The organism is Natrinema altunense (genome assembly GCF_000731985.1).
In the GTDB taxonomy this organism is placed as follows: Archaea; Halobacteriota; Halobacteria; order Halobacteriales; family Natrialbaceae; genus Natrinema; species Natrinema altunense.
In genome coordinates, this window is sequence record NZ_JNCS01000001.1 from 271973 (window position 1) to 384229 (window position 112257).

The 112257-nt window shown below is 65.7% G+C and carries 106 protein-coding genes, 1 tRNA gene and 2 pseudogenes (2 of these 109 only partly in view); 42 read left to right on the forward strand and 67 right to left on the reverse strand.

Annotation, left to right across the window (positions count from 1 at the left end; all coding sequences use genetic code 11):
• A protein-coding gene (locus ALTAJ2_RS01460) for an NADH-quinone oxidoreductase subunit D (RefSeq protein WP_007110617.1) crosses the window boundary here: on the forward strand, nt 1-1358 show its 3' portion. It extends 313 nt beyond the left edge of the window; 1358 of the gene's 1671 nt are visible here — the last part of the coding sequence; the start codon falls outside the window, past its left edge; the stop codon is at nt 1356-1358.
• A 76-nt stretch (nt 1359-1434) separates the two neighbouring features.
• Here the strand turns inward: ALTAJ2_RS01460 and ALTAJ2_RS01465 are convergent, their stop codons facing one another.
• From ALTAJ2_RS01465 to ALTAJ2_RS01505, 9 genes are all read right to left on the reverse strand, one after another.
• Nucleotides 1435-1719 (reverse strand): DUF5808 domain-containing protein, encoded by a 285-nt coding sequence (locus tag ALTAJ2_RS01465; RefSeq protein WP_007110616.1) that lies wholly within the window; start codon nt 1717-1719, stop codon nt 1435-1437.
• Between the two features lie 87 nt (nt 1720-1806).
• Nucleotides 1807-3441 (reverse strand): bifunctional N(6)-L-threonylcarbamoyladenine synthase/serine/threonine protein kinase, encoded by a 1635-nt coding sequence (locus ALTAJ2_RS01470; RefSeq protein ID WP_007110615.1) that lies wholly within the window; start codon nt 3439-3441, stop codon nt 1807-1809.
• Between the two features lie 68 nt (nt 3442-3509).
• The gene (locus ALTAJ2_RS01475) at nt 3510-3644 is read right to left on the reverse strand and encodes a 30S ribosomal protein S27ae (RefSeq protein ID WP_007110614.1); all 135 of its coding nucleotides are present in this window, start codon (nt 3642-3644) and stop codon (nt 3510-3512) included.
• Nucleotide 3645: 1 nt separating this feature from the next.
• Nucleotides 3646-3954: a 30S ribosomal protein S24e gene (locus ALTAJ2_RS01480; RefSeq protein ID WP_007110613.1), complete on the reverse strand. Its 309-nt coding sequence runs from the start codon at nt 3952-3954 to the stop codon at nt 3646-3648.
• A gap of 126 nt (nt 3955-4080) precedes the next feature.
• Complete coding sequence (locus ALTAJ2_RS01485) at nt 4081-5124, reverse strand: WD40/YVTN/BNR-like repeat-containing protein (protein WP_049900920.1); 1044 nt, start codon at nt 5122-5124, stop codon at nt 4081-4083.
• Between the two features lie 112 nt (nt 5125-5236).
• Complete coding sequence (locus ALTAJ2_RS01490) at nt 5237-5956, reverse strand: helix-turn-helix domain-containing protein (RefSeq protein ID WP_049900904.1); 720 nt, start codon at nt 5954-5956, stop codon at nt 5237-5239.
• A gap of 204 nt (nt 5957-6160) precedes the next feature.
• Entirely contained in the window at nt 6161-7273 is a 1113-nt protein-coding gene (locus tag ALTAJ2_RS01495) for a lipid II:glycine glycyltransferase FemX (protein ID WP_007110610.1), read from the reverse strand.
• Nucleotides 7274-7467: 194 nt separating this feature from the next.
• Nucleotides 7468-7782 (reverse strand): HalOD1 output domain-containing protein, encoded by a 315-nt coding sequence (locus ALTAJ2_RS01500; RefSeq protein ID WP_007110609.1) that lies wholly within the window; start codon nt 7780-7782, stop codon nt 7468-7470.
• 176 nt (nt 7783-7958) lie between these two features.
• The gene (locus tag ALTAJ2_RS01505) at nt 7959-8156 is read right to left on the reverse strand and encodes a hypothetical protein (RefSeq protein ID WP_007110608.1); all 198 of its coding nucleotides are present in this window, start codon (nt 8154-8156) and stop codon (nt 7959-7961) included.
• A gap of 1106 nt (nt 8157-9262) precedes the next feature.
• On the opposite strand from ALTAJ2_RS01505, the gene ALTAJ2_RS01510 reads away from it, so the two are divergent.
• Nucleotides 9263-9604: a hypothetical protein gene (locus ALTAJ2_RS01510; protein WP_007110607.1), complete on the forward strand. Its 342-nt coding sequence runs from the start codon at nt 9263-9265 to the stop codon at nt 9602-9604.
• Nucleotides 9605-9784: 180 nt separating this feature from the next.
• Here ALTAJ2_RS01510 and ALTAJ2_RS20010 read toward each other — a convergent pair whose 3' ends face one another.
• The 3 genes from ALTAJ2_RS20010 to ALTAJ2_RS01525 all read right to left on the reverse strand — a co-directional run bounded on the left by ALTAJ2_RS20010 (nt 9785) and on the right by ALTAJ2_RS01525 (nt 11040).
• Nucleotides 9785-9955: a hypothetical protein gene (locus tag ALTAJ2_RS20010; RefSeq protein ID WP_007110606.1), complete on the reverse strand. Its 171-nt coding sequence runs from the start codon at nt 9953-9955 to the stop codon at nt 9785-9787.
• Between the two features lie 145 nt (nt 9956-10100).
• Nucleotides 10101-10394 carry a hypothetical protein gene (locus tag ALTAJ2_RS01520; RefSeq protein WP_007110605.1) on the reverse strand — a complete coding sequence of 98 codons (294 nt, stop codon included), beginning with the start codon at nt 10392-10394 and terminating at the stop codon, nt 10101-10103.
• A gap of 253 nt (nt 10395-10647) precedes the next feature.
• On the reverse strand, nt 10648-11040 hold the full coding sequence (locus ALTAJ2_RS01525; protein ID WP_007110604.1) for a hypothetical protein: 393 nt from the start codon (nt 11038-11040) through the stop codon (nt 10648-10650).
• A 410-nt stretch (nt 11041-11450) separates the two neighbouring features.
• On the opposite strand from ALTAJ2_RS01525, the gene ALTAJ2_RS19000 reads away from it, so the two are divergent.
• The gene (locus tag ALTAJ2_RS19000; RefSeq protein ID WP_144240176.1) at nt 11451-11651 is read left to right on the forward strand and encodes a hypothetical protein; all 201 of its coding nucleotides are present in this window, start codon (nt 11451-11453) and stop codon (nt 11649-11651) included.
• Between the two features lie 487 nt (nt 11652-12138).
• Here the strand turns inward: ALTAJ2_RS19000 and ALTAJ2_RS01530 are convergent.
• The 9 genes from ALTAJ2_RS01530 to ALTAJ2_RS01570 form a co-directional block, all read right to left on the reverse strand.
• Nucleotides 12139-12210, reverse strand: a tRNA-Ala gene (locus ALTAJ2_RS01530).
• 193 nt (nt 12211-12403) lie between these two features.
• On the reverse strand, nt 12404-13096 hold the full coding sequence (locus ALTAJ2_RS01535; protein WP_007110603.1) for a rhomboid family intramembrane serine protease: 693 nt from the start codon (nt 13094-13096) through the stop codon (nt 12404-12406).
• 234 nt (nt 13097-13330) lie between these two features.
• Nucleotides 13331-13639: a 30S ribosomal protein S10 gene (rpsJ, locus tag ALTAJ2_RS01540; RefSeq protein WP_004215311.1), complete on the reverse strand. Its 309-nt coding sequence runs from the start codon at nt 13637-13639 to the stop codon at nt 13331-13333.
• The gene (tuf, locus tag ALTAJ2_RS01545; RefSeq protein WP_007110602.1) at nt 13640-14902 is read right to left on the reverse strand and encodes a translation elongation factor EF-1 subunit alpha; all 1263 of its coding nucleotides are present in this window, start codon (nt 14900-14902) and stop codon (nt 13640-13642) included. It abuts the gene before it with no gap.
• Nucleotides 14903-15275: 373 nt separating this feature from the next.
• Entirely contained in the window at nt 15276-16223 is a 948-nt protein-coding gene (locus ALTAJ2_RS01550; protein ID WP_007110601.1) for a homoserine dehydrogenase, read from the reverse strand.
• Nucleotides 16223-16792, reverse strand: a complete 570-nt coding sequence (locus ALTAJ2_RS01555; RefSeq protein WP_007110600.1) for a hypothetical protein — start codon at nt 16790-16792, stop codon at nt 16223-16225. Before ALTAJ2_RS01555 ends, ALTAJ2_RS01550 begins: the two co-directional genes overlap by 1 nt.
• Nucleotides 16793-16945: 153 nt before the next feature.
• Complete coding sequence (locus ALTAJ2_RS01560; protein WP_006185839.1) at nt 16946-17311, reverse strand: NifU family protein; 366 nt, start codon at nt 17309-17311, stop codon at nt 16946-16948.
• Between the two features lie 60 nt (nt 17312-17371).
• The gene (locus ALTAJ2_RS01565) at nt 17372-18847 is read right to left on the reverse strand and encodes an LVIVD repeat-containing protein (RefSeq protein WP_007110599.1); all 1476 of its coding nucleotides are present in this window, start codon (nt 18845-18847) and stop codon (nt 17372-17374) included.
• 77 nt (nt 18848-18924) lie between these two features.
• Entirely contained in the window at nt 18925-19902 is a 978-nt protein-coding gene (locus tag ALTAJ2_RS01570; protein WP_007110598.1) for an ROK family protein, read from the reverse strand.
• Between the two features lie 147 nt (nt 19903-20049).
• Between ALTAJ2_RS01570 and ALTAJ2_RS01575 the strand changes: the two genes are divergently transcribed.
• On the forward strand, nt 20050-20484 hold the full coding sequence (locus ALTAJ2_RS01575; protein ID WP_007110597.1) for a hypothetical protein: 435 nt from the start codon (nt 20050-20052) through the stop codon (nt 20482-20484).
• 56 nt (nt 20485-20540) lie between these two features.
• On the opposite strand, the gene ALTAJ2_RS01580 is transcribed toward ALTAJ2_RS01575, so the two are convergent.
• Both ALTAJ2_RS01580 and ALTAJ2_RS01585 read right to left on the reverse strand, forming a co-directional pair.
• On the reverse strand, nt 20541-21005 hold the full coding sequence (locus tag ALTAJ2_RS01580) for a universal stress protein (protein ID WP_007110596.1): 465 nt from the start codon (nt 21003-21005) through the stop codon (nt 20541-20543).
• A 122-nt stretch (nt 21006-21127) separates the two neighbouring features.
• Nucleotides 21128-21586: a universal stress protein gene (locus ALTAJ2_RS01585; protein WP_049900900.1), complete on the reverse strand. Its 459-nt coding sequence runs from the start codon at nt 21584-21586 to the stop codon at nt 21128-21130.
• Nucleotides 21587-21700: 114 nt separating this feature from the next.
• Here ALTAJ2_RS01585 and ALTAJ2_RS01590 point away from each other — a divergent pair, with 114 nt between their 5' ends.
• The 6 genes from ALTAJ2_RS01590 (at nt 21701) to ALTAJ2_RS01615 (ending at nt 26174) form a co-directional block, all read left to right on the forward strand.
• Nucleotides 21701-22441, forward strand: a complete 741-nt coding sequence (locus ALTAJ2_RS01590; RefSeq protein WP_007110594.1) for an SDR family NAD(P)-dependent oxidoreductase — start codon at nt 21701-21703, stop codon at nt 22439-22441.
• Between the two features lie 475 nt (nt 22442-22916).
• Nucleotides 22917-23609 carry a YqjF family protein gene (locus tag ALTAJ2_RS01595; RefSeq protein WP_007110593.1) on the forward strand — a complete coding sequence of 231 codons (693 nt, stop codon included), beginning with the start codon at nt 22917-22919 and terminating at the stop codon, nt 23607-23609.
• A 126-nt stretch (nt 23610-23735) separates the two neighbouring features.
• On the forward strand, nt 23736-24533 hold the full coding sequence (locus ALTAJ2_RS01600; RefSeq protein ID WP_007110592.1) for a YqcI/YcgG family protein: 798 nt from the start codon (nt 23736-23738) through the stop codon (nt 24531-24533).
• Nucleotides 24530-25129, forward strand: coding sequence for a cysteine hydrolase family protein (locus tag ALTAJ2_RS01605; RefSeq protein WP_007110591.1), 600 nt, complete (start codon nt 24530-24532; stop codon nt 25127-25129). The genes ALTAJ2_RS01600 and ALTAJ2_RS01605 overlap by 4 nt, the downstream gene beginning before the upstream one ends.
• A 96-nt stretch (nt 25130-25225) precedes the next feature.
• Nucleotides 25226-25693, forward strand: a complete 468-nt coding sequence (locus ALTAJ2_RS01610; RefSeq protein WP_007110590.1) for a phosphopantetheine adenylyltransferase — start codon at nt 25226-25228, stop codon at nt 25691-25693.
• Between the two features lie 70 nt (nt 25694-25763).
• Nucleotides 25764-26174, forward strand: a complete 411-nt coding sequence (locus ALTAJ2_RS01615) for a hypothetical protein (protein ID WP_007110589.1) — start codon at nt 25764-25766, stop codon at nt 26172-26174.
• Between the two features lie 33 nt (nt 26175-26207).
• Here ALTAJ2_RS01615 and ALTAJ2_RS01620 read toward each other — a convergent pair whose 3' ends face one another.
• Complete coding sequence (locus tag ALTAJ2_RS01620; protein ID WP_007110588.1) at nt 26208-26651, reverse strand: universal stress protein; 444 nt, start codon at nt 26649-26651, stop codon at nt 26208-26210.
• Between the two features lie 76 nt (nt 26652-26727).
• Nucleotides 26728-27525, reverse strand: a complete 798-nt coding sequence (locus tag ALTAJ2_RS01625; protein WP_007110587.1) for a ZIP family metal transporter — start codon at nt 27523-27525, stop codon at nt 26728-26730.
• A gap of 161 nt (nt 27526-27686) precedes the next feature.
• Between ALTAJ2_RS01625 and ALTAJ2_RS01630 the strand changes: the two genes are divergently transcribed.
• Nucleotides 27687-29327 carry a potassium channel family protein gene (locus ALTAJ2_RS01630; RefSeq protein ID WP_049900897.1) on the forward strand — a complete coding sequence of 547 codons (1641 nt, stop codon included), beginning with the start codon at nt 27687-27689 and terminating at the stop codon, nt 29325-29327.
• A 29-nt stretch (nt 29328-29356) separates the two neighbouring features.
• On the opposite strand, the gene ALTAJ2_RS01635 is transcribed toward ALTAJ2_RS01630, so the two are convergent.
• The 4 genes from ALTAJ2_RS01635 to ALTAJ2_RS19530 all read right to left on the reverse strand — a co-directional run bounded on the left by ALTAJ2_RS01635 (nt 29357) and on the right by ALTAJ2_RS19530 (nt 32745).
• Nucleotides 29357-30607 carry a digeranylgeranylglycerophospholipid reductase gene (locus ALTAJ2_RS01635; RefSeq protein ID WP_007110585.1) on the reverse strand — a complete coding sequence of 417 codons (1251 nt, stop codon included), beginning with the start codon at nt 30605-30607 and terminating at the stop codon, nt 29357-29359.
• Nucleotides 30608-30814: 207 nt separating this feature from the next.
• On the reverse strand, nt 30815-31741 hold the full coding sequence (locus ALTAJ2_RS01640; RefSeq protein ID WP_239647682.1) for a hypothetical protein: 927 nt from the start codon (nt 31739-31741) through the stop codon (nt 30815-30817).
• Nucleotides 31742-31862: 121 nt separating this feature from the next.
• Nucleotides 31863-32279 carry a universal stress protein gene (locus tag ALTAJ2_RS01645; RefSeq protein ID WP_049900894.1) on the reverse strand — a complete coding sequence of 139 codons (417 nt, stop codon included), beginning with the start codon at nt 32277-32279 and terminating at the stop codon, nt 31863-31865.
• 316 nt (nt 32280-32595) lie between these two features.
• On the reverse strand, nt 32596-32745 hold the full coding sequence (locus tag ALTAJ2_RS19530) for a DUF7557 family protein (protein ID WP_007110582.1): 150 nt from the start codon (nt 32743-32745) through the stop codon (nt 32596-32598).
• 192 nt (nt 32746-32937) lie between these two features.
• On the opposite strand from ALTAJ2_RS19530, the gene ALTAJ2_RS01650 reads away from it, so the two are divergent.
• A complete protein-coding gene (locus tag ALTAJ2_RS01650) occupies nt 32938-33177 on the forward strand; it encodes a hypothetical protein (RefSeq protein WP_007110581.1) in 240 nt (79 codons plus the stop codon).
• Nucleotides 33178-33196: 19 nt separating this feature from the next.
• Here ALTAJ2_RS01650 and ALTAJ2_RS01655 read toward each other — a convergent pair whose 3' ends face one another.
• The 4 genes from ALTAJ2_RS01655 to ALTAJ2_RS01670 form a co-directional block, all read right to left on the reverse strand.
• The gene (locus tag ALTAJ2_RS01655; RefSeq protein ID WP_007110580.1) at nt 33197-33988 is read right to left on the reverse strand and encodes a hypothetical protein; all 792 of its coding nucleotides are present in this window, start codon (nt 33986-33988) and stop codon (nt 33197-33199) included.
• Between the two features lie 114 nt (nt 33989-34102).
• The gene (gene nirK, locus ALTAJ2_RS01660; protein ID WP_050031412.1) at nt 34103-35191 is read right to left on the reverse strand and encodes a copper-containing nitrite reductase; all 1089 of its coding nucleotides are present in this window, start codon (nt 35189-35191) and stop codon (nt 34103-34105) included.
• A gap of 361 nt (nt 35192-35552) precedes the next feature.
• The gene (locus ALTAJ2_RS01665) at nt 35553-36482 is read right to left on the reverse strand and encodes a ferritin family protein (protein ID WP_049900914.1); all 930 of its coding nucleotides are present in this window, start codon (nt 36480-36482) and stop codon (nt 35553-35555) included.
• Between the two features lie 119 nt (nt 36483-36601).
• Entirely contained in the window at nt 36602-37105 is a 504-nt protein-coding gene (locus tag ALTAJ2_RS01670) for a hypothetical protein (RefSeq protein ID WP_007110578.1), read from the reverse strand.
• Nucleotides 37106-37309: 204 nt separating this feature from the next.
• Between ALTAJ2_RS01670 and ALTAJ2_RS01675 the strand changes: the two genes are divergently transcribed.
• Together ALTAJ2_RS01675 and uvrA are read left to right on the forward strand one after the other, a co-directional pair.
• On the forward strand, nt 37310-37957 hold the full coding sequence (locus ALTAJ2_RS01675) for a hypothetical protein (RefSeq protein WP_007110577.1): 648 nt from the start codon (nt 37310-37312) through the stop codon (nt 37955-37957).
• Nucleotides 37958-38086: 129 nt separating this feature from the next.
• Nucleotides 38087-41050 carry an excinuclease ABC subunit UvrA gene (gene uvrA, locus ALTAJ2_RS01680; RefSeq protein ID WP_007110576.1) on the forward strand — a complete coding sequence of 988 codons (2964 nt, stop codon included), beginning with the start codon at nt 38087-38089 and terminating at the stop codon, nt 41048-41050.
• 13 nt (nt 41051-41063) lie between these two features.
• On the opposite strand, the gene ALTAJ2_RS01685 is transcribed toward uvrA, so the two are convergent.
• Together ALTAJ2_RS01685 and ALTAJ2_RS01690 are read right to left on the reverse strand one after the other, a co-directional pair.
• Nucleotides 41064-41630 carry a DUF3368 domain-containing protein gene (locus ALTAJ2_RS01685; protein WP_007110575.1) on the reverse strand — a complete coding sequence of 189 codons (567 nt, stop codon included), beginning with the start codon at nt 41628-41630 and terminating at the stop codon, nt 41064-41066.
• Nucleotides 41627-41923, reverse strand: a complete 297-nt coding sequence (locus ALTAJ2_RS01690; protein WP_007110574.1) for a UPF0175 family protein — start codon at nt 41921-41923, stop codon at nt 41627-41629. Before ALTAJ2_RS01690 ends, ALTAJ2_RS01685 begins: the two co-directional genes overlap by 4 nt.
• Before the next feature lie 137 nt (nt 41924-42060).
• On the opposite strand from ALTAJ2_RS01690, the gene ALTAJ2_RS01695 reads away from it, so the two are divergent.
• Nucleotides 42061-42477: a hypothetical protein gene (locus ALTAJ2_RS01695; RefSeq protein WP_007110573.1), complete on the forward strand. Its 417-nt coding sequence runs from the start codon at nt 42061-42063 to the stop codon at nt 42475-42477.
• 56 nt (nt 42478-42533) lie between these two features.
• On the forward strand, nt 42534-42923 hold the full coding sequence (locus tag ALTAJ2_RS01700) for a hypothetical protein (protein WP_007110572.1): 390 nt from the start codon (nt 42534-42536) through the stop codon (nt 42921-42923).
• A gap of 150 nt (nt 42924-43073) precedes the next feature.
• On the opposite strand, the gene ALTAJ2_RS01705 is transcribed toward ALTAJ2_RS01700, so the two are convergent.
• Complete coding sequence (locus ALTAJ2_RS01705; protein WP_007110571.1) at nt 43074-43478, reverse strand: CBS domain-containing protein; 405 nt, start codon at nt 43476-43478, stop codon at nt 43074-43076.
• Between the two features lie 191 nt (nt 43479-43669).
• Here ALTAJ2_RS01705 and ALTAJ2_RS01710 point away from each other — a divergent pair, with 191 nt between their 5' ends.
• The 3 genes from ALTAJ2_RS01710 to ALTAJ2_RS01720 are packed head-to-tail and all read left to right on the forward strand — an operon-like array spanning nt 43670 to nt 50607.
• A complete protein-coding gene (locus ALTAJ2_RS01710) occupies nt 43670-45913 on the forward strand; it encodes a PD-(D/E)XK nuclease family protein (RefSeq protein ID WP_007110570.1) in 2244 nt (747 codons plus the stop codon).
• Nucleotides 45906-46937: a PD-(D/E)XK nuclease family protein gene (locus ALTAJ2_RS01715; RefSeq protein WP_007110569.1), complete on the forward strand. Its 1032-nt coding sequence runs from the start codon at nt 45906-45908 to the stop codon at nt 46935-46937. The genes ALTAJ2_RS01710 and ALTAJ2_RS01715 overlap by 8 nt, the downstream gene beginning before the upstream one ends.
• Nucleotides 46930-50607 carry a UvrD-helicase domain-containing protein gene (locus tag ALTAJ2_RS01720; RefSeq protein WP_007110568.1) on the forward strand — a complete coding sequence of 1226 codons (3678 nt, stop codon included), beginning with the start codon at nt 46930-46932 and terminating at the stop codon, nt 50605-50607. Before ALTAJ2_RS01715 ends, ALTAJ2_RS01720 begins: the two co-directional genes overlap by 8 nt.
• 176 nt (nt 50608-50783) lie before the next feature.
• On the opposite strand, the gene folP is transcribed toward ALTAJ2_RS01720, so the two are convergent.
• On the reverse strand, nt 50784-53360 hold the full coding sequence (gene folP / locus ALTAJ2_RS01725; protein ID WP_007110567.1) for a dihydropteroate synthase: 2577 nt from the start codon (nt 53358-53360) through the stop codon (nt 50784-50786).
• A 203-nt stretch (nt 53361-53563) separates the two neighbouring features.
• Between folP and ALTAJ2_RS01730 the strand changes: the two genes are divergently transcribed.
• Nucleotides 53564-53932 (forward strand): cupin domain-containing protein, encoded by a 369-nt coding sequence (locus ALTAJ2_RS01730; RefSeq protein ID WP_007110566.1) that lies wholly within the window; start codon nt 53564-53566, stop codon nt 53930-53932.
• Nucleotides 53933-54077: 145 nt separating this feature from the next.
• Nucleotides 54078-55034 (forward strand): hypothetical protein, encoded by a 957-nt coding sequence (locus ALTAJ2_RS01735; RefSeq protein WP_007110565.1) that lies wholly within the window; start codon nt 54078-54080, stop codon nt 55032-55034.
• Between the two features lie 106 nt (nt 55035-55140).
• Here the strand turns inward: ALTAJ2_RS01735 and ALTAJ2_RS01740 are convergent, their stop codons facing one another.
• Together ALTAJ2_RS01740 and ALTAJ2_RS01745 are read right to left on the reverse strand one after the other, a co-directional pair.
• Nucleotides 55141-55383, reverse strand: coding sequence for a hypothetical protein (locus tag ALTAJ2_RS01740; RefSeq protein ID WP_007110564.1), 243 nt, complete (start codon nt 55381-55383; stop codon nt 55141-55143).
• Between the two features lie 126 nt (nt 55384-55509).
• Entirely contained in the window at nt 55510-56292 is a 783-nt protein-coding gene (locus ALTAJ2_RS01745; protein ID WP_007110563.1) for an ABC transporter ATP-binding protein, read from the reverse strand.
• A gap of 236 nt (nt 56293-56528) precedes the next feature.
• Here ALTAJ2_RS01745 and ALTAJ2_RS01750 point away from each other — a divergent pair, with 236 nt between their 5' ends.
• A complete protein-coding gene (locus tag ALTAJ2_RS01750; protein ID WP_007110562.1) occupies nt 56529-58196 on the forward strand; it encodes a hypothetical protein in 1668 nt (555 codons plus the stop codon).
• A gap of 557 nt (nt 58197-58753) precedes the next feature.
• Here ALTAJ2_RS01750 and carB read toward each other — a convergent pair.
• A complete protein-coding gene (gene carB, locus ALTAJ2_RS01755) occupies nt 58754-61930 on the reverse strand; it encodes a carbamoyl-phosphate synthase large subunit (protein WP_007110561.1) in 3177 nt (1058 codons plus the stop codon).
• Nucleotides 61931-62195: 265 nt separating this feature from the next.
• On the opposite strand from carB, the gene ALTAJ2_RS01760 reads away from it, so the two are divergent.
• Nucleotides 62196-64574 carry a PAS domain S-box protein gene (locus ALTAJ2_RS01760; protein WP_007110560.1) on the forward strand — a complete coding sequence of 793 codons (2379 nt, stop codon included), beginning with the start codon at nt 62196-62198 and terminating at the stop codon, nt 64572-64574.
• A gap of 42 nt (nt 64575-64616) precedes the next feature.
• On the opposite strand, the gene ALTAJ2_RS01765 is transcribed toward ALTAJ2_RS01760, so the two are convergent.
• From ALTAJ2_RS01765 to ALTAJ2_RS01780, 4 genes are all read right to left on the reverse strand, one after another.
• On the reverse strand, nt 64617-65153 hold the full coding sequence (locus ALTAJ2_RS01765; protein WP_007110559.1) for a DUF5815 family protein: 537 nt from the start codon (nt 65151-65153) through the stop codon (nt 64617-64619).
• Between the two features lie 210 nt (nt 65154-65363).
• Nucleotides 65364-65774 (reverse strand): DUF7124 domain-containing protein, encoded by a 411-nt coding sequence (locus tag ALTAJ2_RS01770; RefSeq protein ID WP_007110558.1) that lies wholly within the window; start codon nt 65772-65774, stop codon nt 65364-65366.
• An 85-nt stretch (nt 65775-65859) separates the two neighbouring features.
• Entirely contained in the window at nt 65860-66108 is a 249-nt protein-coding gene (locus ALTAJ2_RS01775; protein WP_007110557.1) for a hypothetical protein, read from the reverse strand.
• Between the two features lie 176 nt (nt 66109-66284).
• Nucleotides 66285-67523, reverse strand: a complete 1239-nt coding sequence (locus ALTAJ2_RS01780) for an NAD(P)/FAD-dependent oxidoreductase (protein ID WP_007110556.1) — start codon at nt 67521-67523, stop codon at nt 66285-66287.
• Between the two features lie 305 nt (nt 67524-67828).
• Between ALTAJ2_RS01780 and ALTAJ2_RS01785 the strand changes: the two genes are divergently transcribed.
• The 3 genes from ALTAJ2_RS01785 to ALTAJ2_RS01795 all read left to right on the forward strand — a co-directional run bounded on the left by ALTAJ2_RS01785 (nt 67829) and on the right by ALTAJ2_RS01795 (nt 71234).
• Nucleotides 67829-68443, forward strand: a complete 615-nt coding sequence (locus tag ALTAJ2_RS01785) for a DUF6149 family protein (RefSeq protein WP_007110555.1) — start codon at nt 67829-67831, stop codon at nt 68441-68443.
• A 169-nt stretch (nt 68444-68612) separates the two neighbouring features.
• A complete protein-coding gene (locus tag ALTAJ2_RS01790) occupies nt 68613-69890 on the forward strand; it encodes a polysaccharide deacetylase family protein (RefSeq protein ID WP_007110554.1) in 1278 nt (425 codons plus the stop codon).
• 72 nt (nt 69891-69962) lie between these two features.
• Nucleotides 69963-71234, forward strand: a complete 1272-nt coding sequence (locus tag ALTAJ2_RS01795; RefSeq protein ID WP_007110553.1) for an MFS transporter — start codon at nt 69963-69965, stop codon at nt 71232-71234.
• Nucleotides 71235-71388: 154 nt separating this feature from the next.
• Here the strand turns inward: ALTAJ2_RS01795 and ALTAJ2_RS01800 are convergent, their stop codons facing one another.
• Complete coding sequence (locus ALTAJ2_RS01800) at nt 71389-72738, reverse strand: ABC transporter substrate-binding protein (RefSeq protein WP_049900889.1); 1350 nt, start codon at nt 72736-72738, stop codon at nt 71389-71391.
• A gap of 405 nt (nt 72739-73143) precedes the next feature.
• Nucleotides 73144-74481: an ABC transporter substrate-binding protein gene (locus tag ALTAJ2_RS01805; RefSeq protein ID WP_007110551.1), complete on the reverse strand. Its 1338-nt coding sequence runs from the start codon at nt 74479-74481 to the stop codon at nt 73144-73146.
• A gap of 277 nt (nt 74482-74758) precedes the next feature.
• On the opposite strand from ALTAJ2_RS01805, the gene ALTAJ2_RS01810 reads away from it, so the two are divergent.
• From ALTAJ2_RS01810 to ALTAJ2_RS01820, 3 genes are all read left to right on the forward strand, one after another.
• On the forward strand, nt 74759-77869 hold the full coding sequence (locus tag ALTAJ2_RS01810) for a methyl-accepting chemotaxis protein (protein ID WP_050031413.1): 3111 nt from the start codon (nt 74759-74761) through the stop codon (nt 77867-77869).
• 118 nt (nt 77870-77987) lie between these two features.
• Complete coding sequence (locus ALTAJ2_RS01815) at nt 77988-78875, forward strand: homoserine kinase (protein WP_007110549.1); 888 nt, start codon at nt 77988-77990, stop codon at nt 78873-78875.
• A gap of 5 nt (nt 78876-78880) precedes the next feature.
• Entirely contained in the window at nt 78881-79231 is a 351-nt protein-coding gene (locus ALTAJ2_RS01820) for a hypothetical protein (RefSeq protein WP_007110548.1), read from the forward strand.
• Here the strand turns inward: ALTAJ2_RS01820 and ALTAJ2_RS01825 are convergent.
• The 4 genes from ALTAJ2_RS01825 to ALTAJ2_RS01840 form a co-directional block, all read right to left on the reverse strand.
• A complete protein-coding gene (locus ALTAJ2_RS01825; RefSeq protein ID WP_239647683.1) occupies nt 79133-80053 on the reverse strand; it encodes a hypothetical protein in 921 nt (306 codons plus the stop codon). The genes ALTAJ2_RS01820 and ALTAJ2_RS01825 overlap by 99 nt on opposite strands.
• A gap of 30 nt (nt 80054-80083) precedes the next feature.
• The gene (locus tag ALTAJ2_RS01830; protein ID WP_049900884.1) at nt 80084-81319 is read right to left on the reverse strand and encodes an RNA-guided endonuclease TnpB family protein; all 1236 of its coding nucleotides are present in this window, start codon (nt 81317-81319) and stop codon (nt 80084-80086) included.
• A 346-nt stretch (nt 81320-81665) separates the two neighbouring features.
• On the reverse strand, nt 81666-82574 hold the full coding sequence (pdxS, locus tag ALTAJ2_RS01835; RefSeq protein ID WP_007110545.1) for a pyridoxal 5'-phosphate synthase lyase subunit PdxS: 909 nt from the start codon (nt 82572-82574) through the stop codon (nt 81666-81668).
• A 106-nt stretch (nt 82575-82680) separates the two neighbouring features.
• Complete coding sequence (locus ALTAJ2_RS01840) at nt 82681-83430, reverse strand: acetoacetate decarboxylase family protein (protein WP_007110544.1); 750 nt, start codon at nt 83428-83430, stop codon at nt 82681-82683.
• A gap of 95 nt (nt 83431-83525) precedes the next feature.
• Between ALTAJ2_RS01840 and ALTAJ2_RS01845 the strand changes: the two genes are divergently transcribed.
• Nucleotides 83526-84230 (forward strand): DUF1405 domain-containing protein, encoded by a 705-nt coding sequence (locus ALTAJ2_RS01845; RefSeq protein WP_007110543.1) that lies wholly within the window; start codon nt 83526-83528, stop codon nt 84228-84230.
• A 26-nt stretch (nt 84231-84256) separates the two neighbouring features.
• Here ALTAJ2_RS01845 and ALTAJ2_RS01850 read toward each other — a convergent pair whose 3' ends face one another.
• The 7 genes from ALTAJ2_RS01850 to ALTAJ2_RS01880 all read right to left on the reverse strand — a co-directional run bounded on the left by ALTAJ2_RS01850 (nt 84257) and on the right by ALTAJ2_RS01880 (nt 91617).
• A complete protein-coding gene (locus ALTAJ2_RS01850) occupies nt 84257-84607 on the reverse strand; it encodes a DUF7344 domain-containing protein (RefSeq protein WP_007110542.1) in 351 nt (116 codons plus the stop codon).
• Between the two features lie 195 nt (nt 84608-84802).
• Nucleotides 84803-87463, reverse strand: a complete 2661-nt coding sequence (locus tag ALTAJ2_RS01855; RefSeq protein ID WP_007110541.1) for a valine--tRNA ligase — start codon at nt 87461-87463, stop codon at nt 84803-84805.
• A gap of 352 nt (nt 87464-87815) precedes the next feature.
• Nucleotides 87816-88727, reverse strand: a complete 912-nt coding sequence (locus tag ALTAJ2_RS01860; protein ID WP_007110540.1) for an HFX_2341 family transcriptional regulator — start codon at nt 88725-88727, stop codon at nt 87816-87818.
• A 164-nt stretch (nt 88728-88891) separates the two neighbouring features.
• A complete protein-coding gene (locus tag ALTAJ2_RS01865; RefSeq protein WP_006185901.1) occupies nt 88892-89119 on the reverse strand; it encodes a DUF7860 family protein in 228 nt (75 codons plus the stop codon).
• 48 nt (nt 89120-89167) lie between these two features.
• Nucleotides 89168-89803 carry a hypothetical protein gene (locus ALTAJ2_RS01870; protein ID WP_007110539.1) on the reverse strand — a complete coding sequence of 212 codons (636 nt, stop codon included), beginning with the start codon at nt 89801-89803 and terminating at the stop codon, nt 89168-89170.
• A 51-nt stretch (nt 89804-89854) separates the two neighbouring features.
• Complete coding sequence (locus ALTAJ2_RS01875; protein WP_007110538.1) at nt 89855-91342, reverse strand: sodium:solute symporter family protein; 1488 nt, start codon at nt 91340-91342, stop codon at nt 89855-89857.
• Nucleotides 91339-91617, reverse strand: coding sequence for a DUF3311 domain-containing protein (locus tag ALTAJ2_RS01880; protein WP_007110537.1), 279 nt, complete (start codon nt 91615-91617; stop codon nt 91339-91341). The genes ALTAJ2_RS01875 and ALTAJ2_RS01880 overlap by 4 nt, the downstream gene beginning before the upstream one ends.
• A 176-nt stretch (nt 91618-91793) precedes the next feature.
• Here ALTAJ2_RS01880 and ALTAJ2_RS01885 point away from each other — a divergent pair, with 176 nt between their 5' ends.
• From ALTAJ2_RS01885 to ALTAJ2_RS01895, 3 genes are all read left to right on the forward strand, one after another.
• Entirely contained in the window at nt 91794-92738 is a 945-nt protein-coding gene (locus ALTAJ2_RS01885; RefSeq protein WP_007110536.1) for an ArsR/SmtB family transcription factor, read from the forward strand.
• A gap of 239 nt (nt 92739-92977) precedes the next feature.
• Nucleotides 92978-94432, forward strand: a complete 1455-nt coding sequence (gene dnaG / locus ALTAJ2_RS01890; protein WP_050031414.1) for a DNA primase DnaG — start codon at nt 92978-92980, stop codon at nt 94430-94432.
• Between the two features lie 68 nt (nt 94433-94500).
• The gene (locus ALTAJ2_RS01895; protein WP_007110535.1) at nt 94501-94704 is read left to right on the forward strand and encodes a hypothetical protein; all 204 of its coding nucleotides are present in this window, start codon (nt 94501-94503) and stop codon (nt 94702-94704) included.
• A 154-nt stretch (nt 94705-94858) separates the two neighbouring features.
• Here ALTAJ2_RS01895 and ALTAJ2_RS01900 read toward each other — a convergent pair whose 3' ends face one another.
• A complete protein-coding gene (locus ALTAJ2_RS01900; RefSeq protein WP_049900878.1) occupies nt 94859-96184 on the reverse strand; it encodes a DUF92 domain-containing protein in 1326 nt (441 codons plus the stop codon).
• A gap of 161 nt (nt 96185-96345) precedes the next feature.
• Between ALTAJ2_RS01900 and ALTAJ2_RS01905 the strand changes: the two genes are divergently transcribed.
• On the forward strand, nt 96346-96951 hold the full coding sequence (locus tag ALTAJ2_RS01905; protein ID WP_007110533.1) for an undecaprenyl diphosphate synthase family protein: 606 nt from the start codon (nt 96346-96348) through the stop codon (nt 96949-96951).
• Here ALTAJ2_RS01905 and ALTAJ2_RS01910 read toward each other — a convergent pair.
• Nucleotides 96948-97343, reverse strand: coding sequence for a DUF7344 domain-containing protein (locus ALTAJ2_RS01910; protein ID WP_007110532.1), 396 nt, complete (start codon nt 97341-97343; stop codon nt 96948-96950). The two genes, ALTAJ2_RS01905 and ALTAJ2_RS01910, sit on opposite strands and share 4 nt — an antisense overlap.
• Nucleotides 97344-97363: 20 nt before the next feature.
• Nucleotides 97364-98017: pseudogene (locus ALTAJ2_RS18435) on the reverse strand (IS6 family transposase).
• Nucleotides 98018-98463: 446 nt separating this feature from the next.
• Here ALTAJ2_RS18435 and ALTAJ2_RS18440 point away from each other — a divergent pair.
• Nucleotides 98464-98993, forward strand: a pseudogene (locus ALTAJ2_RS18440) (IS6 family transposase); the annotation flags it as partial.
• A 174-nt stretch (nt 98994-99167) separates the two neighbouring features.
• On the opposite strand, the gene uppS reads toward ALTAJ2_RS18440, so the two are convergent.
• Nucleotides 99168-100100 (reverse strand): polyprenyl diphosphate synthase, encoded by a 933-nt coding sequence (gene uppS, locus ALTAJ2_RS01915; protein WP_007110528.1) that lies wholly within the window; start codon nt 100098-100100, stop codon nt 99168-99170.
• Between the two features lie 176 nt (nt 100101-100276).
• On the opposite strand from uppS, the gene ALTAJ2_RS01920 reads away from it, so the two are divergent.
• From ALTAJ2_RS01920 to hemA, 4 genes are all read left to right on the forward strand, one after another.
• Nucleotides 100277-100693 carry a DUF5778 family protein gene (locus ALTAJ2_RS01920; RefSeq protein ID WP_007110527.1) on the forward strand — a complete coding sequence of 139 codons (417 nt, stop codon included), beginning with the start codon at nt 100277-100279 and terminating at the stop codon, nt 100691-100693.
• A 179-nt stretch (nt 100694-100872) separates the two neighbouring features.
• Nucleotides 100873-101955 (forward strand): siroheme decarboxylase subunit beta, encoded by a 1083-nt coding sequence (gene ahbB / locus ALTAJ2_RS01925; RefSeq protein WP_007110526.1) that lies wholly within the window; start codon nt 100873-100875, stop codon nt 101953-101955.
• 29 nt (nt 101956-101984) lie between these two features.
• The gene (locus ALTAJ2_RS01930; RefSeq protein ID WP_007110525.1) at nt 101985-102641 is read left to right on the forward strand and encodes a precorrin-2 dehydrogenase/sirohydrochlorin ferrochelatase family protein; all 657 of its coding nucleotides are present in this window, start codon (nt 101985-101987) and stop codon (nt 102639-102641) included.
• Nucleotides 102641-103987 carry a glutamyl-tRNA reductase gene (gene hemA / locus ALTAJ2_RS01935; protein ID WP_007110524.1) on the forward strand — a complete coding sequence of 449 codons (1347 nt, stop codon included), beginning with the start codon at nt 102641-102643 and terminating at the stop codon, nt 103985-103987. The genes ALTAJ2_RS01930 and hemA overlap by 1 nt, the downstream gene beginning before the upstream one ends.
• 144 nt (nt 103988-104131) lie before the next feature.
• Here the strand turns inward: hemA and ALTAJ2_RS01940 are convergent, their stop codons facing one another.
• Entirely contained in the window at nt 104132-104464 is a 333-nt protein-coding gene (locus ALTAJ2_RS01940) for a hypothetical protein (protein ID WP_049900875.1), read from the reverse strand.
• Between the two features lie 283 nt (nt 104465-104747).
• On the opposite strand from ALTAJ2_RS01940, the gene ALTAJ2_RS01945 reads away from it, so the two are divergent.
• Complete coding sequence (locus ALTAJ2_RS01945) at nt 104748-107720, forward strand: glycoside hydrolase family 31 protein (RefSeq protein WP_049900872.1); 2973 nt, start codon at nt 104748-104750, stop codon at nt 107718-107720.
• A 227-nt stretch (nt 107721-107947) separates the two neighbouring features.
• Here the strand turns inward: ALTAJ2_RS01945 and ALTAJ2_RS01950 are convergent, their stop codons facing one another.
• From ALTAJ2_RS01950 to ALTAJ2_RS01970, 5 genes are all read right to left on the reverse strand, one after another.
• Nucleotides 107948-108145 carry a hypothetical protein gene (locus tag ALTAJ2_RS01950; RefSeq protein ID WP_007110521.1) on the reverse strand — a complete coding sequence of 66 codons (198 nt, stop codon included), beginning with the start codon at nt 108143-108145 and terminating at the stop codon, nt 107948-107950.
• 84 nt (nt 108146-108229) lie between these two features.
• The gene (locus ALTAJ2_RS01955; protein WP_007110520.1) at nt 108230-108865 is read right to left on the reverse strand and encodes an HAD family hydrolase; all 636 of its coding nucleotides are present in this window, start codon (nt 108863-108865) and stop codon (nt 108230-108232) included.
• 135 nt (nt 108866-109000) lie between these two features.
• Nucleotides 109001-109405, reverse strand: a complete 405-nt coding sequence (lwrS, locus tag ALTAJ2_RS01960; protein WP_007110519.1) for an LWR-salt protein — start codon at nt 109403-109405, stop codon at nt 109001-109003.
• A gap of 32 nt (nt 109406-109437) precedes the next feature.
• The gene (locus tag ALTAJ2_RS01965) at nt 109438-109719 is read right to left on the reverse strand and encodes a 4a-hydroxytetrahydrobiopterin dehydratase (RefSeq protein ID WP_007110518.1); all 282 of its coding nucleotides are present in this window, start codon (nt 109717-109719) and stop codon (nt 109438-109440) included.
• Nucleotides 109720-109805: 86 nt separating this feature from the next.
• Nucleotides 109806-110474, reverse strand: a complete 669-nt coding sequence (locus ALTAJ2_RS01970; RefSeq protein WP_007110517.1) for a helix-turn-helix domain-containing protein — start codon at nt 110472-110474, stop codon at nt 109806-109808.
• Between the two features lie 204 nt (nt 110475-110678).
• On the opposite strand from ALTAJ2_RS01970, the gene ALTAJ2_RS01975 reads away from it, so the two are divergent.
• Complete coding sequence (locus ALTAJ2_RS01975; protein ID WP_007110516.1) at nt 110679-111086, forward strand: hypothetical protein; 408 nt, start codon at nt 110679-110681, stop codon at nt 111084-111086.
• Between the two features lie 57 nt (nt 111087-111143).
• Nucleotides 111144-112257 carry the 5' portion of a TIGR00341 family protein gene (locus tag ALTAJ2_RS01980; protein WP_007110515.1) on the forward strand. The gene runs 227 nt beyond the window's last position, so the window shows 1114 of its 1341 coding nt (coding positions 1-1114); its start codon is at nt 111144-111146; the stop codon falls past the right edge of the window.

The following is a 112257-nucleotide window of genomic DNA, read 5'->3' on the forward strand; positions in this document are numbered from 1 at the left end:
CGAGGAGCGAGTCGGCGACGCCGGTCTTCGAGACGGCCAACTGGCACGAGCGCGAGGCCTACGACCTCGTCGGCATCGAGTACGAGGGCCACCCGGACCTGCGACGGATTCTCCTCCCCGAGACGTGGCAGGGCCATCCGCTCTCGCGGGACTACGACCAGGAGCAGCCACAGGTCGTCACCCTCTCTGAGCACGCGAATCCGATCGCGGGCGACGAGCACGACACCGCGTCCGACACGATGTTCCTCAACATCGGACCGCACCACCCGTCGACCCACGGCGTCCTCCACGTGAAGGCGGTGCTCGACGGCGAGACGGTCGTCGACGTCGACCCCGACATCGGCTACATCCACCGGTGCGAGGAACAGATGTGTCAGCAGAGCACGTACCGGCACCAGATCATGCCCTATCCGGACCGCTGGGACTGGGTCTCCTCGGGGCTTCTGAACGAGTGGGCCTACGCCCGGGCCGCGGAGGACCTGGCCGACATCGCGGTGCCCGACTACGCGCAGGTGATCCGGACGATGGGGGCCGAACTCTCGCGGCTGGCCTCGCACTTCATCGCCGTCGGTACCTACGCGCTCGACATCGTCGGCGAGTTCTGTGCCGCCTTCCAGTACGGTATCCGCGACCGCGAACTCGTCCTCGACGCGCTCGAGGAGTTGACCGGCCAGCGGATGATGTTCAACTACTTCCGGCTTGGCGGGGTCGCCTGGGACCTGCCCGAACCCCGTGAGGAGTTCATCGCGGGTGTCCGAGACATCCTCGATAGCTTCCCGGCCAAGATCGACGAGTATCACGACCTACTGGTCACCAACGAGATCTTCCAGCGCCGCTGTGTCGACACCGGCGTTCTGGAACCCGAGGCCGCGAAGGACTACGGCTGTACGGGCCCGGTCGCCCGCGGCTCCGGCATCGACTACGACCTCCGCCGGGACGACCCCTACGGGTACTATCCGCACCTCGAGTGGGACGTCGTCACCGAACCCGACGGCGACAACTTCGCGCGGCTGCTCGTTCGACTGCGGGAGATCGAGGAGTCCGCGAAGATCGTCGAGCAGTGTCTGGATCTACTCGCCGAGTGGCCCGAGGACGAACGGACCCTTCAGAGCAACGTCCCCCGGACGCTCAAGCCCGCCGCCGACGCCGAACTCTACCGCGCCGTCGAGGGGGCGAAAGGCGAACTCGGGATCTACATCCGCGCGGACGGGACCGACACGCCGGCGCGGTTCAAGATCCGCAGCCCCTGTTTCTCGAACCTCTCCGCGCTGCCCGAGATCGCCCGCGGCGAGTACGTCGCCGATCTGATCGCGGCGATCGGGAGCCTCGACTGTATCATGGGCGAAGTCGACCGCTGAGCGCCGATCGGCACCGACAGGTCGGGGAGCGGCGGCTCGCAGAGCCGCGATAGCGCTCGAAAACGCAGCCGGGCGTTCAGTCGTCGCTCTCGTCGACGATGACTTCGACGGGTTCGTCGGCGCTCTCGTCGCTCGCTTCGGTGGCCCCCTGCTCCTGTTGCCAGAGGAGCGCCCCGGCGACGGCGACGACGATCCACGAGCGCCAGTTGGCGAGGTTCAGGGTGTAGCCGACGCCGAAGGGCTTCTCGACGAGCATCCCCTCTCCGGGCTGCCAGTACGACGAGAGCATGCGACTGATGCTCGGTCGTTCGAAGTTGTACGGGACCCCAAGAATCTCACCGGAAGTCGGCTTGTCTGCCATGGCCGGTGATACGTCCTCCCCTGATAAGAGTATTGTGTGCTGTGACGATCGTTGCAATCGGGCGACCGCGGTCCGGTCGAACCGTCCTTACGACTGGTAGCGCCCGCGCCCTTCGATGTCCCGCAGGCGCTCGAGCACGCGCTCCGCGCCGACCGCGCGGTACCCCTCCCGGACCGCCTCGCGGAGCGGCGCGGGATCGTCGGCGGTACCGACGAGGCTCTGATCGAACACGTGCAGATCCATCGCGTAGTCCTCGACGTGGTCGGTGTGATAGCCGAGTCCGAAGTCGATGAGATACGTCCGCTCGCCGTCGACTCTCACGTTCCGGGTCGTCGGATCACCGTGGACGACTCCCGCGCGGTGGAGCCGCGCGAGGTGCCGGCCGACGGCACGAACCCGGGCGGGCGACAGCCCCGACTGGAGGTCACGGTCGCCGACGTACTCGAGTTCCAGCCGCGCCTCGTGGGGATCGACATCGGAGAGGACCGGCGTCGGAACGCCCTCGCGGCGAGCCAGACTTGTGAGTCGGGCCTCGAGCGTCGTCCGCTCCGTGCGGAGTCGCTCGTCGAGGGCGGGATGGCGGTAGGTCTTGGCTCGGCGGCGCTTCGTGACGCGGCCGGCGGCGGGCTCGAGGTCGACGAGCGCTTCGGCACCGCGGACCTGCCGGTCGCCCTCCGTCGCTTTGCCGCGGCCGGCCGCGAGTTCGGGCTCGTCGGCTCGCCAGGTCACCGGCACTTGGTCGGGTCGGAAATCGGGGTCGACGCGCGAGTCCGCGAGCGCGAGCGTGTCGCCAGCGGCGTACATCTTCGCGCCGAGGACCGCGATCATCCCCGCGTTGTCCCGCAGGAACCGAGGTTCGGGTGCGTGGAACTCCGCTCCGCGCTGGGCGCACATCTCGCCTAACATCTCGCGCAGGCGGTCGTTCTGGCCGACGCCGCCGCCGAGGACGAGTTCGTCGCTCCCGGTCAACGAGAGCGCACGCTCGGACACTTCGGTCAGCATGCCGAAAATATTCTCCTGCAGGGAATAGCAGATGTCCGCGACCGGCACGTCGTCGTCGTAGGCATCCTTCGCGGCACTCATAATGCCCGAAAACGAGAAGTCCATCCCCTTGACGACGTAGGGGAGGTCGACGTACTCGCCGTCTTTCGCCGCCGCCTCGACCTTCGGCCCGCCCGGGTGGGACCAGCCGACGTGCCGGGTGAACTTGTCGATGGCGTTGCCGACGCCGGTGTCCATCGTCTCGCCGAGCACGCGATAGCGCCCGTTGCGGTAGGCCAGCAGGTGCGCGTTCGCGCCGCTGGCGTTGAGACAGACCGGCGCGTCGAAGTCGGCGGTGTGGCGACCGATCTCGAGGTGGGCCACCATGTGATTGACGCCGACCAGCGGGACGTCTATGGCCTGGCTCAGCGCTCGGGCGGCCGTGCCGACGATCCGAAGACAGGGGCCGAGTCCGGGTCCACGAGAGAACGCGACCGCATCGACCGGCGGTTCGTCCGCCGGCCCGTCGTGGGTCTCGCGGGCGTGCTCGAGCGCCCGTTCGACGACGCGCGGAACGGCCTCGTGCATGTGCTCGGCGGCTTCGCGGGGGTGGATGCCGCCGCTCTCGGGCTGGTAGGCGTCGCTCTCGATGACGATCTCGTCGCGTTCGGCGTCGAAGACCGCTGCGCTGGCGGCCCAGGCGGTGCCTTCGATCCCGAGGATACGGAGGGTGTCAGTCACGGATGAAAACGGCGGGTATCGGCGGTCGACGTACCACGGTCGTCGGCACGTCGGCCATCAGTCGGGGGTTACTCCCACTCGGTGTAACTGCACTTCCCGCAGTGCTTGCGGTCGCCGTGGTCGGCGAGGAAGACGTCACCACAGCGGGGACACAGTTCGCCCTCGGTGCTACCGTCGTCGCCGTAGAGTTCGTATCGAGCCATGTTATGCTTCCTCCGCTTCGGCTTCTTCGTCCGCGCCGATCTTGTTGCGCTCGAGCATGTGGTCCTGCTCGACCTCGCGGGCGTAGTCGTCGGTCTCGTAGACCTTCGCCTGCCCGACGGTCTTGCGCATCCCGAACTTGGTGTCGAGTTTGCGGATGACGACCTCGTCGGCGTCCTTGTTCAGCTTCGCCGCGAGGCTGTCGCGGACCTGCAGACGGGAGGGCGTGGCGTCCTCGTGGACGAGTTCGAAGGTCACGTCCGTTCGATGCAACATGGGGTTCTCCGTTTCGGAGATGATGTCGACGTCCATGATATCACTCAGTTACCTTACTATCCCCGTGTAGCGCCTAAAAGGATTTCGAAGCGGCCCACCCGCTTCGGGGCTGCGGGTATCGACGGGACCGGTCGGACGGTGGCGGTCGGCGGTCGATCCGGCTTACGAGAGGGCGACCAGTCCCCGTGGCGTTTGCGACTCGAGGCCGGCCGCCCAGTCGATGTCGATCGCGGTCCACGAGTCGCCGAAGTCGCGCGTGACGAAGAGGCCGCGGTTGGTCACGGCGTAGACGGTCTCCGGTCGGTCCGTCGTCGCGAACACCGCTCGGACGACGCCCTCGCCGGTCGGCAGCCCGCGGCCGTCGAGTCGCTCCCAGGCCCGTTCGCCCTCGCGCCGATAGACGTACGATTCCGCACGACTCGCCGTATGGGCCGTCGACGCGCCGCGCGCACTCGAGACGAGCACGCGGTCCGGATCGTCGGGAGCGGGGGCGACGCTCCAGCAATAGGTGTGCTCGAGCCCGTCCCATGGCTGTCGCCACGTCTCGCCGCCGTCGTCGCTCTCGGCGTAGCCGTCGCCGGCCGCGGCGTAGAGTCGCCCCTCACGGTCGGGGTGGGCGGCCAGACTGTGGTTGTCACGGCGCGCTCCCGGCGGCCGCTCGTGCCAGGTCTCGCCGCCGTCGGGCGTGTACGCGAACGCGCCCGCTTCGATTCCGACGTACAGCCGGTCGGGGTCGAACGGGTCGACCGCGAGCCAGCGGACGTGGTGGGTGTCGGGCCGCGGCGGGAACGACCACTCACTCGCCGAGGGGAGGTCGGTCAGGCCCTCCAGACGGGTCCACGAGTCGCCGCCATCGCGCGACCGGTAGATTCGGCTGGGTTCGGTTCCGGCGTAGACGACCTGCGGATCGTGCGGACTGATCGTCACCGCCGTCACGCGATCGGGCTCGGTGTCGGCCGCCGGCGTCCGCGCGCCGGCCACAAACCGGGTCTCGAGGCGGTCGAACGTCTCGCCGCCGTCGGCGCTTCGAAACAGGCCGTCCGCGACAGTCCCGACGTAGTAGCGGGCCGGCCCGTTGCGGACCGCCGCGATGCACTCGAGATCGCGCCCCTCGAGTCTGGTCTCCGTCGTCCAGTCGTCGGGGTCGGTCACATCGCCTGTACAGACGAGCAGTCGGTCTCGGAACGCGACGGCTACCGTCGCCATATGGAACCCAACGAGGGCCACCCGGATACAACTCACCCCGGTATCTCGAGCCGATTCGGCGCGCTCACTCGCCGTGTGTTCGATCGCCCGGCCGCTGACCCGTGGGCGGCGCTCATCGGGACGGTCCGGTTGGCGGCCGGTCGCGTTCACGATCGATCTCGGATCGCGGGCGGTCACCGTCGACGAGCGTCGGCATGAGTCGGGCCTCGATCCGACGGAGGTGTTGGCCGACGGTCCCGGCGGAACACTCGAGTCGGGCGGCGACGTCCCCGTACGTCACCCGGCGGGGCTCCTCGTAGTACCCCTCCTCGACCGCGACGCGCAGGACCTCGCGCTGACGGTCCGTCAGGTCGGCGACGAGGCGTTGGGCGGACGGCTCGTAGTCGACCAGGCGCTCGATTTCGACGTCGACGATCGCCCGCGTCTCTTCGATGACCCGCCGTAACGCGTCCCCGCGGCCGATCTCCGAGACGCGAAGGCTCCGGTTCCTCGCGCCGGTATACTCGAGGGGGTACTCCAACACCACCGCGTGTCGCTGATGGATCGTGAGGAGTTCCCGCGTGAGGTCGCTGGGCCGATAGTGCAACTGGAGCACCGTCGCCCCGGCGGCATCGGTGACGTGATAGTCGACGACGGTCGGTCCCGTCTCCTCGAGCGCGCTTCGGACGGCCGCTCGCTCCCCGCGGACCACCTGTTGGGCGACGATCGTTCCGTCGTCAAGCGGATCGACGTTCCGAACGGATTCGAACGTGATGCCCCGCTCACGAAGGCGTTCCGCGCCCCGATCGAAGTACTCCCGTGGTGGTGTGATGACATACGTCACGCATCGCATGCGACTGGCGTACCGGGCACTGACTAAAAACTATTGTGACCGTTCACTGATTAATTGAACAACGATATCTTGCGGTTCGAAGACGGGTCGCGCCGCGACCGGGGCGCTTCTCACTGGTCCCGCGAGGCGGTCGGTCGATAGCTGTCGGGTTCGGGCGGGTCCCCGTCGAGACGGCGCGACAGCAGGGGCGTCCGGCGTGTCGGCTCACGTGTAATACGGCCAGTACAGCGCCCGTCCGGCCTTCACCAGCGGCCAGAGGGGGCTACAGCCGCGCTCCCAGACGAAAACCGGGACGGCCCGCCCGCCGAACCCCTCCTTGAATCTGAAGACGCCGTCCCCGAAGTCCGTGTTCGTGCTCCCGAAGTCGTAGGTCCCGTAGCCGTGATCGATCCCCCATCGGAAGACGTGATCGTAGAGCAGTTCCGAGGCGTGATCGTCGAAATACTCCCGCGGAACGGCGGCGAAGAAGCCGTGAATCGCGTCGCGTTCGTCGTCGAGCACCTCGAGCATTCCGCCCGCGTACTCGCCGTCGATCCGGAGCGTCAGCAGGAGGAGGCGGTCGTCCATCGCCTGCAACGCCTCGAAAAACGAGAGGGGGTACACGTCCCCGTCGACGCGATCCATGACGCGTTCGTAGGTCCGGTAGAACCGCCGGAGCGTCTCGCCCGTGATCTCCTCCTCGACGACCTCGTGGTCGACGGTCCGGCCGTGTTCGATCCCCCGCCGTCGGGACCGACTCATGTCCGCGAGGAGAGCGTCGTGCCCCTTCGTGAGATCGAGCAGGAACCGACACTCCCGCCGGTAGGGGCGATAGCCCCGCGACTGGAGCGCGTCGTTGTACCGGAGATAGCTCGAATCCAGCCCTCGAATCTGGTGGACGATCGTCCGGCCGCGACAGAGGCTCGGGGCGGTGCCAATCACGCGCTCGAGGGCGTCGGCTGTATCCGTCGGGAGCAACGGCCCGCCGAAGCCCGGATACAGCGACGACAGGCGGGTAAACGGCGTCTTCTCGATTTCGACCACGAAGTTCGGCAGCCCGCCGATCGTGTTGCCGTCCTTGGTGACCTCGAGATGGCGGGGCGTATAGCCGAGTCCCGTCTCGATCGCCTCGAGCCACTCGTAGCGGTGGAACACGCTGCCCCGACTCGAGCGCTCGACGATCCCGTTCCACTGCGCGCGCCCGATGTCGCGGATCGAGTCGACGACGGTCACCTCGAGATTCGACCCCTCGGTTCGCGCGGTGCGTCCGTGCTTCGCGAACAGCGACCCGATGCGATGGAGTCTCGAGCGAGGGTTGCCGCCGGTCTTCTGTGCCATCGTCCGACGGAAACAGGGGCGGCCTATTTGGTACTCCGTCCATTCCCGCCCGAACCGATGCCGGTAACGACCCGCAACCGATCGGGCGGCGGGAGCGACGAGCGGTAGCAGCCGGCTACTCGCGTGCCCGCGGCGGCGGACCCGATCGTCCCCGTCCCCGACCCCGGGCGAGCGGCAACGGTCGCCGACGGCGCTCAGTCGGAGCCCGCCGGCGGGTTCCGTGGCGGATCGTCGACGATCCGGATGGAGCCGTCGCCGTCGACGACGACGGTGTGACCCTCGTAGCTGAACGTCACGCGAATCGGGCGGTCGCCGTGATCGACGAGCGCCGTCAACGCCTCGACCGCCACGGCGTCGTAGAGCGGGTCGAGCTCGGTTTCGTCGACGCCGGTCATCGTCGCGATACCCCGGAGGATCGCCTCGACGGTCGTCTCGCTGGACTTCCGTTCCGTCACGAACGGGGTTCCACCATCGGCTCCGTCGTCGTCGTGATTCTGGAAGTCAGTCATACTGCCGTGTGAACGATACGTAGCGGCGACAATCAACGTTCTCCCAATGTGTTTTGTGGGTGACTTTCCGGACGAACGACCCGACAGGTCCCGGACCGCTCGGCCCCGAACCCGTCGGGCCGCCTCGAGCCAGCAAGCCGACCCAGCCGCGCCTCCGAGCGCCGCGACGGCGGTCGTCACTCATCGGCCGTCCTCGAGAGCGCGTCGGGCCACACGCGGCAGCCACAGGGCGTCGCGTAGGCCTCCATCGGCCCGTCGACCCTCGTCGCCACCATCGGCTCGCCACACCGCGGACAGGGCGGCAACACACCCTCGTCGTCCGCCGCCCGCTCGCTTGCCGGTCCACCACCGCCGCTCGCAGCATCGTTCGTCATCGCACCCCCCGCTCGAGGCCGACGGCAGTCTCGACGCCAGCCACTGCAGGCGGTTCTAGTGAGCGATTCCGTTGTCGTGCGGGACGTTTATATCCCGGTAGAATGTACGCAATCATTGCTTGCAAATCCCTGGGCGGGATTTGGAAGCTACGTCTCGGGTGTCCTACCACCCGGGGCTTTAATATACACCCCCTGCGGTTCGCGGAGCGTAGCTTCCGTTCTGATTTCCAACTGTTAGTTACTTATATCTATTGTTCGTCGGCGGAAGGGATGGGGGCGGCTTCGTCATCCGGTCGTACAGATATCACTGCGGTTTTATTACCCGTCGGCAACTATGACCTATGGACCGCGAGCGGTTATTTCGATCCCTTACAGCCGCACTGAGTCTGACCGGACTCTCTCTGGCAGTCCTGGGACTCCTCCTCGAGACCCCCGTTGGAGTTTCGCTTGGCGCACTCGCTGCGGTCGCTGGCGGCGTCTTCTACGGCCTAGAACAACACCCGACTACGCTCGAGTTCAACCGAGGAGAACTGCGCTTCAGTACCATACTCATCCAACTCGGTACTATGGGTGCGTTATTTCTCTTCATCTCGTATCTAGTAACGTCGATTACGACTGTAAAACCGTCCGGGCTCGTCGTCTTTCCCTCTTCGACGCTGCTCGCAACGAGCGGCGCCTTGCTTGGCGGTGTTCTTGGTGGAATTCACGTCCCACTGCTTCGATTCGGGTACCATTCACGGCCCATTGAACGGATCGCTCACGCACTCCCCTTTGGCATCTTTGCCGGACTCGTTATCACTTTCCCTACTACTCGTCTCCCGTATGCGCTCTCATATTTGATTTGTATTACCGTTTCCATTGCATATCGGGATTCGAACCAGAATTGTCAACCCGACACGGATCGGGGTTGACGAGACCGCCGTCACGATCACATCGATACCGCTCGAGGTTCCGACTCGAGACACGCTGCTTGAATTTTGTGCTGTGTTTAGATCACGACTACTGGGAAGATCGGCTTCACGGACACACGGTGTTCGACTCTCATCGACTTTTCAGACTATTACCAAAGCCAGAATTTTTACCTGGAGCAAGTGAATGCTCCCGGTATGGCGGTCGGATTACTGTTTGGGGGGTTCTGGCTTGGGCTTGGTATACTGATGTGGTGGTGGCCTGCCGCCATTTTCGTAGCCTTCGATAACGACGACGTTACCCCTGGTGCACGGGCATTTGCGATAGGCGCCATGTTCTTCGGCATCCTATTACTTGCGATGGACATTCCATCCCTCACCATAGACTACAGCATGCCAGCAACAGTCTCTCTCGTCGGCATGCTCTTGCTAGTAAAGCCAGTCAACATCCTCGGGGTCAACGCGGACGGCAGGATAGCGCCACAACGTGCTGGTGTTGCGCTTCTTGTGGGTGGTGTCGTGATTGCTGTTCTCACCTAAACGAGCTACTGCCGCGTGCTGCAGACACCCTCTATAGTCAGCCCGTCCTCCTCACGCTATCAGTAGTTGCGGGTTTCAATAGAGGCGAATAGTCGTGCTGATGAGCGTACGGTGCCACCGATTTGCTAGCCATCCATCACAGCGACCGCGTTCGATCTCCGCTCTGAGGACGCCACTCGATCACGTGCCATCGCGGTCGAGTCGCTCATCGCGAGTATACGCCCCGTGATAGACAAGCATATCGACGCCCATCAGCCTCAGCGAACGCCCGCTAATGGCGACGACCACGACGAACAGAAGCCACGTCCCGCTTTCGACGAACGCCAGCGGAAGCGAGAGCCCGAACAACACGTTTTCGAGACGACCCCCGAGAACGGCGATCCCAGGCAGTGGGACTGAAAAAAACAACAATACGGGCGCACCGTTCCGACGATTGAGACGTTCGGATATGGCGCCGTCGCACTCACGAACGGACCGTGCAAAACGCACGCCTCCCCTACACGAGTCCGCGTTCTCGCAACGGTTCGCGAAGAAACCGATGATAAAACGCAACGTACGGCAGCAGAATCACAGTCGTGAGCAGTATCAACAGGAGCAGCCTGCCGTATCCCGATTCGATCGCCCCCGCCCCGTACGCCGGCACAAGCGGAACAAGTCCAATGGAATTCAAGAACTCGTTCAGAAACAGCCGAAACACGGCCCACAACGCCGCGAACAGGGTAATTCCCGGCACGAAGAGCGTAATGAAAAACTCGTTGATTATCGTCCCCGGATCGTCTGCATCGTACATAGCACTCCGACTTGAGACAATCTTCTTGAATTTTTTGCTGTGTTTAGCTCGCGACTACCGGGAAGATCAATTTCACGGACACACGGCGTCCGCCTCCGTCTCCGTTCTCGGATGCGCCGTCAGTCCGTGCCCGCTCGAGATTGCGGTTCGACGAGGCGAGTCAGCACTCTATTTCAAATGACGAACGTTCACTAACAGGTGGCGCACGATCACAGTGACCGCGTTCCCCCTCCGGTCGGGGCATGCCACTCGATCACGTGCCGTCGCGGTCGAGTCGCTCATTGCGGGTGTACTTCCCGTGATAGACGAGCATATCGACGCCCATCAGCCCCAGCGAAAGCCCGCCAATGGCGACTCCCACGACAAACAAACGCCCAGTCCCACTTTCGGCGAACCCCAGCGGGAGCGATAGCCCGAGGAAGATGTTTCCGAGACCACCCCACCGGTACCACGCCCAGCGGGCAGTCAGTCGGGTGTCGGCTGCCGCGATAATGTCGCAGACGCCGGCCACTCCCATCAGCGTCACCTGCACGAGCAACACCGGCGTCTCGAGGAGACCGTCCCCGAGGACGACGATCGCACCGGCGACGAGGACCAGAAAGACACCAACAACGGCACTGATCCGACGGTTGAGACGTTCGTTCATCGATCTTCCGCCAGTGAACGACCGATTCGATCTAGCGTCTTCGATTCCATATACCTCCCCGTTTTTCCTCCTACTAAGTACCTATCAATCATGTGTGTCACAGCGACACGCTCGCGTCGCGAACCCGCTCGCCGCTCCCGACCCACGACTCGCATCCCCGTCGATCACGGCCTCCAGTTCGTTGTCACTCAACTACACGCACTTCCCCCTTGCTTAGAGTCCTATCGCTGTCCTCGACCCGCAGATGTAGCCCAATGAACTACGAAAATGAGGTATCAGTGCGGGAATCGGCCCCGGTCACGGGGAGAAGTGGCCACGAAGAGTGAGTTCGCGGATACAATTCTCACGATAACTGCATGCGAGTGTGTTGGAGAACAAAGGTTTATCTCCGAAATTCTTCCAGTGATAGTATGGAGGAAACACTTAGATCCCTCTACCAGCGCAACGAAGTGTTCTGGTTGGGATTGTCTGCAGTCGTTCTTGGGATAGTGATTCCCGGTACCCTCGCATTCGGAGGAATCAACCTCTCAGAACTGTTCGTTGTTACTGGAGGGGGACTTCTGATTACGAGTGTTTTTGTTGGTATCTACAGACTCCTCACACCGACGTAACTGTCGGAGCAGTCAACAACAGTGAGAGCGATACGGAGAGACGCTGTATTTACCACTGATTCACGATTTTCCGTCCGACTCTCACGTAATCTCCCCACCATCGGTGGGTACCGGAGCGACCCGCTCCGCACCGGTCCATTGTAGTCGACGCGAACAACCTCGTTCGTGTCCGACTCCCGAATGCCCGTCGGTGAGGCGAGTACAGCGACATCCGCACTCGGGGCACTTGAATTCCCGATCTTTCATCGATGTCGGTGGAGTGTTCAAATACTGTCAGAGATCTGTTTGATGACCACTTCATGGAATCGACACCCACACTGATCGACCGATTTCTTCAAGAAATCCTCGGACTGTGCGACCGGGTAGTACATTCCGCTACTATTCGACTTTCCAACCCCTGGTTATTCCATCTACAGGATTTCGAAACGCCGGAAAGACATAGCGAAACTGCCGTTTTAGCGTCCTACGAGAGAAAGATCGGCCGGGATGGACTCGTCGGGATTTGAACCCGAGGCCTCTTCCTTGCGAAGGAAGCGATCTACCACTGATCTACGAGCCCTCGCCCGTTCCTAACCCCGGTTTCTATTTGTAGCTTGTGTTTCGAGGGCGGCGCGGGACACGACACCACGGGACCGGGGCTCGAGGCGGACACTCACCGGCCGTCGATCGAACGACTACGAGTGCGTCGCGTCCGAGTCCGGTGACGTGGCGGTCACCGAGTGGCCGAGTATCCCGGTCGTCAGCACCGGGTCTCAACCGCCCACGGAGTCCGACCGAGCGCTCGAGCCGACGGCGAGGACGCGAGCGCGTCCGCCGACGGCCCCAACCAGGAAGCCGGCGAAGTGGGCGATCAGCGCGACGCCGGGCGAGGCAGTCGCGAGGGTGACCGCGGTCGCGAGCCCGAGAAAGACGAGGACCGCGAGCCACTGTGGCACCTCGATGAACGAGGCCAGCCCCGTCGAGAGCCGGTTCGACGCGACGAGATAGCCGAGTAGGGCGAAGACGGCACCGCTGGCCCCGAGGACGGCCGTCGGTGCGACGGGGACGAACGGCATCGAGGCGAAGACGCCGGTCAGAGCGACCTGGGCAACCCCGGCAATCGCGCCCGTAATCGCGAAAAAGGCGTGAAAGCGCCACCGCGTCGTGGCCCGCGCGACCGGCCAGCCGAAGACGAGCAACGCGAGGGCGTTCGAGACGAGATGGCCCAACCCACTGTGGGCGTAGACGCTCGTCACGATCGTCCACGGGTTCGTCGTCAACGGCGGCGCGAGGACGAAGAACGTGCCCATCACACCCGCGAACGCGGTGATCCCCTGGGCAGCGAAGACGACCGCGAAGACGACGAGTACCTCGAGTAGGGGGCTGCTCGAGCCCGCGTCCGACCGGTCTCGTCCGGGATCGGACCGGGCGTCGGACCCCGACGGTGATCGCGAGTGTCTCGCCATACGGGTGGCTGCGACGGCGAGCGACAAAAGTCCCGGCACTTACTGGACGGGGGCGCGCAGTCGACGGCACTCGAGGAGTGTGGGGGTGCTCGGTGATGCCGGGGTAGCCGGTGGCCACCCACGACTCTCGCACGTTCGACGCGTTTCGCTACGCTACTGGAACGCGTTCGACGGCCGCAAAAACGGGGAAATAGCTCGAATTCGGCTCGTGATCGAACCGGCCTCGATGAACGCTTAGTCTTCGAGGACGATTTCGATCGAAACGTCGTTTGGCACCTGAATGCGCATGAGCTGTCGGAGTGCGCGTTCGTCGGCGTCCAGATCGATCAGGCGCTTGTGGACGCGCATCTCCCAGTGCTCCCACGTCGCAGTGCCCTCGCCGTCAGGCGACTTCCGGGTCGGCACCTCGAGAGTCTTCGTCGGCAGCGGGATCGGCCCGCTCAGGTTGACGCCGGTGTTGTTCGCAATCTCGCGGACGTCGTCGCAGATGTCGTCGAGGTCGTCTGGACTCGTGCCCGCGAGTCGAACGCGTGCCTGCTGCATTTATTTCTCGTTGACGTCGAGGACCTTGCCAGCTGCGATGGTCTGACCCATGTCGCGGATGGCGAAGCTCCCGAGTTCGGGAATCTCGCTGGACGGCTCGATGCTGAGGGGCTTTTGCGGTCGGATGGTGACCACAGCAGCGTCGCCCGACTGGATGAAGTCGGGGTTCTCCTCGGCGACCTCGCCGCTCGAGGGGTCCATCTTCTTGTCGATGGATTCGATCGTACAGGCGACCTGTGCGGTGTGGGCGTGGAAGACCGGGGTGTAGCCGGCCGTGATCACGCTGGGGTGTTGCATGACGACGATCTGTGCCTGGAACGTCTCGGCGACGCTTGGCGGATCGTCGGCGGGGCCACAGACGTCACCGCGGCGGATGTCGTCCTTACCGATGCCGCGGACGTTGAATCCGACGTTGTCGCCGGGTTCTGCCTTGGGCACCTCTTCGTGGTGCATCTCGATCGTCTTGACCTCGCCGCCCACGTCGCTGGGCTGGAAGGAGACGTTGTCGCCGGTGTTCAGGAGACCGGTCTCGATACGTCCGACGGGGACGGTACCGATACCGGAGATGGTGTAGACGTCCTGAATCGGGAGTCGGAGCGGCGCGTCCGTCGGCGGCTCCGGCTCGGGCAGGTCGTTCAGGGCCTCGAGCAGGATTTCGCCGTCGTACCACGGCGTGTTGTCGGACTCCTCGGCGATGTTGTCGCCTTCGAACGCCGAGATCGGGATGAACGAGGCGTCCTCGGTGTTGAACTGGACCTGCTTGAGCAGCTGGTTGACCTCTTCGACGACCTCGTCGTACGTCGACTCCTCGTAGTCGACGATGTCCATCTTGTTGATGCCGATGATGAGCTCGTCGATACCGAGGGTTCGAGCCAGGAAGACGTGCTCCTGGGTCTGGGGCGCGACACCGTCGTCAGCGGCGACGACGAGGACGGCGTTGTCCGCCTGGGATGCGCCCGTGATCATGTTCTTCACGAAGTCGCGGTGACCCGGACAGTCGACGATTGTGAAGTCGTAGGCGTCCGTAGAGAACTCCTGGTGGGCGATGTCGATGGTGACACCACGCTCTCGCTCCTCGGCGAGGTTGTCCATGACGTAGGCGAACTCGAAGCCACCCTTGCCCTTCTCTTCTGCTTCTTCGCGGTGCTGTTCGATGACGTGCTCGGGTACGCTCCCCGTCTCGTAGAGGAGTCGTCCCACGAGCGTACTCTTCCCGTGGTCAACGTGACCGATGATGGCCAGGTTCTGGTGTTGGTCGCTCATTGTTGTAGCTCACGCGCAGAGGCGCTTATATCGGTCCCTTTGGCTCGTTGCGGTTAAAACCATTTCGAAAGCGTATTCTCCCCATCCCGACGCCGTCTTGCGGTTTGGCTAGCATTCACACGACACGGAACGTCCGAAAGACGGCAACTGCCGGTGAGAAGCCGGTCCGAGAAGCGGTGAGACCCCGCCGAAGAGCACCGAAATGCCGACGCGCACACGTCGATTGTCTCAACCACTGGAGCAGACCGGCGGCGGAGGTTCACCGTTCGACGACATCGGTCCGGACCCTTCGGCCACACGGCGATGAGACGGAGAAGAGTGGGAGTCAACCGAGACGAAAACGGGAGCCGATCACGGACGCAGCTGACCGATCTCACAGCGGCGGCAGCCGACCGACATCCGAGAGCACTGCCGTCGCGGTCTCCGGGCCCCCGGCACCGCGGCCGCTCGAGTGGAGCGAGCCGGCGTGTCGCGTCTCGATCTGGACGATGTTCCGCGTGCCGGTCACGGCCAGCGCGCCGTTTTCGGGGACGAGCCGCGGGCCGACGCGGACGCCGTCGCGGGTCGCCTCGCCGATGAGGCGGATCGTCCGGCCGTCTTCGGCGGCGAGATCGAGCGCACTGCCGGGGATCGACTGGATGCCCTCGACCGTCGCGTCCGCCAGCGAAAAGCCGCCGTCGGCCAGCACGTTCGCGAGGATGACGAACTTGAGTGCGGCGTCGGTGCCGTCGACGTCGAACGTCGGATCGGCCTCGGCGACGCCGAGGTCCTGTGCCTCCCCGAGGACGTGTTCGTAGTCCAGCCCCTCGGCGGCCATCCGAGTGAGGATGAAGTTCGCGGTGCCGTTGAGCACGCCCCGGACCGCGGTGACGGCCTGTGGCGTGCAGTCCTCGATCGTCGAGAGTACCGGAATCGCACCGCCGACGGTCGCCTCGAAGCGGATCGAACCCGCACTGTCGGCCTCGAGCGCGCGGAGTTCCTCGTAGCGCTCGGCGACCGGACCCTTGTTCGCCAGCACGACGTGGCGGTCGGCCTCGAGCGCGCGTTTCACGTGCGTGAAGCCGGGTTCGGCGTCGCCGAGCGTCGTCGGCGTCGCCTCGACGAGCACGTCGTAGTCGGTGTCGAAGACATCGTCGGGGCTGGCGGTCCCGAGGGTCTCGCCGCCGGCTTTGCGCTCGAGGATGTCGTCGACGGCAATCCCGTCGGGATCGACCACGGCAGACGTGGAATCGGCGAGGGCGACGACCTCGTGGTCGTACTCGCCGGCGAGGTCGGCGACCGAGCGGCCGACGTCGCCGGCACCGAGGATCGCGAGTCGCATCAGGCCTCACCTCCGAGCAGGGGTTCGACGACGGTCAGGTCCTTGTCGGTCCCGATCGATCGGATGGCCGCGAGCACGTCCCCGGAGCGACCGGAGTCGATCGCGAGCCGCGCACGCGCACTCGAGATTCCATTGGTTCCCTCGGGTGCAGCCAAGGAGAGGTCCTGGACGACGGCGTCGGCCTCGTCCTCGATCCGCGAGAGGGTATTCGAGAGGTCGGTTTCGACGAGGTTGCCGACCAGCACGACGCTGACCGCTTCGCCGTAGTGCTCCGCGCCGGCCTGGATGATATTCACGCCGGCGTCGCGGAGCCCCTCGACCACGTCGTCGAACCGATCCGGCGGACACTCGAGGTCGACCTCGACGGGGATGTGTCCGCGGGGCGTGATATTGCCGCGCTCGTGGTGAATGCTCAACAGGTTCCCGCCGTTGTCGGCGATCGGGGCGAGCGCACGGAGCAACTCGCCGGGTTCGTCGACGAGTTCGAGCCGGACGGTATAGGCACGGAGGCCGCCGTCGGTCTCGGCGTCGGGGTCGGCCTCGTCGCCGGACTCCGGCGCGTTACCCATCGCCGACACCTCCCGCCTGTAGGCGTCTACTCGTCATGATATCTAATGTCCGTAGTGGGCGCGTAAAAGAATATAGGACTTCCCAAAACTAACCGCCCCTGTCAACAAGGACCACGCGGCTCGGGATGTCCGGACCGATGCAACGCGAGGGACTCAGAGGTGATCCTTCCCCGGATTTGACGAGCCCCAGTCGCCGCGGCCGCCTTCGGTCCGGTCGACGCCCATGATCGATTCGGGCTGGTCGGGCCCGCCGAGGCTGTCTCGCGCGTCGGGGACTCGGACGGTGACCTCGTCGATCTCGGGCCACGTGATGAGTTCGGCCTCGATGTTGCCGGTCGTCACGTCGCTGACCGAACAGCCCGAACAGCCGCCGCCGAGTTCGATGATGACCTCGCCGGTGTCGGGGTCGGCCGCCCGCACCGCGCTGGTCCCCCCGTGCATCTGGATAATCGGCATCTCCCGGGCCATCCACTGCTCGACGCGTTCCTTCAGGGACGGGTCGTCCGCGGAATCAGTCATAGGTCGTGCTAGACGCTCGAGCGGGGAATAAGTTGGGTCACACGTCCGAATACCGTCGAATTAATCCTGAACGTTTTCGCGGCGGCGCAGCCACTCGAGGGCGACCCCGCCACCGACGAGGCCGGCGATGCCGGTGAAGCCGGGGATCGAGTCGCCGGCGTCCCCGGTCCCGTCGGAGTCGCGGTCGGCGTCGACATCGGTCCCGTTCCCGGTCGCCTCGGTGTCGTTGTCCCCCCAGTCCTCGGGGGCCTGAATCGAAGGCGGGTCGGCCTGTTCGCCGGCTTCGATCGGGAACGTGTAGAGTGCCCCGTCGAGCGACGCGTTCGAGATCGCCTCCGTACTGCTCGCGAGGAACGTTTCCCCGGGGTCGACGACGCGTGCGGTCCAGAACCCCGTCCGTTCGGGGTCGCGCCACCAGGCGACCCGTTCGGGAGCGGTCGGGTCGGAAACGTCGTGTATCTTGACGCCCGCTCGGTACCACGAGGAGTAGAGGTGTCCGTCGCGGAGTTCGAAGTTGTGCGACGTGGTCCACATGCCGCCCCTGCGGGACTCGTCGGTCGTCCGCGTCGGATCGATCGACCCCCGGTGTGTCGGGCGAGCGGGATCGCTCACGTCGTAGAGGTCGATCCCGCCCGGGCGGTCGGGGTCCGCCCCGCCGGTGGCCCAGGCCTCCCGGCCGACCGCCAGCAGGTCCCCCGCGTCGTCGACCATCGCGTAATGGTCGTTGCCGGGCAGTCCGTAGACGGCCTCGGGCGGGTCGTCGATCCGGCGTTGGTCCGCGAGGGAGGTCGTTCGAACGTGTGAAACGTAGCTGGGATCGGTCGGGTCGCTGACGTCGACCAGATAGGTCCCGGCGTTCCAGAAGGGGAGATAGGCGATGTCGTCGTGGACGGAGATATCGTGCAAGTAGCGAGCGAGCCAGAAGATGTCCCCCCACCCGGGTTCGTGGTCCAGCAGGGACCAGTAGCCGAGTTGCGTGATTTCGTCGCCGCCGACGTCGAGGATCACGAGCGAGTTCCGGTCCACCGTGTTGGCGGGGACGAACAGCAACTCATCCTCGAGATAGCAGTTGTGGACATGGTAGCCGGTTTCGTACGCGCCGGTCGGGACGGGGGCGGCGGGATCGCTCACGTCGTAGCAGCGAACCCCCAGATACTGGTCGCCCGAGTTGATCGGGCTCACGGACTCGGCGGGGCCGGCGACGACGAGGCGGTCGCCGTCGACGGCCAGATCGAGGAGGTTCGTCAGCGGGCTCCCGTCGATTTCGACATCGCGTTCCTCGGCGAGCACCGTCGGCTCGGTGGGATCGCTGACGTCGACGGTGACGAAACCGGTCGTCGCGGCGACGTACGCGATCTCGCCGTGATCGCCGACGACGGCCTCCGCGGCGTTGTCGATCGGAACGCGGCCGAGCGGTTCGTAGCCGGCCGACTGTCGGGCCACGGCGGCGCTCGGACGGGACGCCGCGAGGCCGCCCGGCAAGGACAGGGCGAGACCGGCGGCCCCACTCCGCTCGAGGAACGCTCTCCGTTCCATACGCAACACAGCCGGACGCAGCCACATAGAAGTAGTTACTCGCGGCGCGTCCGCCTCTCGTGCCGCGTGCCGGACGGTCAGCCCCGTAGCCGTCGTCGATCCCCGGTTCCTTCGGTCAGGGCGCTCGCCAGCGCGCCTTCGAGGACGACGTCGTCGCCGTGGTCCGTGACGCGGATTTCGGGGACGTTCGTCATCACCATCTCCGAGACGCGCTCGCGGATGGGGTCGACGACGAGGTCCTCGTTGTGCAGTGCGACCGCGCCGCCGAAGGAGACCACGATCGGGGCGAAGGCGTGGACGACGTTGGTCACGCCGATGGCGTTCCAGTGGGCGAGTTGCTCGATGACGTAATCGGCCAGTTCGTCCTCGCCCGCGAGCTCGAAGACGTCCTTCGCAGTGAAGTCGAGGTCCTCGAGCGGCAGGGCCGTCGATATCGTCGGATCGTCCTCGGCGAGCAGTCGAGCGTAGTCGGGGATGGCGTTGCCGGAGCAGTAGGCCTCCCAGTGGCCGTCGCGGCCGCAGCCACAGGTCAGGCGGCCCTGCGGGTCGACGACGTAGTGGCCGACCTCGCCGGCGTTGCCGTCCCAGCCGCTCATCACGGCCCCATCACAGCAGACGCCGGCACCGATCCCCGAGGAGATGGTTATGTAGGCCATGTCGTCCGGGTTGCTGGCGGCGTGAAAGCGTTCGCCGATGACGCCCGCGGTGGTGTCGTTGTGGAGATGGACGTCCTCGCTGTCGATCAGTTTCGCGATCGGTCCCGTCAGCGGGATCCGGTCGATAGAGTCGGGGAGGTTGGCGGGATCGATCACCGCTCCCTCCGCGAGGTCGAACGGACCGATCGAGCCGATGCCGGTCGCGGCGATGCGCTCGGGATCGATCCCGGCGTCGACGCACGCCTCGCGAAGCGTTCGAAGGACACCTTCCGTCACGTCGATACCCGTCGGCCCGCGTGGCGTGGATCGGCGACTCACGCCGATCGTCGTCCCGTCGGCCTCGGCAACGATGGCCCGGACGTTGGTCGCGCCGAGATCGACGCCCGCATAGTAAACCATGCTGTCTAGGGGACGACTGCGGCCGTACTTAACTACCCAGATTGTACTCGACAACGAGTTGCGATTTCGATACGTTACGGATCGGGAACCGATCGGCAGCGAGCCGTCGGCGACACATGTATGATAGCATGCACCATAGTTCGACGTATGGGTACCGACGACACCTGGCCGACCGCGGAGTCGTCCGCCGAACCGGAACCGACGCTGTCCGACGCGGAACGTGAAGCGCTCCACGAGGTCGAACTCGGCCTCGAGTGGGTCCAGCGTGCACAGGGTTGTCTGCTCGAGTTCCACCACGCGACGGGCCACGGAATGGATCACCTCTATCGGGCCGAGGAGTTGCTCAGGGCGGCCGGTCACGACGAGTTCGCGGACGCGATTCGGACCGACCTGCTCCCCCACGGCGTCGTCGACGAGGACCGCTGGTCCTACGACGTCGTCGAGAACTTTCAGGAGACGTTGCTGGCGGAGACCCGATCGCTCGAGCGGCGGATCCGTCGGGACCTGGCCGACGGCGAACGACACGTTCGCGAGCGCCGACAGGAGCGGGCGTGGAAGCGACGCGCCGACGAACGGGAGTGAGAGAACCACGGCGACGGGAACCGGAGAACGCAGGGCCCGACCGCGTCGGGTCGGCGCTAGTCCATCACGTCGAGGTCGCGGAAGTAGGTGACCGGGCAGGGCGCTTGCAGAATGATCTCCTGTGAGACGGAGCCGAGGACGGCCTTTTCCGCGGGCGAGCGTCGGCGACCGCCGACGATCATGCGGTCCGCGTCGATGTCGATCGCCATGTCGACGACCTTCGTGCTGACTTCGCCGAGCGCGCCCTTGATTTCGTACTCGACGCCGGCCTCCTCGAAGCGGTCGGCCAGTTCGGGAACCGGTGCGCGCTGGGCGGCGACCGCGTTCGGATCGACGTCGTCGACGCGGGCGTCGAACCCGAGGTCGTCGTGGACGTCCTCGTACTCCTCTTCGGTGAAGGCGTGCCCGATCACGACGGTCGCCTCGAGCGGTGCGGCGATCTCGAGGGTCGTTTCGGCGAGTTCCGGCGCACGCACTGCGTCCATCGGTCCGACGGCGAGAAGTACCGTATCGATTGCCATACCGTCACAGTGGTTGTGCCATCCGCTTAAGTATTCTCGTCGTTGCAGTATTGCGGAAACAACGCTTCCGGGGCAGTGAAGCCGCTCTCCCGACGGCTCGGCGGACGAAGGCACTGCACGGCTCAGGCCGCGTCGTCGTGGCGAACGAACGTGACCGGACAGGGAGCCGACAACAACACCTCCTGTGCCGTCGAGCCGAAGACCGCCTTGCCGGTCGGTGATCGCCGCCGCCCGCCGACGACGACGCGGTCCGCGCCGACGCTGGCTGCCAGATCGACGATCGTCGGGCCGTGTTCGCCGACCGCGCCCCGGATCGCGTAGTCGACGTCGTGCTCGTCGAGAACGCCCTCCAGATCGTGGATCGTCGCGTGGCGCGCCGCCACCGCATCGGGGTCGATCTCGTCGACATCGGGGTCGAACTCGAGGCGGTCGAGCACGTCGTCGTACTCGCTGCTGGTGAACACGTGGGCGAGGACGACGGTCGCGTCGGCCGGTTTCGCGACTTCGATCACCGTTTCGGCGAGTCGATCGCTGCGGTCGCCGTCGCCGGGGCCGACGGCGAGCAACACCGTGTCTAGCATCGATGACGAATTGACCGCGCACCGCCGTAAATCCGCGGGGTGCAGACACCCACCGCCGGTCGGCGAGACCCGGGTTCCGGACGATTTTTGCCCGTCGTCGCCGACCGACGGTGCATGGAGGGTCCCGATCTCGCAGGACAGACGGTACTCGTCACGGGCAGCGCAACGGGCGTCGGTCGCGAACTCCTGCTTTCGACGGCCGACTGCGGCGCGCGGACGGCGGTTCACTACCACACGAGCGCCGACGCCGCCCGCGAGGTGGCCGCCGCTGCCCGCGACCGCGGCGCGGAGGCGGCGATGACGATCCAGGGCGACGTGACCGACCCCGACAGCGTCGACGGACTCTTCGCCGCTGTCGAGGCCGAGCTCGGAACCGTCGACGTGCTAGTGAACAACGTCGGCGACTTCGCGCCCGCCCACTGGGCCGACCTCGAGTTCGAGACCTGGACCCGCGTCCTCGAGACCAATCTCAACGGCACCTACCTCTGCTCGAAGCGCGCCCTGCCCGGGATGCGCGAGCACGAGTCCGGCCGGATCGTCAATATCGGGTACGCCTCGAGCGAGCAGGGACTCGTCAGTCCGAAGAACTTCCCCTACTTCGTCGCGAAGAAGGGAGTACTGATGTTCACGCGCATGCTCGCGGCGGACACCCAGGACGACGGGATCACGGTCAACGCCATCTCGCCGTACGTCGTCGAGAACTCCGACGAGTTCCCCGCGGAGTTGCCCCGTGACCGGCCCGCTTCCTTCGAGGACCTGATCGCGCCGCTGTACTTCTTCCTCGACCCGGATAGCGAGTATATCAGCGGCGAGAACGTGGAGGTCGACGGTGGCTGGTTGCCCGAGCGAGTCTGATCGACGATAGAAGTCGTGGGGCAGTATGCTCCAAGTCTTGATCGATATGATCTTCCCCTAACTGATCGGCAGACGGCCACCTTTGTACAGATTATAACGAGTCCCAAAATGTTAATCGCATGTCTGCCGAAGCTATCTGCAGTGATGGACTACCTGCCGCACCTGACACCGGTCCTGGATACTGTTGAAGTGATCTTTCTATAATTCGAACGTATGAGTGAAAAACTATTGCTATTTATCATCGTCGGCGCTGTATCCGCTCTCGTATCGAATTACGCTGTGTCCGGTGGCACATCCGGTGCGGTCTCTTTTGGTATCGGAACCGTGATTGCCGTAGTGTTTCTTTATAAAACATCGACTGTGAGAAATCAGGGATAATCCATCGTGCTCGACGGTGGCTGGTTGCTCGAGACGGTGTGAACTGATCGACGCTGTTTGGCTACGGCTTTTCGTGCGGTCGGCCCCTGCTTCCGGTATGAGCCTCCCGATCGCGATGGGCTGGCGGCACCTGCTCTTTGCCAACTGGCCCGTCGATCCCGCAGTCGTCGCGGAACGGCTCCCCGATAGCCTCTCTGTCGAGACCTCCAACGGCCGGGCGTGGCTCTCGGTCGTGCCGTATCTCAACGTCGACGTTCGCCCGCGGGGTGTCCCCGCGGCCGCCGGCGTCGACCTGCCCGAACTCAACCTCCGGACGTACGTCAGCCGGGACGGCGAGCCCGGCGTCTACTTCTTCAGCCTCGATGCGGCGGGTGCCCTCGGGGTCGTGGGCGCGCGTCTCTTCCATCGGCTTCCCTACTACTACGCCGACATCGAAATCGCCGCGACCGACGGCGGAATCGCGTTTACCAGCGAGCGCCGTCATCCGGGCGCGGCCCCCGCCCGGTTCGTCGGCACCTACGAGCCGGTCGGGGACTCGTTCACGCCCGACCCCGGCTCGCTCGCGGCGTTTCTCACCGAGCACTACCGCTACTACACGACGGCTCGAGACGGCACGCTTCGCTACGCCGACATCGATCACGAGCCCTGGACGCTCCGGGCGGCGACGGCCACCGTCGAGACGAACACGCTGTTCGAGGCCAACGGGTTCGAACCGCCCGCGGGATCGCCGGTCTGTTACTACAGCCGCGGCGTCGACATCGCGTCCTCGCGCAATCGGCAGTGGGAGTAATGCTGTCAGCTGACACGATCCCGTCTCGACCGAGCGTCGATGCGCGAACGGCATTGCAGATGTTCGTACCCTCCGGTATCGCCGAAAGCGGAAGCTACATTTTCGCGACGCCGAAACGTGAGAACGATGAACGAACCGGGAGTGCAGTCGCTGATGGACCAGGAAACGCTCGATCAGCGCGTTCGGACCGGCGATGCGCCCGACTGGGTCGCCGACCACTGGCACTCGTTTCGCGAGGGGTTGCTCGGCGAGCGAAACGGAACGTCGTTCCCGTGTTTCTTCGGGGCCGAATCGGTCCGGGACGGCGACCCGCTCTACACCGCCGTCCCGTCGACGAGCGACGCGGACGCCCTGCTGACGCTCCGCGATCGGCTCCTCGAGTACCTCGACGTCTACGAGGACCACTCCGGGCGGGCCTCCCTCGTCACCTTCTTCAAACCGCCGGCCCAACCGCTGTCCGAGCGGGAGTACCACGAGACGTTGTGGCATATTCTGCAAACGCTGCACCTCCACGACCCCGCGCCGTGGCCCGACTCCATCCCGACGGACCCCGACGACCCCCACTGGGAGTTCTGCCTCGGCGGGGAACCCATGTTCCCGACCTGTCGAGCCCCGTTCTACGAGCAACGCAAGAGCCGCTACTGTCCCGTCGGCCTCGAGATCACGTTCCAGCCGCGGGCGCTGTTCGAGTCCCTCTCGGTGACGGCCGACACCGAGGCCGGCCAGCGCGCTCGCGACGTCATTCAGGGGCGACTCGAGGAGTACGACGGCGTCTGCCCCCACGCCGACCTCGGCGACTGGGGCGTCGAGGGCGACCGGGAGTGGCCACAGTACATGCTCTCGGAGGACGACGCACACGCCCCGTCGACGTGCCCGATTACGATCACCCGGACGCATCCGAAACCCGCCGCGAGGCTCCCATGACGAACGGCGGGAGCGCCCCGGACGGACCCGCGGTGGACGACGAGCGACTCGCGGACGCCGCGCTCGTCCTGATCGACTTCCAGCGGGGGTTCGACGACCCCTCGTGGGGGAACCGAACCAACCCCGACGCCGAAGCGAACGCGGCGCGGCTGCTCGAGCGCTGGCGCGAAACCGACCGGCCGATCGTCCACGTTCGACACGCCTCCACGGAGCCCGATTCGCCACTCCGACGCGGCGAGCCCGGGTTCGCGTTCAAACCGGAGACGGCACCGCTCGGGGGCGAGACGACGATGGAAAAGGCCGTCAACAGCGCGTTCGTCGGGACGGAACTCGAGGCGTGGCTCCGCGAACGGGGACTCGACACGCTCGTGATCGCCGGCCTCACGACGGACCACTGCGTCTCGACGAGTACGCGGATGGCGGAGAACCTCGGCTTCGATCCGCTTCTCGTCAGGGATGCGACGGCGACCTTCGACCGGACGTTCGATGGCGAGTCCGTCGACGCGGCAACGGTCCATCGCACCGCACTGGCCCACCTCGAGGGCGAGTTCGCCGAGGTGGTGACGACCGCTTCGATCCTCGCGACGCGGTCCTGAGCCGCCCCGCTCGCCCGCGACGCTCGACTCGCGTCTCTCGGTTGCGACCCGTGACTTCCACCCCACACTTAACCGGGTTCCCGTCCTCGAGTCGGTATGCGAGTCGCAGTCGCCGGCACGTTCGGCCCCCTCCACGACGGCCACCGAACCCTGTTCGAGCACGCGCTCCGGTTCGGCACGGACGGCGTCGTCGTCGCGCTCACCAGCGACGAACTGGCGGTCGAGACGCGCCACGAACCCCGCCCCGTTCCGCCGCTCGAGGAGCGAACGCGGGCGGTCACGGAGACGCTCCGCGAACTCGACGAGTGGGACCGCGACGTCGAATGCCGCACGCTCGAGACCGAGTACGGGATCGCGACCGACGAGCCGTCGATCGACGCGCTGGTGGTGTCACCCGAGACGGCCCCCGAACTCGAGGCGATCAACGACCGTCGCCGGGAGCGCGGGTTCGACCCGGTGTCGGGAATCGTCGCCCCCTACGTCTACGCCGACGACGGCGAGCGGATCTCCTCGACGCGGATCGTAAAGGGAGAGATCGACGAACACGGACGGACGGTCGCGTAGCGTCGGCCCCGTGCCGGCAAACGCATCGATGACGCAATAATAATAGCTCGGGAGACTGTCAACGTAGCTAATGACTGGAGACCGGCGACCGCTGTTGGTCCTGTTGCTGGCGAGCGCACTGCTCGCGACCCTGATGGTACACCTGCGGTTCGTTCCGCGATACGTTCCCGACGACGTGCTGTTGACCGTGCTGACCGTGGGTGCCGGGTGGGTGACGTATACGCTCGTGTTCTACGCGCTCGGCCGGCTGACGGCCGCGCCACAACATCAGGAGTTTCCCGACATGCGGTTCGCGGACATCGGGATCGCGTTCCTCCTCGTTTCGATGTTGCTCCTGCTCGCCTTCGACGCGTTCGGACTCCCATTCGACGGGTTGCTCGGCGTCTACGCCGTCCCCGCGCTCGGGATCTACGCCGGCCTCGCGTGCATCGGCTGGTCGATCGGCCGCCGCACGGAAGCGATCAACGAGATCGTCACGTGAGGCGAGTCCGCGCTCGTCGTCACACCCGGGGACTCAGTCGTCCTCAGAGCCCGAGTTCGCCACGAAAACCGGCACGTCACCGAACCGGATGACGTGGTCCGTGACGCTGCCCATCGCCAGTCGGTGAACGCCGCCGCGACCGCGGGACCCGATGACGATGAGGTCGGCGTCGATATCGCGCGCGTACTCGAGGAGCGCCTCCGCCGCCGCCCCTTCGAGGACCGTTCCGGTGACCGCGAGACCCGCCGCCTCGGCCCGGTCGACGATCTCGTCGACGTACTCCCGTGCCTGGCCGCGGATCGCGTCCTCGGCGCTCGCGGCATCGCCGGGCAGTCGGAGGTCGCCCAGCGGCCCGGTGTCGGCGACGCAGACGACGTGCACCGTCGCGTCGTGGGCGGTCGCGAGTTCGATGCCGGTCTCGGCGGCGGCCGCGGCGTGGTCGCTGCCGTCCGTCGGCAGCAAAATCGTGTCGAACATCGTCCCGGTCGTACGACCAGGACCGTGAAATTCCTGCCGGAACGCCGAGTTCGCCCCGGCCCGGACGGGCGAGGGGTCAGATAACGGCCAGCGGAAGCATCACCAGCACGCCGATACCGATGCCGGCGGCAAGGTCCGGCTTGCCGCCGTGGGGTAATCGCTCGCCGATCGCCAACGCCTCGGGAACGAACTCCGTGAGGACGAGGTAGATCATCGCGCCGGCGGCGAAGCCGAAGCCGTACGGGAGGAACTCGCGCGCGTAGCGGACGAAGCCAAAGGCGAGGATGGCCCCGATCGGTTGCGGCAGACTCGAGAAGACGGCCCACCAGACGAGTTTCCAGTTCGCGACGTCCATCGAGCGCAGGGGGATCGAGATCGCGGTCCCTTCCGGGATATTGTGGATCGAGATCGCGATCGTCATGAAGATCGCCAGGACCGGGATGGTAAAGCCGAGCAGTTCGGTCCCACCCTCGAGTCCGAGATCGGCGAAGGAGACGCCGATGGCCACGCCCTCGGGGAAACTGTGGACGGTCAGAATCCCCAGGATGAGCACGAGTTTCTTGAAGTCGGCTTCCTCGTACTGCCGGGGCTCGATCTCGGCGTCCATCAACACGTCGTGGGCGATCACGACGAGTCCGACGCCGGCCGCCATCCCGATCGCGATCTGGAGGGGCGTCCCCTCGGCCAGCCCCTCGTCGACGAGCCCGAACAGCGAGGCGGAGATCATGATTCCGGAGGAGAGACCCCAGAGAATTACGTTTCGACGATCGCTGATGCCTTCGAAGAAGAAAAACGGGAGCGCGCCGAGGCCGGTCGCCAGCGCGGTAACGAGCCCAGCAACGAACACCAGCGCGAGGTTCTCGAGGAGTGCCATCCGTCGGAACGTAGAACCGAAGGCATAAATCTGCGGCGGAGCCAGCGTCGCTGGCCGTTTCGACGGCAATTGACCGTCGTATGAAGGGGGTCGCTGACGTGGGAGACCCGCGACCCCCGTCGACCGGTACGGTCAACAGTCGGCCGACCAATGACGCGTGTATGTCACTGTGGCGGTCCCGTCGGACCGGCTACTACCTCACTCTGGTGGCCGTGACGACCGTGGTTTCTACGCTGGTGTACAACTACGGCATGGCGACGTTGGAGAACGATCCACAGCCGCTCTACCGGTCGCTCGAGATCGTCTCCCAGACGTATACCACGACCGGGTACGGCGAGGACGCGGGGTGGTCGACGCCCCACATGAACCTGTTGATGATCGTCCTCCAGCTCACGGGGATCGGCCTGATTCTCACGGGGGTCGACGTCTTCGCCGTCCCGTGGCTTCGAAACACGCTCGCGACGACGGCCCCCACGGTCGCACCCGACGTCGAGGACCACGTCGTCATCTGCGAGTATACGCCTCGCGGCGAGGCGTTCATCGAGGAACTCGAATCCCGCGGTCAGGCGTACGTCGTCGTCGAGGGGGACGAGGAAGCAGCCACGGAACTGCACGAGGCGGACTATCGGGTCGTACACGGGGACCCGGAGTCGACCGACGTGCTCGAGAACGCCGGTATCGAACGGGCGAGGGCTGTCGTGGCCGACGCGACCGACGACGTGAACGCGAGCATCGTTCTCTCGGCGCGCGAGGCGAATCCGGCCATCCGGATCGTGACGCTGGTCGAGGACCAGCGCCTCGCGGAGTACCACGATATCGCGGGCGCCGACGAGGTGCTGTCGCCGCGCCAGTTGCTCGGCGAGAGCCTCTCCCATCGGGTACCGACGGCCGTGACGACCGCGGTCGACGATGGGATCGAAATCGGCGACGATCTGGAACTGGTCGAGCTGTCGATCGCCGAGGGAAGCGACCTCTGCGGACGGACCGTCGACGAAATCCAACCCCGCGAACGGTTCGGCGTCGACGGGATCGGCGCCTGGATCGACGGCGTATTCGAGAGTCCGATCCCGCCGGACCGCGAGTTCGATACGGGGATGCGGCTACTCGTCGCGGGCGAACCGGAGCGGATCGACACCATGCGGGCGGAGGCGATGTCGACGGTCCACTCCTTTTCGGCCCGGCACGTGCTCATCGCGGGCTACGGCGAGGCGGGTGCGGCGGCGAGCGACGCGCTGGCCGATGCGCACACGCGGGTGACCGTCCTCGACAGCGACGACAGGGACGACGTCGACATCGTCGGCGACGCTCGCGATCCGGATGCGATCCGCGAGGCCGGTGTCGAAGACGTGTCCGCCGTGATCGTGACCCTCGACGACGATACGACGGCCGTCTTCGCGACGCTCGTCGTCCGCGAGTTGAACCCGTCCGTCGATATCATCGTCCGTGCGAACGACGCCGACAACGTCCAGAAGCTGTACCGGGCGGGTGCCGACTACGTCCAGTCGCTGGCCACGGTCAGCGGACGGATGCTCGCCTCGACCGTCTTCGATGACGAAGAAGTACTGGCCGTCGACAGGGAGATCGACGTCGTCAAACTGCCCGCCGGGCGGTTGGCCGGTCGGACGGTCGTCGACGCCGACGTTCGCTCGCGAACGGGATGTACCGTCCTCGCCGCCGTCAGGGACGGCGAGACGATCTCCGAGTTCGATCCAGCGTCGTTCGTCTTTGAGGACGACGACGACGTCGTGCTCGCCGGCACCGACGAGAGCGTTCAGTCCTTCGAAGCGCGATTTCTCGCCTGAGTACCGCCGTCGCGTTCACCGGCGGCGGATTAGAAGAAGGAGCCGAGATCGAGATCCAGTCGCTGTTTCGCGAGGTCGACGAGCAACGGTGCGTCCCCGGGCTCGAGCAGTTTCGCGATGGCGCGGGTGTTGCCCTTGTTCGCCTTTGCCAGCGTGTCGTCGTCGAGCCGCTGGAGATCCCGCATGAGATCGTCGTAGCGGTCGTTCGGGGCGAGATAGAGGAGCTGGGTCATCAGCAGCCGGCTCTTGGCGTTTGGTGCGACGTCACGGTGCCAGAGCGTCTCGTAGACCGCGAGGTTCTCGGCGGTCGGCTCGACGCCGTCGTGTTTGAGACAGCTGTCGGCCGTGGCGGCGGCCGCGCGACCGGACTGCATGCACTTGTTGATCCCTTCGCCCCAGAGCGGATCGAGGCTCGGAACGGTGTCGCCGATCGCCATGAACCGATCGGTGTGGAGCTGCCCGGGTTCCTGAATGTGGGCCGAACCGCGGTGTTGTTTACCCTCGATCGGCTCGGCGTTCCGGAACCGCGGGTCCGTCTCGAGCCAGTGAGAGAGGTAGTCGTCGATCGTGAAATCGTCGCGACTGTACTGGTCGTGGCTGCCGTTCTGGATGTAACAGAGGCCGACCTTGGCGGTGTCGTCGCCGGTGTGGAAGATCCAGGAGTAGCCGCCGGGGGCGATCTCGTGGTCCAGTCGCAACATCATGGCGTCGCGCAGATCCGCGAAGCCGGGGCGATCGATGTCGATGCCCTCGAACTCGTACTCGATGCCGATGGCGTGGTTCTCGCGTTTGAGATCGACGATACCGAGTTTCTTCGCGAGGGGGGCGCTCGGGCCCGTCGCGTCGATCACGATGTCGCCGTAGACCGCCTCGTCGCCGTTGTAGGTGACGCCGACGATCTCGCCGTTCTCCATGATCGGCGCGGTGACGCGAGCGTCGAACCGGTACTCCGCCCCGTCGTCGCGGCTGTCGCGTACCAGATAGCGTTTGAAGTCCGCGAACTCCAACACGGCACCGGTCTGGTCGCGGACGTAGTGTTCGGTCGGCGACTCGAGGACGACGCTGTCGGTGTACTGCATCACGACGTCGTCGGGGATGCCGAAGGCGGCCATCATGGAGTGGAAGGTCCCCGCGGTGGACTTGTTGCTCTGACGCGGGAACTCGTCCTCGGCCTCGGTCTCGAGGACGACGACGTCGTACCCTCTGGCGGCGAGATCGCGGGCACACTGTGCGCCGGCGGGACCGGCACCGGCGATGACTACGTCGTAGCGGTCGTTCATGTAATCCAGACTGTTGTGGACCTTAATTAGTTTGTCCTGTTACGGTCGCCGGTACGTGGCGGAATCCCTTGAGCATCGGCCCTGGGACCGGAAACGCGTCGGACCCCGACCACAGCGTCGGTCGCGGGCGAGAGGCGTCACGCGACCGACGCGAGCGGAACGGTCCGTTCGAGCCAGTGGACACACTACGACCGGACGCGAGCCCGGTCACTCGTACGCTTGTGGTGGCCTGAGTGCCGCGATGTACTCGGTGCCGTCGTACCGGACGAACCAGTCCCCGGTCTCCTCGTCTCGCTCGAGCGCGGGGTGCGAGAGAAAGCGGTCGGATAGCGACCGAAACGCGTCGTCCCCCTTATCACCGGTGTACCTGCTCTCCTCGATCGCCTCGGTGACGATTTTCCCCTCGGCGTCCGAAAGCCCGGTCAGTTCGAACCGATAGTTCGAGCGAAGCCAGGCCAGGAAGTCGTCGTCCGTCGACGCGACGCGCTCGGCTTCGTAATGGTAGGTGTATCCCTGTCTCTCTTCGGTGCTCGCCAGTTCGACCGGATAGCGCTGTCCGTCCCGGATGACCGCATCGTATTCCATCTCCGGAACGAGGACTGACGCGTTCACCTCCTGTGTGTCGTAGTATTCGTGAACGGATTCGTACTCCCGGTCCCCGGTTTCCGGCGGGAGAGCGCCACGAAGCGCTGTGCTGTCTTTCTCCGACAGCGTCTCGTATTCGACCGCGTTCGTCGCGTCGTCGGACGGCGTCGTCGCCGCGGTGACCCGGACTTCCGCTTCGGTCAACATCCGTTCGACCGTGTTGGTCAGCGAGAGCGTGTAGTACGCCCCATCGTACTCGAGCGGCCGGTCGACCGACGATCCGGCGTCCGGTATCGCGGGCCGCGGCTGTGGCTCCGGGGAGGGGCTGTTTCGTTTGTGGGTTCCGCGTTCGATCGTTTCGACGATCGGACGGAGTCTATCGGACGTGGTATCGACTGGGATCGTCCTGACCGCGTTCGAGAGGAGGGCATCGTCGGCCGTCTCCCGCATCTCCATGTGTGGGCCGTGACCCGAGCAGCCGGCGACCACCGCTGGAACAGTCGCGGCGACTGCACCGAGTACCTGTCTGCGCCGCAGTGACGGGGACATATAGTGTGTCGAACACTATTCGGTCACCGGTAAATGCTTTCCGTCCGAACGGTTCGAGCGGGACGAAAACGGATACTGAGCAGCACACCCGAGGCCGTCGTTCGACGGGGCGAGCCGCTCTCTAACGGACGATCGTCACCGGAACGGGGGCCCGTCGCGCGACCCGCTCCGCGACGCTGCCGAGTAACACCCTCGAGACTCCGGTTCGGCCGTGACTGCCGACGATGATTCGGTCCACGTCGTTGGTCGTCGCGTAGTCGACGATCGCGACGGACGGCTGGCCGACGATCGTCTCCGTCTCGAGCGCACAGCCGTAGTCGGCCGCGCGGTCCTCGGCGTCCGCGAGCAGTTCCCGAGCGGCCTCCCGCTGGCGCTCGAGTAACACGTCCGGGCCGAGGTGTGCCACCTCGCCGTAGCCGCTGTTGGTCGGATCGACGGCGTGGACGGCCGTGAGCGCGTCGTCGGGGTGTTCGGAACACGCGAACTCGAGTGCCGCCCACCCCGGCTCCGAGTCGTCGAGCGCGACCAGCAGGTGCATATCGACCGCTACGGGGAGCACCCACTTGAGTGTCGTCCTCAACCACATTCGATCGTCCGGGGCTCGGCGGCCCGGTGACTGGCGGCGGAAACGACGAGCGGACATCGGGAAGCGACGCGAGGCGGCCGTCAGTCACCGGCGGCGGTCACGATCGACCGCAGCCTGGCTGCGGTCCGACGCCCCGACGGCCGCGGAGGCCGCTCCGGTCACGTCGACGCCGCAGTCGAACGCGTGGGCGACGTCCCGTCGGTCCGCTCGGCGACGAGTCGACGGTCGGGAAGTTGGCGGCGAAGAACGGGTACTCGATCCCTATTCCTTACTCGGAGTAGCCTTCCTGCAGGAACGCCCCTTCGGTCTCGTACATCGAGACCAGTTCAGCGATGAGTTCCTCGGCTGATTGCCCGTCCTCGCAGTGACTGTCGAGTCGATCCTTGAGGTCGTCGCTGATCTCGAGTGTCTGTGTCATGGTGGGTGAAAACGCGACGCGATCGGAGTCCGATCGAACGCGTCGGCTGTATCGTCGGCCGCTAGCGACAAATAGTCCCGGGTCGCGCGTGCAGTCGAACCGGACCGTCGTGGATCGGACGGGACGGTCCCGATGGGACGCCGGCACGGGACGGCCGTTCGTTTACCCGGCTGGTCGCGGTAGAGAGCGGATATGGCAGTATCACTGACCGACGACGCGGTCGGCAAGACCGTGGTCGACGCCGACGGAAAGAAACTGGGCCTCGTCGCGAAAGTCGAGGACGGGACAGCCGCGGTCGATCCCGACCCCAGTCTGGCGGAGCACGTGCTCGCCGCCGTCGGCTGGGAGGGGGAAGACGACGAGGACTACGTCGTCACCGAGGACATGCTCCAGCGGGTCGACGACGAGGTCGTCCTGCGGGGCGAACTCTAACCCCGAATCGGACGCGGGACTACTCGAGGGACCCGTCGTCGAACGACTGTTCGCGCCAGGTCGTCCAGTCGTAGAGGCGCTCGAGTTCGCCGCCCTGCTGGCGTATCGCGACGGCCGTATTGAACAGGAAGGCGGCGACGAGCGACGTTCCGACGAGCCACGTGGCGTCGGCGAGCGCACCGTACCCGGTCGCGTAACTCGTCACCAAGTCGACGAACACGATCGCCGCGACGCAGACGATCGCCGGCAGCAGGTGCCGGGTCAGCGCGGCGAACGTCGTTCCCTCGTGGACGCGGACGGCCCGAACCCCGTAGAGGACCGCCCACGCGGAGGTGACGACCCAGCCGACCGCGACAACCAGCCGGGTCGAGGACGTCTCGACGAGGAACGTCCCCCACCAGGCAGCGACGAAGCCGACGATCACGACGTAGTCCGCCCACACGGGCAGCAACCGGGAGCGATCGCCCCCGGTCGGCTGGTCGTGGTACATCGCGCGGATCGCCAGCGCGAGAAAGAGGATGAAAAACAGGATCGCGCCGTCGACGAACCGGCGGATCCAGTCGGGCTCGAGCAACAGCGAGGCGATGCCGGCGACGGCGTAAACGATCGCCGCACCGATCCCGATCAGGAGGTACCACTGTTCGGTGTGCGCCTCGACCGCGAGGACGTCCCGGACGTAGATCGTCGCGTAATAGAGCAACACCACTGCTGCGACGCCCATCGCGAGATACGCGAACAGCCGTCCGATCGCGACCGTCGCGGCCGGATCACTGGCATCGAACGTAATCGACGGAATCGGGGCGAACACCATCGGGTGCAACTGGCGTCCGAACCGGTATAAGTATACAGCACCGTTTCCGGGGAACGGGAAGGCACCGACGGATCCGGTCCGCACGCGACTACTCGAGCGGGCGGGCGGGTGCCGTTACGGATCTGCGTCGTAGATGTCTCGGGTGGGGTCGCCGGTGACGTCGACGACGCCGAGGGCGCCGCGGCGAGCGGCGCGGGTGAGGGCGTGGTCGACGATCTTGACGGGGCCGGGGACGGGGAACTCCATTTCGGCCGCGGCGGTGGTGCCGGGGGCGACGGGTGCGGTTTCGACGTTGCGGTCGGGGTCGGTCAGGAGGTCGCCGTCGCGGTAGAAACGGCTCCAGACGTTGCCGATGGCGTGCCAGGAACTCAGGAGGTTCGGGCCGCCGTTGGCGAAGTACACCCGGGCTGTTTCGCCGGTGTTGGCCGCCATGGGGACGCCGCCGTCGGGGGTGAAGCCGTAGGCTTGGCCGTTGAAGACGACGTAGGTCGGCTCCTCTTTGAGCATCGCATCGAAGTCGAAGCCGTGGTGGCCCTCCTCGCCGAGGTCGCCGTCCGTGTAGATCTCGTGCTGGCCGAGGTAGAACTCGTTGTCGACCTCGGGGAGACCGTCCTCGGGTTCGACGAGGATCGAGCCGAACATGCCCGCGCTGATGTGCTGGTCCATGTTCGGGATCGCGCAGTGGTAGATGAACACCCCCGCGTAGTCAGCCGTGAAGCTGATCTGGGTAGGGTCGTCGCCGGGCGCGATCGTGGTCGCGTCGGCCCCGCCGCCGGGGCCGTAGACCGCGTGGAAGTCCATGTTGTGGGCGGCCACGTTCAGGTCATCCGGCACGTCGAAGGTCAGGTTCACCCGATCACCACGGCGAACCCGGAGCATCGGTCCCGGCACCTGCCCCTCGAAGGTCATGTACTCGAAGGTGACCCCCGGCTCGATCTCCGCGGTCACTCGCTCGGTCCGAATCGTGACGTCGTGTTCGCGGGGCTCGTCCCAGTCGACTGGATCCGGGATGTCCGTAGGGTCCCGCGCGATACGATCGACGTCGACGGACTTGGCCGCCGGTAGCCCGCTCTCAGCCGCCGGCTCGTTGCCTTCCGTACTGCTCCCCTGTGTGTCGCCACCGAGACAGCCGGCGACTGCTAACGCGCCGGTTGCCCCGATCCCCTGCAATACGCGCCGTCGGTTGAGTTGTGGTTGGGTCATCGTTCTTCCCCTCGAGTAAGCGTATGGTAGACGTACGTTCAATAGTATCGACGGTTCCCGTGGAACGGTAACCGATTCGGCGATTCCCCGTATATCGTGGGTGATTATATACTCCCGCGAGGGACGGCCCCTCTTGGCGATGAAGTGGCACTCGCGGGCGGTCACGCAATGACTACTGATGACGATCGTCACCGATCCCGAGGGGACACTCGAGCGACTCGACGATCGGGAACCGTCAGTCGGCCGCTACCGACGCCGGATGCGGTCCGCGTGTCGGTCTCCGGGTTCGACAGTGCGGGGAGGCGTAGACGCGCTGTTCGAGGCGGGAGATGGGCGGTCGAAGCCGGTCATCGAGGTGGCGTCAGTCGGCGGCCTGGCGCTCCTGGAGGGCGGCTTGAACGTCGTCGTACCGTTCGAACCGATCGGCACCGATGTAATCGACGGTATCCTGGAGGTACTGGACGAGTTGTGACCCGATCTTCTGTTGGTCGTAGCCGTCGAAGGGCTGCTCGTCGTAGAGGGGATCGGCAAGCAGCCGGTTTTCGACGTACCGCTCGATTCGCGGTTCGTAGACGTCCGCGACGATGTCGGGTTCGGCCACGGCCAGTTGTTGTAAGATCCAGCGTCCGTTTTCGATGTGTCGCGTCTCGTCCTGCCGGACCTTGCCGATCGCCGCCTGGAACGACTCGAGGACGACCTCGCGGCCCATCTCCGCGGCTTTCAGTTCGATCATCTGGTCGAAACTCAGGTAACCGCCGCGGGCGAGTTGTGCCTCGACGATGCCCATGTAGTTCAGGTAGGCCTCGCCGAGCGTGTAGACGAGTTCGGTTCGGTCGCCGCCGTCGATCGCCGCCAACAGGTCGTCCGCGGTGTCGTAGAGGTCGTCCGTGCTGTATCCCTGTTCCTGATACCCGCCCTCGCGGTAGGGGGTCGTCTCCTGCGTCCCGAACACCTCCTCGAAGTAGCGGCTGAAGAAGTCGGTGTGTTTGGCCTCCTCGTAGACCTGCTGGGCAAGGTACATCTCCTCTTGGACGGTATCGAAGGGCATCTCGTCGTTGGGGAGCGCGTCAAGCGCCATCATGTACGGCGCGAGCGTCCGCGTGACGTCCTCTTCGCCGTCGTAAAACCCGGAGCACGTCGCGAGGAACCGCTGTCGCTCCGCCTCGGAGAACCGGTTCCAGTCGTCTCGATCCCCGTCGAGATCGTACTCGTCGGGGTCCCACGTTCCCTCACGCTTGCCCTTGCGATAGAGTTCGTACGACTTCTCGCGCTCGCCGTAGTCGACCGTCATGTGTTGACGGTACGACATTACCATAGATGAACGTTCGGAAATGTGTCCTGTATAACACGTTCCGGGCGCAAAACGCACCGGCGCGGCGAGTCCGTCTACTGGACGTGGCGTTCGCTCGGCTACTCGGACCCCGAATCGGCCGCCGCGGCCGCGGTCTCGACCATCGTTTCCCGCTCGTCGAAGTACACCGGTGCGTCGGCGTCGGCCTCGAACTCGATGATTCGGGTCAGTGCCTCCTGTCCGTCGTCGACGGTCGAAGCCAACTCCTCGGCCAGTTCGGTGTAGCCGGCCGCCAGTTCCTGAAACGCCTGCATGCGGGCCTGTTTCGCCTCGACGAGGAGTTGCTTTTCCTCGAGTTCCGCCTGTAGGTCCTCGATCGCCGCGACGTCGACCTCGCTGGCGTCGGGCACGTCCGCGGTCGAGGGCGTTTCGGTCGCCGCCACCTCGTCGGGCAACGCCTCGAGTCGCGACCGAATCTCGGCCATCTCCTGGTCGATCTCGTCGAGGAGGGCGTCGGCCTCGTCGTTCATCGTCTCGACACTGCCCGAAAGCAGGCCCGCCTGGGTGCGACAGTACTCGACGCAGTCCTCGACCGCGAGTGCGTCCGCGGTGTCGTCGCTCATAGTCGGCTTTGGGGCTGCCGGCCGAAGACACTTTGGTGCGGCCGTCGCCGCTCGGAGGTGACGGAGACGCGAACGGCGTCGGAACACGGTCCTCGAGGGGACGGGCGACACAGCGCGACGGAAGCGACCGGTGCCACAGCGTGGGACCGCGAGAACCCGCCGATTGAAGGCATCGGTCCCGCCACACGTAACCTGTAACACGGGATGCTCCATCCAGACACGCTCACAACCCTGACCACCCTTCGATCGCATGGTCCTGCAGCCGTCACCCCGAGCGACCTCGAGAACGTCGTCACGAATCCCGCGACGCCCGAGGAACTGGCGCTCGCGTTCGGACTCTACGTTCTCGGAACGATCGCTATCGGGGCGGTCGTTCTCGCCGTGTCCCAGTCGTCGGTCCGGCGGCTCGAGACCCGGATCGTCGAGCGTCCGGTACCCACGGGCGTGATCGGCATCGGCGTCCTGGTCGGCGGCGGTGTCGCGTTCGCGGTCGTCACCGCCACTGCGTCGTACCTCGTCGCGGCCGGTGTGCCGGCATCGGTCGGTACCGGACTCGAGGCGCTGGCGCTCGCGTTCCCGATCGGGCTGACAGTCGCCAACACCGTCGGCGTCATCGTCCTCGGCTCGAGGCTGCTCCGGCGGGTCGGCCGAGGACCGAAACCGAACCTGTGGCTCGCGCTCGCCGTCGGAGCGATCACGGTCAACGTCCTCTATCTGCTTCCGGTGGTAAACGTCGTCACCGTCATCGGGCTGGTGGCCGTCGCGACCGGGGCGATCGCCGGCCAGTGGTGGCACGATCGCCGGGAGAGTCAGTCCGATTCGACGCCGCGGGAGCGTTCGGCGGACGGGTAAATGTTTAGTGGTAACGTGTGTCTTGCTATTGCCCTTTCAGACTCGTTAAGTCCCTGCGGCCACTGACTCGGATACAATGAATCCGGAACCGCGTCGACAGCAGAGACAGTCCCGAGTTGCGATCGAACGATGAGCAAGGACTCCATCGAAGTACGCGGCGCGGAGGAGCACAACCTCAAAGACATCGACGTCACGATCCCACGGGAGGCGTTTACGGTCGTCACCGGCCTCTCGGGGTCGGGTAAGTCCTCGCTGGCGTTCGAGACGGTCTACGCCGAGGGCCAGCGCCGGTACATCGAGAGCCTCTCGGCCTACGCCCGGAACTTCCTGGGCCAGATGGACAAACCGCAGGTCGAGACCGTCGAAGGGCTCTCGCCGGCGATCTCGATCGACCAGAAGAACGCCGCGAACAACCCGCGTTCGACCGTCGGGACGGTCACGGAACTGCACGACTACCTGCGCCTGCTCTACGCCCGCGTCGGCACGCCCCACTGTCCGGACTGCGGCCGTGAAGTCGGCGAGCAGAGTGCGCAAAACATGGTCGAGCGCATCCTCGAGCTCCCGGCGGGGACCAAGGCCAAGCTCGCCGCACCCGTGGTCCGCGACCAGAAGGGTGCCTTCGAGGACCTCTTCGAGGAACTCGTCTCGGAGGGGTACGCCCGGGTCGAGATCGACGGCGAGGAACACGACCTCACGCTCGACGACCCCGACCTCGACGAGAACTTCGACCACACCGTCGACGTGATCGTCGATCGGGTGAAGGTCTCCGCCGAGGACCGCCCGCGGATCATCGACAGCGTCGAGACGGCGCTGGACGAGGCCGAGGGCGTCCTGAAGGTCATCCTCCCGGACGCCTCCGAGGAGGTCGCCGCGGACCTCGGCGAGGAAGCCCGCCGAACCGGCGCGCTCGGCGAGGAGACCGCGGAGAACGACCGGTTCGTCGTCGAGTTCTCGAAGGACCTCGCCTGTACGCACTGCGGGATCGACATCCCCGAGATCGAGACCCGGTCCTTCTCGTTCAACTCGCCCCACGGTGCCTGTCCCGAGTGTGAGGGCCTGGGCGAGACCAAGGAAGTCGACGAGGCGCTCGTCCTGCAGGACGAGTCCAAGCCGCTCAAACACGTCTTCGAGCCCTGGAGCTACAACCGCTCGTACTACCAGACCCGGTTGGACGCCGTCGCGGAACACTTCGGCGTCTCGCTGTCGACGCCGTTCGAGGATCTCGAGGAAGACGTCCAGCAGGCGTTCCTCTACGGCACTGACGGCGAAGTGGTATTCAAACGGAGCACCAAGAACGGCACGCGCCGGAAGCAAAAGCGATTCGAGGGCGTCATTCCGAACCTCGAGCGCCGCTACATCGAGACCGACTCCGATTCGACCCGCGAGCACATCGAGGACTACATGTCCGTCACGGAGTGTCCGGCCTGTGACGGCACGCGGCTGAAGCCCGCCAGCCGCGCAGTGCTGGTCGACGACGCCTCGATCACCGAGATCAACGCGATGAGCATCGGCGACGCTCGCGACCACTTCGAGTCGATGGAAGCGGACCTCACCGAGCGCGAGCGGGTGATCGCCGAGGAGATCCTCAAGGAGATCCGGGCGCGGCTCGGGTTCATGTGCGAGGTCGGCCTCGACTACATCACGCTCGATCGGGAGGCGTCGACGCTCTCGGGCGGCGAGAGCCAGCGCATTCGGCTCGCCACGCAGATCGGGTCCGGTCTCGTCGGCGTCCTCTACGTGCTCGACGAACCCTCGATCGGCCTCCATCAGCGGGACAACGACCGGCTGCTGGACACGCTCGAGGAACTGCGCGATCTGGGTAACACCCTGCTCGTCGTCGAACACGACGAGGAGACGATGCGGCGGGCGGACAACGTCATCGACATGGGGCCCGGTCCCGGCAAGCGCGGCGGCGAGGTCGTCGCCAACGGCCCCGTCGAGGAGGTCAAAGCCACCGAGGACTCCGTGACCGGCGACTACCTCTCCGGCCGGCGGCAGATCCCGGTGCCCGACGAACGCCGCGATCCGGATGGCGCGTTGACGATCCGTGGTGCGCGCCAGCACAACCTGAAGGATCTGGACGTCGACATCCCGATCGGCTGTTTCACGGCCATTACGGGCGTCTCCGGCTCCGGGAAATCAACCCTCATGCACGAGGTGTTCTACAAGGGGCTCGCTCGCCAGATGAACGACAACACGTCGGTCATTCCGGGCGAGCACGACGCGCTCGAGGGGCTCGACGAAATCGAGACCGTTCGCCTGATCGACCAGTCGCCGATCGGGCGTACGCCGCGGTCGAACCCCGCGACTTACACCAGCGTCTTCGACTATATCCGGGAGCTGTTCGCGTCGACGAAGCTCGCGAAGCAGCGGGGCTACGAGAAGGGGCGGTTCTCGTTCAACGTCAAAGGCGGCCGCTGCGAGGAGTGTGGCGGCCAGGGAACGGTGAAAATCGAGATGAACTTCCTGAGCGACGTCTACGTCCCCTGTGAAGAGTGCGACGGCGCGCGCTACAACGACGCCACGCTCGACGTCACCTACAAGGGCAAGACCATCGCCGACGTCCTCGAGATGAGCGTCGAAGAGGCCTACGACTTCTTCGAGTCCTCGAGCCAGATCCGCCGCCGGCTCGAACTGCTGAAAGACGTCGGGCTGGACTACATGAAGCTCGGCCAGCCCTCGACGACGCTCTCGGGCGGGGAGGCCCAGCGAATCAAGCTCGCCGAGGAGTTGGGGAAGAAAGACTCCGGCGAGACGCTCTACCTGCTCGACGAGCCCACCACCGGCCTCCACAGCGAGGACGAACGCAAACTCATCGACGTGCTCCACCGACTGACCGACAACGGGAACACCGTCGTCGTCATCGAACACGAACTCGACCTCGTGAAGAACGCCGATCACATCATCGACCTCGGCCCGGAAGGCGGCGAGCACGGCGGCGAAATCGTCGCCACCGGGACGCCCGAAGCCGTCGCCCGACTCGAGGACTCCCACACCGGTCGCTATCTGCGCGATCTACTGCCGGCGATCGATCTCGAGGGGCCCCGCGGGGAGCGCGTCGAACCGGTGACCGCACCGATGGACGACGATTGACGAGCGCCGCTCGTCACCGGTCGGAGGCGGCATCCTCGATCAACCGTTCGGCCCGCCGGAGCAGTCGTGCGCTCAATCTGGCCCCGGTTTCGTCCATCGCGAGGAGGACGTCCGTCGCCGCATCGGCGGTAATATCACCCCGCTCGACGGCGCGGACGAGGATGCCGATCGATCCCGACACGGGAATCGAGAGTGCTTTACAGGTGTCTCGGAGGGGTTTGTCGTCGGTTACGACAACCGCATCCGACCGCTCGAGCGCCTCGCCGAGGAGCGCGACATCGCCCGTCCAGGCCGGGTTTCCGGGGGACGTACGGATGGACTGCTCGAGGTGTTCCGTCGCCCGTTCGTAGGCCTCCAATCGGGCATCGTCGTCGGCGATGGAATCGAGAACGTGGACATCCGCCGACCGTACGGCTCGCTCCAGTTCGCTCGCCGCGGGATCGTCCGTTATCTCCCGCTGTACTGCGGCTGGAAGAGCCGTTCGGCCTCGAGTCCGGTAGAGAAGCGGACACGAGCCGGTTTCGGCGAGCGTGATGAACGTACTCGCGTCGACAAGCAGTGTTCGGTCATCACCGGTCATCGTAGCGCGTCGGCGTCGGATTCGAGGTCGGCCTCGTCGTAGTTCGAGAGAACGCCACGCTCGTTGGCCTCACGCATCATACGCGTGATCGAGACATCGGCGATCTCCGCAGCGCCGCGCATGCCGACTTCGCCCTCCCGGTACCGCTCGAGGGCGATGCGAATCAGTTCCTCGCGCGCACCGCGTCGAACCGCTTCCCGAATCGCATCGCTCCGCCCGCCGTCTCGCTGTTCCGCCAGTCGGTCGAGGAGATCCAGTTCCTCGGAACTCATCCGAGCAGTGACGTTTTCCATGCGTATTGCATCGTATTGCAACGTAATAAGAATGGCCCCGCGGGGAGCGCGTCGAACCGGTGACCGCACCGATGGACGACGACTAACTCGAGTCGAGTGAGTACACCTAACTTCGGCCCCGCCGAATCGACCGACCGATGAGTGGACTGAAGACCGTCGTTCGCCACGGATTCACCGGCGGCGGGGTTGCAACGCTCCTGTTAGCCGGGCTGTTCGTCGTCAATGCCGACGCGGCGGCTCCGTCGATGCTGCTCCTGATCGGATGGCTCGCCGCCGTCGGCGTGGTGCTCCTCCTGGCCGGAACCCGTGAACGACTCGCCGTCGCCGGTCGAACCGTCGGCTGGCCCCGCGTCGCCGCGGTCGGCATCTGGATACTCGCGATCGGTGCCGGGGCGTTCGGCGTCTCCCAACTCCGCACGCTCGAGACCGGGAGCGGCACGTGGCTGCTCACCGCTGCGATGACCGTCTTTGCGATGGGGTATCTCGCGTGGTTCGCCCGCGAGTGCTGGACGGGTGGCCGCCAGTTGGACGACGAAATGTTCGCCGTCGAGTGACGCCACGCGAGCCGAGCGGGCGTAGAGCCAAGGGGGTCGCCGGAGAACGAAAACATATGGGAAGAGAGACCACACCACCCGAGGAGCCGAGGTCCGTCGAGGGGGACCGAACGGACTCGTTCGACCTCGAGTGTGCGGAGCGCGTCCGGATCGGGGTCACACGCGGGGAAACCGACCTCGAGCTGGGGCCGCCGCGTGACTATCCCGACCGGGCCGACGTGTCGGTGCGGCCCGAATCCGCGGACGAGCACCGCGTCGTCCTCAGTATCGACGCGATGGCGGGGGACCACGGGACGGGGCACGCCGACGTCGAACTGACGCCGACCGAAGCCCGTACGTTACGGGATCGACTCGGCGACATCGTCCGCTGGATGACCGAAGACGACGACATCGCTGCGGATGCACCCGGCCATACCGATTCCGATCCGGACGACAGTCGCCACTGAACGGGGCACACACCTGACTCCACAGCGGCGTGCGATGGGTGTGTGCTCCGGTTCGGTTGGGGGTCTGAGCCACGGCCGAGTCCGCGTCGCGGCGACTCGCTCGAGCGGTGGCTCGAGGACGGCTTTCACCCCGAGTGATCGGCCCGGCGGCTACTCCGGGCTCGGCGACTGGACGCGCGAGAGGTAACCCGCCAGATCGGACGTGGTGACCATTCCGATGACGCCCTCGTCCTCGTCGACGACCGGAATGTGATGGAAGCCGCGTTCGACCATCACGTCGGCGGCGTCGCGGATGCTGTCCTGCGCGGACGCCGTCACGACGTCGCTGCTCATGTACTTCGAAACCGGGGTCTGGTCTTTCGGCTTCTGTTCGGCGACGATCCGAACGAAGTCCGTCGTCGTCAGGATTCCCTCGAGTCGGTTGTCGTCGTCGATGACGACGACCGAACCGATCTCGTTGTCGAGCATGTCCTGCGCGGCGTCCTCGACGAGCGTGTCCGGCGTCACCGTGTGCAGTGACGAGGACATGACTCGAGCGACGAAAATATCCTCCATACCTTACAGTACTCGGGATCCGTTATAAGGGTTGCCGGACTACCTCCGTTCGAAACGCTGACACGGATCGGGCGACACCCGAGCCGGCTCGGTCGCCGTCGACCCGCGGCCATCGGCCCCGCTCGCCGACCGGGATCGAATCGTGCCCACATTTAAATACGAATTCCGCCATACTCGGTGACGTACGACCGATGGCCACGCCGCCTACACTCGACGGAACCTGTAAGCTCCTCCCCGCACCCGCGCCGGGCAGCGACGTGTTCGCGACGGTCGCCGCGGAGTACGCGGCCCTCGCCGCGGAACACGGGCCGCGGAACGTCCTGGTCCTGAAACGCCATCCGGCGGGTCTCGAGTCGGTGGCCGAGGCGCTGGCCGACGCCGGTCGCGGGCGGAACGACGGTGGACCCCGCTCGCCCCGGCTCGAGTCGCTGCCGGAACACGCCTCGAAAACGATCGAGGAGTACGATCCGACGCTGGACCGCCTCGAGTACGAGGAGCGTATCGAACTCATTTCGCTCGTCATCGACGGCGCGAGCCGATCGGTCCCCGACTACCTCGAGCGTGCCGCCGACCACGAGAGTTTCGCGCGCGACGTGGGACAACTGCTGCTCGCGGCGACCCGCCAGCGGCTCGACCTCGACGACCTCGAGTCGCCCCACGACTGTCTGGCCTTCCTCTACGCGATGAACGATCGCTTTCACGCGGAACTCGAGGACCGAGGGTACGTCGAGCGGGCGGACGTGATCCCGCGAGCGGTCGACCTGCTCGAGGCGGACGCGGACGGCGTTCGGTCCCGGGTGACCGCCTCCTTCGACGCCGTCTTCGCCGTCGAATTCGAGGAGTACCGCCGCCTCGATCGCCGGTACCTCGCGGCGCTGTCCGACGACGCCGACCTCGTCTGCATCGGCGAGCGCCACGCCAGCGTCGAACGAACCCGGGTCGAACCGGGCTGTCTCGAGGACGTGGCGAGGGACGCGGGCCTCGAGATCGAGCCGCTCGAGCCCGTTTCCGCCGGCGAGACTGCCGATGGACCGCCACATCACCCCGTCACGCGGTTCCTCGCGACGGGTGACCGACCGGAAGGACGCAACGATACCGACGCCGGACCCGCTGCGGGGCGACCGGTCGGTCGGGCCCGACGCATCCGCACCGAGACCGCCCGCGAACAGGTTCGGGCAGTCGCCACCGAAATCCAGTCGTTATCGGACCGCCACGGCTGGTCCTACGACGAGTTCGCCGTCGCCGTGCCGCGGATCGAGCGGGTACCGGAGACCAGACGCCGCCTCCGGGACGCCGGCGTCCCGACGGCGACGATCGGGACCCCCTCGCTGGCCGAGGACCCCGCGGTCAACGAACTCTACGCGGTCGTCACGTGCCAGTGCGAGCGCCACGACGACAGCGACGCGCTCGAGCGACTCGATCGCGATCCGTCGCGGGGATCGAGCGATCCTCGAGAGGTCTCGCTGAATCGCCTCCGGGCTCGCGTCCCCGAGTTCTCGACCCGCATGCTCTCCGAAACCGATGGAGCGAGCGTTCGCCGTTCGCTCGAGCGCTGGATCGGTCGAACGGACCTGAAGGGGCGAATCGCCCGCGAGGAAACGTGGGTCGACGCCCGCGAACAGTACGAGGGTATCAGACGCGTCCTCGAGATCGCCCGGTTCGTCGAGGAGACGGATCTCGTGGGACCCGACTGGCAGGGCCTGCGCCGAATGCTCCGGCGAACGATCCGGTACGACGCGCCCTACGTCCACGCGGTCGAGACGCGGCCGCCGGTCGGCGGCGTCACCGTCTGTGCCGTCGACGACCTGAAGTACGATTCGCGGCAGGCGGTTTTCCTGCTCGATCTGATCGACGAGACCTATCCGGGAGAGCAGTTCCTCACCCAACTGTTCCCGTCGGCGTGGCTTCGCACCATGCCGGCTTATCCCGCGGTCACCGACCCGTCGCTCGGGGAGACCGCGGAGACGTTCGCACCGGTCGACGCGACCGCGGTCGGCGACCCGTTCGAGACCTACCACGCCCAGCGGTCCCGCAGGCGACTCGCACTCGGTGCACGCGCGGCCGAGCGTGCCCTCTACCTGTGCTCCTACGAGCGCGGTGCCGGCGGCCTCCAGCGGACCCACGACGAGTCGCGCTACCTGAAACTGCTCGAGTCGACGCCCGGTCTCACGCTCGCGGACGTCGACGCCGCGGCCGGCGCGGCGATTCACGGCGAAACGAACGCCGTCGAGGCGTTGCTCGACCAGCCCCGCGGCGAACTCGAGCGGGTGCTCCGGGAAGCCAGCACCGGCGGCGAGGCCGATCTCGGCGCGACCGAGGCGCTGTTCGAGGAGATCGCGGTCGTGCTCGAAGACGGCGATATCGACGACGAACTCGCCGAGGCGATCCGCTCGCAGTTCGAGTTCGCCGCGGGCGAGGTGGTCCGCGATGACTGACGACACGGCGACCGCCACGCTCGACGTCGACGGCCTCCGCACCGCGCTTCACTGTCCGCGGCGATACGAGTTCGCCCACGTCCACGGGCTCGCGGGGAGCGACGACGACGCGGTCGCCGACCGCGTGGACGTGCTGCGGTCCGCCATCTGTGACGCACTCCGGAGCGGCGAAACCGATCGGGAAGCGCTCGAAGCCGTCGCCAGCGATCGGCTCTCGACGCTGTGGACCGATCACGACGAGCCGTTTCACTCCAGCACCCAACGCCGTCACGAGCGACGGGTGCTCGAGGCGACGCTGTCGGCGTACCTCGATCGCGTCGGGACGGACCACGCCGCCGGGATCGAGCGACTGGACGCCGACGCGACCCGTGGCGAACTGATCGGGCCGGCGCTGCCGCTCTCGAGCGCTGTCGACGTCGCCGACGGGCCACACGCGGCCGAGCGAGTGCGGATCGACGCGACGGTGGACTACGTCTACGGGGACGGCTCGTCGATCGTCGGCGTCCGGTTCGTCCCGACGCTCGCGCCGCTCGGTCGGCTTCGCTACCGGTCCGACTGGGAAGGCGACGTCGCCGACCGCTTCACCGATCACTTCGACGACGGGTCGCCCACGTTCGAACCGGACCCCGTCGGCTCGCTCCTCGAAACCGCCGTGGTCATCGACGGGCTCCGCGGCCTCCGCGACCGGCTCGAACTCGGCGACCGACCCTGTCGGTACGTCCAGATTCCCCTCGCCAACCGCTCGGCAGCGACGGTAAACTGGGTTCAGGATACCGTCGAGACGAGCCTCGAAGTCGCCGATCTCACCGACGTGTACGTCGACCACCACACCTACGGCATGACACACGATCACCGAAACGAGACCGTCGACGACCGCCTCGAGACAGTGACCGCGAGCCTGCTCGCGGGGTCCTTCGATCCGTCCGACCGATGGGAGCGGATCGAGGAACACGCCTGTCCGGACTGTGAGTACACCGTCTGCTGCCAGGAGTACATCGCAGGGGAGGTGCGGTTCGATGGCTGACGAATCGGGGGCGGCGGATATCGACCCCAAAGGGAACCAGCAAGCGGTCATCGACAGCCACGCGGCCTGTACCTCGGTCGACGCGGGTGCCGGCACCGGGAAGACGACGACGATGCTGCTCCGGATCGAGCGCGCCATCGAGCGGGGCGACGTCGATCCCGACGACGTACTCGTGCTAACGTTCGCGAACGAGGCGGCCGCGAGCATTCGGGCGGCGGTCAGCGACCGCCTCGAGCCCGACGCCGCCGCGGCGATCGACGTCTACACGTACCACTCCTTCTGTTACCGGCTGGTCCGCGAGTACGCCTACTATCTGGGCTACTCGCCGGAGTTCGACGTCGTCACCGAACGGACCCGCCGCCGGCTCATCGACCGCCTGCTCGCGGACAACGACTACGATTTCGCGGCCGCGACCCGCAACGACGGCTCGCCGGCCGATCTCGTCGATGCCATCGACCGGTTCATTCGGGCGATGAGCCGAGAGGACATCACGCCCGACGACCTGCAGTCCGGACTGCCGCCGGTGCGGACCCTCGAGCTGTGCAACGAGTTCGTCCTCCGGCTCGAGCGGACCGCCGGCGAGGATCTCTCGTTCGAGGCCGAGGCGCTGCGCTACTTCAATCGGGACACGCACCTCGAGACGGCCCGGGAGTCGCTGATCGACTACGGCAAACTCGTCTCCTACTGCCGGGAGAAGATCGCGGAGGCACCGGACGAGTTCCGCGAGGACGATCTGGTGCGGGACATCGACCGCTACCTCCGGGTGCTCCAGCAGTGCGTGACCAACACGATCGACGCGCTCTCGCTCGAGGACCGGACCACGAAGCATCTGCCGCGGGCGTTGTTCGGCAACCGAATTTGGGGGCAAGCGACGAGCCGGATCGAACAGACGCCGTTCGGTCGATTGAAACACTACGTCGAGTTCCTCCGGCTGGCCCGCCACTACGCCGACGTCTACGCGGACTACCACGACGTGCTCGAGGCCGAGCGGGCGATGGACTTCGACGAGCTGGTGCGGACGGCGACCGGGTTGCTCGACGACGAGGCCATCGCCAGCGAGATTACCGGTCAGTGGTCCCAGGTCTACTGCGACGAGTTCCAGGACACCGACGCGACCCAGTTTGCCCTGGTGACCGAGCTCACGGACGGCCCCGACCGGCCGGACCTGCTCGCGATCGGCGACAAGGACCAGGCGATCTACGGCTGGCGCGGGACCGACCGCGAGGGGCTCGATCGCCTGGCCGCCGCCTACGACGACCACGAGGCGATCGAACTCGAACTCAACTTCCGCTCGCAACAGGAGATCCTGGCCCTGACCAACGCCTGCGATTACGGCCCGCAGTCCTCGAAGACGCTGCGGGAGGACGGCCGAGTGGCCGGCAGCTACGACGAGGACGAGCCGCCGGACCGCGTCGTCAAAGTCGAGAGCGACGAGGTCCCCCAGTCGACGCCCGAGCAGGTCGCGACGACGGTCTCGCGGCTGCTCAACGGCGAGGCGGCGACCGTCCCACGGCGGTCGCTCGGCGATATCGCCGTCATCGTCCGAACCAACCGCCACGCGCAGGCGGTCGCCGACGAACTGCAGGAGTTGCAAATCCCCTACGAAATCTCCGGCTCGCCACACGGCGACATCTCGCCCGGGATGCGGACCGTCCTGTCGTATCTCAGAGTGCTCGTCGAACCGGACGCGGACGCCCACCTCCGTCGTGTGCTGCTCTATCGCTACCGCGTCACTGCCGACGACCTCGCGACGCTGCAGCGACGGGACGGTTCGCTGTACGACGCCGTGACGAACGGCGACCTGTCGGCGCTCGACCTCGAACAGCCCGACCGACTCGAGACGGTCCGTACCCACCTCGAGCGACTCGAGCGGTTCCGAGACGTCTATCCGCTGTCGGGGTTCGTTCGACGGTTCCGGGAGCTCACCCGGATCGAGTGGTTCTGTGCGAGCGAGGAGCGAGCCGGGTTCGATCGCCTCGAGCGGTTCGTCGAAGCCTACGAGTCCGATGGCGTCGTCCAGTCGCTGTCGACCGCGTTCGTGGACGCGCTGACACGGACCCTCCAAAGCGGCGGGAGCGACCGAACGCGGGGAACTCGCTCCGCGGACTGCGTCGACGTGATGACGGTCCATCAGGCCAAGGGCCTCGAGTTCGATACCGTCCTCGTCCCCTACCTCTCGGACGAGGAGTGGTGCGTCGACGGCGACTACGTCGAGCGGGCCCGCTACCGGCTGCTGGCCGCCACCCTCGACGACGCGGTCGACTCGCCCCTGCTCGCCGATCTCGCCACCGAGCGAGTCGCCGAGGAGTGGCGCGTGCTCCACGTCGCGCTCACTCGAGCCGCGGAACACCTGTTCGTGTTCGGCTCCGACTACGAGTACGACGGCGGCGACGACGAACTCGCGGCGGCGACGGCCGAGACCTGCCTGGCGAGTGACATCGAGTGGTCCGTGACCGGTCAGCGGATGGACCTCTGGGCGTCGCTGACCGAGAGCTTCGAGCGGGTGCGGGAGGTCTATCCCGAGACCGTGGTCGATCGCACCGAGGAGATCGCCGCCTCGGCCGGCGAGAGTCCGGGCACGATCACCTACTACGCCGACTACGGTGCGCGGCCCGTCGAACCCCTCGAGACCCGCGCGGCGATCGAGACGGTCCACCGGCTGGGTCGACTGCTCCGCGACGGGACGCTGTTGTCGGCGGCCGACGCCGCGAGCCACGGCTCGCTCGAGACCGAAAGCGGTGACCGAGCGGCGGCGGACGCATCGCCTCGAGTCCCCAGCGGTCGGCGACTCTCGGCGCTGACGACGGATACGGTCCGGTTCCCGGTCGACACGCTCGCGACGGCGACGGAACTGCCGGTCGCGATGCGACACAGCTACTCGGCGATGGAGACCCACGAGACCTGCGCGCGGAAACACTACCTCGATCACGTCGTCCGAGCGATCGACGACCCGGCGGCCACGATGGGCGAGCAGGCGGCCGTGGCGAACAGGGGGTCGCCCGCAGCGACCGACGAGCCCGCGTCGCGACTCGTCGGCACCGTCTTCCACGACGTCGCCGAGGAGGCGTTCCATCGCGAGTATCGCACCCGCGAAGCGTGGCGCGAGGCCGCCGTTCGACAACTCACCGCCCGCGATCTGCTCGCACACCGCGATGCGGTCCTCGCCTGCATCGACCGCTACTTCGACGCGACCGCGCCGGCCTTCGAGCCGCCGGTCGCCGACTGGGAGCCCCTGGCCGCGGAACTCCCCTTCTCGCTCGAGGACGTGGCCGGCGTGACGGGGGACATCGTCGGCTACGTGGACTCGGTCCGGCAACACCCCGACGGCGGGCTCGCGGTGCTGGACTACAAGGCCACCGCGGAGCGGATCGACCCCGACGACGCCGCCCAGTTGTCGCTCTACGCGCGGGCTTGCGAGGAGCGGTTCGACGAGCCGATCGCGGCCGTCGGCTACGTCTACGTCGGCGACATCGACGGCCCTCGCGTCGACCTCCTCGAGCCCGGCGAGCTACCGTCGTGGGAATCGGTGCTCGAGACGCTCGCGGCGGTCGACGAGCCGTCGTTCGCGGAGACGACGCCGGGAGACCACTGCCGACACTGTCCACATCGGTCGTTAGGGTGTGGGCCGGCGGCGTACACGCCCGACAACGACGGCGTGGGCGGCGACTGAGCGTCGACGAGCGTTCGACTTCGCGTCGGCTCCTCGGAACGACTCCACACCACTCCAGAAACTCGTTTTCGAGGCTGCCGTTCGGTCGCGCATGTGAACGGACGCGGCCGTCGAACGGTCCGAGTCCCGTCCCTTGACCGGTCTCTTCGAGACGCGCCCCGATCGGAGAACGGGGATTACGACTCCCAGTCGAACCGCTCCGGGTCACGCGCGGCGAGCGCCGTCCGGACTGCGGCGACGTTCTCGGGAACGTCGTGGACACGGACGAGATCCGCCCCGCGGTCGGCCGCGAGGGCACTGGCCGCGACGGTCGCCTCGAGTCGGTCGCCGGCCTCGCGGCCGACCTGGCCGAACATTGACTTGTGGGAATGGCCGAAGAGGACGGGACAGCCGAGCGCGCGGAACTCGTCGATCCGGTCGAGCAACTCGAAGTTCTCGCTGGCCGACTTCCCGAAGCCGATCCCGGGGTCGACGATGATTTGGTTCCGGTCCAGCCCCGCCTTCTCGGCCAGCAAAATGCGTTCGGAGAGTTGATCGATCACGTCCGCGACGACGTCGTCGTACTCGACATCGCGATCGGGGACGACCGGCGCGTCGATGCTGTGCATCACGACCAGCCCCGCGTCGTGTTCGGCGGCGACGAATCGCATCTCGGGGTCCTCGAGCCCCGACACGTCGTTGATGATGTCGGCACCGGCCTCGAGCGCGGCGTCGGCGACGGCGGCTCTGCGGGTGTCGACCGAGAGCAAGGCATCGAGATCGGCGATCCGTTTGACCACGGGCACGACCCGGTCGAGTTCCTCCTCGACCGACACGGGGTCAGCGCCCGGCCGGGTCGACTCCCCGCCGATATCGATCACGTCGGCGTCGGCCGCGACCATCTCCTCGGCGCGGGCCACGGCGTCGTCGAGAGCGTCGTACTCGCCGCCGTCGTGGAAGCTGTCGGGCGTGACGTTCAGAATCCCCATTACGGCCGTCCGATCGGTCCAGGGGTAGTCCGGACCGCTCGAGCCGTCGGCTGGCCGATCGGGCGTTCGAGGCCGGCCGGCGGCCCCCGTCGGTTCCGTCGCGTCGCCGTCGGCGTCCATCTCGTCGGCGACGCTGGCATCGGGTCCGGCGTCGACCGCGAGCGTGTCCCGCAACTCGCGGGCGACATCGGTCAGACCGTGGGGTCGCGAGCGCGTCTCGAGGGTCTCGACGAGCGCTTCGAACTGGGCGAGCGTGCCCATCAACACGGCGTCGACGGGTTCGTCGTCGCGCTCGAGGCCCGAAAGTGCGCATTCACCGCCCAGCCGCAGCAGTTCCTCCTTGAGGACGGTCGCCTGTCGGTCCCGAAGCGCCGTCCTGACGACTCGGTGGACGGCGTCGCCGTCCAGTCGCTCGACATCGCCCGCGGCGACGTTCGCCTCCGCGAGCGCGTCGCGGGCGTCGGAGCGGTCGCGGACGCGCTTTGGAACGTCGGTACGGGTCCATCTCGATCGGGCCTCCGCGACCGCGAACAGCGACCCGGTGACGAGCACGCAATCGTCACTCCCGGCGTCGCCGAGGGCGGTCGCGAGCGCGTCCGGGACCGCGGTCTCGGTACGGACGGTCCCGACGCCGGCGTCGGCGAAGACATCGGCGAGGACGGCCCGATCCTCGGCCCGGTCGAGGGTCGGTTCGGTCGTCACGACGGTGTCGGGCGTCGGCAAGGCGGCGGCCATCTCGCGGTGGTCCTTGTCGTGCATCGCGCCGAAGACGAGGTAGAGGTCGTCGTAGTCGTACGTGCCGAGGGTCTCGGCGAGGCCCTCGCAGGCCCCCGGGTTGTGCGCGCCGTCGAGGACGGTCAGCGGCTCCGTATCGAGCACCTCGAACCGGCCCGGCCAGTGGGCGCTTCGCAGGCCACGCGCGATCTCCGCCGTCGAAACGTCGCCGACCTGTCTGGCGAGGGTGGCGGCGATGCCGGCGTTTTCGGCCTGATGCTCGCCCAGCAACGGAATCCGCGTCTCGAGGTCCCACACATCCGCGTCGATCGAAACGGCGGCTTCGGTGTGGTTCGTCCGCCCACCGTAGGCGACCCGAACGTCGGGGTTCGAAGCGGTGCCGTCGTCGGCCTCCGTCGCCGCTCCGACGGTGACGACCGCGCCGGCGACATCGCGGATCGTCTCGAGCGGGCTCCCGGTGACGCCCGTGACAAGCGGCGCGTCGGCCGGGGCGACGTGGGCCTTGTCGCGGGCGATCTCCGCGACGGTATCGCCCAGGATGCCCGTGTGCTCGAGGGTCACGCTCGTGACCGCGCTGGCGACCGGATCGACGACGCTCGTGGCGTCGTACTTGCCGCCGATACCGACCTCGAGAACGGCGATGTCGACGTCCTCGCGGCCGAACTGCCAGATCGCCATGGCGGTCATCGTCTCGAAGAAGGTCGGGGACTCGCCGTCGGCGCCGCGCTCGGTGACGTACTCGCGAACGGCGTCGACGTAGTCACAGACGGCCGCCCGCGACATCTTCCGGCCGTCGACGCGGACCCGCTCGCGGAGGTCCTCGAGGTGTGGCGAGGTGTAGAGGCCGACGGAGTAGCCCGCCTCCCGCAGCGTCCGCTCGAGCATTCGGGCCGTGCTCCCTTTCCCGTTGGAGCCGGCGATCTGAACGAAGTCGACGGTTTCGTGTGGGTTCTCGAGGTGGGCCAACAGCCGGGCCGTCGACTCGGTGCCCGGCTTCGGGCGGAACCGTCGCAGATCGAAGAGGAAATCCGCCGCCTCGTGATACTCCATACGAAACCAGAGAGCCCGGCCATTTTAGAGTATTCCGTTCCGGGACTTGCTCGCGTCGATCTCCCGGCAGGGACGCGGCGACCGCTGGCGGATCGGGCGTCGAATATCCACCGCCAATATGTTCGGGGGAAGACCGACCCCGACGAGGGACGTCGGGTCGAACACGTCTTCGGCGAGCCCGAATCGCCTGGCGGAGATCACCCATGCCAATAACCGACTTCGACAGCGAACGGACGTACGACGAGGATCGATTCAGCACGCGGCCCGTGTTCCGGAGCGACCGGATGAAGGTCGTGCTCGGCTACTTCGAGCCGGGGCAGTTCATTCCGGTTCACGCGCCCGGCAGTGACGTCGCGATCTGTATCCGCTCGGGAACCGGCGTCGTTCGAGAGGGCGAGACCGAGCACGTGGTCGGTCCCGACGACGTGGTCGTCGTCGAGGCCGATGTCGAACGGGGGGTCCGAGCCGACGACGAACGGCTCGAGGCCCTGCTCACGACGAGTCCGCCGCCGACCGACGCCGAGCATGCGCCCGTTCGCGAGGGACTCGAACGCGGCGTCTTCGATCCCTGATCCGATTCCTGTTCAGTCCCGTACCTTCGACCCGTTCCCGAGTGACCGATAGATACGGCGTCGGGACGTTCACGAGCGGTCACAGTGGAATATATGTTGTTGGGCGTGTGACAGCAAGTGGAGAGTCGGACATCCGGGATACGCTATGGGTGAGACACCGCAAAGCCACCTCGCGGACGGCCGGCGGACCGCTCGTCGACGGACGTTCCTCCGCGCCGTGCCGTGGGTCGGAACGGCGCTCACAGCGACCGGTACTGCCGCCGGGAGCGCGACGGATCGGGACTTCCCGCCACCAAAACGTACCGAGTGGAGTGAGCCGATTTCGCTCGGCAACGGCGAGTTACGGACGTTTACCACGGTCGCACCGTCGGGCGATCCGACATACCACGGCGTCGTCCTCGACCGCGACGCGCTCACTGGACTTCCGTCAGCCGCAGAGTTGCGAGCCCGGGCAGAACGCGGCGAGCCCGGGGACAAATACGGGCCGACCGGCACGGCCCTCGAGATCCATCACGCGTGGTCACAGGAGTTCTTCGTTCCGTTTCCCGAGACGGCGGCGACGCCGTTTACCTTCCTCGGCCTGACCTGGAACCCGGAGGGCCACCCGCCACCGGGGACCTACGACGTTCCGCACCTCGACGTTCACTTCCACATGCTCGAGGCGGAGACGGTAGATACCATCGACGGCCCGAGGGCAGCGGCGTACACCATCCCGGAAGCCCGCCTTCCTGCCGGATACACCCGCGTTCCCGAACCGGGGCTCGACGGCGACTTCGCAGTCGTCACGGACATGGGCGAACATCTAATCGACCCCGGCGCGCCGGAACATACCGACGGCGAGTTCACGAACACGCTCATCTGGGGTGCATACGATACGACCGGCAACGGGCGCGGCGAACTCACATTTATCGAACCGATGGTGACGAAGCGCTACCTCGAGACCGTGACCGGCACCGATCGGTACGAGATCCCACAGCCGACGCTGTATCCGACGGCCGGTTCGTATCCGACGGCCTATGCGGTCCGCGATGTCCCGAGCGACGATGCGATCGCGATCACGATCGAAGCGTTCACGCCCGTGGGTCGGACCGAACAGCACTGATCTCCCGTCCGGTTCGGGACGCGAGACCGGATGCCGAACGGAGAACGGTCTCGAGCGCCCGTTAGCGGTCCAACTATCGACTCGAGCGGCGGATCGGACCGGACGGTCACGTTCCGCGCGGTCTCGTCGGCGGGCGGAAAAACAGGGCGTCGAGCACGGCGATGGCGGCGATGGAAACACCGGCGAGAAGCGTCGTCTCAGCCGAGAGATCGAGGAGGCGACCGACGAGGCCGGCGACCGCGAAGGCCGTCGGAATCAACCCCAACAGGAGGTCGTATCGGTCGATCCGCGAGACGTACTCGGCGAGTCGAGACCCCGTATCGACTCCGGTGATGTCTCTCCATCCCATCGATGCACACCTCTCGCTGGGACGTACGATCGCCCCTCACTAAAAACATATGGAAGCGAGTGGCGCAGAACGGAGCTCCGTCGCCATCCATCGATCTCAGGCAGCCACAGCGGCTCGTCGGGTGCGTCACTCCGCGGCTCGCTCCTGCCCCAGTTCGCCCTCGCCGTGTTCGCGGGTGATCTCGAGGAAGGCATCCTCGAGACTGCGGGCGTCGCCGGTCTCGGCGCGGGACTTGAGCCGCTCGGGGTCGCCCTCGGCGACGAGTTCGCCGCCGTGGAGCACGCCGATCTCGTCGGCCAACTCGTCGACGACGGGCAGGATGTGTGTCGAGAGGAAGACGGTCATCTCCCGATCGGCGAGGTCGGCGATCGTGTCCCGCATCGTCCGGGCGGCGCGGGGATCGAGTCCGCTCGTCGGCTCGTCGAGGAAGGCCACCGCCGGTTCGTGGAGGACCGCCTGAATGACGCCGACCTTCTGGCGCATCCCCTTCGAGTAGTCCTCGATGCGCTTGTTCGCGTCCGCGCGCAGATCGAACCGCTCGAGCAGCGACGCGATGCGCTCGTCGGCCGTGTCCGCGGGCATGTCACGAAGACCGGCGGCGTACTCGAGCTGTTCCCGGCCGGTGAGTTCGTCGTAGATCGGCGGCTCCTCGGGTAGGTAGCCGATGTGCGGGGTCACCGATTCGCGGTCGGCGATGGAGTGGCCGGCAACCCTGGCCGTCCCGGCGGTCGGTTTCGTCAGCGTCGTCAGCATCCGCATCGTGGTCGTCTTCCCCGCGCCGTTGGGACCGAGAAAGCCATAGACCGTGCCGCGCTCGACGGCCATCGTCAGATCCGAGACGGCGACCGTCTCGCCGTAGCGTTTGGTCAGTCCCTCGGTTTCGATCGCGGGGGCGTCGGCGGCGCTCATACGAGTCCTTCAGTCTCGGTATAATTAAATGTGTATCACAACGTACAGGAGTCCCGTCGCCGGCCCGCGTACCGACCGGGACTCGGACCGGCGCTCGACGACACTGATCGAGCCCCACCGGCACGGCGGACGCGGGGAATGACAGCAATCCAAACGGTTTACTGGGAGCGCGACACGATTCCGACCATGAGACTCGATCGCCCGCTCGCCCCGTCCCCGAAACGAGGTGTTCGCTGATGGGACTCGCCGCCGCTTCGCTGTCGATCACCAGAGCCGAGTTCCGGCGGACCACTCGAGCGGTCGCCGGTAACCGGACCAGACTGGTCCTGATGGCGACGGTTGCGCTGTTCGCACTCGGCCCGATCACGGCTGTCGGCGTCCTCTTGCTTCCGGAACTGGGGGAACACGCCGCCGACGGGACGCTCTCCGCGGCCGACGCGGCGACGGCAACCGACTACGTCACCGGTGCCACGGCGGTCGTGTGGGTGTTTCTGGTCTTCATGGCGGTCATGCGGACGATCACGACCGTCGCCGACATCGATCAGCCGGCTTTTCTCCTGCTATCGACCCCGGTTCGAAACACCGTCGTCGGCGTCGTCGCCGCGGAAACAGCCCGCTTTGCGGTGTGGCTGCTGCCGTCGACGGTGCTCCTCGCGGCGGCGTTCGCCGCCGGTGCGGGAACCCCGCTCCCGGTACTCGCGGCACCGCTGTTGGTCGGGAGTTGCCTGCTCACCGCGTTCCCCGTCGGGTTCGCCGTGGGCATCTGGATCCGTCACCTGATCACCACCTACGAACCGATCGCCCGGTACCGGATGCTGCTGTTCGCCGCGTTCTGGGCACTCTACCTCGGCGCGGTCACGACCGGCGGGTTCGACGTGATCATGGAAACGCTGTTCGTTCGACTCCGGAGCAGTCCGCTCGGTTGGCCCGGTCACCTCCTCCTGATCGGCGTCCCCGGCATTGATCCGTCAGTTCCCGCGCTCGGCGGCACAGCCGTCGGCTCAGTAGTCGTCCTCGGGCTCGCCTTCGCGGTCGGAACCGCCGGCGCGCGGACACACTGGTTCGCGGACCCGGCCCGAACCGACGACGAGGAACCTAGCTCGGAAACGTCCGACGATCGGCTCGCCGAACTCCTCTCAGGGACGCTCTCGCGGCCGGTTCGGACGGTCGCGGTGACCGCGATCCGTCGCACGAAACGCTCGCCGATCCGACTCGCGTACGCCGGGTACCCCTTGCTCGGCAGCGTCGCGTTCGCCCAACGGATCATCGAGGCCGGAACCGTCCCACGGTTCGTGGCCGTCTTGCTCTGTCTGTACGTCGTCTGGGCTGCTGGCGTGCTGTTCACGCTCAACCCCCTCGGCGATCTCGGGCCGGCGCTGCCCGCCGTCGTCACGTCGACGCTCACCGGTCGACAAGCGATTCGCGGTCGAATCGCCGCCGGCGCGCTCGTCAGCGTTCCGCTCGCGCTCCTCGTCTCGGTCGTTACGGGCATCGTCAGCCCGCTCTCGCTCGAGCGCACCGCCGCACTGGTCGGGGCCACCGTCGTCGGTGCGATCGCGACGCCGGCCCTGGCCGCCGGGATCGGCTCGGCGTTCCCTCGCTTCGGGAGCGTCAACGTCACTTCAAACCGCGAGGCCGTGATGCCGAGCAAGACCGCCTTCCTCGTCTACACGCTGGCGATCGCGCTGCCGGCGATCGCGGCCGCCAGCCTCTACCTCGAGGCCCCCGAAGCGATCGCCGGCCTGCTCAGGTCGGTCACCGCGTGGACGCCGCTCCCCGCGGTCTCGCTGTCCGCCCGCACGATCACGACCGGTGCGTGGATCGTCCTACTCGCCGGGCTGCTCGCCCCGCCGATCTCCTATCGCTACGCGGTCGAGCGGTTCGACTGGTACGACTTCGAGTGACTCGGCGATCGGGTCAGCAATCCCCGCCGGCCGGCAGTACGCGCGGTTTCGCCCCGAACCGCGCCCGGGAACGCCGAACGGGCGACGAGATCGTCGATCGAAGCGGCTACCGACGAGGCAGGACGGGCGACGCGACAGGACAGGCTCCGTGACGGCGAAGACGACGACTGTGACGACGACATCGTTTCGACTGCGGGTCCGAATCGAACGCGTTACTGTGAATCGATCTCGTCCGGCAGATGATCTACGCCGTATGCCTGTATTACTTGACGAATATGGAAGTTCTTCTCCGACGGATCGTCGCTCTGTAATGCTTTCTCGAGGTGTTCCATACAGTCATCAGCTAGCTTCGGCATCTTACTACGATCGTAGTTCGTCACAGCACTAAAAAGCATATATCTTCCTATAACTATGGCAGGCAGACATTGCTAACGGAATGGAACGTGGCGTCGATCGATCGGTTCGAGCGTCGACACACCGCCTCGCGACGGAATCGACACCGGCCGACAGCAGCGTCACGACGATACGGTGTCGGGAGTCGACCGGGCCAGGCGTCGTTACTCCGCGGAGCCCCACTCGCCGACGTGCGTCGGGCGGTCGGTGACCGACGCGACTTCGAGGTCGCCCTCGAAGCTCTCGAGCGCTTCGACGTAGGCCTCGGCGCTCGCTTCGGTCGACAGGTAGGGGAGTTCCTCCTCGACGGCCATCTCCAGCGAGTCGCGGTCGCGGCTGACGACGAAGTCGACCTTCCCCTCACGGATAGCTGCCGGTACGTCGTCGAACTCGGCCACGTCGAAGTGGGTCTCGAAGCCGTCGACGTCGAGATCGACCACGGCGGTCCCCTCGCTGACGGCGTTGTCGGCGGCCTGCTGGGCCTTCCAGTAGGCCGTGCCGAAGTCGCTTGCGGTGCCCATGACCTCGCCGGTGGATTTCATCTCCGGGCCGAGACGCGGGTCCGAACCCGGCAGGCGGTCGAACGGCAACACGACCTCCTTGATGGAGGTGTGGTCGGGGATCTGCTCCTGGGCGTCGAGGCTCTCTAAGGTCTCGCCGGCCATGACCTTCGCGGCGAGTTTGGCGATCGGGACACCGGTCGCCTTCGAGACGAAGGGCACGGTCCGCGAGGAGCGCGGGTTGGCCTCCAGCACGTAGACCTCGCCGTCGCGAACCGCGAGCTGGACGTTCAGCAGTCCCTTCGTTTTCAGCGCCTCGGCGATGTCCTCGGTCACCTCGCGGACGCGCGCTACGGTCGCTTCGTCCAGCGAGCGCGGCGGTATCATACATGCGGAGTCGCCGGAGTGGACCCCCGCCGTTTCGACGTGTTCCATGATGCCGCCGATGATGGCGTTGCGGCCGTCCGAGACGGCGTCGACGTCGAGTTCGATCGCGTCCTCGAGGAAGTCGTCGACGAGGATCGGCTTGTCCGGCGCGACGCGGACGGCTTCCTCGATGTAGGTCCGGAGTTCCTCGTCGTCGTAGACGACCTGCATCGCGCGCCCGCCCAGCACGTAGGAGGGACGCACGAGGACCGGGTAGCCGATATCGTGGGCCAACTCGAGGGCTTCCTCCTCGGAGAAGGCGGTCCCGCCGTCCGGCTGCGAGATTCCCAGTTCGGCCATCAGAGCGTTGAAACGGTCGCGGTCCTCCGCGAGGTCCATCGCCTCGACGGACGTGCCCATGACCTCACAGTCCAGCCCGCGGCGTTGCAGTTCGTCCTCGAGCGGTTCGCCGATGTTGACCGAGGTTTGGCCGCCGAACTGGACCATCACGCCGTCGGCACCGGTCGCCTCGGCGACGTCGGCGACCTCTTCGGCGGTAATGGGCTCGAAGAACAGGCCGTCGGAGGTGTCGTAGTCGGTCGAGACCGTCTCGGGGTTGTTGTTGACGACGTAGGCGTCGATGCCGAGTTCGCGCAGGGCGCGGACGGCGTGGACCGAACAGTAGTCGAACTCGACGCCCTGGCCGATACGGATCGGGCCGCCGCCGACGACGATCACGCTCTCGATATCGCGGTCGACCTCGAGTTCGCCCGCGGCGGCGTCGCCCAGCAGCGGCCCCGATTCGAACTCCGACTTGCGAGCGGAGTAGTAGTACGGCGTCTCGGCCTCGAACTCGCCGGCACAGGTGTCGACCTGCTTGTAGGTGCGACCCGGGACCTCGGTTTCGACGGTATCGACGTCAGCACCGGCGGCCGAGGCGATCGTCGCGTTGGTGTGGCCGGCGATCGCGGCCTCGGTGAAGTCGCCCTCCTGGGCCGCCAGCGTCGAGTCTGCGATGCGCTTGAGACGCTCGGTGTACCACTCGAAAATGCCCGTCAGCTCCTGGACTTCCTCGACGGTGTAGCCGCGCTCGAACGCCTCGAACATCGCGTAGGGGCGGTCCGGCGACGGGCGCTCGAGGTAGCGCTCCTCGAGTTCGTCGTCGCTCACCTCGGCCCAGTCGACGTCGGGTTCGTACTCGCTCGAACGTAAGGCTTTGAGCAGCGACTCCTCGAACGTGCGGCCGATGGCCATCGCCTCGCCGGTCGACTTCATCGCCGTCGTCAGTTCGAAGTCGACGTCGTCGAACTTGTCTTTGGGCCACCGGGGGACCTTGGTGACGACGTAGTCGATCGCGGGTTCGAACGCCGCCGTCGTTTCGCCGGTGATCTCGTTGTCGATCTCGTGGAGGCGCTTGCCCAGCGCGACCTTCGCGGTGACGCGAGCGATCGGATAGCCGGTCGCCTTCGAGGCCAGCGCCGAGGACCGGGAGACGCGGGGGTTGACTTCGACGACGCGGTACTCGCCGCCGGGGGTGCCGTCGTCGTGCCACGCGAACTGGATGTTACACCCACCTTGGATACCGAGTTCGCGGATGACCTCGAGCGCGGCGGTACGCATCTCCTGGTGACCTTCGTCGGGGACGATCTGGGAGGGTGTGACGACCGTCGACTCCCCGGTGTGGATGCCCATCGGGTCGATGTTCTCCATGTTACAGATGATGATACAGGAGTCGTCGGCGTCGCGCATGACCTCGTACTCGTACTCGACCCAGCCGGCGATCGACTCGGTGATGAGGACCTCGCTGTTGCGGGAGAGGCGCAGCCCCTTGCGGACGCGGCGGAGGAGTTCGTCCATCTCGTGGACGACGCCGGACCCGGAGCCACCCAGCGTGTAGGTCGTGCGGGCGATGACCGGCAGGCCGCCGACTTCGTCGACAGCGGCTTCGACGCGCTCTCTCAGGTCGGCCTCGGTCATCTCCGAGACTTCTTCGTCCTCCTCGAGCGAGATGGTCGTCGAGGCGGGGACCGGCTGGCCGATCTTCTCCATGCGCTGGCGGAAAAGGTCGCGGTCCTCCGTGGCATAGATGGTATCGAGCGGCGTCCCCATGATCTCGACGTCGTACTCCTCGAGGACACCCTCCTCCGCGAGTTCGGCGGTGACGTTCAGGCCGGTCTGACCGCCCAGGCCGGCGATGACCCCGTCGGGGTTTTCCGCCCGAATGATCTCGGCGATGGCGTCGGTGGTGATCGGCTCGATGTAGACCTCGTCGGCCATCTCCGGATCGGTCATGATCGTCGCCGGGTTCGAGTTCACGAGGACGACGCGAGCGCCTTCCTCCTGGAGCGCCCGACAGGCCTGTGCGCCCGAGTAGTCGAACTCGGCGGCCTGTCCGATCTGGATCGGGCCGCTCCCGATCAACAGGATCGTGCGTCCGTCCCCCGTCTCGCCGTCTGCGGCGGTGTCCGTACTCATTTGTCTTGTCGAAACGGAGTTCGTACATCGTAATAAGCCCCACGATACAGTACGAATCTCGAAACGGCTTTTCGAAATTCGAATTCAACCGTCGACGTCACCTCGATCCGGGCCGCGTTCGCAACGGTCGCGGGTGGTTCGGTGATTGGGTGTGACTCTCTTCCGCTCCCGTCGCGGGTACTCCGAGCGGTGTTACGGCCGGCTATAATCGAAATTTCCGGCCACACGCCTTATCACGACGCGTTCCGTTCTTCGTATCAGTTAGATGGCTGCGTCCGGCACTCCCCGCTTCCAGCACCCGATCACCGTTATTTACGCCGACCCGGACCCCGCGGCTCGCCGTCGAACCGTCGACGAACTCGAGTCGGCCGCGGACGAACTCGCGATCGATCCCGTTGCGACGCCGGTCGAGCTCCGCGGCGCGCTCGCGGACGCGGACGAGCGGACGTGTGTCGTCACCGAATATCGATTCGCCGAAACGGACGCGCTGTCGCTGTACGATCGCATCCGGGGGGACGGGGTCGCCGAGATCCCGTTCGTACTCTACACCGCCGATAGCGACGAACGGCTCGCGAGCGACGCCATTACGGCCGGTCTGTCCGGCTACGTCCCGAGAGACGTCGCGGATTCGACGGAGCGACTTCTGGCACAACTCCGAACGGTAGTCGACGGACGGGGGCAGTCGGGCGACGCACGGGCCGTCGATCCGCCCCCGTCGGCCCGAACACCGGGTATCAACCGGGAGCACTTCACGACGCTTTTCGAGTACAGCCCCGACGCGATCATCGTGACGCGCCGTGCCGATCCGAACCGAATCGTCGATGTCAACCCCGCGTTCGAGGAGATTTTCGGCTACGATCGCGATGCCATCTCGGGGGACTCGCTCGACGACGTCCTCGTCCCTGACGGCGACGAGCCGGTTTGCATCGCGGGAACAGTCGGGCTCGGTGACGTAGTCACCGCGGTCGTCGAGCGCCTGACGGTCGACGGCCCCAAACACTTCTCCCTCCGCGGGTTCGCGGCCGAGATCGAGGGCGACATCTACGAGTACGCGATCTATACCGACATCAGCGAGCGGAAACGGCGTGAACGGGAACTCGAGCAATATCGAACCCTCGTCGATACGGTCGGCGATCCGATGTTCGTCCTCGACGCTGAGGGACGGATCGAGATGGTCAACGACGCGATGGCGGACGTGCTCGGGAAGCCGCGTGCCGAACTCGTCGGCGAGCACCCGGCCGACTACATGCCCGACGAGGACGTCGAGCGGGCGAAACGGACCCTCCGCGAGATCCTGTCCGACGACGATCGGACGTGGGAGACCTACGAGATGCAGTTCGAACCCGTCGACGGCGACCCCGTGCTCGTCGAGAACAACGTCGCGCCGCTGGTCGACGATAACGGCTCGTTTACCGGCAGCGTCGGCGTCATCCGAGACATCAGCGATTACAAGGAGCGGGAGCGACGGATTCACCGCCTCCACGAGGGGACCCGCCGACTGATGGCCGCGGAGCGAACCGAGGAGGTCGCCCGCGTTGCCACCGAAATCGCCCACGACGCGCTGTCGCTCGAGATCAATTCGATTCACCTGTACGAGGAGCGGGCGGACGGCTCCCCGCAGGACGACGACAGGTCCACCGCCGATGCGAGCGACGACACGGACGGGAACCGCGGCATGCTCGTTCCGGTCGCGATGACCGACGAGACGGAAGCGCTGCTCGGGACGGTCCCGACGATCGAGGCGGGTAACGGTATCGCCTGGGACGCCTTCGAGGCCGGCGAGACCATCGTCCACGGCGACGTTCGCTACGCCGACAACCTCCGCAACCCCGAGACCCCGGTCCGGAGCGAGATCCACATCCCGCTCGGCGATGAGGGGATCTTCATCGCCAGTTCGACGGCGACGAACGACTTCGAACCCGAGACCGTTACGCTGGCACGCATCCTCGCGGCCAACGTCGAAGCCGCCCTCGAGCGGGCCCGCCGCGAGGACGAACTCGCCGCGCGGACCGCGGAACTCGAGCGCCAGAACGACCGGCTGGATGCCTTCGCGAGCACCGTTTCCCACGACCTGCGGACCCCACTGACGCTCGCGGCGGGCCACCTCGAGAACCTCGAACCCCACATCGACGCCGAGGGCGAGCACTACCGCGCGGAGATCGAGTGGGCGCTCGACCGGATGGACGTCCTCATCGAGAACGTCCTCGCGCTGGCCCGGAGCGGACAACGACTGACGGAAACGGAGCCGGTCGACCTCGGGGCCGTCGCCGAGCGGGCGCATCGAACGGTCGACGCCGAGTTATCCGTCGTTCGGGAGGGGACATTACCCACGGTCGAGGCGGACGAGGAACGACTGCTCGTGCTCTTCGAGAACGTCTTCCGAAACGCGCGCGAACACGTCGGGCCGGACGTAACGATTACCATCACGGCAACCGAGGACGGGTTCGCGATCGGCGACGATGGCCCCGGCATCCCGCCGAGCGAGCGCGAGAACGTCCTCGAGTTCGGATACAGTACTGCCGCGGACGGCACCGGTTTCGGGCTGGCGATCGTCTCCGAGGTCGTCGAGGCTCACGGCTGGTCGATCTCCGTCGGCGAGAGCGAGGCTGGCGGGCTTCGGCTGACCGTCTCGTTCGGGGAGTAACGATACCGAATCCGCCGGGCGATGGGCGTGTGCGGCCGCCTCTCAGAGCGGCTGGTCGTGCTCGCTTTCGAACTCGCGCTGGCGGCGGTACTGGTCGACGAACTCCGCGACATCGAACTCGAGCATCTGGGACTCGAACTCGGTGACGGCGTCGTCGTTCTCGGCGTGACTGATCGCGTGCTCCATGAGTTCGACGACGAGTTCGACGACGACCTCGTGGAGGCGGCGGGCGTCGAAGTCGGTCACCCACAGCAGCGTGTAGCCGACGGCACCGTCGTCGCTTGCGTCGTGGACGACGACCTCCTCGGGGAACTCCTCGAGAACCACGCCCAGCAGGTGGGGCGTCCCGAACTCCTCGAACTCGTCGTCGGTGTCGATCGTCTCCTGAAGGACGGCGACGAGCGACTCCGGGAAGAAACGCGAGGGCGGATGCACGTCGGTCACGACGGCGTGAGCGTCGCCGCAGGGGCAGGCGTACTCGCGCATGCCCAGATCGATCTCGTGGGGATCGACGCGCTCCCCACAGGGGAGCGCGAGGCGATCACCGCTGTCGGAACCCGGATCGCGGGGGTCTGCCATTGTGAGCGCTTCGGCCGGCGCGGGCATAAGCGCGACGACTCGCGGAGAACGGGCGGCTGCCCGGCTTCTGCGGACCGAGTCGTCGAAAAGGGTGGCCGTGCAACTGTGGGGGCAAGGAGCGAAGAGAGAAGCCGGGAGGACACGCTCCTCGCGACCTCAAAGATGGTTTCGGGACCGGTGGGGAACGCCCGGTCGATCCGACGGCGTGGCCTACGGCCAGTCGTCGCGGACCTGCTCCGCGTCGTCGTCCTCGTCGTCGGCGTGGCTCGCCACGATCCAGTCGGCCGCCTCCGCGGCGTCCTCGACGTCGAGGTACTCCCAGCCGACCTCGTCGGCCAGCCGCTCGTCGTCGTCGTTTGCACCGACGTAGACGTAGCGTTCGGTGTCGAACTGGTCTTTGACGCCCTCGAGACTCTCCGCTTTCCCGCGGGGGCCGGAGAAGAAGTCCTGTCGGATGCGGTTCTTCCGCGTGAAGTTCGTCACGACGTAGGTCGGTTTCTCAGAGACGACGCCGATGTACTCGGTCCACCCTCTGGCGTCTTCGAACACGCGCTCGGGCGAGGCGAGTTCCTTGAGCGCCTCGAGCTCGAACGCCAGTGTCATGTCGCTGTCGCCGTTCATGCGTCACCGAAGGCGCGCACGCGGGAAAACGACTTCGATACCACCCATCGGCGAGCGGGCCGGGCTGCGACGCACCGGGGTCGGCTCAAACGCGTGCGACGCGGTAGTAGTCGGTAAAGACCAGTACCTCACCCGGTTCGAGGTCCGTCGCAGCGGTCGAGACGGGTCGGTCCTCCGAAACGGCGCGATAGACGGCCGCCAGCGTCTCCGTGTCGAGCTGATCGACGTGGCGAACTGTCGCGCTCGCCGCGACTGATTCGACTCGCTCGAGTCGGGCATCGGCGTGTTCGATCCGTACTGATTGACGGCGGCGTTCACTGGCAGCCATGTTCATTGTTACCAAATGACCGATACTGACTTAATAGTTCCGGCGCGGGGAGCGACCAGTCCGGCACGGGCGACACTGCGTGTCCCCCGTTGCTGAGCGGCGGGGATCGAAAAGACTGATTCCGAGTCGGCGCGCTCGGCGACTCGAGAACGCGAAAAACGGACTGCGTCGGGCGAACCGGACTACTGTTCCTGAGGCGCTGCGAGGTCGTCCAGATCGACGGACTGTTCCAGGAGCACGTCGGCCTGGTCGGCGACGACGCGCTGTTCGCGCATGAGCTGTTTGAATTTGCTCTGGGGCGAGAGGTCGCCGATGAGGACGCCGCCGACGATCCGGCCGTCCTTGAAGGCGATACGACGCCACTCGGTGTCGCTGTAGCGCCGTTCGGCGTGTTCGTCGCCCAGCGTCGGGTGACCGAAGGAGAGGAACGGGAAATCGAAGTGGGTAATGGAGTACGAGGAGACCCACTGGAACCCTTCGGCCTCCTCGTCGGCGGCCATGTTGACCGCGGCGACGCGGCCCTGTTCCTTCGCCGACCCCCACGACCCGTTCTGACCCTGCTCGCCGAGCAGGACGTCGTAGAATCGAGTGAGGTCACCGGCGGCGTAGACATCGTCGACGTTGGTCTGCATGTACTCGTCGACGACGATCCCGTTGTCCCGTTCGATGTCGGACCCGCGGAGGAACTCGGTGTTGAAGTTCAACCCGATAGCGGCCCCGACGAAGTCACACTCGTAGCGGTCGCCGTTCGGATCGACGGCGGCGGTAACGTGTCCGTCGTCGTCGGTCTCGAAGTGATCGACGCCGCTATCGAAGACCGGTTCGATGCCGACCTCTCGCATGCCCTCGTGCATGATCTCCGCACCGTCGCCGGAGAGGGCATATCGCCACCAGCGGTCGCCGCGCATCAGATACTCGGCCTCGATACCCTGTGCACCACAGACCGCAGCGAAGTCGATTCCGAGGAGTCCGGCACCGACGATGACGCCTTTATCCGCGTTTTCCGCGTGCTCGCGGATGCCGCGGGCGTCCTCGAAGGTCCAAAAGTGGTGAATCCCGTCGGCATCGCTGTTTTCGACGGGCAGTTGTGTCGGCGTCCCACCGGTCGCGACGAGCAGCTTGTCGTACGGAATCTCGCCGCTGTCGTGGGTATTGACGACCTTCGCGTCGGTATCGACGCTCGTAACGTGGGTGTTCAACGAGAGGTCGATCTCGCGTTCCTGATACCAGTCCTCGTCGTGAATCGAAATGGGGGCTTCGGGGAGCTTCCCTTTCGCGTGTTCCTTGATGAGAATCCGGTTGTACAGTGGCTCCCCCTCATCGGTGATGACGGTAATCTTCGCGTCCGGGTCTTCCTCCCGGAGGGTCTCGGCGGCCGAACTACCCGAGATCCCGTCACCGATGATGACGTACTGAGTCATATCGGGAACGTTCGTAATGCGGGTTAAAGTGGGTTGCTATCTCGTCCATTTTACCGTGCGGGGTGCGTTGCCACTACGATTGTAAACTGAACCCCGAATATATTCACCAGAGTGGTTCCGATCCGACCGTTCCGATACCACTTCTCGGACGGACACGGTTTGCCGCCATCTCCGACGGCCGGTCCCCCACCGACGTTCGACTCACCCGCTCGGAGCAGCGACGGGACTCGAGCGGCGGCGAACCGCCGTCGGACCTAACAGTGTTGTCCGAACGGCTCTTTAGGGCCCCTTCCCAAGACGAACCCATGAAACTCCGTCAGAACGCGAAACACTTCGCCTATCGGAAGGCCCTCGAGACGCCGGGCATCCGATCGGTCGCCAACTCGGGACTCGTCAGACTCCATACTAAAATCTTCGCCGGGAAGGCCGACCCCGCCCACGCCGAGGAGCGCACGGCCCACCTCGATGGCCTCTTCGACGCGACGATGGACGCCTACCTGCGTGCGCTACAGGAAGGCTACTCCGAGGCCGAGGCCCGCGAGATCACACACATCCAGGCCAACTTCGACTTCTACAACCACGGTTGGACCGAAATGATGGAGTTCCCCGCCGACGAACTCGAGGCCCACTACGACCGCTACAGCGACTTTTTCGACCGCTGGGACGTCACGATCGCGGAGCCGCTGGGCCAGTTCGCGCCGGCGGCGGGCCTCCCCGAAGCGCCCTCGACGCCCGAACGCCTCGAGAATCCCGACCATCCCCACGCCGAAGGCGGGTTCGCCGACGACGTCTACGTCGAGACCAGCGTTGCGTCGGAGACGCAACGAGCAGACGGCGAAGCCGTCGACGACGACGGCGAACTCGTCGTCGGCGGTCGTGACGCGGCGACCGACGGGTCGCGATCCTCTAGTAGCAACTGAAACGATCGACACACTGATCGTAACGCCGTCGTGCGATCAGGTGTCAACGACGTTCAGTCGCTACTATAGCGGCAGCCAAACGACACTCCGGGTATCCGCCACATACCCTCGGAACCGACGATAGTAACGGGTTCGTAACAATAGCCGCTGTCGACCTGATCAGCCGTGAATGCAACGGCGGCACTATCTCGCAGCGACGGCGTCGCTTTGCCTGGCTGGCTGTCTCACCTCGAGATGGGTCGATTCGGCACCGGCGGAGGCCGATTCGAACGCGAGCGATATCGATCCGCCACCACGGCCCGAATCCGGCGATCCGCCGCCGACGGGCGACCCGGGACTGGTCGGGACGATCGACGACTTCGAGACGCTCGACTCTTGGGAGGTCTTCGGCGCGACGCTCTCGCCCGACCCGTCCCGGTCGGTCGTCGGGACCCAGAGCGCCCGCCTCGAGATTCCGGCGGCCGAGCGGACCGGCGGACTCACGGCGACGTTCGCCGAGCCCCGCGACCTCGCCGACGTCGTTCCGGGCCTCGCCGTCGCGTCGAAGGGGCTCGTCGTCCCGTGGCTCCGATTGACCGACGACGACGGCCGCGAGATCGACTACCGTCGCGGGATCAAGGGCGGTCTTCCGCTCGTCCGATACAACTTCGGGATCGACGCGGTCGCGGCGAACTTCGATCCGACCGCGGTCCGCAAACTCTCCGTCCTCGTCAGGACGAACGCGGGAGAGGCGGAAACCGTCTGGCTCGACGACCTCCATCTCGTGCCGCGACCCGACACCGGGAAAGTGATGTTCCAGTTCGACGACGCCCACATCACCGACTACACGAAAGCGCTCCCGACGCTCGAGGAGTACGGCTATCCCGCCGTCTCGTTCGTCAACCCGGGTCGGATCGAAGCGGAGATGCGCGGTGCCGACGACCCCGGCGGCTTCCCTCGACTCACGGCCGATCACCTCCACGAACTCCACGACGCCGGCTGGGTCATCGGCAACCACTGTTACTCTCACCCGCACCTGTCGACCCTCGAGACGGAAACACAGGAGTCGGAAATCAAGCGGGGAAAGGACTGGCTCGAGGCGGAAGGGTTCGAGGACGGGGCGCGGTACTTCGCCTATCCGCACGGCGACTACGACGAACGGACGCTCGCCCTCGTCGAGCGGCATCACGACCTCGGCTTCGCGGGCGGCCGCCCGGTGCAGGGCTACGCCGTGAACCCGCGACAGACGTCCCGAATCGGCGAACCCACCGCCGAGCGCGCCCGGACGGCGATCGAGCGCACGGCATCGATGCGCGGGATTACCGCGCTGTTTTTCCACCGACTCGAGGGCGATACCCTCGCCGCCTTCGAGGCGGCGGTCGAGACGGTTCACGAATACCGTTCCGCCGGCGAACTCGACGTGATCCTGCCGGCAGATCTCGAGGGGCCGCTCCGGTTCGATTCCTAGAGGGCAAGAGCGCGGACGACGCCGGTTCCCAAGCGGCTAAGTGCACGGCGGGCCCGGAGTCGGGTAACGGATATGGGGCTGAACGCGAACGATCGCGCGATCGCTGGCTTTACCATGGCGGGCCATGCGCTGGTCCACTGGTTCGAGACCTCGATCCCGATCTTTCTGGTCGTCTGGCTGGCCGAGTTCGACGTGGGCGTCGCGACGTTCGGAATCGTGGTCGCGCTCGGATATGCGCCCTTCGGACTGGGGGCGCTCCCCGGCGGTATCCTCGCGGACCGATACGGCCCGAAACGGCTCGTCGTGAGCTGTCTCGCGGGGATGAGCGCCGCGTTCCTCGTGCTCTCGCTGGCCGCGTCGATCTACACGATCGCCGTCGGCCTCGTCCTCTGGGGCGTCGCGGCCAGCGTTTATCACCCCGCCGGCCTCGCGCTCATCAGCACCGGCGTCTCGGAGCGCGGGACCGTCTTCGCCTGGCACGGCATCGCCGGCAACGCCGGCATCGCGCTCGGCCCCTTCGTCGCCGCGACGCTGCTGATCTTCCTCGAGTGGTCGCTCGTCGCAGCGATCCTCGCCGTGCCCGGCATCCTCGCCGTTATCTACGGACTTAGTGCGGAGTTCGATCCGACCGCAGCCGTCGAAGACGGCGTCGACGCCGGCCCCGACGAGGCGTTATCGGTGTCGGAACTCGTCTCGGACTCCCGGGCGCTGTTCGCGAGCGCCTTCGCGATTATCTTCGCCGTCGTCGCCGTCGAGGGACTGTACTACCGCGGCATGCTCACCTACCTCCCCGAGATCCTCCACGGTCTCGAAGCGATCGGCGGGCTCGCCGTTCCCGCCGGTCTCGAGGGAATCGAGCCGGCCGATTACATCTACGTCGGGCTGCTGGTCGTCGGGATGGGGGGACAGTACGTCGGCGGGAAGCTGACCGATCGCGTTCCGCCTGCACGCGGACTGATCGGACTCTTCGCCGTTCTCGCGGTCCTCGCGCTCGCGTTCGTTCCCGGGACCGAACTGGGGCTGCTCGGGATCACCGTCCTCTGTGGCACCTTCGGGTTCTTTCTCTTTGCGATCCAACCGTTCTATCAGAACGCGGTCGCGGTGTACACGCCGCCGGACACGCGCGGGCTCTCCTACGGCTACACCTATCTCGGGGAGTTCGGACTCGGCTCGGCGAGTATCGCCGTCGGCGGCGTCGTCCTCGGCGAGGCCTCGCTGACGGCGTTTTTCGCCCTGATCGCGACCTTCGCGCTCGCCGGGGTCCTCCTCTCGGTCGCGCTGCTCGTCGGCCGCGACCGACTCGTCGACGCCGGCCGCCCCGCCGACGCGAACGCGGACGACTGACGACACCGACGACCGGCGACTCAGACGACGGTTCGACTGGCACTCGAGCGACGGCTGGGGGAGACGCGAACTCCTGTGACGTGGCGGCGTCCATGGTTGCAGACCTGAAACGCCCACTGCTCGGGATTCCTCCGCCTTCAGATGGAGGTGGATGTCAGGCGAGCCACGGCGGCGTGACGTAGCCCGAGCCGGTCGCCTGTTCCGGCGGCCAGATGACTTCCTGTCGTCCCTCGCCGTCGTCGTCCTCCTGCCACTGGAAGTAAACCGTCTCCGCCTTGTTATAGACGAGGTCGTGGGCGACCGGAGTGCCCGCGACCTCGGCCTCCCGATCGTAGAACTCGACCGTGCCGGCGGTCCCGGTAAAGGAAACGTCCTCGAGCGCGGGGACCAGCTCCTCGTGGTCGAACGTCCCCTCGTCTTCGACCGCCGATGCGAACAACGTGATCGCATCGTACGTGTGGTAGCCGGTATAAACGGGGTTCGAGCCCTCGAACATGTTCCGATACGCCTTGACGAAGGGTTGCGTAGCGTCGGTTATCGTACTGTTCGCCGTGGCGCTGCTTTGGCCGATTGCGTACTGACACTCCCCGCCGACCAGATCGTAGTACGCCGGGAGTTGCATCGGAACGTGGATGCCGCCGAAGTCGAACTCGCGTTCGGGAACCCCCCAGTCCATCAGGGCGCTGGTCCCGGTGTGGGCGGTCGTGATGAATACCGCGTCGGCCTCGACCGCTTCGACCTCGTCGTACCGGCTCTCGAAGCTGTCTATCGACGGCGGATACCGCTCCTGGAGCGCGACATCGACACCGGTCTCCCCGATCCGGTTCTGATAGACGCCCCACGGTTTTTTCGTCCACTCGTAGTCCTCGGCGAGGAGCGCGATCGAGTCCCAGCCGAGTTCGCCGGCCATGTCGGTCAGGAAGTCGATCTGCATGCGGCCATAGTCGATATCGCTGTTCGGTCCGGCGCGGAAATGATACTTGTACTCGTCGTACTGCTCGTGGACCAGCCGACTGACTTCGGTCGTCGCCGCGCCGGAGGTCAGATGGATCGTCTCCTGTTCCGCGATGTCGTCGATGATACCCAGCAACGCCTCGCTCGCGAACACGCCGGTCGTTACGTCGACGTCTTCCTCGAGAATGAGCCGCTGGTACTGGCGGCGCGCCTCCAGCGGACTCGAGTTCGTATCCCCCAGAACGAGTTCGACCTCTCGGCCGTCGATACCGCCGTCGTCGTTGAGCTGCCTGACCGCGAGCGTTGCGGCTCGATACATCGACCGGCCGATCATGTCGCTGTCCGGGTCCGGTGCCAACAGCCCGATTCGAACCGGATTCGCGCCGTCGCTCTCACCGACGATCGAGCCGGCCGTCTCGAGACAGCCGGCACCCGCCGTCCCCGCCGCAACTCCACCCGTCGTTTGCAGGAATCGCCGTCGGTTCACGCCTCGAGAGTCCGGGCTCGCCGTCGCCCGTGAACCGAGCCCCGTCGCAGTATCATCAGACATCTTGACACTCGTTTCGTCTTAATTCGCTTAGTGTTTGTGGTAGTGTACCAATGTCATGGTACGGTCCGAGGCAGTCGAAAAGGGGGACGTCAGATCAGGTCCACAGTAACGTTCAGCGACTGCTATCGTGTTCGCGACCGTCACACCCGATCGTTCCGGGCACCCGCCGGAAGTCGACGGACTCGAGCGGGGGAGTCAGTTCGCGGGTAGTTCGCGGTCCTGCCGCAACGACGCGGCCTCGGGTTTGCTCGTGAGGTCGCGGTACTGACGACGGACGAACGGCGGGCGAAAAAGGCGACCCTGCGAGTCGCCGACGGGGAGTGTGACCCGTCGAGAAGGCAGCAACTCGTCGGCGACTGGGTCGTGGGTCACACGGGGAGGGGCCGTCGGCGGCCGGTAACCGGTCTAGAGCCAGTCCGGCGTCATGTACTCGGCACCGTCGGCCGCGTACTCGTCGGGCCAGATGACCGTCTGCTGACCCTCACCGTCGATTTCCTGCCATTGGAAATAGACCGGGTGGACGTTGTCCTTGCCGTAGATAACGTCGTGTGGGTGTTCGTCGTCGGTCCCGTGGAACTGGATCGTGCCGGTGGTGCCGATGTGTTCGATCTCCTCAAGCGACCCGACCAGGGCGTCCGACTCGAGGGAGTCGGTTCGCTTGGCCGCCTTGGCGAACACCTTGACCGCGTCGTAGGCGATATAGCCGGTATAAACCGGGCTTTTGCCGCCGTTTGCGTCTTGATACGCCGTGACGAAATCCGACGTCTTGTCCGTGAGATTGGCGGTATCGGTCGCGCTGGCGTAGCCCGCGGCGTACTCGCAGTCGCCGCCGGTCAGCCGGTAGTACGACGGGAGTTGCATCGGGACGTGAATGCCGCCGAACTCGAAGTCCCGTTCCTCGGGCCGCCAATCCGCCAGTGCGGCGGTGCCGGTGTGTGCGGTCGAAATGAACGCCGCGTCGGCGTTCGACTCCTCGACTCGAGTGTAAATCTCCGAGAAATCGTCGGTCGCCGGCGGATACCGTTCCCACGCCGTCACCTCGATATCGGTCTCGGGGAGGCGACTCCGATAGAAGTCCCACAACCCGTCCGTCCAGGCGTAGTCCTCCGCGAGGACCGCGATGGAGTCCCACCCGATGTCGCCGCCCTTCTCGGTCAGGAAGTCGAGTTGCGCCTCTGCGAGGTTGGTCCCGTTGATCGGCCCGACGCGGAAGTGATACTTGTAGTCGTCGTACGACGACTTGACCCGCTCGCTGGCCACCGTCGTTGCGGAGCCGGCGGTGAGATGTATCGTCTCTTGCTCGGCGATCTCGTCCAGCAACGGCACGAGGACTTCGCTGGTGGAAACGCCGACGGTGACGTCGGCGTCCTCCTCGAGAATGAGCCGCTGGTACTGGCGGCGCGCCTCCTGTGGGCTGCCGTTGGTATCGCCGACGACCATCTCGACCTCACGGCCGAGGATACCGTCATCGTCCTTGAGTTGGTCGACGGCGAGCTGCGCACCTCGAACGATCGAGCGCCCCGTCGCGTCGCTCTCCGGGTTGGGTGCGAGGACGCCGATCGTGACAGGATCAGCGTCGTCGTCCCCGACGACCGATCCGGCCGTCTCGAGACAGCCGGCGAGGGAGAGGCCGGCCGCGCCACCCGCAGTCGTCTTCAACACTCGACGGCGGTCGAGGTTCCGTCGCGGTCCGTTACTAGCGGGACCCGTCGCGTTCGCACGGTCGTGGTTTCCGTCGTTCATATTGCCCAATGCTTTCGACCTCTGTTTCTTAACGGTTGTGGAGAATAACACTTGTCGGAGGCTGTATAGCGAGCTGATATACCCGGGAAAAGGAATTACAGATTCGTCCGAAATCGGTCATCCAATGTAGGATTTATTTCAGACCGCGGGCAGAGATATAACAGCACTGGAAAAGAAAATCAGCATATCGTCCATAGGTGGGAACATTTTCCGATTATCAGCACCGATAACCGCGGCTGACAATTTATGTAGTGGCGAGAACAGGCGTTTCGTATCCATGGATTTCGCTCGACGGTTGGTACCGACAGCTATCCGACGCAGGTACGCGGTCAAGTTCGGGATCGCGTTGCTCATCCTCGGATTGTCTGTCGGGCTGATCGGATTCGTTGCGACAGGGGCAATCGCCGATCAGGTGGAGAATCGGGTGCAAAGCGATCACGCTTCCGCCGCCGGACAGGAAGCCCAGAGCGTGCAGATGTGGAACGAGCAAAACGAGCACACGATCGGGACGATCGCCCGATCGGACGTCGTCGCCAGCGACGATCCGGCTGCGATCGAACGGCGTTTCCTCGACTGGCAGGAGCACTTAGACGCCGATACGTTCGATATCTCCTACGTCAATCTGAACAACGGAACCGTGACCGCGAGTACTAACGAGGCCTATCGCGGGGCACCGGCAACCGATATCGATAACGTCCCGAACGAAGCCTACGAGGAGGCCTCGAAAACCGTTCCGTGGGTCTCCGACGCCTATCTCGCTGAAGGGGAGTTCGGCCAGAACACGACCGTCCTCACGTACGTCCAGCGCTCCGCCGACAACGAGAACCGAGCGATCGTCTACACCGCCGATCTCGAGGCGTACGCGAACCAGTTGCAGGACGAGGAAGGGGTCACGACGGTGGTCCTCGACGGTGAGAACGACGTCATGCTCGACAACGCCGACTACGGTGGGAACCACCAAACGTTCGGCTACACCTACGGCGACGACACCGGTCTCGCACAGAGCGCACGGACCGAGGGCGCGACCACGAAGCAGGTCGCCGGCTCGTCGCTCTCGCTTGGCGATTACGAACTCGATGAGGACAGCGGCGACTACGTCGCCAGTTCCGCCCGCGTGTTCGGGACCGACTGGGTCGTCCTGACCGTCGAACCCGCCGACCAGGCACTCGGGTTCGTCAACAGCGTCAACCAGTGGGGGCTCGTGGCGACGATTCTCGGGGTCGTCATGATCGGCGCGGTCGGTGCAGTCCTGGGCCGAAACACTGCCGTCTCGATCGACCGGCTCACCGACAAGGCCAGCGAGATGGAGGACGGGAACCTCAACGTCGACCTCGAGACCAAACGGATCGACAACATCGGCCGACTCTACGACGGCTTCGGCTCGATGCGCGACGCCTTGCGCGAACAGATCGAAGAGGCCGAAGCCGCCCGCATGGAGGCCGAACAGGAACGCGAACGCGTCTTGGAGATCAACGATCACCTCGAAGACAAGGCCGCCGAATACTGTTCGGTCATGGGCGAGGCCGCTGACGGCGACCTCACCGCTCGTGCGGACGTCGAAAGCGATAACGAGCAGATGCAACAGATCGGCGAGGACTTCAACGAGATGCTCGACGAGATCGAGCAGACCATCGCCGAACTCAACCGGTTCGCGACCGACGTCGCGACCGCCTCCGAGCAGGTGACCGCCTCGAGCGAGGAGGTCCGATCCGCCTCCCAGCAGGTCACCGAGTCGATTCAGGAGATTTCCGACGGTGCGGACCGACAGAACGAGTCCCTCCAGTCGGTCAACCAGGAGATGAGCGGCCTCTCGACGACGACCGAAGAGATCGCCGCATCCTCGAACGAGGTGGCCGACATCGCGGAGCGGACCGTCGACACCGGTCAGGAAGGGCAGGAAGCCGCGCAGGCGGCGATCACTGCCATGGACGAGATCGAGATCGAGGCCGGTGACGCCGTCGCCGAGATCCGTCGCCTCGAAGAGGAGGTCCAACAGATCGACGAACTGATCAACACGATTTCCGAGATCGCCCACCAGACGAACATGCTGGCGCTGAACGCCAACATCGAAGCCTCCCGCTCCGCGGGCGGCAGCGACGACGAAGGGTTCTCCGTCGTCGCAAAGGAGGTCAAGGCGCTCTCCGAGGACGTCGCCGAAGCGGCCGACGAAGCCGAGGACCGACTCGAGGCGATCCGCAAGCGGACCGAGGCCTCCGCCGCCGAGGTCGAGGGCACGAGTACCGACATCGAAAACGCCAGCAACCGGGTTGAGGAAGCGGTCAACGCGCTCGAGGAGATCGCCGACCTCGCTCAGGAAACCAACGTCGGTGTACAGGAGATCTCCGCAGCGACCGAAGAGCAGGCTGCCTCCACGCAGGAGGTCGTCGCGATGGTCGACGACGCCGCGACGATCTCCGAGGAGACGACGTCGGAAGCCGAGAACGTCGCCGCCGCGGCCGAAGAGCAGACCACTGCACTAACCGAAGTCACGAAGTCCGCCTCGAGCCTCTCCGAACAGGCCTCCCAGCTTTCCGAAGCGCTCGACCGGTTCGACACCGACGTCGACCACGTGGACCTCGACTTCGAATCGACGTTCGACGTGGACGCGGAATTGGATGCGCCCGCGGCGATTGACGACGATGCGGCCGACGGCGAGTCGGCCGAGGAGGGGCAGGGTATCACGTTCGACGCCGACGCCGCGAGCGAGCAGGCCGACTCCGACGAGACCCTCACGTTCGACGACGCGGACGAGGACGCCCACGAACTCGAGGCGGACGAGGACGCGGACACCGCCGATGCCGACCCATCGACAGAGACCGCGTTCGAACCCGAGACGTCGGCCGCCGATCCGATCGATCACGCCGGTGACGATCCGGCGACCGACAGTGGAGCCGATGGCGACGCGACCGAGGAACTCGGTGCCGAAGAGATCCTTGGAATCGAGGGGAGCGAAGACGACGAGTCCGACGCAGTCGAGTCGACCGACTCGACCGATCCGCTCGCCGACGACGCCTTCGGAGCCGACGGTGACGAGACGACGGACACGACCGATCCGCTCGCCGACGACGCCTTCGGAGCCGACGGTGACGAGACGACGGACACGACCGAGTCGACCGGCCCGGCCGACCCGCTTGCCGACGACACCCCCGAATCCGACGGGGACGACACGGCAGACACCGCCGAACCGGCCGGCGACGAACCGGACGCCCAACCGCTTGGATCGGTCGACGACGGTGGCAATGCGGAGACCGACGACGAATCGGCTGCCGACGAGACCCCCACGACCGACGATCCCGAGAGCGACGAGACTGACGACAGCGACGGGCCCGACGAGGGCGGCGACGAAGACGACGACGTGTTCACGTTCGGTGCGACGGACGAGGAGTAATCGCCCGATCGGGCTCGGATAGCTACCGACGACCCGATTCCATTCTCGAGTCGAGGGACGACAGCTGTCGTCGGTATCGTTCGCTACCTTTTTGACTGCCGTCTAGAAAGGAATCGGCATGCTTACAGTGCGGGCACCCGCAACGAGCGCGAATCTCGGGAGCGGCTTCGACGTGTTCGGCGTCGCTCTCGGAACGCCCGCCGACGTGGTCCGGGTCGAACGAGCCTCGCGAACGACGATTACGGTGACCGGGGCCGGAAGCCAGTACATCCCGGAAGACCCCGACAAGAACACGGTCGGCGCAGTCGCGGAGGCGCTCGACGCCCCCGCACGGATCCGGATCGACAAGGGCGTTCGGCCGTCCTCGGGGTTGGGATCGTCGGCCGCGAGCGCCGCCGCCGCCGCCGTTGCACTGAACGAACTCTACGATCGGGGCCGCTCTCGTGCGGAACTCGTCCCCGTCGCCGCCGAAGGCGAAGCGCTCGTCTCCGGGGAAGCACACGCCGATAACGTCGCGCCCTCGCTGCTCGGCGGCTTCACCGTCGTCACCGACGACGGCGTCACGCACGTCGACGCGTCCGTCCCCGTCGTCGCCTGCCTGCCGGATATCTCCGTTTCCACGCGCGACGCGCGCGGCGTCGTTCCCGATTCGGCCTCGATGGATGCGGTCGTCGACACCGTCGGCAACGCCGCCACGCTGACCGTCGGGATGACGCGGAACGATCCAGTTCTCGTCGGCAAGGGCATGGAAGACGAGATCGTCACGCCCGAACGCACCAAACTGATCGACGGCTACGAGCGCGTTCGCGAGGCCGCTCTCGAGGCGGGTGCGACCGGCGTCACCGTCAGCGGGGCCGGCCCGGGGATCCTCGCGGTCTGTCACCGCCGCAACCAGCGGGCGATCGCCTCGGCGATGGTCGACGCCTTCGACGCGGTCGGCGTCGAGAGCCGCGCCTACCAGACCGCGGTCGGCGAGGGCGCGACGCTGTACCGGGACGATTCGTAGCCGCGATGGGGACGCGAACCGACGCCGCGCTCGCACTGCTCGCGCTGGCTGCGGTCACGAGTTTCGCGGTCCGCGCCGACGTAACGCTGGCTCCGATTTTCCTGATCGGCGGCGGTACTGCGACGATCGCCTTCGAACTCCTCGCCGCGCGAGAGTACGAGACCGTCCGGCAGTACTGGGACCGACGGAGCGTTCAACTCGCGTCACTCACGGCGGCGATCGGTGGCGCCGCTGTCGGCGCCCGAGTCGCACCGGTGCTAGTACTGTCGCTGTGCTGTGGTGCGGCGATGTCCTATCTGGCCGTTCTCGCGCTCCGCCGAACGGGTATCGTTCCGCCGCCGCAGACGTGGTGGTAGCGGCGACTCACGTCGAGCGCGCAGCCGTCTTCCAGCGCCGCCCGTAGATCCGCGGGAGAGCGTGTCGATTTTCGCGTGTCGAACGGTGGTCGGGACGGTCGACATCCTCGTGGAAACGCTGTCCGGGAGCGGGCCGGACGGGACTGACGAGACGGCAGTCGGGTTGTTCGAGACCGGTTTCCGGCCGGCAGAGCCGGGACCGCGCCCCGTCGACTCGTACAGGGACTCGAATTTCGAATGCCCCTCGATGACGCCCCCTCGTGCAGTTCGGGCGGCCTTCTTCGCTTCTTGCTGCAGCGCCGCGTTCGTCGCCGCCGGCTTCACGTCGTCGACGAACCGACGGATCTCGGCCGCCGCCTCGGAGTCGCCGGACGCTTCGAACGCGTCGGGGCCAACGATGTCCTCGAGTTCGCGTTTGAGCTGTCGAAGCTCTCGCTGGAAGTCGACGAGATCGACGGTGTTCCAGAGCGCTCGCAGTTCGACGCCGTCTCGGATCGTACTGAGGTCCGGTGCCAGAGCCGGATCGCGCTCGTGGATCGCGTGCGGGATTTCGTCGAACGCCACGAGAGCCGGCAACGCCAACACGTCGACGGCGTCCGGCAGCGTCTCGAAATCGATCGTTTCGAGGAGGTCGTCGACTTCCGTGACGACATCCAGCAGTTCCGCGACCGTCGCCTGCGTCTCGTCCGACGCGTCGGTTGCGGTTTCCCGGAGCAATCGCTCAGTGCCCCCCGTAATTCGGTCGAGGAGTTGCTCGACGCTGGTCGGAGACGATGGCTGGCTCGTGACATCCTCCCCGAGGTAAACGGCGGGGCTTCCCACGACAGTGGGATTCCGGCTATGCCGTAGGTTTCAGTCCGAGTAGGCCGCGAGCGTCATCTGCGAGGATTTCTCGCTCGTCTCGCGGTGGACTGTGGCGCTGTCACTGGCACTCCCGTTCCGAGGCGAGTCATCGCGTTCCGGTTCCCAAGGAACGCTCTCTCCCCACGGATCTACGCGACCGGCGATGTTCGCCGCCGCGTTGATATCTGCTTGGAACTCAGTTACGTGGCAGTCGTCGTGTGGACAGACGAACTCCGCTTGCTGACTACGCCGACCGAGGCGGTCGCACGCGTGGCACGTCTGCGAGGTGTACGCCGCGTTGACGTACTCAACCCGAATCCCTGCTTCGGCCGCCTTGTCTTCAATTCGGCCTTGAAGCCGGGCGAACGCCCATGCGTGAAGGCGTCGGTTCATGTACTTCCCGTAGTCCAAGTTCTCACGGATGTAGGACAGATCCTCCATCACAACCACCGGATCGTCAAAAGACTCGGCGTACTCGACCGCCTTTCGAGACGCTTTCTCGACGATATCCGTCAGTGCGTTCTGGTAGTGGTCGAAGCGTTCGTCCACACGCCAGTCGGCGGCGTCACGTTCCTGAAGGCGTTTCAGCGTCGTGAACATCTCCTTGCGGAGGTGTCGCGCTTGACTGCCACTTTCGAGCATCGGTTTCGTCGGCGTGTTGCACTTGAGGGCACAGCCCGTAATCAACGCGGATTCACCGATATCGAAGCCAATGTACGTCTCGTCGCCGTCTGTCTCTGGTTCTTCGACCGAGTACGTGACGGTGACGTGCAGCACCCAACTACTCCGGTTCTGCTGAAGCCGAATCTGACCGGCCTTCGCGTCCTCGCTGAGGAGATCATGCCACAGCGGTTCCTGTTCGGGGTTAATCCGAAGCGGAATCCAGAAGTTCGTTCCGTAGCCCGGAAGTGGAACATTCCAGCAAATCACGTGGTGTCGAGATTCGTCGCGGTCGAACTTCGCGGCCTGATTCGTGAGCCGGATCGGGTGTTCGTCGTCTAACTCGCGGGCATTGTACGTCTTCCGGAGCTTCGGGACGTAGCTACACAGTGCAGCCTTCGCCTGATACGGGAGGTCGAACGGCGTTACTACGTCGGAGACGCCGTTCATCGTATCGGCACCGGAGTCGAACGCATCGTGCAACGCCTCGCGGTAGGTGGAGAGAAGGCGACGGAGGCGCACCCCTTTCCCCTGTGTCGGTGGGGCAAGAGTCGCCTCGAGCGTTTTCGCCACCTCCTCTGCCATACCCATCTATACACATCTGCCACACTTATACATTGAGGAGTTGTAGCGAGACGTGATGGAACGGAAGCAAATAACGATCCGAGAAGATCAAGTCGAATGGATCGACGAAAACCACATCAACTTATCCAGTCTCGTAAGAGGCTGCATCGACGAACGTATGGAATCCAGTTCCGCCGATTAACGGCGGCTGCGGAATCAAGTGACGCGATTCACGCCCGGCCTAAAGGCCGGGATTCTCTCGCTGTTTAAAGATAGAGAGGGTACATCGTATACGGAGAAAACGGACGTGCTTGCCGATCAGTCGTCGTTCCGGAGCGTCAGCATGCGGCGACGGCGTCGTCGTCAGTTAGACGCCCCGACCCTGCAGCTTCTCCTCCTCGGGGAGGTCGACATTGGCGTCGCCTTTCATGCTCTTGCCGAGGTTCTTCGAGATCTCCGCGAGCGTCTCGGGGTCGTCCCAGTTGTTCGTCGCCTCGACGATCGCCTCGGCCATCTCGGGCGGGTTCTCCGCGCCGAAGATGCCGCTGCCGACGAAGATGCCGTCGCACTCGTGGTGCATCATGAGCGCGGCGTCGGCCGGCGTCGCGATGCCGCCCGCGGCGAAGTTGACGACCGGGAGTCGCCCCATCTCGGCGGTCTCGTGGACCAGCTCCGCGGGCGCTTCGATCTCGCGAGCGAAGGCCTCCCGTTCCTCGTGGCTCATGCCCTCGAGTTTCCGGATCGCGCCCTTGATCGTGCGCTGGTGGTGGACGGCCTGATTCACGTCGCCGGTGCCGGCCTCGCCTTTCGTCCGGATCATCGCCGCGCCCTCGTCGATGCGCCGGAGGGCTTCGCCGAGGTTCCGCGCGCCGCAGACGAACGGTGCGGTGAACTCGCGCTTGTCGATGTGGTAGGCGTCGTCGGCGGGCGTGAGCACCTCGCTCTCGTCGATCATGTCCACGCCGACGGCTTCGAGGATCTGGGCCTCCTTCGTGTGCCCGATACGGGACTTGCCCATGACCGGGATCGAAACCGACTCGACGATCTCGGCGACGTCGGCGGGATCGGCCATCCGAGCGACGCCGCCGCGCTTGCGGATATCGGCGGGCACGGCTTCGAGCGCCATCACCGCGACCGCGCCGGCTTCCTCGGCGATACGGGCCTGTTCGGGGTCGACGACATCCATGATGACGCCGCCTTTCTGCATCCGCGCGAAGCCGCGCTTGACGAGATCAGTCCCGCGCCGCAGTTCCTCGAGATCGGTGTTTTCGGCCATACTGACCGGTTAGGAGCCCCGCCACTTACGCGTTTCTTTGGGACCGATTCGGCCGCCGGAGCCAACCGGTTCCGCGGGTCCACGGAAACGGCATCGAACCGGCCGCTCACTCGACCAGCCGTTCGCCCTCGAACAGACGGGCGCGGACGTCCGAGCCGTACAGCCGTGCGAGCGGCCGTCGCCACAGCCCGAGCTCGCGGGCCAGTGCCGACGGAATCGAGAGCCGCGTCCCGAGGCCCGACCCGATCGCTACGTCGCCCCGAATCCGGGCCGTCGTCCGCACGAGAGTCCCGTCTTTCGTGGTGTAACTGGTCAGCGTCCAGTCGCGCGCTCGCGGCTCGAGCCGGGGACGAACGACCTCGAGCCGGATGGGGGCGTCCCCATAGCGGCCGCCGTCGACGACGGTGCGGATCCCGTCCGGGCCGTCAGTCACCGTGATGGCGGCCAGTTCCTTGGGGTATCCCCAGATCTCGCGCCCGAGCGCGACCGAAGGCGCAGTCGTCACCGGGAGCCAGTGGACGTAGCCGCCGAGGTCGCTGCCCGCAAGCTGTGCGAGCGGGCGGGTCGTTCGACCCCCGCGGACCGCCGGAACGATGACCGCGAACTCGTCGTAGGGCTCGAGTCCCGTCCCGTCTCGATCGTCGCCGACCCGGTGGTACTGGATTCCGACGAGGGTGACACAGCCGACGCCGGGCGCGAGCGCGAGCGCGGAGAGTCCGTCCGGGAGCGCCGCCTCGAGCCGGCCGCGGCGCGCGGGGACGGTCGCGCCGCCCATCGCGAACGACAACTCGAGCGGGAGGGACACCTCGTGACCGGTCGAGAGTTGCGAACGTGGTCGTTCGTCGGCCGTCGTCATGGCCGACAGTACTGCGGACGTGGTCGTAGTAGTACGGGTCGCGGACGGCGCGATAACCGCTACTGTTTTGCGGGTTCCGGCCGTCGCGCCGGACGATGACCGCGTCGACTCGGCTGGCGGATCACGATCGTGCCGACGACGAGGCGCTCCCACCGTCTCTCGCACCGGTTCCGACGACGCTCGAGGATCTGGGGCTGCGGTTCGCGTGGCTCGTCGTGGCGATCAACCTCGCGGGGACGGCCTTCGGGTTCTGGTACTACTCCGGACAGTTTACCGAGACGACGGCCGCACTTTGGCCCTGGGTCCCCGACAGCCCGCTCGCGACGCTGTGTATCGCGCTCGCGATCGCCGCGTGGAAACTCGGCCGCGAGCAGCCGTGGCTGACCGCGCTCGCGTTCTTCGGCAACGTCGTGTTGGGCCTGTGGACGCCGTACACGCTGCTCGCGTTTGCGGACTCCTACGCGTACCTCCACCCGCTGATGTACCACTTCCTCTTCTGGAGCCACCTCGCGATGGTCGTCCAGGCGCTGGTCCTCCACCGGATCAGCGGCTTTCCGGTGTGGGCCGTCGCCGTCGCCGCCGTCTGGTACTGGAGCAATCTCATCGTCGACTACTTCGTCCCCGTCGTCGGCGACCCCCACCACACGATCATCCCCGTCGAACGCGACGCGGCCATGTTCCTCGAGGCCGACGCGCTGGGCGTGATCGCCGCGGGCGAGGTCACGTTCGTCCTGCTGGCGCTGTTTCTCGCGCTCGCGATCCGGGTCAAGAAATGTGAGGGGGCTCGGAGTCGGTCGTAATCCGACTCGAGCGCGATGACCCCCGCCTACGGTTCGTCGGCGTACGCGAGTTCGAGGTACGGATCCAACGAGCGGGCTGCGGTTCGGCGCTCGACCGTCTCGGCGTCCGAATCGTACTGCAGGACATCCGAGTCGATCAGCTTCCGCAGATGGTTGTGGTGGAATTCGATGGCGATGCAGTCGATCCCGTCGTTGTCGACTCCCTCCCGATCGGCGATCCGATCAATGAGAACCTCGAGGCTGACGGCCTCGACGTTCCGCGAGAGGTAGTACAACGCATACCGCCGCTGATCATCGAGCAGGAGTTCGAAGATCAAGTTCGAGGGAAGCGACAGTTCTGTTTCTGTGGGAGTGGCGTCCACGGGTTTGGTCGTCATGGGGTTCTGTACTCGGCTTACGCGGCGGCAAACGACGCCTCGGCTCTCGTCGACTCAGCAGAGTACGAGTCACGATTAGGTGTAGTCCGTATAGCCGTTCAGATACCCCTCGTCGTTTTCCAGTAGATTTCGAGACCGTCAACGAGACTGACGGATCCGGGGCGAACGCGACGAGCCGGATCGGTCGGACGGCAGCTACTCGAGGATGACGACCGCGGACTCGGTCTCGAGCATCTCGCCGTCGCCCGAGTAGGTGCGCTCGTACTCGACCTCGAAGAGGTCGGCCTCGAGTTCTTCACCGGCGACGCGCAACACGCCATCGTCAGCATCGATCTCGTACTCGCCGCTCTCGATGCCGGCGTCGATCTCGCCGACCTTCGAGCCGAACGTCGGCCCGAGCGTCGAGTAATCGAGATCGATTTCGGCGACCTCGGTCGAAATATCGGGCTCGTCCTCGAGGAGCGTGAGATCCCGCACGTGCATCACGTTCCGGATCGCGTCCTCGAAGCCGTCGACCGGGCCGTAGACCGATACCGACTCGAGGTCGGCGTTCAACGGGAGCTGGTTCTCGCTCTTGTAGCGACGCAGCGCGGAGATGACCTCCATGGCGGTCTCGCCGGCCTCGAGATCGGCCTCGTGGCCCTGCGGGGCGGGCCAGTCCCGGACGTGAATGCTGCTGTCCTCGAGGGCCGCGGTCTCGTCTTCGTACACCGCCTGCCAGATCTCCTCGGTCACGTGCGGCAGGAACGGCGCCCACAGTTCGAGGAAGGTCCGGTGGGCCGTCCGCAGCGCGTACTGCGTCGACGGGTTGTCCTCGCGCGTCTTGGCGATCTCGAGGTAGTCGTCACAGAAGGTGTTCCAGAAGAAAGTCCGCAGCCGGTCGCGGGCCTTCGCGAACTCGTAGTCCGCGAGGTGTGCGGTGAGGTCGTCGATGGCGTCGTCCAGCTCCGCGAGGAGCCAGCGATCGATCGCCTCGAGGGCGGCGGGTTCCGCCGGGTCCCGGGGCGCGAGCGTGTCGACGAGCTTCGAGGCGTTCCAGAGCTTGCGCAGCAGTTTCTCGCCGGCCGTGAGGTCCTTCTCTTGATACGGGAAGTCGTCGCCGACGGCGGCGCTGGCGGCCCAGAAGCGGACGGCGTCGACGGGGTAGTCCGCGAGCACCTCGTCGGGTTCGACGACGTTGCCCCGCGATTTGGACATCTTCTCGCGGTTCTCGTCTAACACGTGGCCGTTGATCATCGTCGCGTCGAAGGGTACCTCGCCGGTGTGTTCGTAGCACTTGACGATGGTGTGGAACAGCCAGAACGAGATGATGTCGTGACCCTGCGGGCGGAGATCGAACGGGTAGAGTTCGGGGTTGTCCATCCGGAACTCCTCGGCGTCGGTGTCCCAGTCCCAGCCCGCGTTGATCAGCGGCGTCAGCGAGGAGGTCGCCCACGTGTCGAAGACGTCCTCCTCGGCCTCGAACGCGTCGTGGCCGCATTCGGGACAGCGATCCACCGGCGGGTCGTCGCTCAGGGGATCGACCGGCAACGCCTCCCGCTCGGCCATGATCGGCTCGTCGCAGTCACCGCAGTACCAGACCGGGAACGGAATGCCCGAGTCGCGCTGGCGCGAGATCAACCAGTCCCACTCGAGGCCCTCGATCCAGTGTTCGTAGCGGCTGTACATCTTCTCGGGGTACCAGTCCATCTCCCGACCGGCCTCGAGGTACTCCGCCTTGTGATCTAAGATTTCGACGTACCACTGCTTGGAGACGCGGTACTCGACGGCGGTGTCACACCGTTCGTGGACCTGGACGGCGTGGGTGATCTCCCAGCGGTCGCGCAGGGACCCCTCATCTTCCAAGTCCTCGACGATGGCCTCGCGGGCTTCCTCGGTGGACATGCCCTCGTAGTCGCCGGCGAGGTCGGTCATCGTCGCGGATTCGTCGATGGCCACGCGCAGCGGCAGGTCGTGGGCCTGGTACCACTCGATGTCGTTCTGGTCGCCGAAGGTACAACACATCACGACGCCGCTGCCCTTCTCCATGTCGACGCGCTCGTCGGCGATGATCGGCACCTCGTGGCCGAACAGCGGAATACGAGCGGTTTCGCCGACGAGGTCCTGGTTCTCCTCGTCGTCGGGGTGGACGAAGACGGAGACGCAGGCGGGGATGAGTTCGGGTCGCGTCGTCGAGATGACGAACTCGTCGCGGGGTGCGTCGTCGCCGACCAATTCGAACGCGATGTCGTTGAAATGCGAGCCCCGCTCGTCGTCCTCCATCTCGACCTGCGAGATAGCCGTCTCGCAGTCGGGACACCAGATCGCCGGGGCCTTCTTCCGATATTCGCGGCCCTTCTCGTAGAGGTCGAGGAAGGAAAGCTGCGAAACCCGCTGAACCCGCGGTTCGATCGTTTTGTAGGTGTTGTTCCAGTCGATCGAGGTCCCGAGGTTCTGCATCTTCTCGGTAAACTCGGCCTCGTATTCCGCACAGACCTCGCGGCAGCGTTCCTGGAACTCGCGGCGTTCGTAGTCCTGGTGGCGGATGTCGAGTTCGGACTCGGTCAAGCGCTCGCTGGCAATCCCGTTGTCGTCGTAGCCGAACGGAAAGAGCACGTCGCCGTCGTGCATCCGCTGGAATCGCGCGGCGAAGTCCTGCAGGGTCGAGCCGTAGAGGTGGCCCATGTGCAGGCTGCCCGACACCGTCGGCGGCGGCGTGTCGATCGAGTAGACGGTGTTTGGGTCCCGTTTCTCGTCGCCGTCGTAGGCGTAGACGTCCGCGTCGATCCAGCGCCGCTGCCAGCGCGACTCGACCGCTTCGGGATCGTAGCCGCCCTCGAGGGTGGGTTGGTCGCCCGCTTGCTCCCGTGAGTCCATGCTCATGCTCTCACCGCCCGTCGCGGGCGTCGTCGGTACGTCGTCCGGCTGTGCAGTTGACTGTCGTCCATAGAGGGGTCGTTGCTCGGTGAATACTGGTCGGCGACAATACATCCGTCGAAACGGGGTGGGGAATGAGGGGCTACGGGGCCCCTACGAAAGCGGCGTCTCGCGGGCCGTCGAACGGCCGAACCGCCGCGACGCACTGAGACATACGTACTGCTTGCCCGGCGACCGGTGTTAGGTGTTTCGTCGTATCGCCCGAGACGTGGAGGGGACCGTCTCAGACGGCCGACGTACCGTCGCCCTCGTCGTAGTGCTGATCGGCGTCGTCGCCGCCACGCCGCATCGACTAGTCGCCGGTCCCGTCGTCCGAGTGGGCGCGCACCCACAGTTCGCCGATCCGCGAGAGTCGGGTCCGATAGGACTTGCCCTGTTCCTCGCGCTCGATGTAGCCCTTGCCGCCAGGTCCCAGCCGGTCGACGTTGTAGATGACCTTCGACCGGAAGCTGTCGGTGTACTCCTCGTTTAGCTCGCGGGCCAGCGACTCCGCGAGTTCCGAGACGGAGTCGAACTCGCCGTCTTCGCCGAGTTTGTAGAGAATGAGTTCCTCGAAGGGTTTGACGTTCGAGAAGGAGGCGACCGGCAACTCGACGATGTGTTTGCCGTCGATCTCCTTCGCGCCGATGGTCGTCCCGCGCTCGTCGAACTCGGCTAACAGGTCGCGGGCGCTCTCGAGGCGAGTCCCGACCCGGTCGGCCGCGATTTCCGCGTCGTCCCCGTCCCCGCGGAGGTCCTCGAGCAGGGCGATCTGCTCGCGCAACTCCTCTGCGAGTTCGGTCTCCAAGTACTTCTCCGGGGCGGTGTAGTAGGTGTGGATGCCCTCGCGGTCCTCCTGGCGTTCGACCATCAACGAGTGGGCGGCGTTAGCGAAGGCGAAACTCACGGTCCGGGGCATCGCGGCGACGTTGACCCAGACCTCGTTGCTCGAGTCGAGTTCCGCGGTGATGAGTTCGTAGGCCTGCTCGAAGGCGTCGTCGTAGTCGTAGACGTCTTCCAAGACGAACCGCTCGGTCTCGGCCCCGAGCAGGTTCTTGAAATCCGTCTCGAGTTTCTTCGAGAGGTGCCGCGAGTACTCGACGTTGGCCTCGCTCCCGACGGCCCCCTCGAGGAGGATGACGCTGTCGACGTCGATCTGATCGCGGACCAGCGGCGCGATCAGCCGGTCGTAATCGAAGCCGACCGGGACGATGTGGGTTTGCATACGTGGTACGTGGGTGGGTGTTTATAAAAAACACCAGTTTCAGTACCGGTATCGAAACGCGACCCGGACCGTCTCGACGCCGGGAACAGAGTACTACTGCAGATGAAAGCGCTAAAAGCGATCGGGGAATCGTCTCGAGGCGACGTTAGGCGAACTCGATCACACTATTCGAGCAGCGGCATGACGATCCCGAACACGAACGGCGACGCGAACCCGATGGCGAAGCCGAGCAGCGTCAGTGCGAACAACAGGGTGTTCTCCCACTGGGGAAGCGATCCGAAAACCGCGTGTCCGACCAGTTCGCTGCCCGCGCCGACGACGAAGAGGGCGAGACCGAGGAAGAACCCCCCTTTCGTCAGCTCCGAATAGCTGCGACCATTATAGTGTGCCATAGTTGGAAATCGATAGTCGATCAATTAACGATTTCGACGGCGGTCGACTCAGCCGTCGGCCGCGTCCTCAAGTTCCAGCCCCCGGAACAGATCGACGATCGTCTCGCGGTCGCGGGCCGGATCGACGTCGAGGGCGGCCGCCAGCAGTGCCGCGTCGGCGGGCCCCTCGAGCGGGAGGAGCCCGCCGGCCAGCATGTACGTGTCGGCGGTCGGCCAGACGGCGACGTGGGCTTCGGCATCGATCGTTGCGGTCCCGTCATCGACGGTCACGCCGTCGACCGCCGCGTCGATCGGATACGCGACGTCGAGGACGGAGAGGTGGCCGACGGCTCCGTCGGGCCGGTCGATGTATTCGGTCGCGCGTTCCGCGCCGATCGCAATGCCGTCGTCCGCGACCGTGTCGACGAACTGCTCGCGCGCTTTCGGGGCCGCCACGTCGAGCGCGTCGGCCGCTGACAGTCCGATCGTCGACAGGGAGGGACTGATATCGAGCGCGACGGTGAACAGCGACCGCACCGGAATGTCGCGGCCCCCGCGGAGTTGCTCGAGCGCATCGGCGGTCGGCTGGTGCTCGAAGACGGCCGTCTCGGCGGTGACCGTCGCCAGCGAGAGGCTGCGTTCGTCGGTTCGGCTCCCGAGCCGACGCCAGTCGTCGGCGACCGCGGGCGGCAGGTCGATAGGCATTCGTCAGCGCGTATGCGACCGGGGCCGTTCAGCGTGGCGATTCGAACGCCGTCAATCGGCACCGAACCGGTCGAAGTAGATCGCACGCCGTTCGGCGGCGGCCGGCGAGGTCGCCAGCGAGACGGCGACGGTGACGACGAGACCGAGACCCATCCCGACGAGACCGGCGGACCAGCCGGCGTAGGAACTCGGAACGACGGCAAGGAAGAGACTCGAAACGTAGAACGTCTGACTGACGAGGATACCGGCAGTGATCCCCGCCCGCGTAATCCGGCGCCAGTAGAGCGCGAGCAGGACCGGCAACGCGAGCTGGGCGAAGCCGCTGAAGGCCGCGTTGCCGATTTCGAACAGCGTCGCGGGCTGGAACAGACTGACGACGAACGCAACGGTGGCGAAGAGGACGACACCCACGCGGGCGATCAGATCCTCCAGGCGGTCGGAGACGACCACCCCCAGGAACCCGAGGATCGGGCGAAAGAGGTCCCGCGTGAAGTACGACGACCCGGACAGCAACATCGAATCCGAGGACGACATCATCGCGGCCATCGCGCCGGCGATGACGAGCGCGGCGAACCACGTCGGCGTGTACTCCGCGAGGACCAGCGGCAGGACGTTCGCGCCCTCGGGAACCGCGACCTCGAGGCCGGCGGCCCACGCGCCAAGCATGAACGAGGGCACGAAGAGGAGGACACAGAGGATCGGCCAGAGGGCGAACGACCGCTTGAGGACGGTTTTCGAACCCGCAGCGAAGAAGCGTTGGTTGACCTGCGGGAACATCGCGACGCCGAACCCGATCGTGATCGCCGTCGAGAGCATCCACTGGACCGTGTAGTAGTCGCCTCCCAGCGAGAGGAAGCCGCCGGTATCGGGGTTCGACGCCAGGGCGTCGGTCGCAGCGCCGGGCCCGCCGACGGCCGCGAGTACCCACAGCACGGCCACCCAGGTCGTGACGAGCATGAACGCGCCCTGTAACGTGTCCGTCCAGGCGATCCCGCGCATTCCGGCGATGACGACGTAGAGGATCATGAACGCGGTGATCAGCCCCGCTCCGGCGGCATAGGGAACGGCACCCTCGGTCAGAGCCTCGAGCGCGGTGCCGGCTCCGACCTGCTGGAGCATGACGTAGGGGAAGAGCCAGAGCAGGCTGACGCCTGCCACGAGCCCGCGGACCCACCGGGAGCCGAAGCGGTCACCCAGCATCTCCCCGAGGGTTACGTAGCCGTACTGTCGGCCCAGGAGCCACTGCTTGTAGCCGATGACGTACCAGAGGACGGCGAAGATGATGCCGTCCATCAGCCCCATGACGAGGATCCACTCGGGACCCTGCGCGTAGGCGATGGTCGGCCCGGCGAAGAACGTAAACGCCGACAACAGCGTCGCGAAGGTGGTAAACAGCAGGACCACCGTGCCGAGCGTTCGACCGGCGAGATAGAAGTCCTCGGCCGTGCGGTCGGTTAGTCGGTAGGCGACCAGCCCGACCGCGAGGGCGAGTAGGAGATAGCCGACGATGATCGAGAGTTGGAGCGTGACCGCGCTCACGGCGCATCACCTCCGGGTCCCGCCTCTCCGGGCCCGACCTCGCGACTGCCGCTCGAATCGCCGTCGCTCCCCGCAGGCTCGATACCGATACCCCAGGCACGCCGTGTGAACAGCCAGAAGACGAGCGACGCGAACCCCATCCAGCCGACGTGCCACCAGAGCCAGACCGGGAGCCCGGCGACGACGGTGGCCGACCCCCACAGGAACCACGGAATCGCGAGTCCGGCCAGGACGAGTCCGACGACGATCCAGCCCCCCGCTTCGGTGCGGCGCATGTCCGAACCTTGGCTCCGACATGGGTAATTCTTACTGTTCGAACACCGATATCGAAGAGATTTATTCATCGATGCGGAGCGGCGTTGCCATCGTGCGGTTTCCGCTAACTGAAATCGCTCTTTCACCGAGGAAAAAGGGTATATGTGTTTGACATCGAATACGAACCGAACCCCATATGGCCCGTCTCTTCCCCCTTCGCTCCGACACGGCCACCGAAGAGGGCCAGCCCCGCGTCGTCGACCTCGAGGGTGAGGACGCCGACGCGGTCTTCGGCGCGCTCTCCTCGACGACGGCCCGGGAGATCTACTCACGACTCGATGACGAACCCGGCACGCCCAGCGACATCGCCGACGCGATCGACTCGTCGATCCAGAACGTTCGCTACCACTTGGAGAAACTCGAGGACGCCGGACTCGTCGAGGTCGTCGACACCTGGTACTCCTCGCGCGGCAACGAGATGAGCGTCTACGCGACGACCGACGGGCCGCTGATCGTGACGAGCGACGAGTCGCGAGCATCCCGGTTGAAGGAGGCGCTCTCCCGGTTGGTCGGCGGGATCGGCGCGCTGGCCGGTGGCAGTCTGTTCATCCAGTACGCGATGACGCGGTGGCTCGCGCCGGCCGAAACGGGCCCGACCGCGAACGGCGGCGCACAGCCGGCGGGATCGGACAGCGGACGCGACAACGGAACGATTCAGGGCACCGACGACGCAGGGGACGCCGACTCGAGCGACGGGTCGGTCGAACAGCGCGAGAGTGACGATATCGATACTGCGGACGCCGAATCGACGAACGACGCCGCTACCGACAGCACCACCGATGGGGATTCGGCAACGACGGAGTCGGCGGACGATTCGGCGGCGATGGACGGGGCCGATGAGTCGGGCGCGGTGGACTCGGTCGAGGATTCGGGCGCGGTGGACCCAGCCAATGATTCGGGGGGAACGGACTCGGGGCTCGATCCCGACAACGAGACGCTCCAGAACGTCACCGACGGCGGGGCGGAGGCGATCGAGACGGTGTTCGGAACCGTTCCGCCGGGGCTGCTCTTTTTCCTCGGCGGACTGGTCGTTCTCCTCGCGATTACGATCTACTGGTACTGGTATCGACCGGCGTATTGAGGGGTGATGTGCGATCCGCCCCCTATGCAGGTGCGACGTCTCTTTCGCCGCCGTTTACAGGCCACGGTTCGACGGGACACGGCAGTCGGCTGGCTCCCGAGCCGACGATCGATGGAGCGCGCGGTGCACCGCCGTCTCCGGAGGTCAACAGCTATTTGCCTCTCACGAACGAAATCCTATATAAACGGTCACCGACGCGGGTTCCGCGTCATCGTACCCCTCACGGGGACAGATCTCCAATGGAAGACACTTCGAAATACCTCATTCACGCGGACGTCACGGCTGACGGGGTCGTCGAGCGCAGCGACGTCGTCGGCGCGATCTTCGGGCAGACCGAAGGCCTGCTCGGCGACGACCTCGATCTGCGCGACCTCCGCCAGTCCGGGAAAGTCGGCCGTATCGACGTCGAAATCGCGAGCACCGCGGGGCAGTCCCACGGACAGGTAACGATCGCCACCAGCCTCGACAAAGTCGAAACCGCCACCCTCGCCGCCTCCCTCGAGACGATCTCGCGGGTCGGCCCCTGTCGCGCCGAGCTCGAGGTACGCGAAATCGAAGACGTCCGGGCGGCAAAGCGAAAGGAGGTCGTCGACCGCGCGAAGGAACTGCTCCGGACGGGGTTCGACGACACGATCATGTCCTCCGAAGAGATCCTCGCGGAGGTCCGCCAGCACGTCCGCGTCGAGGACATCACCGAGTACGAGGGGCTGCCAGCCGGCCCACGCGTCACGGACAGCGACGCCATCATCGTCGTCGAGGGCCGTGCCGACGTGCTCACCATGCTCAAGTACGGCATCAAGAACGCGATCGCCGTCGAAGGGACGAACGTTCCCGACGCGGTGGCCGAACTCACCCGCCACCGGACCGTCACCGCCTTCCTCGACGGCGACCGCGGCGGCGATCTGATCCTCGAGGAACTCGCCCAGGTCGGCGACATCGATTACGTCGCCTTCGCTCCCGCCGACAACTCCGTCGAGGACCTCGACCACCACGAACTGTTCGCCGCGCTGCGGAACAAGGTCCCGTACGAGACCGTCTCGGAACTGAACGAACCGCGGGAAGCCGTCGCCGCAACCGACGGGAGTACGTCGCCCGCACCCCAGCCGTCCGACTCCGCGACCGCGTCGCCACAGCGCGTCGACGCGGCCCCGAACGGGTCCGACGACTCGAGCGCTACCGGGGCGAGGACGGAGTCGGAGGCGGGACCGGCAGCGAGGGCGAAGACCGAACGGGCGGACGCGGAGCCGACGGCGAACGGGTCCCAGTCCCCGGCACGAGCCGACGACGGCGAGCGCGGATCGGTCGGCGGAGAACCCGATGCCGCGGCGGCGGCCGGTTCGCCGACCAACGAAACGAACGGCCCCGAAAAAACGAGTGGCCCCGAAACAGTCTACGACCACGCGACCGCCGTCATCCGCGCGGAAACCGACCGCGTTCGCTTCCTCGATGCCGACGGCGAGACGATCGACGATGTCGACGCGGGCGACGCCGACAGCGCCATTCAGGAACTCGAGACGGTGCCGACGACGGTCGTACTCGACGGGATTCTCAGCCAGCGGCTGCTGGATCTGGCGGCCGACCGTGGCGTCGAGCGGATCGTCGCGCGCTCGCTCGGGCAGTTCACTAAACGCCCGACCGGCGTCCGTATCCACGCAGTCGACGATATCGCGGAACGGCCACCGGAGCGGGACTGACCGACGCGTGGCTCTCGAGCGGTGTCGATTCGTGCCGTTCATATATCGACGGCGGTGACCCACTCGCAATGACGCCGCCACCGGCGGCCGCCCTCGCACTGCTCGGCGGCACCATTTTCATGATGGTCTGGGCGACGACGACGGCCAGAACGCCCGGATCGGAACTCGAGTATCACTACGAGACGAGCGGACCCGACGCGCGCGGCGAACACTCCGATCGAGCGGCCGACGACGGCCGATCGGGACGGTTCGTCTCCGACGCGGACGACTGACAGTCGTCCGCGACCAGCTGCGGATCGGTCCACGGCGGCCAGTCGGCCAGTCTCGAGTCACCGGTAGCGGCGGCGTTGCGGACGACGATTGCACGACTGGCGTGCCCGCGGACTCGAATCGAACGCGGCGGCGCTCCGCACGACGGGCGACCGGTTAGCCGAGGACCGACAACGACAGGACCAGCAACGCACAGACGAGCGCCCCCGACAGCGTCGCCAGGAAGTTGACCCCCTGATTGCCCAGCACGGACCCCTCGAGCGTCGCGCCGAGCAGACTGTCGACGGTCATCCCGACGATACCGGCGGCGACGATGACGGCTGCGCCGACGGGTTCGACCGCGGGGAAGAGCCCGTAGGTGAGGCCCGCGACGACGGCCGCGCCGACGATACCGGCGAGTTCTCCCTGCCAGGTGACGCCGCCGTCGGTGCCGGGATCGACCGGCTCGAGGGTCGTGATCAGCCGCGGGCGCTCGAAGACGCTGCCGATCTCGCTCGAGAGGGTGTCGCTCATCGCGGTCGCGATGGAGCCGGCGAAGGCGAAGAGGAACAGTTCGGGCTCGTGGGGGAGAAATTCGGCGTCGCTGGCGGCGTAGCCGAGCACCGCGACGAGCGCGACGGCGGCGTTGCCGAGGACGTTCCCGCTGCCGCGTGCACCGTTGTTGTCCTCGGCGACGCCGAGGGTCCGTTTGCGGTCGTACCGAAACTTCGTCGACAGCCCGCCGATGGCGAAAAAGGAGATGAGGACGGCGAACCAGCTGTAGCCGCCGAGGACGATCGTCACCAGTCCCAGCAACACGCCCGTGAGCATCCCCGCGATCGAGGCCGTCTCGAGAGCGTAGGACGCGTATCCGAACGCGATCGTAACGGCGAGTGCGATGGCGATTTCCCCGGTCGCGACGGCCGGACCGAGTTCGGCGAGCAGCCAGAGCAGGAGGCCGACGGCGAGGACGACGATGGGATCGTCCGAGCGCAGCAACACGTCGCGGAGGAGAGCCGCGAGAAGGGCACCGCTGGCGGCCAGGAAGACCAGTATCGGGGTCGCAGACGGGGCAGCGGTGTCGGTGAGGGCGTGGGTCGCCGCCTGACCGGCGACGGCAGCCGCGATCCCCGTCAGACAGAACCCGGTGACGCGGACGACCGCATCGTCAGTGCGCAGCCTGACGAGTTGCTCGCCGAGGTTGCCGTAGCCGACGAGCAGGAGCGTGCCGACGAAGACCGTCTGTGGCATCGACGCCGCGGTCGCCATGAGTCCGAGTGCAACGCCGGCGAGGACGAAGGTGATGAGGCCGTAGAGACGTGCGTCCTCGTAATCACCCGGATAGGCGAGCAGATCGAAGAGCGGCCCGTCGGTGACGACGTAGGCACCCAGCAGGACGCTGCCGGCGACGGCAGCCCCGACTCGCGGACCGACGAGCGGAACGACGAGCGAGAGCGTACAGAGGACTGCGAACACGCCGGCTCGCCGGACGGGTGCTGTCACGATACCGGTCCCTTTCTGTGGCGTTCACTTGAAGGTTCGTGAACCCGCCTCGGGACGGTTTTCACTGGCCTCAGCCGCCAGCAACGTAATTTCGCTTCTCAGACAGAGTGGGGCGAGCGTGACCCGTAACCCGTATGCCATCGGCCGTGAAAGTCGCGACCGTGGGACTGTACGAACGGTATCTGGCGCTTCGCATCCGACGCCACGAGGCCGAGCCGCCCGATCACGTCGCGCTCGTGATCACCGAACGCGACCTGTTAGAGCGGGGCGCGTACGACACGCTGACCGACTTCTTCGAGTGGGCCGTCGAGTACGCCTCGCAGATAACGGTCTACGTGAGCGTCCTCGACGCGGCGGCGGTGCCGGCCTTACAACGCGAACTCGAGACGATCGATGCGCCGCGCCCGGTCGCAGTGCGGGGTCCGGAGGACAGGGCACGGGCCGACGCGCCGATCCGGATCGGGATCGGTCTCGGCGGGAAACACGAGTTCACCAGTGCGGTCCGGACCCTCGCGGAGCGCGTCGACGCGGGCGATCTCGATCCCGACGAGATCGACGACGAACACGTCGAGGACCACCTCGTCTTCCCGTCGGAACCGGACCTGGTGATCAAGACCGGGGCGGAGCGGCTCTCGGATTTCATGATCTGGCAGTCGGTCTACTCCGAACTGTACTTCACGGACGTCAACTGGCGGGACTTCCGCAAGCGGGACTTCCTGCGGGCGGTCCGCGAGTACTGCAATCGGTCGCGGCGCTTCGGTCGTTAACCCGCCGAGTCGCGCGGCGGCGAGGGACTCGAGCCCGTCGAGTCGGGGGCATCGACGAGCGCCGCCACCGGGTCGTCGGCGGCGACGACCGGCCGGTCTAACCGGACCCTGCCGACATCGCGGTCGTACTCGAGGACGTCGTGTGCCTCGAGTTTCGGAAGGACGACGTGGCTCAGTGCGGCCCGGACGGCGTGTTCGTCGGCGTCGTCTCGCGTGGCGACGGCCTCGGTCAGTCCCGCGAGCGAGAGCGACGATTCACACGTCGAGAGGACGTGGAGCGTGAGACGCGTTCGGGGGTTCGCGAGGAGCGCGTACGCGTCGTCGAGGGGGACATCCGTGAGACGCACGAACCGCTCGACGTCGACGACAGGAGCGCTGTTCGGTACCGACATCGTACGTATGGGTGACATAATTATAAATAAAGGTCTTTGGGTGGGTGAGAAGGTAGTGTACAGATAAGCTGATTCCATGCGAAGGCGAACGCTTGGAGCCAATTTTCGACGGTGTCTGCTTCGGCATGACTGAAACAGTTTGAGAACGAGTTAGTTCGGCGTTTTAGTTCTCGAAAGACACGTTCGACACTGTTCCGATTACCGTGTTTTTCGTATCTGTAATCAAGACTATGTTGATGGAGTACCGCTTGCAGCCACGATGCAGAATCGACGAGCTGTTTGTCGCGGAGTTCTGCGAGGAACATCTCGGTAATCGCTTGATTTGTCGTCGGTGAGAGCTTGACGTGCAGCAAGCGGTTTGTTGCGGGATCGACGGCGGCGTACAGCCAGAATCGGTCGTCATTCAGTTGGATCACGGTCTCGTCAACCGTGACGTGATCCGGATTTGCGCCATCAAGCGGCTGTCAATCTGCCCTCTGCACCCAGTTGTGAACGGTCGATCGACAGCGTTCGACACTCAACCTCTCGAGAATGGATATTGTATCCGAAAGTGATAGTCCAGACAGGCGGAGTCGGATACCGAGCTTCATCGCGGGCTTGGGTGTCGCCTCTCGCTCCAGAAAATCTAACTCGAAGCAGTCGCTACCTCTGTTGAGGCGGGCGGTTCCGATCATAGACCACTCAAAAATCGATCCGCCTCGCTCTTCATTCTTATCTGAACACCGCCGTACTAACCAATCCTCATATTTAAGTAATAAGTGTCTTATTAAATAATAAACAGAATTTATGACTGGAACTGCCAGATTTGTACTGAGTATTGGGTCTATTGGTATTGGAACGCTATTTATTATATCCCCAGAATTTATGGAAAGGATTCGAATTAGGACAGCTGCAGACCCACAACCGTCCGACTGGGCGATCAAACGGAATCGTTACTTTGTTGGTCCACTCTGGATAGCTATTGGTATATTCGCATATGCTGCATAATATTTAAATAAAAGGTTACGGCACTGTCTAGATGAGAGTTTGACGAACGAGCAGGTGGTGGCGAGAAAGTGTCCATGCAGTTCGCCAACCTGCTCAGAGAGACCGCTGAGGTGGTGCAGAACTAGACAGTGCCCATCTTGCCATATTATCGCTTTCGAATACCATTCGAGAACTCGAGAGGTCCGGTGTCAAGAGATCACGAAAGGCTGTCCATGATTGGATACAGAAAGCTGATCTACAGCCAGCAACTGATACGAATCCAAATCACGTTGCGATCGACGAAACCGTGATTCGAATCGATGATCAGCAGTATTGGTGTACGCTGCAGTCGATCGTAAAACGAACAAACATCTTCATATACGGCTGTTCTCCACGGCTACGATCGCATTGACTGAGCTCGTTTTACGAGAACTAACCGAGAAACATGACATCGAAGATGCTGTGTTTCTCGTTGATGGCACACAGCATCTTCAGACGGTACTTCGCCGACATGGGCTCCGATTTCGATATGAAAAACAGGGAAATCGAAACGCTATCGAACGTGTCTTTAGAGGTATAAAACGACGTACCTCCTCGTTCTCAAACTGTTCCATTAATATCAGATCAACAACTGTAGAATCATGTCTCCAAGCCTTCGCTGTCTGGCAGAATGCTACAAACTAAACACGACCGGTGAAAACGGACGGCGAACGGCTATCGCCCGACGCGAACGCCGGGCCTCGCAGTCGTGACCACGGCAAGCCGTGCGGGTTCACACGGCGGGCTGTCGTCTCCCGGACGGCGGTCGTCCTCGGAGGGTGACGGCCGTCGACAGCAGGCGTCGCGTTCCGGGGACACTCAGTCGGCGGCCCGGCCGTTCGAGTCGCCCGCCTCGAGCGTCTCCGCGTCGGGCCGTTCGCTCGAGGGGAGCGAGTCGCGGAACCGATCGACGATCGAGCGGGCTTCGGCGAGTTCGGGTTCGCTGACGGCCCCAAGCAGTGCCAGTGCGCGGCGCGCACGCGTCCGTCGCCAGGATTCCGCTCGGTGTTCGTACGTTCGGATGCCGCGCAGGAAGTCGGCCTTCGAGAACTCCGGCCAGTAGGGCGTACAGAAGAAGACCGCGGCCTCGTTGCCGTTGGCATGCCAGGGCAGGAAATTCGACGTGCGCTCTTCGCCGCCGGGCCGAATAATGAGGTCGACGTCCCGCACCGGCTGGTCGTACAGCCGTCGTTCGATGTCTTCGACACCGATTTCGTCGGGTGCTAGCTCGTCCGCCGCGACGCATTCGGCGACCCCGCGGGTCGCGTTGAGCAGTCGCGAACGGCCGCCGTAGGCGAGCGCGATGTTGAGGACGAACGCGTCGTAATCGCGCGTGCGTCGTTCGGCGTAGCCGACGGCGTCTCGGACCCGATCGGGGAGCATCTCGGTCTCGCCGATCGCACGGATACAGACCTCGTTCTCGTGGACGCGGTCGGCCTCCGCGAACTCCCGGAGTTTCTCACAGAGGAGATCGAACAGCGCCTCGTTTTCGGCCGCGGGACGCTCGAAGTTCTCCGTCGAGAACGTGTACAGCGTCAGCTCTTCGACGCCGATATCCTGACACCACTCGAGGACGCGCTCGGTCGTCTCGGCACCCGCGCGGTGGCCCTCGGGAGCGTCGTCGCCCTGACTGCGGGCGTACCGTCGGTTCCCGTCCTGGATCACCGCGACGTGGGTCGGTGCGCCGGAGACTTCCCTGGAGAGCAACCGCTCGTATGCCGCGTCGACGCGCCGACGGAGCCACCGCTTCATCACCGGAGTAAAAGTCAGCGACGACTATGTGTCTTGTGTGTGACCTGGTGTCACTATGTCTGAGCGGTGGATGTATCGCTGTCGCGTCGGTACTCCGTGAAATCCCGTCGTTCGACGGGTCACTCGCGCTGACGGAATCGTGACGGCTATCAGTCCGGCCCCGTTCGACTCGAACAATGCCAACAACCAATTCCGACGCGCTCGACGAGGACCTCTACCAGCGGACCAAGGCGCTGCTCGAGCCCGGCGAGGTCGACCTCAACGGGGCGATCGTCCACACCGACTACGACGGGCAAGAGGACGTCAAAATGATGCAGGCGACGATCGACGTCGGCGATATCATCGCCGAACACTCGGGCTACGATCCGGGCGACTGCTACGTCTACTCGGGCAACGACGACCCGGACTTCTCCTCGAACCAGCACCAAGGCCTGACGCTCGAGGACGAGGAGTTCGTCTGGGAGTGCCAGCAACTGCTGCGTGAGGGCAGTTTCGACATCGTCATTTACTACGAAGCGAGCGCCGACCACGAGGCGATCCTCGACGACATCGAGGCCCTCGGCTTCGACGTGACCGGCGTCGAAGGGGAGTAAGGGCGGACAACTGGGTCCGGGCCACAACGGACCCGTGTTTTCAGGCCGAGTGGAACGGACGCGTTGCCTGTCAGACGCACGCCGCGCAGGGCATCCGGCGGTCGGTCCGAGGACGCACCGTCGGTCGACTCGAGTCGCCTTCCAATCCGCTTATGCACCGCCAGCCGTGAGTGACGCATATGACAACGGACGTCGACCTCACGGACGGCGAGCGGGCGGTCGTCAACGCCTTTCAGGGTGGGTTCCCCGTCGTGGAACGGCCGTTCGAGGACGCCGCAGCCGCCATGCGCGACCACGGGGTCGACATCGACGCGGCGGGACTACTCGCGACGATTCGCGACCTCGACCAGCGGGGCGTTCTCTCGCGGTTCGGAGCCCTCGTCAACGCCCAGGAGATCGGCGGCGCGGCGACGCTGGTCGCCATGCACGCCCCCCGAGACCGGTTCGACGAGGTCGTCGATCTGGTCAACGACCACCGCGAAGTCGCCCACAACTACGAACGCGACCATCCCCATCTGAACGTCTGGTTCGTCGTGAGCGTCGCCGACGAGGACCGCGTCGACGACGTGCTCGCCGACATCGAAGACGAGACGGGACAGGAAACGTACAATCTGCCGAAACAGCGGGAGTTCCGCGTCGAAGCCAAGTTCTACGTCGACGGCCCGCTCGACGGCGATGGTGACGACGCCGCCGCTGGAATCGACTGTTCGGCGCTCGGCCCCGATGTCGCACCGACCGACGACGCTACGCTCTCGCCCGCCGAACGGGACCTCGTCCTCGAGATTCAAGACGGGTTCCCGCTGACCGAGACGCCGTACGGGGACATCGCCGATGCGATCGGGCAGGACGTCGACTGGGTCCTCGAGACGGTCAAACGGTTCGAACGCGAGGGCAAGATCCGACGGATCGGCGTGGTACCGAACCACTACGCGCTGGGCTACACGGAAAACGGGATGACGGTCTGGAACGTACCCGACGAGGTCGTTCCCGAGGTCGGCCCGAAAGTCGCCGCGCTCCCGTTCGTTACCCACTGTTACCGCCGCCCGCGCCACGAGGGCGTCTGGCCGTACAACTTCTTCGCGATGACCCACGGCCGCAGCGAGGCCGAGAGTCAGCGGCGCATCGAACGGGTGCGCGAGGTCATGAGCGAGCATTGGGACGTGTCCGACGACGACTGGGCGTCCCTGTTTTCGACGCAGATACTGAAGAAGACCGGGATTCGAATGGCAGAACGCGCCGAAGCGAACACCAGAGAGCAGTAGGACGTTATGTCCGCCACATCTCATCCAGAATGATTCCGCTTTTGCACGATTTCACGAACGAGACGGTGCTCGTCGTCGGCGGCGGTCCGGTCGGTGCCCGGAAGGCCCGGCGGTTCGCCCGGGAGGCGCAGGTACTCGTCGTCAGCCCGTCCTTCGCCGACCGGGAGTTCGGCGATGCCGAACTGATCCGGGCCGCGCCTGCCCCCGAGGACGTTCCGGGCTGGCTCGAGCGAATCGTGCCCGCACTGGTCGTCGCGGCGACCGACGACGCGGCGATCAACGACGCCGTCGTCGACGCGGCCCGCGAGCGGGGACTCCTCGTCAACCGGGCGGACCGGTCGGGGGAGCGTGAGGTCGGCAGCGTCGTCGTGCCCGCGACGGTCCGCGAGGAGCCGGTGACCGTCGCGGTCGCGACGGGCGGAACCGCGCCCGCGGTGAGCAAGTATCTCCGAGCGGAACTCGAGGAGACGCTCGACGGGGCCGGCGAGATGGCACGGGTCTGTGCGGGACTGCGCGAGGAGTTAAAGACGCGTGATATTTCAGCGGACCGACGACGGGAGATCGTCACGGACGTCGTCAATTCTCCGGACCTTTGGACAGCTTTACGTACGGGTACTTCCAACTGTCCGCAAGTGATCGAGGACGTGCTCGGCGAGGAACTGTCAACCGGGGGTGAACGGCCGTGATGTCGACCGGCGTCGTGACTGCCGCGCGAGTGACCCACGAGAGCGGGACCGTCGACCAGTTGGCCGCAGCCAGCCCCGACAGTCAGGAGGCCGCCGTGACGGAGCTGCTGACCGTTCCCGACATCGAGGAGGCGTACGTCCTCTCGACGTGCAATCGGGTCGAGGCGTACGTCGTCGGCGCTGACCACGCCGTCGGCCGGGCCGCACTCGAGGAATTCTTCGCCGCGATCGACGACGAGGCCGTCGTCACGACCGGCCACGACGAGAGCCTGCGACACCTGTTGCGAGTCGCGGCCGGCCTCGAGTCGGTCATTCTCGGCGAGGACCAGATTATCGGTCAGGTCCGGACCGCCTACGAGGACGCCCGCGCCGCCGGCGGGATCGGCTCGATGCTCGAGGCCGCCGTCACGAAAGCGATTCACGTCGGCGAACGCGCACGGACCGAGACGGCGATCAACGAGGGGGTCGTCTCCCTGGGATCGGCCGCGACGCGGCGGGCCGCCGCGGAACTCCCCCTCGAAGGTGCCACCGCACTGGTCGTCGGAGCCGGCGAGATGGGACGGCTCGCGGCTCGCAACCTCGCGGCGAGCGGGATCGACGAACTCGTCGTCGCCAACCGAACCGTCGCCCACGCCGACCACCTCGTCGGCGATCTGGAAGTCGAGATCGACACGCGGGTCGTGCCGCTCGAGGCGCTCGAGACCGTCGTGACCGGTGCCGAAGTCGTCGTCACGGCGACCGGCAGCGATGAGCCGGTACTCGGACCGCGCCATTTCGATGCCGAGTCCGATCGCGACACAGCGGAGGGCGGGACCGAACAGGTGATCGTCGATCTCGGCCAGCCGCGGGACGTCGCGCCGGCGGCCGGCACACTGCCGGCGGTTCAGGTGTTCGATCTGGACGACCTCGAGTCGGTCACCGCGGAGACCCGCGAACAGCGGGCCGACGCGGCTCGGGAGGTCGAGGCGATGATCGACCGCGAGTACGACCTGCTCACGGAACAGTACAAGCGGGCACGCGCCGACGAGGCGATCGCCGCGATGTACGAATCCGCCGAGCGGATCAAAGATCGGGAGGTCGAGACCGCGCTCTCCCATCTCGAGGGCGAGGTCACCGAGGGGCAACGAGAGGTCGTCGAATCGATGGCCGACGCGCTGGTCAACCAACTGCTCGCGCCGCCGACCAAGAGCCTCCGCGAGGCGGCGGCCGAAGACGACTGGAGTACGATCCATACCGCACTGCAACTGTTCAATCCGGAGTTCGACGGGGACGACGGCCCGCTCGCCCCGCCGTCGGTCATCACGGCGAACGCCGACCCGGGGATCGGCGCGACGGACGACGACTGAGAGCACCGCCCGACGACTCGGTTTCGGTGCGGGTTGGTGTCACTCGAATCCGTTCAGACGCAGTACTGAGCGCTGCCAGTGTATGGAACCGGGAACCGAGTCGACGACGCTCGAGACACCGTGCTCGACCGCCTCAGTGTCGTGCTACCGGTTCGGCGCGCCGTACTCCACGTGGACCGTCGGGACGCTCGGGGAGTCGGGCGCTTCGTCGCCGTTCCAGTCGACGAGACGGACGTTCGCCATCCGGCCGGAAAATCGGAACCGCTGGACGCCGACGTCGATCGCACCCTCGGCGACGCCGCCGGCCATAACCGTGCCCTCGGCAACCGGATCGTCGGCGAGCATCTCGAGGTCGCCGTCGACGGTGAGTTCGTAGTTCGACGGGACGCCGCGCCCGACGATCGTCACGAGGTTCGGGAGGTGACTATCGGTTGCGGTCGCGTCGGTTCTGTTCTGCACCGCTGTCTCACGTGTCATGCTTCGATAAGCCCAGTATCCCGGTATAAGCTTTCCTGTCGAAGAATTGGTAAGAATGCGTGAATGCGGTCGCAACTGCCACAAGCGGGCGAATCGGCAATCGTGAGCGACTCCCCCGTTGCCGGCCCATGGAGAGGCCGAACGGCTGAAGTATTAGTATGACGATCGTTCACGTTCAGTTTTGGTTTATTGAGTGATGATTAGGTATAACCGAGCATATTTTCGTCACAGCAATCGGAATTCAGAAAAATTTTAATACATATTGTAGTTAATTTCGACAGAGATGGTTAACAGGTCACCACGGCTCACGACCCGACGGACGCTCTTGCAAGCATCGGCCACGTTGCTGGCAGGCGGTGCACTCGCCTCTTCTACTGCGCGGGCCGACCACTACGACTCGAAGATCCATCACGAACCGGAACTCGACGATGACAACCTCCAGACGTTGTCCGTTCGGGATTACGATGTCCTCCAAGATGGAGTGACAGTCGATCTCGGCGAATACGAGGGGTACGTCCGCCTGTTCGCCAACGACATGGCGCGGGTCTCGATCGTCGAGTCCGGAGAAGAAGAGTACGAGTCCCGCGGTATCGCAACGGGGAGAGCCGAGTGGGAGACGCCGAGTTTCAGTGTCGACGAGAACGAAGATCGGATCGCTCTCGAGACGGAGACGATCACCGTCGAAATCAACAACGGACTCTTCGGCGTCACGTTCCTCGACGAAGACGGAGCCGTCATCAACGAAGATTATCTCGAGAAGGGGTCGTCGGGATACGAGGCTGGCAAACCCTACGCGTACAAGAAGACCGACGAAAACGAGGCCTTCTACGGGTTCGGCGAACAGCCCGGCAACGAACTCAACAAACGGGGCGAGAAACTCGAGCACTGGAACACGGACCAGTACGCCTACGGCGCGGACAACGACTACGTCTACACGTCGATTCCGTTCTTCGTCGGCGTGAAAGACGTCGGCGCCTACGGAATCTTCTTCGACGATCCGTATCACTCCGTGTTCGAGATGGCAACCGAGTCGGACGACTACTACTACTTCCTCGCCGACGGCGGTCAGTTGACCTACTATTTCGCGTACGGTCCCGAAATCGAGGGGGTCCTCGAGCGGTACACGGAACTGACCGGGACGATGGAACTGCCGCCGAAGTGGGGACTCGGCCTCCACCAGAGCAAGTGGGAGTACACTCCGGACGAGATCGTCGAGACCGCCGAAACATACCGCGAGAAGGGGATTCCCCTGGACGCGATGCACTTCGACATCGACTACATGAACGAGTATCGCGTCTTCACCTGGGAAGACGACTACCTCGATGCGCTCCAGCGGGTCGAGTCGATCCCGGGGATCAGAACGGTCGCCGTCAACGACCCCGGCGTCGCCGCGGAGGAATCGTACGATCCCACGCCCGATGATTCGGCCCCGGACGAGAGCCCGTACGACGGTGAATCCGACGACGAGACGTCCGGGGATGATACGTCCGGCGGCGACGACTCCGACGACGATACAGCCGGTGATACGCCCTATGCGGGGACGCCCGATACCGGCACCCAAGAGGACGGCGTCTCGCTCACGACGACCGAGATCCCGACCGACCACACTCGGTACGATGTCTACATCGAGGGGACGGAAAACGACTACTGGGTGAAAAACGCCGACGGCGAGACCTTCGTCGGGAGAGTCTGGCCGGACGAGACGGTTTGGCCCGATTTCTCACGGTCGGAGGTCCGCTCGTGGTGGGCCCGACAACACGACGCGCTGTTCGACGCCGGCATCGACGGGATCAAAAACGACATGGCCGAACCGGCGGTGTTCCAGGAGAACGAGAAGTACGACTGGACGATGCCGGTCGACAACGTCCACGGGACGGGCGACGACACGATGCTCCACGAGGAGTATCACAACATGTACGGCTTCGACATGGCCAGAGCGGCCCACGAAGCCTACGACGTCTACAAGCCCGACGAGCGGCCGTTCCTGTTAAACCGGAACCTCTACGCAGGGGGACAACGGTACGCGGCGCTCTGGACCGGAGACAACGTGAGTTCGTGGGCGCACCTGCGGAAGTCGATCCCGATGCACCTGAACCTGGGGCTGTCCGGACTGGCGTTCGTCGGCCACGACATCGGCGGCTTTGTCGGCCGACCCGATCCGGAACTGTTCGCCCGCTGGATGGAACTCGGAGCGTTCGTCCCCTACTGCCGGAATCACGCGGACAGCCACACCAAGGTCGACGACGGGGAACCGCGGAACCAACACCCCTGGACGTTCGGTGACGAGGTCGAGGCGATCAGCAAGAAGTACCTTCGACTGCGCTACCGGCTGCTCCCGTACCTCTACAACGAGTTCCGGGACGCGACCGAGACCGGAAAGCCGGTCCAGCAGCCGCTGGTGGTCCACTTCCAGAACGACGAGCGAACCCACGATATCGCCGACCAGTTCATGTTCGGCGACGACATGATGGTCGCACCGGTGCTCGAGGAGGGCGCGACCTCCCGCGAGGTCTACCTGCCCGAGGGAGAGCAGTGGATCGACTACTGGACCGGCGAGGTGTACGACGGCGGACAGACGCTCACGGTCGATGCCCCACTCGATCATCTTCCGGTCTTCGTCCGGGACGACACCATCATCCCGATGCGCGAGGTCCAGCAGTACACGGGCGAACAGCCGCTGACGACGCTGATCCTCGACGCCTACGTGGACGAGGAAGCGACGTACTCCTTCTACGAGGACGACGGCGAGAGTCGAGCCTACCGGGACGGAGCGTACAACGTGACCGACTTTACCGTCTCGACTACCCCCGGCGGCGTAGTCACTTTCGAACACGAGGCGGTCGTCCGAAACTACGCGGACTCGCAACTCTCGTCGTATCTGTTGAAACTCGACCGGTCGGAACTACCGCGGAAGGTCCAAGCAGCCTCGAAGAAGTATGAGGCGGTCAGCGACGCGGAAACGGTCGAGGACACACCCGAAACGTTCACTTATGACGAAGCGGCCGATGCCGTCTTCGTACACGTCCCCGCCGACGAGGACAACCCGGTGAAACTGTTCTTCAACGGAAACCGCAGCAACAGCGGTCGCGGCGACAGAAGTCGCGGCGATAGAGGTCATGGCGATAGAGGTCGCAGTAACAACGATCGAGACGAGAGAAGACGCGATAACAGCGATCGCCGTCGCAGAGATCGCGGCAAGACAGATCGCGGGAACAGCGGACGCAGTACTGGAAACCGCGGTGACGGAACCAGATAACAGAAAGAACGGGAACGAAAATCGTGGTACCGGTAGTCGCGCCGGCACGGGCCGCCCGTATCGGTGCCGGCACGCCCCTCACCGATCCCACTCGTCGATACGACGGGACGAGTGAGTCACGTCCGATTCGATCCCGCCGACCGGTACGTGGCTGACTCTTGATGCTCGGTCCCGGAACCTGCCGTCAGCTCTCCGCGGTGGTAGAGCACCGCGGCGGCCACCGCGGCTCAGTCGCTCGAGGGACCCAGGTCGCGAACGAGAAGGGCGTCGGAGACAGCGGGAACGGTCGGACGGACGGTCCCGTCGCTCGAGTCGATCGTGTGCCCCGTTTCGACGTGGTGGCGGATCGCCGCCCGCGAGCGGCGTTGCTGGGACGGGTCGTCGACGGCGGACGCGCTCCAGTCGCAGTCGAGACAGTACTTCATCGGTTCCGTCTTTCGCTGTTTTCCTGAAGCCCTTTCGGTCCGCGGGTGCGAGTACGACCCTGACCGTCGATCGGCGGTGGCCGCTCAGGACAGTTCGTCGAACGAGCGGACGCGATAATCCCCGAGTACGCACTGGCCCCGCCGCTCGTGGCCGACGCGTTCGACGTGAATCGCGTCGATCCCGGCGTTCCAGGCTGCACCGACGTCGTTCGCGCCGTCGCCCGCGAGCACGCCCCGATGGCCGTTGTGGGCGACCCCGAGGTCGGCCATGACGGACTGCACCGGTTCCGGGTCGGGCTTCCAGCCCGTTTCCTCGGTACAGCACAGCCGCGCGTCGAACCAGTCGCGGATTCCCACGGCGTCGAGGACCGGCTCACAGAGGAACTCCTGACAGTGGGTCACCAGCCCGACCGGCACCTCGAGATCGGCGACGAACGCGGCGTCCTCGTGGAGGTAAGTCTGCTCGGCCCGGACCAGGGGGTCTTCCTCCTCGTGGAACGCCTCCCAGAACGCCGTCGGGTCGACTCCCCACTCCTCGAGTTGGCGATCCCGGGAGCCGGTCAGCCCGTTCCAGAGGATGTCCGCTTCCTGATCGGTGAACTCGCGGCCGAGCCGGTCGCCGACCTGGTCGAACACCTCGCGGGTATACGACCACTCGACGTCGACGAGCGTGCCGTCGAGGTCGAGCAGCCAGAAATCGTACTCGCGCTCGAGAGCCATGCGGAACCGAACGTAGGGAGGTCGCGAGTAAATGCCTGTCGACCGGTCGAGTCGCCCACGAGGCCAGTATCGTAGCCACTGAAGGTCACTGCACGCCTGACCGCATGACGGCGTTGGGTCAGTGTGGAACCCGTGTCAGTGGCTCCGATCGGACGCGTCGGTCACGCGTACGCTCGAGCCCAGATACTTCGAGAGGGCGTCCGAGACGTCGTCGGCCTTGAACGGCTCCAGATCAGCCGCGACCGCCGCTTTCAGCGCGTCGAAGTACTCCGCGTCGGTCCGGAGTTCGCGGAAATCGACGGATTCGACGGTTCGCTCGGGGATGCCGAGCCACTCCGCGGCGAGTCGGCGGCCGTACTCCCGGTCGGCGACCTCGCCGCGCCACAACGTGTTCCGGAAGAACAGCCACCCGTCCGTCCCCGGCTCGGGTGCCTCGCGAGAGAGCGTGACCGTCGTCTCCGCGGACGCCGGCTCGAGGGAGACGAACGGCCGTGCGGGCTCGAGACGGAACCGGACGCGGAAGACGTAGGCGGCGTCCATCGTGAAGTCGGTCGCTGTTTCGGGGGCGAGGTTCAGGCGTCGCGCTCGGACTCGATCAGTTCCGCCATTTCGATGTCGGCCTCGGTGATGCCGCCCTCCTCGTGGGAGGTGAGCCGGATCTCGACGCCGGAGTACCGGATGACGATCTCGGGGTGGTGAAACTGTGCTTCGGCGATCTCGCCGACCATCTGGGCGAAGTTGACGCCCCGAAGGTAGTCATCGAACTCGTAGACGCGAACGATCTCGTCGTCCTCCCGATCCCACTCGGCAGGGAGTTCCGCTTCGATCTCCTCGTCGGAAAGTAGGTCAGCCATGTCAGGCCGAACGCAAGCCAATCAAATAACGATTGTGCCGCGCTCCCAACCTGTCGCGGGCGCTCGTCGGTCGTGGCGGCCGGCGATCAGTCGAGCCGCGACTCCTCGCCCGCGGGCTGGAGTTCGGCGTCGACCAGGGTCTCGTAGGCCCGCCGAAACCGTTCGGAGAGCGCCTGATGGGAGATCCCCAGCTCTTCGGCCAACTCCTCCATCGAGACCCCGCGGGGGATCTCGAAGTAGCCGTACTCGAGTGCGGCCTCGAGCGCTTCCCGCTGTTCGGGCGTCAGTCGCGTCTGGTGGTCCTCGGCGTCGAGCGCGTCGGTCACGTCGGTCACGCGCCGGAGGTCGGCGTTGACGCCGCGCTCGAGCAGTCGGTCGTAGGCATCACAGAGCGTGTCGCGGTCACGGTAGCGGACGGTAACCTGCCACCAACCGTCGCTCGCCCGCGCCTCGAGCAGGGAGCCGCCGTCGGCAAGCAGGTCGTCCCAGAGCCGGTCCGTGCCCGCCCCCTCGCTGAACGTCACGTCGTACAGCAGTCGCGATCCGGTTTCGACGAGGAGTTCGGCCGTCTCGACCGAGGGATCGGCCTCGAAGGCCGCGGCGACCGTCTCGGGATCGACGCCGGACACCCACAGCGACGGCCGCGTCTTCGACACCGAGGACTCGAGTTCGAACGTGGCCTCCGGCGCGCGTTCGAAGGTGGCCGCCAGGGCTGTGTCCGCGGCCGGAAGCCGGAGATCGGCTATCGTCGACATCGGGCTTCGTACACTGCCACCGCGTAAAAATCGCTGTGACGACGAGGCTGACTGTCGGGTCCGGTGACCACTGTCTCGAGTCGCTGCGGTCGAATAGCCGCCGGGGACGGGACTGGTAGCGGGTGCAGGACGTCGTCACTGGCGCTCCCGACGACCGGAATTGGCCGGCCACACCGTCACGGGAGACACCCACCGAACACGCGTATGCCCTCGCGTATCGACGCCGAGACCGACTTCGAGGACCTGACCGCTCGCATTCGCACGCAGTCACAGCAAGCGCCGGGGTCGGACACCGAACGCGTGACGATCCGCTCGCTCGAGGCCGTTCGCACCGCGTCGCTCGAAACCCTGCTCGAGGCCGCCGAGAGCGAACACCTCGAGCCGGGGGAGCTCGTCTTCCTCCTCTCGCGGGCCAACGCCGAACGACTCTGTGAGCGGGAGTCGGATATCGACGCCGTCGACGACCTCGAGATGGAACTCGGTCGACGGGGTCGCGTCGAGGACGGAATGCCCGACGACACGGTGCTTCTGTTACACCCCGACGCCGTCGAGGGGACGGAACTGATCGAGCCCGAGGCGATCGCCTGCGGTATCGTCGGGACCGACGGCTGACGGTCACCCGTCCACTGCCGACCCGAGTACTATCCGCGGCTCGGTCGTCCCCGCAGTATGCGCTATCTCGAGATTACGGTCCCGGAGGGAAAGCGCCGGGCCGTTCTCGACGTTCTCGAGGACGAGGGAATCGACTACGTCGTCAGCGACGAGACCAGCGGCAGGGGGTACACCGCGGTCGTCCGGTTCCCGATCCCGACCCAGGCCGTCGAACCCCTGCTCGATCGACTGCGGCGGGCCGGGATCGGCGACGAGGCCAGCGTCGTCGTGCTCAACGCCGAGACGGTCGTCTCCGAACAGTTCACGACGCTTCGGGAGCGCTACAGTCGTGGCGGGCAGACGGGATCGCGCACCTCGAGACAGGTGTTGCGCACGAAGGCCGACGAGCTCACGCCCCCGTTTGCGATCTATACCGTCATGCTGCTGATCAGCGCCGTCGTCGCCACCGCCGGGTTGTTGGCCGATTCGCCGGCAGTGGTGATCGGTGCGATGGTTATCGCGCCGCTTCTGGGCCCCGCGCTCGCCGCCAACGTCGGCATCGTGACCGGCGACGATCGCCTCAAGTCGACCGGCTTCAGGTACCAGGTCGTCGGCGTGACGATGGTCATCGTCGCCTCGATCGGCCTCGCGATGCTCGCTCGGATAGCCGGCCTCGAGCCCGCGGGGGTCGACATCGTCGTCGCCACCGAACTCGAGGAGCGGGTCGCACCGAACCTGTTCTCGCTGGCGGTCGCGCTGGGTGCCGGGATCGCCGGGATACTGAGTCTCACCAGGGGGTTCTCGGAGGCCATCGTCGGCGTGATGATCGCCGCGGCGCTCATTCCGCCCTCGGCCGCGGTCGGCATCACGGTCGCCTGGGGGATGTCCGGCGCGGCGATCGGTGCCGCCGTCCTCGTCATCGTCAACCTCCTGTCGATCAACCTCGCCGCGCTGGCGACGCTGTGGATCGCCGGCTATCGCCCGCAGGGACTGTTCGAGGTCTCGCCGACACGGACGTCGACGTACACCTACGCGGCGATCTTCGGCGTCGGGCTGTTAGTGTTGGCCGCACCGCTGGCCGGCGTCACCCTGCTGGACTTCCACACGACCGAACTCGAGTCGGCGACCGAAGCGGAGGTCAATGCGGTGCTCGCCGAGTCGCGATACGACGGTCTCGAGGCCGACGAGGTCG

Coding starts and splice junctions, on each gene's coding strand:
- ALTAJ2_RS01535 (WP_007110603.1), bottom strand. CDS start 13,096: ATGGCGAGACACTCGCGATCACCGTCGGGGTCCGACGCCCGGTCCGAT.
- ALTAJ2_RS01865 (WP_006185901.1), bottom strand. CDS start 89,119: ATGGCACACTATAATGGTCGCAGCTATTCGGAGCTGACGAAAGGGGGG.
- ALTAJ2_RS19530 (WP_007110582.1), bottom strand. CDS start 32,745: ATGACACAGACACTCGAGATCAGCGACGACCTCAAGGATCGACTCGAC.
- ALTAJ2_RS01465 (WP_007110616.1), bottom strand. CDS start 1,719: ATGGCAGACAAGCCGACTTCCGGTGAGATTCTTGGGGTCCCGTACAAC.
- ALTAJ2_RS01800 (WP_049900889.1), bottom strand. CDS start 72,738: ATGTCTGATGATACTGCGACGGGGCTCGGTTCACGGGCGACGGCGAGC.
- ALTAJ2_RS01700 (WP_007110572.1), top strand. CDS start 42,534: ATGGGAAGAGAGACCACACCACCCGAGGAGCCGAGGTCCGTCGAGGGG.
- pdxS (WP_007110545.1), bottom strand. CDS start 82,574: ATGGCCGAAAACACCGATCTCGAGGAACTGCGGCGCGGGACTGATCTC.
- ALTAJ2_RS01975 (WP_007110516.1), top strand. CDS start 110,679: ATGCCCTCGCGTATCGACGCCGAGACCGACTTCGAGGACCTGACCGCT.
- ALTAJ2_RS01840 (WP_007110544.1), bottom strand. CDS start 83,430: ATGACGACGGCCGACGAACGACCACGTTCGCAACTCTCGACCGGTCAC.
- ALTAJ2_RS01810 (WP_050031413.1), top strand. CDS start 74,759: ATGGATTTCGCTCGACGGTTGGTACCGACAGCTATCCGACGCAGGTAC.
- ALTAJ2_RS01850 (WP_007110542.1), bottom strand. CDS start 84,607: ATGACGACCAAACCCGTGGACGCCACTCCCACAGAAACAGAACTGTCG.
- ALTAJ2_RS01665 (WP_049900914.1), bottom strand. CDS start 36,482: ATGACGGTCGACTACGGCGAGCGCGAGAAGTCGTACGAACTCTATCGC.
- ALTAJ2_RS01775 (WP_007110557.1), bottom strand. CDS start 66,108: ATGAACATGGCTGCCAGTGAACGCCGCCGTCAATCAGTACGGATCGAA.
- carB (WP_007110561.1), bottom strand. CDS start 61,930: ATGAGTACGGACACCGCCGCAGACGGCGAGACGGGGGACGGACGCACG.
- ALTAJ2_RS01785 (WP_007110555.1), top strand. CDS start 67,829: ATGAAACTCCGTCAGAACGCGAAACACTTCGCCTATCGGAAGGCCCTC.
- ALTAJ2_RS01720 (WP_007110568.1), top strand. CDS start 46,930: ATGGCTGACGAATCGGGGGCGGCGGATATCGACCCCAAAGGGAACCAG.
- ALTAJ2_RS01525 (WP_007110604.1), bottom strand. CDS start 11,040: ATGAACGAACGTCTCAACCGTCGGATCAGTGCCGTTGTTGGTGTCTTT.
- ahbB (WP_007110526.1), top strand. CDS start 100,873: ATGACAACGGACGTCGACCTCACGGACGGCGAGCGGGCGGTCGTCAAC.
- ALTAJ2_RS01610 (WP_007110590.1), top strand. CDS start 25,226: ATGCGAGTCGCAGTCGCCGGCACGTTCGGCCCCCTCCACGACGGCCAC.
- ALTAJ2_RS01560 (WP_006185839.1), bottom strand. CDS start 17,311: ATGACTGATTCCGCGGACGACCCGTCCCTGAAGGAACGCGTCGAGCAG.
- hemA (WP_007110524.1), top strand. CDS start 102,641: ATGTCGACCGGCGTCGTGACTGCCGCGCGAGTGACCCACGAGAGCGGG.
- ALTAJ2_RS01715 (WP_007110569.1), top strand. CDS start 45,906: ATGACTGACGACACGGCGACCGCCACGCTCGACGTCGACGGCCTCCGC.
- ALTAJ2_RS01625 (WP_007110587.1), bottom strand. CDS start 27,525: ATGGCACTCCTCGAGAACCTCGCGCTGGTGTTCGTTGCTGGGCTCGTT.
- ALTAJ2_RS01815 (WP_007110549.1), top strand. CDS start 77,988: ATGCTTACAGTGCGGGCACCCGCAACGAGCGCGAATCTCGGGAGCGGC.
- ALTAJ2_RS01620 (WP_007110588.1), bottom strand. CDS start 26,651: ATGTTCGACACGATTTTGCTGCCGACGGACGGCAGCGACCACGCCGCG.
- ALTAJ2_RS01735 (WP_007110565.1), top strand. CDS start 54,078: ATGGGTGAGACACCGCAAAGCCACCTCGCGGACGGCCGGCGGACCGCT.
- ALTAJ2_RS01505 (WP_007110608.1), bottom strand. CDS start 8,156: ATGACGAACGATGCTGCGAGCGGCGGTGGTGGACCGGCAAGCGAGCGG.
- ALTAJ2_RS01750 (WP_007110562.1), top strand. CDS start 56,529: ATGGGACTCGCCGCCGCTTCGCTGTCGATCACCAGAGCCGAGTTCCGG.
- ALTAJ2_RS01780 (WP_007110556.1), bottom strand. CDS start 67,523: ATGACTCAGTACGTCATCATCGGTGACGGGATCTCGGGTAGTTCGGCC.
- ALTAJ2_RS01495 (WP_007110610.1), bottom strand. CDS start 7,273: ATGGCACAGAAGACCGGCGGCAACCCTCGCTCGAGACTCCATCGCATC.
- ALTAJ2_RS01965 (WP_007110518.1), bottom strand. CDS start 109,719: ATGGCTGACCTACTTTCCGACGAGGAGATCGAAGCGGAACTCCCTGCC.
- ALTAJ2_RS01885 (WP_007110536.1), top strand. CDS start 91,794: ATGGCCCGTCTCTTCCCCCTTCGCTCCGACACGGCCACCGAAGAGGGC.
- ALTAJ2_RS01500 (WP_007110609.1), bottom strand. CDS start 7,782: ATGACTGACTTCCAGAATCACGACGACGACGGAGCCGATGGTGGAACC.
- ALTAJ2_RS01705 (WP_007110571.1), bottom strand. CDS start 43,478: ATGGAGGATATTTTCGTCGCTCGAGTCATGTCCTCGTCACTGCACACG.
- ALTAJ2_RS01575 (WP_007110597.1), top strand. CDS start 20,050: ATGGGTACCGACGACACCTGGCCGACCGCGGAGTCGTCCGCCGAACCG.
- ALTAJ2_RS01670 (WP_007110578.1), bottom strand. CDS start 37,105: ATGAGCGACGACACCGCGGACGCACTCGCGGTCGAGGACTGCGTCGAG.
- uppS (WP_007110528.1), bottom strand. CDS start 100,100: ATGAAGCGGTGGCTCCGTCGGCGCGTCGACGCGGCATACGAGCGGTTG.
- ALTAJ2_RS01895 (WP_007110535.1), top strand. CDS start 94,501: ATGACGCCGCCACCGGCGGCCGCCCTCGCACTGCTCGGCGGCACCATT.
- nirK (WP_050031412.1), bottom strand. CDS start 35,191: ATGACCCAACCACAACTCAACCGACGGCGCGTATTGCAGGGGATCGGG.
- ALTAJ2_RS01570 (WP_007110598.1), bottom strand. CDS start 19,902: ATGGTTTACTATGCGGGCGTCGATCTCGGCGCGACCAACGTCCGGGCC.
- ALTAJ2_RS01555 (WP_007110600.1), bottom strand. CDS start 16,792: ATGGGTAACGCGCCGGAGTCCGGCGACGAGGCCGACCCCGACGCCGAG.
- ALTAJ2_RS01955 (WP_007110520.1), bottom strand. CDS start 108,865: ATGGCTCTCGAGCGCGAGTACGATTTCTGGCTGCTCGACCTCGACGGC.
- ALTAJ2_RS01830 (WP_049900884.1), bottom strand. CDS start 81,319: ATGGCAGAGGAGGTGGCGAAAACGCTCGAGGCGACTCTTGCCCCACCG.
- lwrS (WP_007110519.1), bottom strand. CDS start 109,405: ATGGACGCCGCCTACGTCTTCCGCGTCCGGTTCCGTCTCGAGCCCGCA.
- ALTAJ2_RS01790 (WP_007110554.1), top strand. CDS start 68,613: ATGCAACGGCGGCACTATCTCGCAGCGACGGCGTCGCTTTGCCTGGCT.
- ALTAJ2_RS01920 (WP_007110527.1), top strand. CDS start 100,277: ATGCCAACAACCAATTCCGACGCGCTCGACGAGGACCTCTACCAGCGG.
- ALTAJ2_RS01590 (WP_007110594.1), top strand. CDS start 21,701: ATGGAGGGTCCCGATCTCGCAGGACAGACGGTACTCGTCACGGGCAGC.
- ALTAJ2_RS01690 (WP_007110574.1), bottom strand. CDS start 41,923: ATGGAAAACGTCACTGCTCGGATGAGTTCCGAGGAACTGGATCTCCTC.
- ALTAJ2_RS01520 (WP_007110605.1), bottom strand. CDS start 10,394: ATGTACGATGCAGACGATCCGGGGACGATAATCAACGAGTTTTTCATT.
- ALTAJ2_RS01880 (WP_007110537.1), bottom strand. CDS start 91,617: ATGCGCCGCACCGAAGCGGGGGGCTGGATCGTCGTCGGACTCGTCCTG.
- ALTAJ2_RS01870 (WP_007110539.1), bottom strand. CDS start 89,803: ATGCCTATCGACCTGCCGCCCGCGGTCGCCGACGACTGGCGTCGGCTC.
- ALTAJ2_RS01695 (WP_007110573.1), top strand. CDS start 42,061: ATGAGTGGACTGAAGACCGTCGTTCGCCACGGATTCACCGGCGGCGGG.
- ALTAJ2_RS01765 (WP_007110559.1), bottom strand. CDS start 65,153: ATGGCAGACCCCCGCGATCCGGGTTCCGACAGCGGTGATCGCCTCGCG.
- ALTAJ2_RS01645 (WP_049900894.1), bottom strand. CDS start 32,279: ATGCACCTGCTGGTCGCGCTCGACGACTCGGAGCCGGGGTGGGCGGCA.
- ALTAJ2_RS01930 (WP_007110525.1), top strand. CDS start 101,985: ATGATTCCGCTTTTGCACGATTTCACGAACGAGACGGTGCTCGTCGTC.
- ALTAJ2_RS01675 (WP_007110577.1), top strand. CDS start 37,310: ATGCTCCATCCAGACACGCTCACAACCCTGACCACCCTTCGATCGCAT.
- ALTAJ2_RS01565 (WP_007110599.1), bottom strand. CDS start 18,847: ATGGAACGGAGAGCGTTCCTCGAGCGGAGTGGGGCCGCCGGTCTCGCC.
- ALTAJ2_RS19000 (WP_144240176.1), top strand. CDS start 11,451: ATGGAGGAAACACTTAGATCCCTCTACCAGCGCAACGAAGTGTTCTGG.
- ALTAJ2_RS01940 (WP_049900875.1), bottom strand. CDS start 104,464: ATGACACGTGAGACAGCGGTGCAGAACAGAACCGACGCGACCGCAACC.
- ALTAJ2_RS01475 (WP_007110614.1), bottom strand. CDS start 3,644: ATGGCTCGATACGAACTCTACGGCGACGACGGTAGCACCGAGGGCGAA.
- ALTAJ2_RS01730 (WP_007110566.1), top strand. CDS start 53,564: ATGCCAATAACCGACTTCGACAGCGAACGGACGTACGACGAGGATCGA.
- ALTAJ2_RS01580 (WP_007110596.1), bottom strand. CDS start 21,005: ATGGCAATCGATACGGTACTTCTCGCCGTCGGACCGATGGACGCAGTG.
- ALTAJ2_RS01950 (WP_007110521.1), bottom strand. CDS start 108,145: ATGAAGTACTGTCTCGACTGCGACTGGAGCGCGTCCGCCGTCGACGAC.
- folP (WP_007110567.1), bottom strand. CDS start 53,360: ATGGAGTATCACGAGGCGGCGGATTTCCTCTTCGATCTGCGACGGTTC.
- ALTAJ2_RS01490 (WP_049900904.1), bottom strand. CDS start 5,956: ATGCGATGCGTGACGTATGTCATCACACCACCACGGGAGTACTTCGAT.
- ALTAJ2_RS01635 (WP_007110585.1), bottom strand. CDS start 30,607: ATGAACGACCGCTACGACGTAGTCATCGCCGGTGCCGGTCCCGCCGGC.
- tuf (WP_007110602.1), bottom strand. CDS start 14,902: ATGAGCGACCAACACCAGAACCTGGCCATCATCGGTCACGTTGACCAC.
- ALTAJ2_RS01485 (WP_049900920.1), bottom strand. CDS start 5,124: ATGGCGACGGTAGCCGTCGCGTTCCGAGACCGACTGCTCGTCTGTACA.
- ALTAJ2_RS01740 (WP_007110564.1), bottom strand. CDS start 55,383: ATGGGATGGAGAGACATCACCGGAGTCGATACGGGGTCTCGACTCGCC.
- ALTAJ2_RS01630 (WP_049900897.1), top strand. CDS start 27,687: ATGTCACTGTGGCGGTCCCGTCGGACCGGCTACTACCTCACTCTGGTG.
- ALTAJ2_RS01945 (WP_049900872.1), top strand. CDS start 104,748: ATGGTTAACAGGTCACCACGGCTCACGACCCGACGGACGCTCTTGCAA.
- ALTAJ2_RS01585 (WP_049900900.1), bottom strand. CDS start 21,586: ATGCTAGACACGGTGTTGCTCGCCGTCGGCCCCGGCGACGGCGACCGC.
- ALTAJ2_RS01595 (WP_007110593.1), top strand. CDS start 22,917: ATGAGCCTCCCGATCGCGATGGGCTGGCGGCACCTGCTCTTTGCCAAC.
- ALTAJ2_RS01910 (WP_007110532.1), bottom strand. CDS start 97,343: ATGTCGGTACCGAACAGCGCTCCTGTCGTCGACGTCGAGCGGTTCGTG.
- ALTAJ2_RS01970 (WP_007110517.1), bottom strand. CDS start 110,474: ATGTCGACGATAGCCGATCTCCGGCTTCCGGCCGCGGACACAGCCCTG.
- ALTAJ2_RS01795 (WP_007110553.1), top strand. CDS start 69,963: ATGGGGCTGAACGCGAACGATCGCGCGATCGCTGGCTTTACCATGGCG.
- ALTAJ2_RS01820 (WP_007110548.1), top strand. CDS start 78,881: ATGGGGACGCGAACCGACGCCGCGCTCGCACTGCTCGCGCTGGCTGCG.
- ALTAJ2_RS01550 (WP_007110601.1), bottom strand. CDS start 16,223: ATGCGACTCGCGATCCTCGGTGCCGGCGACGTCGGCCGCTCGGTCGCC.
- ALTAJ2_RS01605 (WP_007110591.1), top strand. CDS start 24,530: ATGACGAACGGCGGGAGCGCCCCGGACGGACCCGCGGTGGACGACGAG.
- ALTAJ2_RS01615 (WP_007110589.1), top strand. CDS start 25,764: ATGACTGGAGACCGGCGACCGCTGTTGGTCCTGTTGCTGGCGAGCGCA.
- ALTAJ2_RS01745 (WP_007110563.1), bottom strand. CDS start 56,292: ATGAGCGCCGCCGACGCCCCCGCGATCGAAACCGAGGGACTGACCAAA.
- uvrA (WP_007110576.1), top strand. CDS start 38,087: ATGAGCAAGGACTCCATCGAAGTACGCGGCGCGGAGGAGCACAACCTC.
- ALTAJ2_RS01600 (WP_007110592.1), top strand. CDS start 23,736: ATGAACGAACCGGGAGTGCAGTCGCTGATGGACCAGGAAACGCTCGAT.
- ALTAJ2_RS01650 (WP_007110581.1), top strand. CDS start 32,938: ATGGCAGTATCACTGACCGACGACGCGGTCGGCAAGACCGTGGTCGAC.
- ALTAJ2_RS01770 (WP_007110558.1), bottom strand. CDS start 65,774: ATGAACGGCGACAGCGACATGACACTGGCGTTCGAGCTCGAGGCGCTC.
- ALTAJ2_RS01860 (WP_007110540.1), bottom strand. CDS start 88,727: ATGCAAACCCACATCGTCCCGGTCGGCTTCGATTACGACCGGCTGATC.
- ALTAJ2_RS01760 (WP_007110560.1), top strand. CDS start 62,196: ATGGCTGCGTCCGGCACTCCCCGCTTCCAGCACCCGATCACCGTTATT.
- ALTAJ2_RS01845 (WP_007110543.1), top strand. CDS start 83,526: ATGACCGCGTCGACTCGGCTGGCGGATCACGATCGTGCCGACGACGAG.
- ALTAJ2_RS01655 (WP_007110580.1), bottom strand. CDS start 33,988: ATGGTGTTCGCCCCGATTCCGTCGATTACGTTCGATGCCAGTGATCCG.
- ALTAJ2_RS01805 (WP_007110551.1), bottom strand. CDS start 74,481: ATGAACGACGGAAACCACGACCGTGCGAACGCGACGGGTCCCGCTAGT.
- ALTAJ2_RS01510 (WP_007110607.1), top strand. CDS start 9,263: ATGGCGGTCGGATTACTGTTTGGGGGGTTCTGGCTTGGGCTTGGTATA.
- ALTAJ2_RS01710 (WP_007110570.1), top strand. CDS start 43,670: ATGGCCACGCCGCCTACACTCGACGGAACCTGTAAGCTCCTCCCCGCA.
- ALTAJ2_RS01640 (WP_239647682.1), bottom strand. CDS start 31,741: ATGTCCCCGTCACTGCGGCGCAGACAGGTACTCGGTGCAGTCGCCGCG.
- ALTAJ2_RS01855 (WP_007110541.1), bottom strand. CDS start 87,463: ATGGACTCACGGGAGCAAGCGGGCGACCAACCCACCCTCGAGGGCGGC.
- dnaG (WP_050031414.1), top strand. CDS start 92,978: ATGGAAGACACTTCGAAATACCTCATTCACGCGGACGTCACGGCTGAC.
- ALTAJ2_RS01480 (WP_007110613.1), bottom strand. CDS start 3,954: ATGGACGTCGACATCATCTCCGAAACGGAGAACCCCATGTTGCATCGA.
- ALTAJ2_RS01685 (WP_007110575.1), bottom strand. CDS start 41,630: ATGACCGGTGATGACCGAACACTGCTTGTCGACGCGAGTACGTTCATC.
- rpsJ (WP_004215311.1), bottom strand. CDS start 13,639: ATGCAGCAGGCACGCGTTCGACTCGCGGGCACGAGTCCAGACGACCTC.